Source organism: Salinispora goodfellowii (assembly GCF_059570675.1).
This window is the reverse complement of the sequence record NZ_JCANTD010000003.1, coordinates 56,513-170,321: the sequence shown is the minus strand read 5'-3', so window position 1 is coordinate 170,321 and position 113,809 is coordinate 56,513. Positions and strand designations below refer to the sequence as shown.

General features: G+C 70.6%; 104 protein-coding genes, 2 tRNA genes and 5 pseudogenes (2 of these 111 cut by a window edge). 65 read left to right on the top strand and 46 right to left on the bottom strand.

Annotated elements, in window-relative coordinates:
* From T398_RS05560 to T398_RS05545, 4 genes are all read right to left on the bottom strand, one after another.
* Positions 1-480 carry the 5' end (the start) of an ABC transporter ATP-binding protein gene (locus tag T398_RS05560; protein ID WP_496445220.1) on the bottom strand. 606 nt of this gene lie to the left of the window's left edge, so 480 of the gene's 1,086 nt are visible here — the first part of the coding sequence; the start codon lies at positions 478-480; its stop codon lies beyond the left edge, outside the window.
* A gap of 5 nt (positions 481-485) precedes the next feature.
* On the bottom strand, positions 486-1,454 hold the full coding sequence (locus tag T398_RS05555; RefSeq protein ID WP_496445218.1) for an ABC transporter permease: 969 nt from the start codon (positions 1,452-1,454) through the stop codon (positions 486-488).
* The gene (locus T398_RS05550; protein ID WP_496445216.1) at positions 1,447-2,385 is read right to left on the bottom strand and encodes an ABC transporter permease; all 939 of its coding nucleotides are present in this window, start codon (positions 2,383-2,385) and stop codon (positions 1,447-1,449) included. The genes T398_RS05555 and T398_RS05550 overlap by 8 nt, the downstream gene beginning before the upstream one ends.
* Before the next feature lie 89 nt (positions 2,386-2,474).
* The gene (locus tag T398_RS05545) at positions 2,475-4,076 is read right to left on the bottom strand and encodes a peptide ABC transporter substrate-binding protein (protein ID WP_496445214.1); all 1,602 of its coding nucleotides are present in this window, start codon (positions 4,074-4,076) and stop codon (positions 2,475-2,477) included.
* 432 nt (positions 4,077-4,508) lie between these two features.
* Between T398_RS05545 and T398_RS05540 the strand changes: the two genes are divergently transcribed.
* The 3 genes from T398_RS05540 to T398_RS05530 all read left to right on the top strand — a co-directional run bounded on the left by T398_RS05540 (position 4,509) and on the right by T398_RS05530 (position 7,814).
* Positions 4,509-5,369 carry a bifunctional methylenetetrahydrofolate dehydrogenase/methenyltetrahydrofolate cyclohydrolase gene (locus T398_RS05540; protein WP_496445212.1) on the top strand — a complete coding sequence of 287 codons (861 nt, stop codon included), beginning with the start codon at positions 4,509-4,511 and terminating at the stop codon, positions 5,367-5,369.
* 122 nt (positions 5,370-5,491) lie between these two features.
* Positions 5,492-6,442 (top strand): malate dehydrogenase, encoded by a 951-nt coding sequence (locus tag T398_RS05535; RefSeq protein WP_496445210.1) that lies wholly within the window; start codon positions 5,492-5,494, stop codon positions 6,440-6,442.
* A 157-nt stretch (positions 6,443-6,599) separates the two neighbouring features.
* The gene (locus T398_RS05530) at positions 6,600-7,814 is read left to right on the top strand and encodes an NADP-dependent isocitrate dehydrogenase (protein ID WP_496445208.1); all 1,215 of its coding nucleotides are present in this window, start codon (positions 6,600-6,602) and stop codon (positions 7,812-7,814) included.
* Between the two features lie 281 nt (positions 7,815-8,095).
* On the opposite strand, the gene cysC is transcribed toward T398_RS05530, so the two are convergent.
* Both cysC and T398_RS05520 read right to left on the bottom strand, forming a co-directional pair.
* Complete coding sequence (cysC, locus tag T398_RS05525; RefSeq protein WP_496445206.1) at positions 8,096-9,622, bottom strand: adenylyl-sulfate kinase; 1,527 nt, start codon at positions 9,620-9,622, stop codon at positions 8,096-8,098.
* Positions 9,623-9,711: 89 nt separating this feature from the next.
* Positions 9,712-10,293: a DM13 domain-containing protein gene (locus T398_RS05520; protein ID WP_496445204.1), complete on the bottom strand. Its 582-nt coding sequence runs from the start codon at positions 10,291-10,293 to the stop codon at positions 9,712-9,714.
* 126 nt (positions 10,294-10,419) lie between these two features.
* Here T398_RS05520 and T398_RS05515 point away from each other — a divergent pair, with 126 nt between their 5' ends.
* Genes T398_RS05515 through T398_RS05500 form a run of 4 tightly spaced genes read left to right on the top strand, consistent with a single transcriptional unit; the run spans position 10,420 to position 13,871 of the window.
* Positions 10,420-11,334: an ABC transporter ATP-binding protein gene (locus tag T398_RS05515; RefSeq protein WP_496445202.1), complete on the top strand. Its 915-nt coding sequence runs from the start codon at positions 10,420-10,422 to the stop codon at positions 11,332-11,334.
* The gene (locus T398_RS05510) at positions 11,327-12,205 is read left to right on the top strand and encodes an ABC transporter permease (RefSeq protein WP_496445200.1); all 879 of its coding nucleotides are present in this window, start codon (positions 11,327-11,329) and stop codon (positions 12,203-12,205) included. Before T398_RS05515 ends, T398_RS05510 begins: the two co-directional genes overlap by 8 nt.
* Positions 12,202-13,158, top strand: coding sequence for an ABC transporter ATP-binding protein (locus T398_RS05505; RefSeq protein ID WP_496445198.1), 957 nt, complete (start codon positions 12,202-12,204; stop codon positions 13,156-13,158). Before T398_RS05510 ends, T398_RS05505 begins: the two co-directional genes overlap by 4 nt.
* A gap of 2 nt (positions 13,159-13,160) precedes the next feature.
* Positions 13,161-13,871, top strand: a complete 711-nt coding sequence (locus tag T398_RS05500; RefSeq protein ID WP_496445196.1) for an ABC transporter permease — start codon at positions 13,161-13,163, stop codon at positions 13,869-13,871.
* 57 nt (positions 13,872-13,928) lie between these two features.
* On the opposite strand, the gene T398_RS05495 is transcribed toward T398_RS05500, so the two are convergent.
* Positions 13,929-14,201, bottom strand: coding sequence for a LuxR C-terminal-related transcriptional regulator (locus tag T398_RS05495; protein WP_027644402.1), 273 nt, complete (start codon positions 14,199-14,201; stop codon positions 13,929-13,931).
* A gap of 293 nt (positions 14,202-14,494) precedes the next feature.
* On the opposite strand from T398_RS05495, the gene T398_RS05490 reads away from it, so the two are divergent.
* Together T398_RS05490 and T398_RS05485 are read left to right on the top strand one after the other, a co-directional pair.
* Positions 14,495-17,188: an ABC transporter permease gene (locus T398_RS05490; RefSeq protein ID WP_496445454.1), complete on the top strand. Its 2,694-nt coding sequence runs from the start codon at positions 14,495-14,497 to the stop codon at positions 17,186-17,188.
* A 3-nt stretch (positions 17,189-17,191) separates the two neighbouring features.
* On the top strand, positions 17,192-17,932 hold the full coding sequence (locus T398_RS05485) for an ABC transporter ATP-binding protein (protein ID WP_033664555.1): 741 nt from the start codon (positions 17,192-17,194) through the stop codon (positions 17,930-17,932).
* 18 nt (positions 17,933-17,950) lie between these two features.
* Here the strand turns inward: T398_RS05485 and T398_RS05480 are convergent, their stop codons facing one another.
* Genes T398_RS05480 through T398_RS05465 form a run of 4 tightly spaced genes read right to left on the bottom strand, consistent with a single transcriptional unit; the run spans position 17,951 to position 23,657 of the window.
* Positions 17,951-19,855, bottom strand: coding sequence for an ABC transporter ATP-binding protein (locus T398_RS05480; RefSeq protein WP_496445193.1), 1,905 nt, complete (start codon positions 19,853-19,855; stop codon positions 17,951-17,953).
* The gene (locus tag T398_RS05475; protein ID WP_496445191.1) at positions 19,852-21,669 is read right to left on the bottom strand and encodes an ABC transporter ATP-binding protein; all 1,818 of its coding nucleotides are present in this window, start codon (positions 21,667-21,669) and stop codon (positions 19,852-19,854) included. Before T398_RS05475 ends, T398_RS05480 begins: the two co-directional genes overlap by 4 nt.
* A gap of 36 nt (positions 21,670-21,705) precedes the next feature.
* Positions 21,706-22,218 (bottom strand): methylated-DNA--[protein]-cysteine S-methyltransferase, encoded by a 513-nt coding sequence (locus T398_RS05470; RefSeq protein ID WP_496445189.1) that lies wholly within the window; start codon positions 22,216-22,218, stop codon positions 21,706-21,708.
* Entirely contained in the window at positions 22,215-23,657 is a 1,443-nt protein-coding gene (locus T398_RS05465) for an AlkA N-terminal domain-containing protein (RefSeq protein WP_496445187.1), read from the bottom strand. The genes T398_RS05470 and T398_RS05465 overlap by 4 nt, the downstream gene beginning before the upstream one ends.
* Positions 23,658-23,796: 139 nt before the next feature.
* Between T398_RS05465 and T398_RS05460 the strand changes: the two genes are divergently transcribed.
* The 3 genes from T398_RS05460 (at position 23,797) to ychF (ending at position 26,211) form a co-directional block, all read left to right on the top strand.
* Positions 23,797-24,276: a hypothetical protein gene (locus T398_RS05460; RefSeq protein WP_496445185.1), complete on the top strand. Its 480-nt coding sequence runs from the start codon at positions 23,797-23,799 to the stop codon at positions 24,274-24,276.
* A 52-nt stretch (positions 24,277-24,328) separates the two neighbouring features.
* Positions 24,329-25,060: a Type 1 glutamine amidotransferase-like domain-containing protein gene (locus tag T398_RS05455; RefSeq protein WP_496445183.1), complete on the top strand. Its 732-nt coding sequence runs from the start codon at positions 24,329-24,331 to the stop codon at positions 25,058-25,060.
* Between the two features lie 65 nt (positions 25,061-25,125).
* Entirely contained in the window at positions 25,126-26,211 is a 1,086-nt protein-coding gene (ychF, locus tag T398_RS05450; RefSeq protein ID WP_018216931.1) for a redox-regulated ATPase YchF, read from the top strand.
* 52 nt (positions 26,212-26,263) lie between these two features.
* Here ychF and T398_RS05445 read toward each other — a convergent pair whose 3' ends face one another.
* Positions 26,264-26,872 (bottom strand): HD domain-containing protein, encoded by a 609-nt coding sequence (locus T398_RS05445; protein WP_496445181.1) that lies wholly within the window; start codon positions 26,870-26,872, stop codon positions 26,264-26,266.
* Positions 26,869-27,996 carry a helix-turn-helix domain-containing protein gene (locus T398_RS05440; RefSeq protein WP_496445179.1) on the bottom strand — a complete coding sequence of 376 codons (1,128 nt, stop codon included), beginning with the start codon at positions 27,994-27,996 and terminating at the stop codon, positions 26,869-26,871. The genes T398_RS05445 and T398_RS05440 overlap by 4 nt, the downstream gene beginning before the upstream one ends.
* Positions 27,997-28,166: 170 nt before the next feature.
* On the opposite strand from T398_RS05440, the gene T398_RS05435 reads away from it, so the two are divergent.
* Positions 28,167-28,580: a hypothetical protein gene (locus tag T398_RS05435; protein WP_496445177.1), complete on the top strand. Its 414-nt coding sequence runs from the start codon at positions 28,167-28,169 to the stop codon at positions 28,578-28,580.
* Positions 28,577-28,873 (top strand): hypothetical protein, encoded by a 297-nt coding sequence (locus tag T398_RS05430; protein ID WP_496445175.1) that lies wholly within the window; start codon positions 28,577-28,579, stop codon positions 28,871-28,873. The genes T398_RS05435 and T398_RS05430 overlap by 4 nt, the downstream gene beginning before the upstream one ends.
* Positions 28,874-28,900: 27 nt before the next feature.
* Here T398_RS05430 and T398_RS05425 read toward each other — a convergent pair.
* Positions 28,901-28,978, bottom strand: a pseudogene (locus tag T398_RS05425) (HD domain-containing protein); the annotation flags it as partial.
* A gap of 32 nt (positions 28,979-29,010) precedes the next feature.
* On the opposite strand from T398_RS05425, the gene T398_RS05420 reads away from it, so the two are divergent.
* Positions 29,011-29,214 (top strand): hypothetical protein, encoded by a 204-nt coding sequence (locus T398_RS05420; protein WP_496445173.1) that lies wholly within the window; start codon positions 29,011-29,013, stop codon positions 29,212-29,214.
* A gap of 391 nt (positions 29,215-29,605) precedes the next feature.
* A complete protein-coding gene (locus T398_RS05415) occupies positions 29,606-30,811 on the top strand; it encodes a DUF418 domain-containing protein (protein ID WP_496445453.1) in 1,206 nt (401 codons plus the stop codon).
* A gap of 92 nt (positions 30,812-30,903) precedes the next feature.
* Here the strand turns inward: T398_RS05415 and T398_RS05410 are convergent.
* A pseudogene (locus T398_RS05410) lies at positions 30,904-31,431 on the bottom strand (GNAT family N-acetyltransferase); the annotation flags it as partial.
* Positions 31,432-31,530: 99 nt separating this feature from the next.
* Here T398_RS05410 and T398_RS05405 point away from each other — a divergent pair.
* From T398_RS05405 to T398_RS05385, 5 genes and pseudogenes are all read left to right on the top strand, one after another.
* The gene (locus tag T398_RS05405; RefSeq protein ID WP_496445171.1) at positions 31,531-33,867 is read left to right on the top strand and encodes an acylase; all 2,337 of its coding nucleotides are present in this window, start codon (positions 31,531-31,533) and stop codon (positions 33,865-33,867) included.
* 109 nt (positions 33,868-33,976) lie between these two features.
* On the top strand, positions 33,977-34,870 hold the full coding sequence (locus T398_RS05400; RefSeq protein ID WP_496445169.1) for a GNAT family N-acetyltransferase: 894 nt from the start codon (positions 33,977-33,979) through the stop codon (positions 34,868-34,870).
* 173 nt (positions 34,871-35,043) lie between these two features.
* Positions 35,044-36,240 carry a helix-turn-helix domain-containing protein gene (locus T398_RS05395; RefSeq protein ID WP_496445167.1) on the top strand — a complete coding sequence of 399 codons (1,197 nt, stop codon included), beginning with the start codon at positions 35,044-35,046 and terminating at the stop codon, positions 36,238-36,240.
* Between the two features lie 334 nt (positions 36,241-36,574).
* Positions 36,575-36,928 (top strand): annotated as a pseudogene (locus T398_RS05390) (hypothetical protein); the annotation flags it as partial.
* Positions 36,915-37,583 carry an endonuclease V gene (locus T398_RS05385; RefSeq protein ID WP_482643033.1) on the top strand — a complete coding sequence of 223 codons (669 nt, stop codon included), beginning with the start codon at positions 36,915-36,917 and terminating at the stop codon, positions 37,581-37,583. The pseudogene T398_RS05390 and the gene T398_RS05385, both read left to right, overlap by 14 nt.
* A 182-nt stretch (positions 37,584-37,765) precedes the next feature.
* Here T398_RS05385 and T398_RS05380 read toward each other — a convergent pair whose 3' ends face one another.
* Positions 37,766-39,031 (bottom strand): DUF1214 domain-containing protein, encoded by a 1,266-nt coding sequence (locus T398_RS05380; RefSeq protein WP_496445452.1) that lies wholly within the window; start codon positions 39,029-39,031, stop codon positions 37,766-37,768.
* A gap of 498 nt (positions 39,032-39,529) precedes the next feature.
* Positions 39,530-39,796, bottom strand: coding sequence for a helix-turn-helix transcriptional regulator (locus T398_RS05375; RefSeq protein WP_496445165.1), 267 nt, complete (start codon positions 39,794-39,796; stop codon positions 39,530-39,532).
* Between the two features lie 82 nt (positions 39,797-39,878).
* On the opposite strand from T398_RS05375, the gene map reads away from it, so the two are divergent.
* Positions 39,879-40,706 (top strand): type I methionyl aminopeptidase, encoded by an 828-nt coding sequence (gene map / locus T398_RS05370; RefSeq protein ID WP_496445163.1) that lies wholly within the window; start codon positions 39,879-39,881, stop codon positions 40,704-40,706.
* 277 nt (positions 40,707-40,983) lie between these two features.
* Here the strand turns inward: map and T398_RS05365 are convergent, their stop codons facing one another.
* On the bottom strand, positions 40,984-41,346 hold the full coding sequence (locus tag T398_RS05365) for a PH domain-containing protein (RefSeq protein ID WP_496445161.1): 363 nt from the start codon (positions 41,344-41,346) through the stop codon (positions 40,984-40,986).
* A gap of 92 nt (positions 41,347-41,438) precedes the next feature.
* Positions 41,439-41,735 (bottom strand): 4a-hydroxytetrahydrobiopterin dehydratase, encoded by a 297-nt coding sequence (locus tag T398_RS05360; RefSeq protein WP_496445451.1) that lies wholly within the window; start codon positions 41,733-41,735, stop codon positions 41,439-41,441.
* 188 nt (positions 41,736-41,923) lie between these two features.
* Between T398_RS05360 and T398_RS05355 the strand changes: the two genes are divergently transcribed.
* A complete protein-coding gene (locus T398_RS05355) occupies positions 41,924-42,364 on the top strand; it encodes a (deoxy)nucleoside triphosphate pyrophosphohydrolase (RefSeq protein ID WP_496445159.1) in 441 nt (146 codons plus the stop codon).
* Positions 42,365-42,448: 84 nt separating this feature from the next.
* Here T398_RS05355 and T398_RS05350 read toward each other — a convergent pair whose 3' ends face one another.
* The 6 genes from T398_RS05350 to T398_RS05325 all read right to left on the bottom strand — a co-directional run bounded on the left by T398_RS05350 (position 42,449) and on the right by T398_RS05325 (position 50,332).
* Positions 42,449-43,549 carry a succinate dehydrogenase/fumarate reductase iron-sulfur subunit gene (locus T398_RS05350; RefSeq protein WP_496445157.1) on the bottom strand — a complete coding sequence of 367 codons (1,101 nt, stop codon included), beginning with the start codon at positions 43,547-43,549 and terminating at the stop codon, positions 42,449-42,451.
* A gap of 3 nt (positions 43,550-43,552) precedes the next feature.
* On the bottom strand, positions 43,553-45,466 hold the full coding sequence (locus T398_RS05345) for a fumarate reductase/succinate dehydrogenase flavoprotein subunit (RefSeq protein WP_496445155.1): 1,914 nt from the start codon (positions 45,464-45,466) through the stop codon (positions 43,553-43,555).
* A gap of 11 nt (positions 45,467-45,477) precedes the next feature.
* Positions 45,478-46,296, bottom strand: a complete 819-nt coding sequence (sdhC, locus tag T398_RS05340; protein WP_496445154.1) for a succinate dehydrogenase subunit SdhC — start codon at positions 46,294-46,296, stop codon at positions 45,478-45,480.
* A gap of 279 nt (positions 46,297-46,575) precedes the next feature.
* Positions 46,576-47,988 carry a TldD/PmbA family protein gene (locus T398_RS05335; protein ID WP_496445152.1) on the bottom strand — a complete coding sequence of 471 codons (1,413 nt, stop codon included), beginning with the start codon at positions 47,986-47,988 and terminating at the stop codon, positions 46,576-46,578.
* Complete coding sequence (locus T398_RS05330) at positions 47,985-49,421, bottom strand: TldD/PmbA family protein (RefSeq protein WP_496445150.1); 1,437 nt, start codon at positions 49,419-49,421, stop codon at positions 47,985-47,987. Before T398_RS05330 ends, T398_RS05335 begins: the two co-directional genes overlap by 4 nt.
* Before the next feature lie 74 nt (positions 49,422-49,495).
* Positions 49,496-50,332, bottom strand: coding sequence for a helix-turn-helix domain-containing protein (locus T398_RS05325; RefSeq protein WP_496445450.1), 837 nt, complete (start codon positions 50,330-50,332; stop codon positions 49,496-49,498).
* Between the two features lie 10 nt (positions 50,333-50,342).
* Here T398_RS05325 and T398_RS05320 point away from each other — a divergent pair.
* Positions 50,343-50,543, top strand: a pseudogene (locus T398_RS05320) (VOC family protein); the annotation flags it as partial.
* A gap of 68 nt (positions 50,544-50,611) precedes the next feature.
* Here the strand turns inward: T398_RS05320 and T398_RS05315 are convergent.
* The gene (locus tag T398_RS05315) at positions 50,612-52,747 is read right to left on the bottom strand and encodes a S9 family peptidase (protein ID WP_496445148.1); all 2,136 of its coding nucleotides are present in this window, start codon (positions 52,745-52,747) and stop codon (positions 50,612-50,614) included.
* A gap of 85 nt (positions 52,748-52,832) precedes the next feature.
* On the opposite strand from T398_RS05315, the gene mshB reads away from it, so the two are divergent.
* The 3 genes from mshB to T398_RS05300 all read left to right on the top strand — a co-directional run bounded on the left by mshB (position 52,833) and on the right by T398_RS05300 (position 54,847).
* A complete protein-coding gene (gene mshB / locus T398_RS05310) occupies positions 52,833-53,843 on the top strand; it encodes an N-acetyl-1-D-myo-inositol-2-amino-2-deoxy-alpha-D-glucopyranoside deacetylase (protein WP_496445146.1) in 1,011 nt (336 codons plus the stop codon).
* Positions 53,844-53,854: 11 nt separating this feature from the next.
* Complete coding sequence (locus T398_RS05305; RefSeq protein WP_496445144.1) at positions 53,855-54,298, top strand: hypothetical protein; 444 nt, start codon at positions 53,855-53,857, stop codon at positions 54,296-54,298.
* An 81-nt stretch (positions 54,299-54,379) separates the two neighbouring features.
* Positions 54,380-54,847 (top strand): hypothetical protein, encoded by a 468-nt coding sequence (locus T398_RS05300; protein ID WP_496445142.1) that lies wholly within the window; start codon positions 54,380-54,382, stop codon positions 54,845-54,847.
* 6 nt (positions 54,848-54,853) lie between these two features.
* Here T398_RS05300 and T398_RS05295 read toward each other — a convergent pair whose 3' ends face one another.
* Positions 54,854-55,816 carry a GNAT family N-acetyltransferase gene (locus T398_RS05295; protein WP_496445140.1) on the bottom strand — a complete coding sequence of 321 codons (963 nt, stop codon included), beginning with the start codon at positions 55,814-55,816 and terminating at the stop codon, positions 54,854-54,856.
* Positions 55,817-55,895: 79 nt separating this feature from the next.
* On the opposite strand from T398_RS05295, the gene fdxA reads away from it, so the two are divergent.
* From fdxA to T398_RS05265, 6 genes are all read left to right on the top strand, one after another.
* A complete protein-coding gene (fdxA, locus tag T398_RS05290; RefSeq protein WP_018216902.1) occupies positions 55,896-56,222 on the top strand; it encodes a ferredoxin in 327 nt (108 codons plus the stop codon).
* Positions 56,219-57,325, top strand: coding sequence for a succinyldiaminopimelate transaminase (dapC, locus tag T398_RS05285; protein ID WP_496445449.1), 1,107 nt, complete (start codon positions 56,219-56,221; stop codon positions 57,323-57,325). Before fdxA ends, dapC begins: the two co-directional genes overlap by 4 nt.
* A gap of 17 nt (positions 57,326-57,342) precedes the next feature.
* Positions 57,343-58,404: a prephenate dehydrogenase gene (locus tag T398_RS05280; protein WP_496445138.1), complete on the top strand. Its 1,062-nt coding sequence runs from the start codon at positions 57,343-57,345 to the stop codon at positions 58,402-58,404.
* 9 nt (positions 58,405-58,413) lie between these two features.
* On the top strand, positions 58,414-59,052 hold the full coding sequence (locus T398_RS05275) for an SIMPL domain-containing protein (protein ID WP_496445136.1): 639 nt from the start codon (positions 58,414-58,416) through the stop codon (positions 59,050-59,052).
* Positions 59,052-59,699 (top strand): nucleoside/nucleotide kinase family protein, encoded by a 648-nt coding sequence (locus T398_RS05270; RefSeq protein WP_496445134.1) that lies wholly within the window; start codon positions 59,052-59,054, stop codon positions 59,697-59,699. The genes T398_RS05275 and T398_RS05270 overlap by 1 nt, the downstream gene beginning before the upstream one ends.
* A gap of 305 nt (positions 59,700-60,004) precedes the next feature.
* On the top strand, positions 60,005-63,379 hold the full coding sequence (locus T398_RS05265) for a S8 family serine peptidase (RefSeq protein ID WP_496445448.1): 3,375 nt from the start codon (positions 60,005-60,007) through the stop codon (positions 63,377-63,379).
* 72 nt (positions 63,380-63,451) lie between these two features.
* Here T398_RS05265 and dapD read toward each other — a convergent pair whose 3' ends face one another.
* Complete coding sequence (dapD, locus tag T398_RS05260) at positions 63,452-64,411, bottom strand: 2,3,4,5-tetrahydropyridine-2,6-dicarboxylate N-succinyltransferase (RefSeq protein WP_018810115.1); 960 nt, start codon at positions 64,409-64,411, stop codon at positions 63,452-63,454.
* A gap of 24 nt (positions 64,412-64,435) precedes the next feature.
* Here dapD and dapE point away from each other — a divergent pair, with 24 nt between their 5' ends.
* From dapE to nudC, 9 genes are all read left to right on the top strand, one after another.
* Positions 64,436-65,509 (top strand): succinyl-diaminopimelate desuccinylase, encoded by a 1,074-nt coding sequence (gene dapE, locus T398_RS05255; RefSeq protein WP_496445131.1) that lies wholly within the window; start codon positions 64,436-64,438, stop codon positions 65,507-65,509.
* 49 nt (positions 65,510-65,558) lie between these two features.
* Positions 65,559-66,410: an LOG family protein gene (locus tag T398_RS05250; RefSeq protein WP_496445129.1), complete on the top strand. Its 852-nt coding sequence runs from the start codon at positions 65,559-65,561 to the stop codon at positions 66,408-66,410.
* A gap of 2 nt (positions 66,411-66,412) precedes the next feature.
* Complete coding sequence (locus tag T398_RS05245) at positions 66,413-66,958, top strand: LOG family protein (protein WP_496445127.1); 546 nt, start codon at positions 66,413-66,415, stop codon at positions 66,956-66,958.
* A gap of 141 nt (positions 66,959-67,099) precedes the next feature.
* Positions 67,100-70,663, top strand: coding sequence for an ATP-dependent helicase (locus tag T398_RS05240; protein ID WP_496445125.1), 3,564 nt, complete (start codon positions 67,100-67,102; stop codon positions 70,661-70,663).
* A complete protein-coding gene (locus tag T398_RS05235) occupies positions 70,660-74,139 on the top strand; it encodes an ATP-dependent helicase (protein ID WP_496445123.1) in 3,480 nt (1,159 codons plus the stop codon). Before T398_RS05240 ends, T398_RS05235 begins: the two co-directional genes overlap by 4 nt.
* Positions 74,140-74,253: 114 nt before the next feature.
* Complete coding sequence (locus T398_RS05230; RefSeq protein ID WP_496445121.1) at positions 74,254-74,436, top strand: hypothetical protein; 183 nt, start codon at positions 74,254-74,256, stop codon at positions 74,434-74,436.
* Positions 74,437-74,487: 51 nt separating this feature from the next.
* Entirely contained in the window at positions 74,488-75,801 is a 1,314-nt protein-coding gene (locus tag T398_RS05225) for a M16 family metallopeptidase (RefSeq protein WP_496445119.1), read from the top strand.
* Positions 75,798-77,141, top strand: coding sequence for a M16 family metallopeptidase (locus T398_RS05220; RefSeq protein ID WP_496445117.1), 1,344 nt, complete (start codon positions 75,798-75,800; stop codon positions 77,139-77,141). Before T398_RS05225 ends, T398_RS05220 begins: the two co-directional genes overlap by 4 nt.
* Positions 77,138-78,085, top strand: coding sequence for an NAD(+) diphosphatase (nudC, locus tag T398_RS05215; RefSeq protein ID WP_496445115.1), 948 nt, complete (start codon positions 77,138-77,140; stop codon positions 78,083-78,085). Before T398_RS05220 ends, nudC begins: the two co-directional genes overlap by 4 nt.
* Before the next feature lie 184 nt (positions 78,086-78,269).
* Here the strand turns inward: nudC and T398_RS05210 are convergent, their stop codons facing one another.
* From T398_RS05210 to T398_RS05200, 3 genes are all read right to left on the bottom strand, one after another.
* Positions 78,270-78,545: a hypothetical protein gene (locus tag T398_RS05210; RefSeq protein ID WP_496445447.1), complete on the bottom strand. Its 276-nt coding sequence runs from the start codon at positions 78,543-78,545 to the stop codon at positions 78,270-78,272.
* 237 nt (positions 78,546-78,782) lie between these two features.
* Complete coding sequence (locus tag T398_RS05205; RefSeq protein WP_496445113.1) at positions 78,783-79,010, bottom strand: DUF397 domain-containing protein; 228 nt, start codon at positions 79,008-79,010, stop codon at positions 78,783-78,785.
* Between the two features lie 71 nt (positions 79,011-79,081).
* Positions 79,082-80,062 (bottom strand): helix-turn-helix domain-containing protein, encoded by a 981-nt coding sequence (locus T398_RS05200; protein WP_496445111.1) that lies wholly within the window; start codon positions 80,060-80,062, stop codon positions 79,082-79,084.
* A 158-nt stretch (positions 80,063-80,220) separates the two neighbouring features.
* On the opposite strand from T398_RS05200, the gene T398_RS05195 reads away from it, so the two are divergent.
* Positions 80,221-81,561 (top strand): MFS transporter, encoded by a 1,341-nt coding sequence (locus T398_RS05195; RefSeq protein ID WP_496445109.1) that lies wholly within the window; start codon positions 80,221-80,223, stop codon positions 81,559-81,561.
* Here the strand turns inward: T398_RS05195 and T398_RS05190 are convergent.
* Complete coding sequence (locus tag T398_RS05190) at positions 81,530-81,772, bottom strand: mycoredoxin (RefSeq protein WP_018222747.1); 243 nt, start codon at positions 81,770-81,772, stop codon at positions 81,530-81,532. The genes T398_RS05195 and T398_RS05190 overlap by 32 nt on opposite strands.
* Before the next feature lie 82 nt (positions 81,773-81,854).
* Here T398_RS05190 and T398_RS05185 point away from each other — a divergent pair, with 82 nt between their 5' ends.
* From T398_RS05185 to T398_RS05175, 3 genes are all read left to right on the top strand, one after another.
* Positions 81,855-84,014, top strand: a complete 2,160-nt coding sequence (locus T398_RS05185; protein ID WP_496445107.1) for an ATP-dependent DNA helicase UvrD2 — start codon at positions 81,855-81,857, stop codon at positions 84,012-84,014.
* Positions 84,015-84,136: 122 nt separating this feature from the next.
* A complete protein-coding gene (locus T398_RS05180; protein WP_496445105.1) occupies positions 84,137-84,391 on the top strand; it encodes a hypothetical protein in 255 nt (84 codons plus the stop codon).
* A gap of 132 nt (positions 84,392-84,523) precedes the next feature.
* Complete coding sequence (locus T398_RS05175; RefSeq protein WP_496445103.1) at positions 84,524-84,886, top strand: WhiB family transcriptional regulator; 363 nt, start codon at positions 84,524-84,526, stop codon at positions 84,884-84,886.
* Between the two features lie 339 nt (positions 84,887-85,225).
* On the opposite strand, the gene T398_RS05170 is transcribed toward T398_RS05175, so the two are convergent.
* The 3 genes from T398_RS05170 to T398_RS05160 form a co-directional block, all read right to left on the bottom strand.
* Positions 85,226-86,572, bottom strand: a complete 1,347-nt coding sequence (locus T398_RS05170; RefSeq protein ID WP_496445101.1) for an ABC1 kinase family protein — start codon at positions 86,570-86,572, stop codon at positions 85,226-85,228.
* A gap of 39 nt (positions 86,573-86,611) precedes the next feature.
* The gene (locus T398_RS05165; protein ID WP_496445099.1) at positions 86,612-87,664 is read right to left on the bottom strand and encodes a hypothetical protein; all 1,053 of its coding nucleotides are present in this window, start codon (positions 87,662-87,664) and stop codon (positions 86,612-86,614) included.
* Positions 87,665-87,843: 179 nt separating this feature from the next.
* A complete protein-coding gene (locus T398_RS05160) occupies positions 87,844-88,011 on the bottom strand; it encodes a DUF5679 domain-containing protein (protein ID WP_012014940.1) in 168 nt (55 codons plus the stop codon).
* A 479-nt stretch (positions 88,012-88,490) separates the two neighbouring features.
* Here T398_RS05160 and T398_RS05155 point away from each other — a divergent pair, with 479 nt between their 5' ends.
* Both T398_RS05155 and T398_RS05150 read left to right on the top strand, forming a co-directional pair.
* Positions 88,491-89,009, top strand: a complete 519-nt coding sequence (locus T398_RS05155; RefSeq protein ID WP_496445097.1) for a M48 metallopeptidase family protein — start codon at positions 88,491-88,493, stop codon at positions 89,007-89,009.
* A 29-nt stretch (positions 89,010-89,038) separates the two neighbouring features.
* Positions 89,039-89,701, top strand: a complete 663-nt coding sequence (locus tag T398_RS05150; RefSeq protein WP_496445095.1) for a hypothetical protein — start codon at positions 89,039-89,041, stop codon at positions 89,699-89,701.
* A 41-nt stretch (positions 89,702-89,742) separates the two neighbouring features.
* On the opposite strand, the gene T398_RS05145 is transcribed toward T398_RS05150, so the two are convergent.
* Positions 89,743-90,957 carry a zinc-dependent metalloprotease gene (locus T398_RS05145; RefSeq protein ID WP_496445446.1) on the bottom strand — a complete coding sequence of 405 codons (1,215 nt, stop codon included), beginning with the start codon at positions 90,955-90,957 and terminating at the stop codon, positions 89,743-89,745.
* 181 nt (positions 90,958-91,138) lie between these two features.
* Here T398_RS05145 and T398_RS05140 point away from each other — a divergent pair, with 181 nt between their 5' ends.
* The 3 genes from T398_RS05140 to T398_RS05130 all read left to right on the top strand — a co-directional run bounded on the left by T398_RS05140 (position 91,139) and on the right by T398_RS05130 (position 95,431).
* Complete coding sequence (locus tag T398_RS05140) at positions 91,139-92,152, top strand: YlbL family protein (protein WP_496445093.1); 1,014 nt, start codon at positions 91,139-91,141, stop codon at positions 92,150-92,152.
* Positions 92,153-92,261: 109 nt separating this feature from the next.
* Positions 92,262-95,240, top strand: coding sequence for a UPF0182 family membrane protein (locus T398_RS05135; RefSeq protein WP_496445091.1), 2,979 nt, complete (start codon positions 92,262-92,264; stop codon positions 95,238-95,240).
* A gap of 117 nt (positions 95,241-95,357) precedes the next feature.
* Positions 95,358-95,431, top strand: a tRNA-Met gene (locus tag T398_RS05130).
* A 108-nt stretch (positions 95,432-95,539) separates the two neighbouring features.
* Here the strand turns inward: T398_RS05130 and T398_RS05125 are convergent.
* A complete protein-coding gene (locus T398_RS05125) occupies positions 95,540-96,154 on the bottom strand; it encodes a dihydrofolate reductase family protein (protein ID WP_496445089.1) in 615 nt (204 codons plus the stop codon).
* A gap of 121 nt (positions 96,155-96,275) precedes the next feature.
* Here T398_RS05125 and T398_RS05120 point away from each other — a divergent pair.
* From T398_RS05120 to T398_RS05105, 4 genes and pseudogenes are all read left to right on the top strand, one after another.
* Positions 96,276-96,349, top strand: a tRNA-Met gene (locus T398_RS05120).
* A 76-nt stretch (positions 96,350-96,425) separates the two neighbouring features.
* Positions 96,426-96,668 carry a hypothetical protein gene (locus tag T398_RS05115; RefSeq protein WP_496445087.1) on the top strand — a complete coding sequence of 81 codons (243 nt, stop codon included), beginning with the start codon at positions 96,426-96,428 and terminating at the stop codon, positions 96,666-96,668.
* A gap of 102 nt (positions 96,669-96,770) precedes the next feature.
* Entirely contained in the window at positions 96,771-97,604 is an 834-nt protein-coding gene (locus T398_RS05110) for a phosphoribosylaminoimidazolesuccinocarboxamide synthase (RefSeq protein WP_496445085.1), read from the top strand.
* A gap of 22 nt (positions 97,605-97,626) precedes the next feature.
* A pseudogene (locus T398_RS05105) lies at positions 97,627-97,727 on the top strand (ribose-phosphate diphosphokinase); the annotation flags it as partial.
* Positions 97,728-97,757: 30 nt separating this feature from the next.
* On the opposite strand, the gene T398_RS05100 reads toward T398_RS05105, so the two are convergent.
* Positions 97,758-98,210, bottom strand: a complete 453-nt coding sequence (locus tag T398_RS05100) for an ATP-binding protein (protein WP_496445083.1) — start codon at positions 98,208-98,210, stop codon at positions 97,758-97,760.
* 92 nt (positions 98,211-98,302) lie between these two features.
* On the bottom strand, positions 98,303-98,875 hold the full coding sequence (locus T398_RS05095) for a DUF5709 domain-containing protein (protein WP_496445081.1): 573 nt from the start codon (positions 98,873-98,875) through the stop codon (positions 98,303-98,305).
* Positions 98,876-99,054: 179 nt separating this feature from the next.
* Between T398_RS05095 and T398_RS05090 the strand changes: the two genes are divergently transcribed.
* Positions 99,055-100,257 (top strand): glycosyltransferase, encoded by a 1,203-nt coding sequence (locus tag T398_RS05090; RefSeq protein WP_496445445.1) that lies wholly within the window; start codon positions 99,055-99,057, stop codon positions 100,255-100,257.
* Here T398_RS05090 and T398_RS05085 read toward each other — a convergent pair.
* From T398_RS05085 to aroA, 4 genes are all read right to left on the bottom strand, one after another.
* Entirely contained in the window at positions 100,212-101,135 is a 924-nt protein-coding gene (locus tag T398_RS05085) for a hypothetical protein (RefSeq protein ID WP_496445444.1), read from the bottom strand. The genes T398_RS05090 and T398_RS05085 overlap by 46 nt on opposite strands.
* A gap of 61 nt (positions 101,136-101,196) precedes the next feature.
* On the bottom strand, positions 101,197-102,015 hold the full coding sequence (gene hisN, locus T398_RS05080) for a histidinol-phosphatase (protein ID WP_496445079.1): 819 nt from the start codon (positions 102,013-102,015) through the stop codon (positions 101,197-101,199).
* Positions 102,016-102,040: 25 nt separating this feature from the next.
* The gene (rsgA, locus tag T398_RS05075) at positions 102,041-103,165 is read right to left on the bottom strand and encodes a ribosome small subunit-dependent GTPase A (RefSeq protein WP_496445077.1); all 1,125 of its coding nucleotides are present in this window, start codon (positions 103,163-103,165) and stop codon (positions 102,041-102,043) included.
* Positions 103,135-104,436, bottom strand: a complete 1,302-nt coding sequence (aroA, locus tag T398_RS05070; RefSeq protein WP_496445075.1) for a 3-phosphoshikimate 1-carboxyvinyltransferase — start codon at positions 104,434-104,436, stop codon at positions 103,135-103,137. The genes rsgA and aroA overlap by 31 nt, the downstream gene beginning before the upstream one ends.
* Positions 104,437-104,540: 104 nt before the next feature.
* On the opposite strand from aroA, the gene T398_RS05065 reads away from it, so the two are divergent.
* From T398_RS05065 to rsrA, 5 genes are all read left to right on the top strand, one after another.
* Complete coding sequence (locus T398_RS05065; RefSeq protein WP_496445073.1) at positions 104,541-105,260, top strand: SOS response-associated peptidase; 720 nt, start codon at positions 104,541-104,543, stop codon at positions 105,258-105,260.
* A gap of 189 nt (positions 105,261-105,449) precedes the next feature.
* A complete protein-coding gene (locus T398_RS05060; RefSeq protein ID WP_496445071.1) occupies positions 105,450-105,839 on the top strand; it encodes a WhiB family transcriptional regulator in 390 nt (129 codons plus the stop codon).
* A gap of 52 nt (positions 105,840-105,891) precedes the next feature.
* The gene (locus T398_RS05055) at positions 105,892-106,560 is read left to right on the top strand and encodes an alpha/beta hydrolase family protein (RefSeq protein ID WP_496445069.1); all 669 of its coding nucleotides are present in this window, start codon (positions 105,892-105,894) and stop codon (positions 106,558-106,560) included.
* A gap of 201 nt (positions 106,561-106,761) precedes the next feature.
* Positions 106,762-107,568, top strand: coding sequence for a sigma-70 family RNA polymerase sigma factor (locus T398_RS05050; protein ID WP_496445067.1), 807 nt, complete (start codon positions 106,762-106,764; stop codon positions 107,566-107,568).
* 1 nt (position 107,569) lies between these two features.
* Positions 107,570-107,857, top strand: a complete 288-nt coding sequence (rsrA, locus tag T398_RS05045; RefSeq protein ID WP_025616801.1) for a mycothiol system anti-sigma-R factor — start codon at positions 107,570-107,572, stop codon at positions 107,855-107,857.
* Positions 107,858-107,947: 90 nt separating this feature from the next.
* Here rsrA and T398_RS05040 read toward each other — a convergent pair whose 3' ends face one another.
* Positions 107,948-108,022, bottom strand: coding sequence for a 50S ribosomal protein bL37 (locus tag T398_RS05040; protein WP_372492465.1), 75 nt, complete (start codon positions 108,020-108,022; stop codon positions 107,948-107,950).
* A gap of 262 nt (positions 108,023-108,284) precedes the next feature.
* On the opposite strand from T398_RS05040, the gene T398_RS05035 reads away from it, so the two are divergent.
* Complete coding sequence (locus T398_RS05035; RefSeq protein WP_496445443.1) at positions 108,285-108,506, top strand: biotin/lipoyl-binding carrier protein; 222 nt, start codon at positions 108,285-108,287, stop codon at positions 108,504-108,506.
* Positions 108,503-109,006, top strand: coding sequence for a GNAT family N-acetyltransferase (locus T398_RS05030; RefSeq protein ID WP_496445065.1), 504 nt, complete (start codon positions 108,503-108,505; stop codon positions 109,004-109,006). Before T398_RS05035 ends, T398_RS05030 begins: the two co-directional genes overlap by 4 nt.
* 13 nt (positions 109,007-109,019) lie before the next feature.
* Here T398_RS05030 and T398_RS05025 read toward each other — a convergent pair whose 3' ends face one another.
* Positions 109,020-109,610 (bottom strand): TetR/AcrR family transcriptional regulator, encoded by a 591-nt coding sequence (locus T398_RS05025; RefSeq protein ID WP_496445063.1) that lies wholly within the window; start codon positions 109,608-109,610, stop codon positions 109,020-109,022.
* A gap of 103 nt (positions 109,611-109,713) precedes the next feature.
* Between T398_RS05025 and T398_RS05020 the strand changes: the two genes are divergently transcribed.
* Entirely contained in the window at positions 109,714-111,291 is a 1,578-nt protein-coding gene (locus T398_RS05020; RefSeq protein ID WP_496445060.1) for an MDR family MFS transporter, read from the top strand.
* Positions 111,292-111,312: 21 nt separating this feature from the next.
* Here the strand turns inward: T398_RS05020 and T398_RS05015 are convergent, their stop codons facing one another.
* Positions 111,313-113,127 (bottom strand): tetratricopeptide repeat protein, encoded by a 1,815-nt coding sequence (locus tag T398_RS05015; protein WP_496445059.1) that lies wholly within the window; start codon positions 113,125-113,127, stop codon positions 111,313-111,315.
* 184 nt (positions 113,128-113,311) lie between these two features.
* On the opposite strand from T398_RS05015, the gene T398_RS05010 reads away from it, so the two are divergent.
* Positions 113,312-113,809, top strand: partial view of an SIS domain-containing protein gene (locus T398_RS05010; RefSeq protein WP_496445442.1) — the 5' end (the start) only. The gene runs 534 nt beyond the window's last position; the window shows 498 of its 1,032 coding nt (coding positions 1-498); the start codon lies at positions 113,312-113,314; its stop codon lies beyond the right edge, outside the window.

The window sequence follows — 113,809 nt, the reverse complement described above, 5'->3', positions numbered from 1 at the left end:
GTCGCCGCGGGACATTCCGGCCCGTTGGCGCAGCGTCTCGCCGATCTGCCAGCCGACCGGGAAGGTCGGGTTCAGCGCGGAGAGGGCGTCCTGGAAGATCATGGCGATCTCGGTGCCGCGTACCTGCCGGCGTTGCTCCTCGGACTGGGTGAGCAGGTCGCGGCCCTGGTAGCGGATCTGCCCGGAGCGGATCACCGCGGGCGGGGTGTCCAGGATGCCCATGATCGCCTGGGCGGTGACCGACTTGCCGGAGCCGGACTCGCCGAGCACGGCAAGGGTCTCCCCGGCATCCAGGTGGTACGAGACACCGTTGATCACCTTCGCCACACCCTCTCCGGTGCGGAACTCGACGTGCAGGTCCCGTACCTCGAGCAGGTGGCCGCCCTCCGGAGTGGGGGAGGCAGGCGTGGGTTGGACGGCGGACTGGGACACAGTGCCTGCCTTTCGCTCGCTGCCACGGGTGGGCCGGTTCCCGCGCATGGGGCTCACCGGAGTTTCGGGTCGAAGGCGTCTCGGATCGCGTCGCCGAGCATGATGAACGCCAGCACGGTCAGCGCGAGGAAGGTCGACGGGACGATCAGCGGGGTGGCCGACTCCCGCATGTGCACCCGGCCGTTGTTGATGTCGATGCCCCAGGAGACCGTGGGTTCCTTGAGCCCGATGCCGAGGAAGGAGAGCGTCGCCTCGGCCGCGATGAACGATCCGAGCGCGATGGTCAGCACCACGATGGCGGGGGCGAGCGTGTTGGGCAGGATGTGTCGCCACATGATCCGGCTGTTGCTCGCGCCGAGCATCCGGGCGGCGGAGACGTAGTCCTGCTCCTTCGCGGTGATCACCGAAGAGCGGACCACCCGGGCCGTCGTCGTCCAGCCGAGCACCGCCAGGACGAAGATGACGGCCGCGATCCGGATCGTCGCGCTGTCGCTGGCGACTCGCTTGAGCAGCACGATCGCGGCGAGCAGCAGCGGGATACCGAGCACGATGTCGATCACCCGGGAGAGGACGGCGTCGACCCACCGGCCGAAGTATCCGGCGAGCATGCCGATGGTGAGCGCGATCAGCCCGGTGAGCAGCGCCGAGAGGGCGCCGACCAGGAGTGAGGCGCGGGCGCCGTAGACCGCCCGGGCGTAGGTGTTGCAGCCCTGGAAGTCGTACCCGAAGATCGCTCCGCCGGAGGGGCCGGCGTGCTGCCGGGAGAGGAGGCAGTCGGCCGGATCGGCGGCGGTGAACAGCGCGGGCACGGCGGCCATCGCGGTGACCACCAGGACCAGGGCGGAGCTGATCCAGAAGATCGGCTTTCGCCGTAGGTCCCGCCAGGCGTCGCCGGCGAGGCTGCGGGGTCGGCCGGGGGTGACGGAGGTGCCGCCGACCTGGTTCGGGGCGTTCGGCTCGCCGGAGGGACCGCGCCGGGCATTCGGGTCCTCCGACCCGGCCACCGTCTGGAAATCACTCATAACGGATCCTCGGGTCGAGTACGGCGTAGAGCACGTCCACCACCAGGTTGGCGACGAGGTAGACCACGACCAGCACGCTGACGATCCCCACCACCAACGGGCCGTCCTCGGTGCGGATGGCGCGGAAGAGGTTGAAACCGACCCCGGGGATGTTGAACACCCCTTCGGTGATGATCGCGCCGCCCATCAGGTTGCCCAACTCGACGCCGAGGAAGGTGACCACCGGGATGAGCGAGTTGCGCAGCACGTGGATGCCGACGATCCGGCGCTTGACCAGGCCCTTCGACCGGGCGGTGCGGACGTAGTCGGCGCGCAGGTTCTCGGCCACCGAGGTCCGGGTCAGCCGCAGCGCGGTGGCCAGGGAGAGGGAGCCGAGGACGATCCCGGGCAGCAGGAGCGCGTAGAAGTCGGGGTCGGCGCCGGCGGTGGGCGGGAAGAGCTGCCACCGCACGCCGAGGAGGTACTGCGCGATGGGTGCCAGCACGATGGTCGGCACGGCGAGTACGACCAGGGTCAGCAGCAGCGTCGAGTTGTCGAAGATGCTGGCCCGGCGAATTCCGGCGAGCACACCGGCGGTGACTCCGACGAGTACGGTGACCGTCATCGCGATCAGGGCCAGCTTGATCGTCACCGGCCAGGCGGCGGCGAGGATGTCGCTGATCTGTCGCCCGGTGAGGGATTCGCCGAGGTCGCCCTGGAGCAGGTTCCGGATGTAGTCGAAGTAGCGGTAGAAGAAGCCGTCGATACCGGTCCGGTCCAGGTGGAACTTGTCCGTCAGGTATGCGCGTTGGGCGTCGGTGACCGGGCGTTCGCCGGCGAGTGCCTGGATGGGGTCACCCTGACCGGCGAACATCAGCGCGTAGACGATCAGCGTGGTCCCGAAGAAGGCGAGGACCATCTGGAGCAGTCGTCGCAGAATAAAGCGGACCATACTAGGCAGTCTCTCTGAAAAAGGGCGAAGGGGAGGCGTGGTCGGGTCACCAGCTACCCGGTGACCCGACCACGCCGCTCGTTACGGAACTACTGGACTGCCTCGATCTTCAGCAGGTCGACCCGGTTGAAGAGGTCCAACTCCACGTTCGTGACGTTGCTCGAGTGCCCGAAGACGTTCTGGCCGTAGCGCAGCGGGATCACCGGCATCTCCTCGGCCAGCAGGTCTTCGGCCTGCTGGTACTTCGCGATCGCCTCCTCCTCGGAGGCCGCCGCCGAACCCTCTGCGACCAGCTTGTCGAACTCGGGGTTGCTGTAGCCGTAGAAGTTCGACGAGCCGTTGCTGCTGTACAGCGGGCCCAGGTAGTTCTCCATGGACGGGTAGTCCATGACCCAACCCATCCGGAACAGGCCGACCGGCTGCTCCGCCTTGACCTTCGTCAGCAGGTCGGAGAACTTCGGCTCGGCGCTGCCGACGCACTCCACACCCAGGTTCGCCCGGAGCTGGTTGCAGGTGGCGTCGACCCAGTCCTTGTGGCCACCGTCGCCGTTGTACGAGATCTCGATCTGGCTCGGGCCGCCCGCGCTCTCGTAGAGCGCCTTGGCCTTGGCCGGGTCGAAGGTGCCGGCGTCGCCGATGGTGTTGTCGCGGTAGCCCGCGACAACCGGCGAGACGAACGAGCGGGCCGGCGTCTGCGAGTCCTTGAAGACCGCCTTCGTGATCTCCTCCCGGTCGATCGCCATCGAGATGGCCTTACGCACGTCCGGGTCGCTGAACTCTTCCTGGTAGGTCGGGAAGGAGAGGAACTGGAAGGACGACCCGGGGCTGGTCTGGAACCGCTCCCCCAGGTCCGTGGGGGCGGTCGACAGGTTCTCGGTCGGGATCACCTTGATCACGTCGAGGTTGTCCGAGAGGACATCCGCGTACGCGGCGGCGGGCTGCTGGTAGATCCGGAACTCGACGCCCGCCACCTTTGGCTGCTCGCCGGGGAAGGCGTCGTAGCGCTCGACCTCGACCCGGGCGTCGTGCTGCCAGGTGCCCTTCATCTGGAACGGGCCCTGCCCGATCGGCGCCTGCTCGTAGCCTTCGTCGAGCACGCCCGGCTCCGAGAATGCGGCCTTCGGCAACGGGTAGAAAGCGTTGTACCCGAGCATGGTCCGGAAACCGGAGTACGGCGCGGACAGGGTGACGGTGAACGTCAGGTCGTCAACCTTCTCCAGGCCGGACAGCGTCTGCGCCGCCGGGTCCTCGCCCTGCAGGTCGTCGTAACCGGCGATCTTCTCGAAGAAGTAGCTCGAGCCCTGGCCGTTCGGGGCGTAGGCGCCGTAGTTCCAGGCGTCGATGTAGTTGTCGGCGGTGACCGGCTCGCCGTTGTGGAAGGTGTAGCCGTCCTTGAGTGCGATCGTCCAGGTGATGTTGTCCTCGGACGTCACCGACTCGGCTGCCACCTCGTACGCCTGGTGGGCGTCGTCGTAGTCGACCAGCGGGCTGAACAGGGCAGCGAGCACCTGCGAGCCACTGGTCTCGTTGGTGTTGGTCGGAACCAGGTGCTGCGGCTCGGCGATCTCGATCCGCACGGCCGCGTTGGGGTCGGTCCCGCCGGAACCACCGCTGCCGGAGCCGCAGGCCGTCAGGCCCAGGGTCACCGCGAGCGGGAGGGCCGTCCAGGCGGCGAGTCTACGAACGCGCATGAAGCCTCCTCATCCTCACGCTGCACAGGGCCCGACGTTGGGTAACGCTGCGCAACGACCGGCAACGGTAGGCCGCCGGTCAGCGATCGACAACGGAAGGGTTGCGAAGCCGTAACGGAGGGTGGGGTTTGGCCTTGTCTCAGGCGCCCCTCCATGCTAGGGATCCGTGGCTGAACTGCACTTTTAGCCCACCCAATCGGTGGATCGGGCGGGGGTGTCGACCCGCAACGGCGACGCCGAACCCGCCGTCGCCGACCCGTCCGGCGTGCCCCCGCCCGCAGTTGGTCGTCCGGGTTTGGGTCATTCTGGGCTACTCAGAGTGACTTATTGCACGGGACGGGCGGCCTCGGGTGTCCCCGGTCACCACAGCGCCGGCCGTCGGCTGCCCGGGTCGTCAGCTCCGCACGGTGGTCGGCGTGAGACGATCTGGAGGTGACGGCGACGCTTCTGGATGGCAAGGCGACCGCAGCCCGAATCAAGGACGAGCTGCGGGTGCGCGTGAAGGCTCTGGCGGAACGAGGTGTCACTCCCGGTCTCGGCACCGTCCTGGTCGGCGGCGATCCCGGCTCCCAGGCGTACGTCAACGGCAAGCACCGGGACTGCGCCGAGGTCGGCGTCGCCTCGCTTCGTCGGGAGCTCCCGGCCGACGCCACGCAGGAGCAGGTGGACGCCGTGCTGGCGGATCTGAACGCCGACCCGGCCTGTCACGGCTACATCGTGCAGTTGCCGCTCCCCGGCCACCTCGACACCCAGCGGGTGCTGGAGCTGATCGACCCGGACAAGGACGCCGACGGTCTGCACCCGGTCAACCTGGGCCGGCTGGTGCTCGGCTACCCGGGGCCGCTGCCCTGCACCCCACGCGGGATCGTCGAGCTGCTCCGCCGGCACGACGTGGCGCTGCGAGGTGCCCGGGTGGTCGTGGTCGGTCGGGGTAACACGGTCGGCCGCCCGCTCGGGCTGCTGCTCACCCGGCGCAGCGAGAACGCGACCGTCACCCTCTGCCACACCGGCACCCTCGACCTCACCGCGCACACCCGGGCCGCGGACATCGTGATCGTCGCGGCCGGGGTGCCGGGGCTCCTCACCGCGGACATGATCACGCCGGGTGCGGTGGTGGTGGATGTCGGGATCACCCGGGTGATCGGCCCCGACGGTAAGGGCCGCTACACCGGCGACGTGGATCCCGGCGTCACCGAGGTGGCCGGGGCCCTGGTCCCGATGCCCGGCGGAGTGGGGCCGATGACCCGCGCGATGCTGCTGACCAACGTTGTGGAGCGGGCCGAACGCGGCTGAAGCTCCGCAGCGGCACCGAAGCGCACGCATCGGGGAGGTAACCGTCCGCCCCTGACCGGATCGGTGCCAGGATGGCTGATACGGTCCGGAAAAACCGACTGGTATCAGGGAGTGGGACGTCAATGGGTAAGAAGGTCACTGTCGTCGGGGCCGGCTTCTACGGCTCCACCACCGCGCAGCGTCTGGCCGAGTACGACGTCTTCGACACCGTCGTGATCACCGACATCGTGGAGGGGAAGCCGGCGGGTCTCGCCCTGGACCTCAACCAGTCGCGGGCCGTCGAGGGCTTCGAGACCAAGCTGGTTGGCGTGACCACCGGCCCCAACGGCGAGGGCTACGAGGCCATCGAGGGCTCGGACGTGGTCGTTGTCACCGCCGGCCTGCCGCGTAAGCCGGGCATGAGCCGGATGGACCTGTTGGAGACCAACGCCAAGATCGTCCGGCAGGTCGCCGAGAACGTCGCCAAGTACGCGCCGAACGCCGTCGTGATCGTGGTCTCCAACCCGCTCGACGAGATGACCGCGCTGGCCCAGCTCGCCACCCAGTTCCCGCACAACCGGGTGCTCGGCCAGGCGGGCATGCTGGACACCGCGCGGTTCACCAACTTCGTGGCCGAGGCGCTCGGCGTACCGGTGGCGTCGGTGCGGACGCTGACGCTGGGCTCGCACGGGGACACCATGGTCCCGGTGCCGTCGAAGAGCAGCGTGGCCGGCAAGCCGCTGCGCGAGGCGATGCCCGCGGAGCAGATCGAGGAGCTGGTGGTCAAGACCCGCAACGGTGGCGCCGAGGTGGTGGCGCTGCTGAAGACCGGCTCGGCCTACTATGCCCCGTCGGCCGCCGCCGCCCGGATGGCGAAGGCCGTCGCCGAGGATTCCGGCGAGGTCATGCCGGTCTGCGCCTGGGTGGACGGGGAGTACGGCATCTCCGGCGTCTACCTCGGGGTGGAGGCGGAGCTCGGTGCGCAGGGAGTCCGGCGGGTCGTCGAGACCGACCTGGACGCCGAGGAGCTGGCCGCGCTGAAGGAGGCCGCCGAGGCGGTTCGCGCCAAGCAGGGCGACGTCGCCAGCATGTGAGCATCCCGACGGCGGTCCCGCGGCCACCCGGCCGCGGGCCTGCCGTCGCCCTCACCAGGGGTTCGGGCCCTGAAATGAGGCCGGCTGGGGAGACCGAGATTGTTTGCAGTACGCTCGTACTGCTTGAGCATGTGTCCCCCGAGAGGAGCGCCGGCCGATGGCGAAGATCAAGGTAAACAACCCGGTCGTAGAGCTCGACGGCGACGAGATGACCCGGATCATCTGGAAGCAGATCCGGGAGCAGTTGATTCTGCCCTACCTCGACGTCGACCTGCGGTACTACGACCTCTCGATCCAGCACCGGGACGAGACCGACGACCAGGCCACCGTTGACGCCGCCAACGCGATCAAGGAGTACGGCGTCGGCGTCAAGTGCGCCACGATCACTCCGGACGAGGCACGGGTCGAGGAGTTCGGCCTGAAGAAGATGTGGCGGTCGCCGAATGGCACCATCCGCAACATCCTCGGCGGCGTCGTCTTCCGCGAGCCGATCATCATGTCCAACGTGCCGCGGCTGGTGCCGGGCTGGACGAAGCCGATCATCATCGGTCGGCACGCCCACGGCGACCAGTACAAGGCCAGCGACTTCGTCGTCCCCGGGCCCGGCAAGGTCACCATCACCTACACCCCGACCGACGGCACCCAGCCGGTCGAGATGGAGATCGCCAACTTCCCCGGCGGCGGCGTCGCCATGGGCATGTACAACTTCGACGAGTCGATCCGGGACTTCGCCCGCGCCTCCATGCGGTACGGCCTCGACCGTGGCTACCCGGTCTACCTGTCGACCAAGAACACCATCCTCAAGGCGTACGACGGCCGGTTCAAGGACATCTTCGCCGAGGTCTACGAGGCCGAGTTCAAGGCCGAATTCGAGGCGGCCGGCATCAGCTACGAGCACCGGCTGATCGACGACATGGTCGCCGCGGCGCTCAAGTGGGAGGGCGGCTTCGTCTGGGCCTGCAAGAACTACGACGGTGACGTGCAGTCCGACACCGTGGCGCAGGGCTTCGGCTCGCTCGGCCTGATGACGTCCGTGCTGATGACCCCGGACGGCCGTACCGTCGAGGCCGAGGCCGCGCACGGCACCGTCACCCGGCACTACCGGCAGTACCAGAAGGGCGAGAAGACCTCGACCAACCCGATCGCCTCGATCTACGCCTGGACCCGGGGCCTGGCCCACCGGGGCAAGCTGGACGGCACCCCGGCGGTTGCCGAGTTCGCCAACACGCTGGAGAAGGTCATCATCGAGACCGTCGAGGGCGGTCAGATGACCAAGGACCTCGCGCTGCTCATCTCGCGGGACGCCCCGTGGCTGACCACCGACGAGTTCATGAACGCGTTGGACGAGAACCTGGCCCGCAAGCTCGCCTGATCAACCCCGACCGGCGGGGCCGCCGACTACCGACGGGTGGTCCGGCGGGGCGGGGCCGATCCGGCGGGTGGCGCGACTTTCTCCGGCGCGCCTCGTTGACCCAGATGGACGAGATGCAAGTCGCGTCCAGGAAAGTTGACCGTGGTCGCCGACGATGTGCGCCGCCCGTCAGCTTCCCGGCTGTCGCGCACAGCCAGCCGTCCCTTCCCAGCGGGGGGCCCTGTCCCGGGCCCCCCGCGCCCCGGTTTCTGCACCCGCTCCCGGGCCCTTTCCCGGGAAAACTATCCGCTCGGGTGGCGGGGCTCGACCCACCCCGTCTCGGCCAGCTGGTGCAGGACCGCCTGCACCGCCTCCTCCACCGACAGGTCGGTCGTGTCGAGCGTCAGGTCAGCGTCGGTCGGCTCCTCGTACGGGTCGTCCACTCCGGTCATCCCGGTCAGCAGACCGGCGCGGGCGCGCGCGTACAGGCCCTTACGGTCCCGTTGCTCGCAGACCTCCAGCGGGGTGGAGACGTGGATCAGCAGGAAGCCCGCCCCGGTGGCCAGGGTCATCCTTCGAGCGGCGGCCCGCGCCTGCTCGTAGGGGGCGATCGGGCAGCAGATCGCCACCCCCCGGTGCCGGGCGATCTCGGCAGCCACCCAGCTGATCCGGCGGATGTTCGTGTCCCGATCGGCCTTGCCGAAGCCGAGCCCCGCCGACAGCTCCCGGCGCACGATATCGCCGTCGAGCAGGGTGACCGTCCGTTCGCCCTGCTCCCGTAGGGCATCGGTGAGCCCACGGGCGATGGTGGACTTGCCGGAACCGGAGAGGCCGGTCAGGAAGATGACCAGTCCTCGGTAGCGGCGGGGTGGGCGGGCATGCACCAACTCCTTCGCCACCGCCGGGGGAGTGTGCCACTCCGGCAGCGGGAAGCCTCGGTCCAGCAGGTCGTCGATCTCGGCCTGGGTCAGCGCCTGCCGCCGGTTGCGCGGCGGGATGTCCTCCCGCCACCGCCACTGCCCGTCGCGGTTGTCGTAGGCCAACTCCCGTGGGACCAGCACCCGCAGCCCGGCCCCGGAGAGCGTCTCGCCGGTGGAGAGCAGATGGGTCACCCCGTACGCCGCCGAGACCCGCGCCCGGAGCAGCGCGTCGGCGATCTCCTCGCGGCGGCGGGGCAGCGGAACGGCGACCAGCGTCGCCGGCGGCATCCGGTCCCGGGCGGCGAAGACGCTGCGGACCAGGGCCTCCGGCGGCAGCTCGCCGCCGTCCGCACCGATCGGGATCAACACCAGCAGGTGGGCGCCGAGGGTACGGGTCGCGTGGGCGATCTGGGCGAGCTGCGGCCGGTGTAGCGGCCGGTCGGCGACCACCCCGAGCACCCGGCCGGGTGGTAGCAGTGAGCGAATCTCCTCCGGGGTGCGACGCAGCCGCTGGAACGGGCCGTGCCCGCCGTCACCAAGCCGGCGAACCGGACCGCCGACGCCCGTCACCCCGTCGCGGACCGGCCAGGTGTCGGCGACCTCCAGCGCGGCCATCGGGGCCCGCTCGCCGTCGGTCAGCACCAACGTACGGTGGGCCGGATCGCGGGCGTCGAGCCGCTCGACGAGGGCCGTGGGCACCTGGAGCGTTACCGGCACCGACCAGGGAACACCGTCGGCGAGCCGGCCCCGCCGGCTCACCGAGACCAGGTCGGCGCGGGTCATGAAGCCGGTCAGCGGGGTGTACGCCCCGGTGAGGAGTAGCTCCAGGTCGGCCAGTTCACCCGGGCGGGGCGAGTACGCGGGCGCGTCCCGCAGCACCTCGTCGGGCGGCACCCAACCGTTACTCATGAACCCCCCAAATCACTGTTCGGCACTAGTTTCTCAGCCGACCGGGGGATCGGTCGAGTGCCACTCCAGGAGACGGGGTGCGGCCGGGTTCAGGCAGTGGCCAAGGGAGCCGCGCCGAACGACACCGCGAACCGTTTGCACCAGATTGACACGCTGGTCAGCTTGTCCAGGTCCACCTCGGCCGGGATGTCGTACGCCTGGTCGCCGCGGTTGCCCTTGAGCCGGTCCAACTCGACCCAGTGGCCGTCGTCGAACACCTGCCATCCGGCCTCGCCGTTCCGGACCGGCTGGTCGGTCAACCAGACCCGCAGGTCAGGGCCGTTGGAGGTGGCCAGGCCGACCAGTTCCAGCCGCAGCTTGCCGCCGGCGGTGCGGATGATCCGGGCGGTGCCGCTGGTGTCGTGTTTGTGGGTGATGAACTCGCCGCTGCGCACGACTACCGGGCCGGCGTCCGAGACGGAGCCCCCATCCGGAGTGGGGCCTTCGCCGGGCGCGGAGTCGGCCGGAGATGATGACGGCGCATCGGTGGCCACGACCGACAGTTCCTCGTTCACCTCGGTGTCGGTGACCAGTTTCCACGGCTGGAACCAGTAGAGACCGAAGGCGGTGCCGGCGGCGAGAACGGTGACCGCGACCCAGGTGAGCGGGGCGCGCAACAGTCTTGAAGCCATCCGTCCAGTCTGCCGGCCGGGGCCGGTGGGTGAAATTACCGGAGCCTTACGACTGTCGCCCCCTACGGGAATGATCAGGGGCGCGTCGGGTGTCGGCAGCGGGCGGCACCTGCCTAGGCTGGGAGCGTGGCACTCATTGCGACCGAGTCGCTGACCAAAACCTACCGGGGTGGGGTCACCGCGCTGGCTGATCTGACCGTCGTGGTCGAGCCCGGCATCGTCGGTCTTGTCGGCGCGAACGGCGCCGGCAAGTCCACCCTGATCAAGATTCTGCTCGGCCTGCTCCCGCCGACCAACGGGCAGGTTCGGGTCCTCGGGCTGGATCCGACCACCCAGCCCGACCAGGTCCGGGCGCGGGTCGGCTACATGCCCGAGCACGAGGCCCTGCCACCCGACCTCACCGCCGCCGAGCTGGTCACCCACCTCGGCCGGGTCAGCGGCCTGCCGCGGACGGTGGCCCGGGAGCGGGCCAGCGAGGCGCTGCGACACGTCGGGCTCTACGAGGAGCGCTACCGCCCGGTCGGCGGCTACTCGACCGGCATGAAGCAGCGGGTGAAGCTCGCGCAGGCCCTGGTGCACGATCCGGACCTGCTGCTGCTCGACGAGCCCACCAACGGGCTCGATCCGGCCGGGCGGGACGCGATGCTCGCCCTGATCCACCGGATCGGCACCGAGTTCGGGATCTCGGTGCTGGTCTGCTCGCACCTGCTCGGCGAGGTCGAGCGGATCTGCGACACACTGGTCGCCATCGACGGCGGCCGGCTGCTGCGGGCCGACCGGATCGACGCCATGACCTCGGCTATCGACGTGCTCGCGGTGGAGGTCAGCGAGGGCACCGAGGAGCTGGCCGCCCGCCTGGCCGCACTGCGGCTGCCGGTCCGCCGGGACGGTCGCCTGCTCCTCGTCGAGCTGGCCGATGACGACACCTATGATCAGATCCTCGGCGCGGTCGCCGAGCTGGACCTGCCGCTGCATCGGTTGGACCAGCGTCGCCACCGGGTGGCCGAGTTGTTCGCCACGAGGGAGCCCAGCCATGTCTGAGTCGACCGGAGTCATTCACGACATCGGCTACCAGCGCTACTCGGGCCCCCGCCTCGGCCGTGGTCCGGTGTTCGCCGCGCTCTACCTGCACGGGCTGCGCACGATCTTCGGCTTCGGCCGCAGCGCCAAGGCGAAGATCTTTCCCTGGCTGGTGGTGGGCATCGTGATCGTGGTCGCCGCCGTGGTCGCCGCCGTCCGGAGCCAGATCGGTCAGGTGGTGATCACGTATGCGCAGTTCGCCGACACGATGAGCTGGCTGATCATCTTCTTCGCCGCGGTCGCCGCCCCCGAACTGGTCAGTCGCGACCTGCGCAGCGGAGTGCTGCCGCTGTACTTCTCCCGGCCGCTGGCCCGGTCGGACTATCCGTTGGCCAAGCTCCTCGCCCTGGTCACCGCGCTCTGGTTGCTGCTCGGCGGCCCGCAGCTGGTGATGTTCCTCGGCGCCGCCTTCACCCTGGGGGAGGGGCCGCGGGGGGTCTGGAACGAGCTGCTCGACCTGCTGCCGGGTCTGCTCTACGCCGGCCTCTGGGCAGCGGTCTTCGGCGCGATCGGCCTGTTGGTCGCCGCGCTCACCGGCAAGCGGGCGTTCGCCGCCGGCGGGATCGTCGCGGTCTTCCTGATGACCACACCGGTCGTCGGCATCCTCGCCATCCTGCCCGCGCAGACAGTTAACGAGCTGGCCTTCCTCGCCTCCCCCATGACCATGGTCAACGGCGTGGGCACCTGGGCGCTCGGTGACCTGCTCTTCGAGGACGGGGGTGGGCTGCCCATCGGTGGGTTCGGCCCGCTCTACGCCCTCGCGGCCGTGCTGCTCGTGGCCGGCTGTGTCGTCCTCCTGTTGGCCCGCTACCGGAAGGTGGCCACCCGATGAGCGTGACCAGTGTGGAGCCGAGGTCGACGTCGGCCGCCACGGGCAGCCGACTGGATCTGGCGGGGGTCTCCCGCTGGTACGGCAACGTGGTCGCCGTCAACGACGTCAGCATGAGCCTGGGGCCGGGGGTCACCGGCCTGCTCGGCCCCAACGGTGCCGGCAAGACGACGCTGCTGCACATGATGGCCGGCTTTCTCGCGCCGTCCCGTGGCGCGGTGACCCTGGACGGGGCGCCCACCTGGCGTAACCCCGAGGTCTACCGGCGACTGGGCCTGGTCAGCGAACGGGAGGCCGTGCACACCTTCCTCACCGCGTACGAGTTCGTGCTGGCCAGCGCACGGCTGCACCGGCTGCCGGACCCGGCGGAGGCCGCTCGCCGGGCGATCGCCCTGGTCGAGCTGGAGGGGGCGCAGTCCCGCCGGATCGGCACGTACTCCAAGGGCATGCGACAGCGGGCGCGGGTGGCGGCGGCGCTGGTCCACGACCCGCAGGTGCTGCTGCTCGACGAGCCGTTCAACGGGATGGACCCGCGACAGCGGCTGCACATGATGGACCTGCTGCACCGCCTCGGCGGCGCCGGGCGCACCATCCTGTTCAGCTCGCACATCCTGGAGGAGGTCGAGCAGCTCTCCGGCACGGTGCAGGTGATGGTCGCCGGCCGGCTCGCCGCCTCCGGCGACTTCCGGACGATCCGCCGGCTGATGACCAACCGACCCCACGTCTTCGCGGTCCGGTCCACCGACGATCGGGCGCTCGCGGTGGCGCTGATGGCGGAACCGTCGGTGACCGGCGTGGAGCTGGGCCAGGCCGGGCTGACCGTCCGGGTGAGCGACTACGGCGCGTTCACCCGGGTGCTGCCCAAGGTCGCCCCGGCCCGGGGGATCCGGGTGCGGCAGCTGGTGCCCGAGGACGAGTCCCTGGAGAGCGTGTTCTCCTACCTGGTGGAGGCCTGACCATGTCGACTGTTTCCTGGATCACCGCCCGGGGGCTCTTGGGGCGGCGTCGTTTCCTGCTGCTGTTCCCGCTACCGGTGCTGCTGGTCCTGCTCGCGGTGCTCTCCCGCTCGCTGGGGGTGGATCCCGGCGAGTGGGGGCCGCCGGTGCTGGTCGGTCTCGGGTTGGCCGTGGTGCTGCCGGTGATCGCGTTGATCGTCGGGACCGGCGTGCTCGGCGCGGAGATCGATGACGGCACCGTGGTGCACGTCCTCACCAAGCCGTTGCCGCGCTGGCAGATCGTGCTGCCGAAGCTGGCGGTGGCGGCCGGGGTCACCGCGGTCACCGTCGCCGTGCCGCTCTATGTGGCCGGTGTGCTCGCCAGCTCCGTCCGGGTCGGTCTGGCACTCGCCGCCGCCGCCTCCATCGGTGCGCTGGCCTACTGCGCGCTCTTCCTCGCGCTCAGCCTGGTCACGCGGCGCCCGGTGCTACTCGGGCTGGTTTACGTGCTGATCTGGGAGGGGCTGCTCGGCAACTTCGTCAGCGGCACGAAGGTGCTCTCCATCCAGCAGTACGTGATCGCGCTCGCCGACCGGTTCGCCCCGACCGAGCTGCTTGCCACCGATGTCTCGGTGCCGGTCGCGGCGGTGATGAGCACGCTCATCGCGGTTGGTTTCACCGCCCTGGCAGTCGATCGACTCCGGTCGTTCAGCGTGGCCGGCGAAACCAGCTGAGGCAGGTCAACGGCCTACCAGTGGATCGCCGGCGGGTTTACTCCGGACAGTGCGGGGTCAGGGTGAATCGTCCAAAGGCTGGCAGCCGCAGGCGATGTGGTGCTGCGCGCCGATTCGCTCGCCGCTGAGCCAGCCGCGTTGGCCGACCTCGATGCCGAGGGCCAGCCGCCCCGCGACTCCGAGCGTCCGGGTCAGCTGGTCGAGGTGCCGGCGTAGCGTGCGTTCGCTGATGTGGAGCTCCCGCGCGGCGGCGGCGTCATCCTTACCGGAGGCCTTAGACCTCAGGATGGCGATCTGAAGCAACGTTGGGCTGACATCTGTCTTCGACATGGTTCCGGCCCTTCCCCCGTGGCGCGGCCCTTGGTTGCCCAGAGGCAGCCCAAGGGGTCGAACCATCATCGAGGCCCTTACCCTGCCTGTCAACAGGTCTGGCCGGTGACCGGATCCGGTCAAATGGGTGGAGCAGGCCTTGATCGGTCAGCCAGCCCATAGCTAGTCTCCGATACTGCTGGCCAGCGGTTGGCGGCAAGCGCGCACCTCGGTGCGGCGGGGGCTATCGAGGCGGGGGCGCATCGGTGTGGGCTTTGATCGAGTCGCAGCTCAAGCGGCGCCCTGGCCGGGCGTTGGCCCTGTTGGCCGGAATCGCGGTGGCCGTCTCCAGCTTCACTGTCCTTACCGCGGCCTCGGAGGCATCGCGGCTGGAGGTCGTCGGTACGGTAGGGGCGAATTCTCGGTCGGCCTATGACGTCCTGGTGCGCCCTCCGCAGTCCCGCCACGAGCTGGAAGGTGCCAAGGGTCTGGTGCGGCCCAACTTCCTCTCTGATCACTTCGGCGGCATCACGCTCGACCAGGTGACGCAGATTCGGTCCGTGTCGGGAGTCGATGTCGCGGCGCCGATCGCGATGGTGGGCTTCGGCAGCCGAGGTGGTGGGGCTCCGGTGGAGCTCGGTAGCTCCGTGCCAAGTGATCGCCGGTCGTTGTTTCGCATCAGGTCGACCCGGCTTGTCGACGGCGGGCTGACCCGGATCGAGTTGCCGAATCGCTACTCCTACTTCACTCCGAACGAGATCCAGATTGACCTGGAGAAGACCCCCCACGACCCGTACCAGGAGATCGCGAACGGTCAGCAGGTGCCGGTGTGTCGCGAGGTTGCCGACGCCCCGCCTGAGCCCACCGGAGATTCGGATCCGGTCCTGGATTGCTACTCCCTGAGCCGGTCTTGGAGTGGTGCCGTCACCGACCCGGGAACGGCAACCATTCCCTGGCCCGCTCCCTACCTCATCGCGGCGGTGGACCCGGCGGCTGAGGCGGAACTGATCGGGTTGGACCGGAGCGTGGTCTCCGGGAGCTACCTTCCCCAGACCTGGGCTGAGGAGTCGGTCGACCCAACCCTTCGCGTGGTGCCGGTCCTGCACAGTGCCGAGCCGACGACCGACGCCACACTTGAGGTGGTCGTCGAGGCCCTGCCCGCCGAGGCCGCCGAGCGAAGCGTGGGAAGCGTTGGCAGCGATTTCGCCCGCTCGCTGGAGACGGTGGCCGGCGAACAGGTCTGGTCCGGCAGCGTGACGGCTGAGGACGCCTACCAGCGGGTGAGTCAACAGTTCAGCGGGGGTCAGGGGCATCGCTCACTGGACACCTACTGGCGGCCCGGCCCGGTTGACCAGGAGCCGGTTGGTGACACCCTCGTCCCGCAGCCCACCACGGTTCCACCAGCTCAGTGGGGAGAAGAACGCCCCGTCGTGCAGATTGCCCCCGAGACAGCGGACACCCCGTTCCGGGAGGTGTCGATCCACGGAAATTTGCCGGACACCCAATCGTGCCCCGATGAGCCCGACCCTGACTGCGATCCCACCTATCGGGTGCAGCTGCAGTCGGTCGGGGCCTTCGACCGGGCGGCGCTGAACGAGTTCTCCGAGCTCGCCGCCGAGTCGGTCGCCGCGTTCACCCCAGCCCGACTGAGCTGCGCCGACCAGCGCTCCTGCGACCTGCTCAACGGCGCTGACCTGCGGCCGAACGCATCACCCGTCGGCTACCTGCAACAGCCGCCGACGCTGCTCACCACGCTCGACGCGCTGCCCGCCTTCAACAACGGCTACTACCGCAAGGACGCCTCGGCCAGCGCGCCGATCTCCGCGGTGCGAGTGCGGGTCGATGGGGTGGCGGGTTTCGACGACGCGTCCCGGGAACGGGTCCGGCTGGTCGCCGAGGAGATCAACGAGCGGACCGGGCTCGAGGTGGACATCATGCTGGGGGCGTCGCGGTCACCCCAGGCCATCAGCCTGCCCGAAGGCGAGCTGGGCCGTCCGGCACTCAGCCTGACCGAACTGTGGACCAAGAAGGGCGTCGCCGCCGTCATCACCGAGGCCGTCGACCGCAAGAGTCTCCTGTTGTTCGTGCTGGTGCTGGTCGTCTGCGCCCTCTTCATCGGCAACGCCTCGGCGGCCGCGGTGCGGACCCGTCGCACCGAGCTTGGAATCCTGGCCTGTGTGGGCTGGTCTCGGCGGGCCCGGTTCGCCCTGGTGCTCGGCGAGCTGATGCTGTTGGCGGTGATCGCGGGCCTCGTCGGTGCCGGGGTCGCCTGGTCGACGGCTGGTGCCCTGGGGCTGACGTTGAGCTGGCAGCGCTGCCTGTTGGCGATCCCCGCGGCGATTGTGATCTCCGCCGGTGCGGGCCTGATCCCGGCCTGGTCCGCCTCCCGGGTGGTGCCCATGGCCGCCGTCCGGCCCGCGGTCGCGACGGGGCGCCGGGCCTCCCTCCGGTTCCGAGTCGTCGGTCTGGGGCTGGCCAACCTGTGGCGTCGCAGCTCCCGGAGTCTGCTCGGTGGGGCGGCACTGGCGCTGGGTACCAGCGCCCTGACGCTGCTCGTGGCGATCACCACCCAGTTCGAGGGGAGGCTGGTCGGCAGCCTGCTCGGAGACGTGGTCTCCGTCCAGGTGCGCGAGGCCGACTACGCGGCGGTCATCGCGATGTTGGTCCTGGCGGTGATCTGCGTGGCGGATGTGCTCTATCTCAACGTACGCGAGCGGGCGGCGGAGTTCGCGACGCTACGCGCCACCGGGTGGACCGAGGCGAGTATCGCCGCCCTCATCGTGGTGGAGGGGGTCGCCATCGGCCTGCTCGGATCTCTGGTCGGAGCCGGCGTGGGCGTGGCGGCAGCGCTGGGGCTCAGCGGGTCCGCTGACTCGCTGAACGCGCTGCTGGTCCTGGGGGGAGTGACCGCGGTGGCCGGAGCGGCGGTCGCCGCCCTCGCCCTCGTCGCGCCGATTACCGCCCAGCGCCGGCAGAACACCGTTCGCCTGCTCGCCGAGGACGATTGAGGGATGACGACAGTGTCAGCTGAAACCGAGGCCAGCCCCGGGACGTCGGACGACGACGTGATGGTGCGCGTGACCGACCTGACCAAGGTGTACGAAACCGGTGCCGCGCATCCGATCAGTGCGTGCGATCGGATCAGCCTGGCCGTTGAGCGTGGGAAGCTCGTGGCGGTGACGGGGCCGTCTGGCTCGGGCAAGTCCACCCTCCTGCATCTCATCGGGGCGCTGGACAGCGCCGACAGCGGCACGATCATGGTGGACGGTCGTGAGGTGACGTCGCTGCGGGGTCGGGAGCTGGCTGTCTACCGACGCACCATCGGTTTCGTCTTCCAACGTTTCCACCTGCTGCCGACCCTCACCGCCCTGGACAACGTCATGGCACCGGTGCTCCCGCTGAAGGTCGCCTTCGACAAGAAGGAACGTGCCCGCGAACTCCTGGCTGAGGTCGGGCTCGCCGGGCGCGAGGATGCGCTGCCGTCGAAGCTTTCCGGGGGGCAGCAGCAGCGCGTGGCGATCGCCCGTGCGCTGATTCAGCGACCGAGCCTACTGCTGGCGGACGAGCCGACCGGAAACCTCGACTCGCAGACCGGGGCCCAGATCATCGATCTGCTGTTCAACCTCCGCACCACGGCGAAGACCACAATCATGATCGCGACGCACGACGAGGGGCTGGCGGACCGCTCGGATCAGATCGTTCAAGTCCGGGACGGCAAGGTGGTCAGCGCCGTCGGGCCCGGTGTCGCCTGACTGACCTACTTCTCTCGCTCAGCTCAGGGAGTCCAGCCACTGGCGGTGCAGTGCGGCGTACCGCCCGTCGCTGTGGACCAACTGCCCCGGTGGACCGTCCTCGACGATCCGCCCCGACTCCAGCACCACCACCCGGTCGGCGATCTCGACGGTGGAGAGTCGGTGCGCGATCACCAGCGCCGTACGGTCCCGCAGAATGGTGGCCAGGGCCCGCTGGACCGCGCGTTCGGTCGGGACGTCGAGGGACGAGGTCGCCTCGTCGAGGATCAGCACCGCCGGGTCGGCCAGGAACACCCGAGCGAACGCGACGAGCTGCCGCTGACCGGCCGAGAGCCGGCTGCCGCGGCGGTGAACCTGGGTGGCGTACCCGTCGGGCAGCGCGGTGATGAACTCGTCGGCGCCGATCGCCTTCGCCGCCGCCGCCACCGCGGCGTCGTCTGCGGTCGGCCGGCCGAAGCGGATGTTCTCCGCGACCGTACCGCCGAAGAGGTGGGTTTCCTGCGTGACCAGGACGAGCGCCTGTCGTAGGTCGGCGTCGGCGAGGTCCCGCAGGTCCACGCCACCCACCGAGACGCTGCCCGTGTCCGGGTCGTGGAAACGGGCGAGCAGCTTGGCGATGGTCGACTTGCCGGCGCCGGTCGGCCCGATCAGCGCGACGGTCTGTCCGGCCGGGACGTCCAGATCCAGCCCGCGCAGGATCGGGGACTGCGGGTAGTACCCGAAGGAGACCGAGTGGAAGGTCACCGCGCCGCGCCCGGCCTCGGCGGCCGGCAGCGGCACCGGGCGGGCCGGCTCCGGCACCTCCGGCCGCTCGTCCAGCACCCCGGCGAGCTTCTCCAGCGCCGCGGTGGCCGACTGCAGCGAGTTGTAGAACTGGCTCAGCTCCTGCATCGGCTCAAAGAACCGACGCAGGTAGAGCAGGAAGGCGGCGAGCACCCCGACCTCGGCCTGACCGTTGAGGACGCGCCACCCGCCGTAGCAGAGCACCGCCGCGATGGTGACGTTGCCGATCAGCTTGACCCCGGGCGAGTAAGTCGCGATCAGCTGAAACGCGTGCAGGCTGGCCCGCCGGTAGTCGTCGTTGACCCGGGTGAAGATCCGTTGGTTGCGCGGCTCGCGGCGGAACGCCTGCACCGCCCGGATCCCCCGCAGCGACTCGACGGTGTGCACGATAAGCAGGGCAACGGTGTCCCGGGTCCACCGATACGCCACGGCCGAGGTGCGGGCGAACCAGCGGGACAGCCAGAACAGGAACGGGAACGCCAGCAGCGTCACGGCGGCCAGCGGAAGGTCCAGCCAGAGCAGGATCGCGGCCACCGACAGGATCGACAGGGCGGCGAGGACCAGGCTGTCGATGCCACCGCCGACCAACTCGCCGATGGAGTCCAGGTCGCTGGTGAGTCGAGAGACCACCCGCCCGGAGGTGTACCGCTCGTGAAAGGTCACCGACAGGCGCAGGAAGTGCCCGTACACCCGCCGTCGGAGGTCGAGGAGCACAGCCTGACCGATCTGGGCGGAGCGGACGAGGAAGCCGCGGCGGGCGGCGTACTCGGCGACCGTGGCGACGACGAACGCGGCCGCGATATACGTCAACGGCCCGGTGTCACCGGCCCGCAGCGGCGGAATGGCCCGGTCGATGCCGAGCATCACCAGATACGGTCCGGCCATGCCCGCCATGTTCTGGATGAGCAGCAGCGCGACGGCGACGGCGAGCTGACGGCGGTGCGGGTGGAGCAGGTTGCGCAGCAGAGCCCGGCTGCGGCCGCGCAGCCGGGCCACCGCCGCCGGGTCCGTGTCCTCGGCCCGGCTGCGGTCGGCGTCCGGGTCGACCGCGATGCCGCGCCAGTTCTCCTGGGCCGGACGCGCTCGCGGCCCGGGGACGGCCGACGGCGGGTCAGCGCCCGGATCGTCGCCGTCGGTCACGAGCGCACCAGACCGTTGGGGGCCGGATCGCCCGCCGGTGGCCCTGGCTCGGCCGAGAGCAGGGCACGGTACGCGGGCACGGTGGCGAGCAGGTCGGCGTGCCGGCCCAGCGCGGTGATCCGGCCGGCTTCCAGCAGGGCGACCCGGTCGGCGAGCGCGATCGTGGCCGGTCGGTGCACCACGACCAGCGTGGTCGTGTCGGGTAGGGCCCGGCGCAGCGCCGTTTCGACCAGCGCCTCGGTGTGCACGTCAAGGGCGGAGAGGGGGTCGTCGAGCAGGAGCAGGGCGGGGCGGCTGAGTACCGTCCGGGCGAGCGCGAGTCGTTGCCGCTGCCCACCGGAGAGGGACAGGCCCTGCTCGCCGACCCGGGTCGCCAACCCCCACGGCAGGTCGTAGGCGAAGGTGGCCTGCGCCAGCGCGAGCGCGGCGCGGACCTCCTCGTCACCGGCGTCGGGCCGGCCCAGGGTCACGTTCTCCCACACCGACATGGAGAAGAGCGTCGGCTCCTCAAAGGCCACCCCGACCAGCCGGCGTAGCGTCGCCAACCGCAGGTGCCGAACGTCGTACCCGTCGATGGTGATGTGGCCGCCGGTCACATCGTGCAGCCGGGGCACCAGCGACAGCAGGGTGCTCTTGCCAGAGCCGGTCGCGCCGACCAGCGCCACCGTCTCGCCCGGCTCGAGGGTGAGGTCAACGTCGCGCAGCACGGGTTCGTGGGCACCCGGGTACCGGAACGAGACACCCGAGAACCGCAACCGACCGAGGATCTGGGCGCGGGGTGGGGTGGCGGCGTCGGGAGCGTCCAGGATCGCGGGCGGGGTGTCCAACACCTCCTGGATTCGGTCGGCAGCGGTCGCGGCCTCCTGCCCGCCCGCGATGATCCACCCCAGGCCCTGTACCGGCCAGATCAGCAGGAGCTGGAGGCTGACGAAGGCCACCAGCTCGCCGATGGTGAGCGTGCCGGCCGCGGCGGCGCCCGCGCCGGCGACGAGGACGACGCCCAGGGTCAGGTTTGGTACCAGGTCAAGCCGGGCGGAGGTGTCGGCGAGCAGCCGTCCCTTGCCGACCGCGGTGTCGTGTAGCGCGCGGGAGCTGACGGCGAATCGGGCGGCCAGCTCCGGCCCGCGCCCGTACGCTTTCGCCGTGCGCAGCCCCTGCGCGGTCTCCTCGACCAACGTGGCCAGGTCGCCCTGCTGGTCCTGCATCCGCCGGGAGGCGGCGTGGTACGCCCGCGCGAACCGCCGCGCGAGGAGGAAGAGCGGGATGGCGCTGACCGCCACGGCCAGGCCCAGCACGGGGTGCAGCCGGATCAGCAGCGCCACCACCACGGTGTACGTGACCAGATTCAGGGTGAGGAAGAGCAGGCCGAAGGAGAGGAACCGACGGATCGCCGAAAGGTCGGTGGTGATCCGGGAGAGGAGCTGACCGGACTGCCACCGGTCGTGGAAGCTGGCCGGCAACCGTTGCAGGTGGGCGTAGATGTCGGCCCGGATGGCCGTCTCGATCCCCAGCGAGGATGAGGACTGCACCCAGCGGCGGATGAAGATCAGTACTGCTTCGGCGAGCCCGAAGAGCAGCGCCAGGCCGGCGAGGCGGAACAGCCCGGCCGGATCCTGCCGGGCGACCGGGCCGTCCACCACCCGCTGGGCCACCAGCGGTACGGCGATCCCCGCCGCCACGGCGGCCAGGCCGGCGAGGAAGAGCCAGGCGAACTCCGGTGCGTATGGGCGTAGGTAGTGCCGCAGCCGCCAGAGGCTGTCGAGCGGATGTCGGCCCGTGGTGGGGCCCGGATAACCGTCAACCTCCGCGGGCACTTCCTGACGTTACGTCTTTTAGGACCGTCGCCGGTGTCAGCTTGTTGTCAACTGCTGCTCATGATTCAGCAGCCACTTCTTCACATCTAGCCCCCAGCGGTAGCCACCGAGCGTTCCGTCGATGCGCAGCACCCGGTGACAGGGGACGAAGAGCGCGGCAGCGTTCCGGGCGCAGGCCGCCGCGGCGGCGCGGACCGCCGCTGGGCGACCGGCCAGCCCGGCGAGCTCCGAGTAGGTGACCGGATCGCCCGGCTTCAGGTCCCGCAGCACGTCCCAGGCGTGGGCCAGGAACGCGCCGTCGGTGTGCTGGTCGACCGGAACCCCGTCCACCGCGGTCAGCTCCCCCTCCAGGTACGCCGTGACGGCGGCGGTGACCGGGCCGAGGTCGCGTCGGTGGCGCAACGGGCCGCGCAGGCGTGGGTGGACCAGGGTGAGTAGGGCGGGCAGGTCGGTGGTGAAGCCGGCGGCTCGGACCGCCCCGTCCGGTCCGGCGAGGATGCCGAGTGGGCCGGCCGGGGTGTCGGCGACGGCGGCGTCGATCGTGTTCATGCTGCTCTCCAGAGTCGGCTCAGCGCGTACGAGCGCCAGGGGCGCCAGCGGTCGGCGTACGAGTGCAGGGTGTCCGGGCTGGTGGGGAGGCCGAGGGCGGCGGCGCCCCGGCGGACGGCCACATCGGTGGGGAGGAGGACATCCGGGTCGCCGAGCGCGCGGAGCGCCACGTAGTCCGCGGTCCACGCCCCGATCCCGGGGAGAGCCAGCAGCCGCTGCCGGGTCTCCTGCCGATCCCCACCCGGCTCCAGGTCGACCGCACCGGCGGCCACCGCCGCCGCGAGCCGACGCAGCGTCTCCCGGCGGGCGGCCGGCATCCGGAAGGCCGAATCCGGCGCGGCCAGCACCTGCGCGGCGGCGGGGAACCCGGACAGCCCGCCGCCTTCCGCCCCGGCTACCGGGGTGGGGAGCTGGCGCAGGAGCCGGGTGAGCGTGGTGCGGGCGGAGGCCACCGAGACCTGCTGGCCGACGACCGCGCGGACGGCCACCTCGAAACCGTCGACCGTGCCGGGGACCCGGACCCCGGGTTCCGCCGTGACCATCGGGGCCAGGGCGGGATCGGTGGCCAGTGCGGCGTCCACCGCGGTGGGATCGGCGTCGAGGTCGAGTAGCCGTCGGCACCGGGCCACCGCCGGCGCCAGGTCCCGCAGGTCGGTCAGGCGCAGCGTCGCCACCACGTACCGCTCCGTCGGGGTCAGCGCCGCCGTACCGGCGCCGTGGGGCAGTCGCAGGCCCCGGTGGTAGGTGCCGGCGCGCACCTCGTCCACCCCCGGCAGCGTCCGCGGGGCGAGGAAGTCCAGCAGCGCCCCGATGTGCAGTGGGGGGCGGTAGGCCAGCCGTACCGTGATGGTGCCGGGTCCCGCGGGTGCCGTTGGACCTCCCCGGGTGACCCGCAGCTCGGACGGCGGGACCGCGTACACCGCGCGGAGCGTGTCGTTGAACTGCCGTACGCTGCCGAACCCGGCGGCGAACGCGATCTCCGCCAGCCCGAGGTCCGTGGACTCGATCAGGGTCCGCGCGGTCTGGGCGCGCTGCGCGCGGGCCAGCGCGAGCGGGCCGGCGCCCAACTCGGTGCGGAGCAGCCGGTGCAGGTGCCGTTCGGTGTAGCCGAGCCGCGCCGCCAGACCGGGTACCCCGTCGCGGTCGACCACGCCGTCGGCGATCAGCCGCATGGCGCGACTCACCAGGTCAGCCCGGAGGTCCCACTGCGGTGAACCGGGGGTCGCATCCGGCCGGCAGCGGCGGCAGGCCCGCAGCCCGGCCCCCTGCGCCGCGGCAGCAGACGGGAAGAATCGTACATTCTTTCGCTTCGGGGTGATTGCCGGACAGGATGGCCGACAGTAGATGCCAGTGGAGAGCACGCCGGTGTAAAACCAGCCGTCGAACCGCTGGTCACGGCTGTCAACGGCCCGATAGCACCGCTCAAAGTCCAGGTCCACGCACCGATGATGCCTCCGTCCGGAGCCGGTCGGCTGGCGGGAAACGGACGTCGGCGTACCGCGGGGGTGCCCGGGGCAGGAACGGTCGGTCCTGGTCGGTACCGTCTCGCACACCAGATCATGGGAGAAGGGTGCGGCGATGGCGAGCGGGGCGGGCGGGCAGGCGCCGACACGGGACGGGCACCCGCCGCTGGACCCGGCGGTCACACAGGGCTTCTTCACCCGGATGCGGGCGGTCGCACCGGCGGCGGTCGGAGCGCTGGACCGGGACCGTGCCGGGAACCCGGAGCGGGCGTTCGAGGAGACCGCCAGCGGCCGCCTCGTCCGCTCACTGGACGACGACCGGCTCCGTGCCCTCGGGATGTGGGTGCACCACTGGTGCGTGCGTTTCTACGACGATGACACCCGCGCGGCGCTGCGGCTGCTCGGCGAGATCGCTGCCAGGCAGGGGCTGGGGTGGACCGCCGACGAGGTTCGCTGGATGCTCCGCGAGTCGCACGCGGTCGGGCCGGCGGCCGACGCGCGCTTCACCCTGCCGCTCGTCGCCGCCGCCGAACTGCCCCCGGAAACGCCGCGGATCGAGCCGGTCATTCCCCGCCAGGCCCGCCCCCGGGACTGACCGGGTCGCCCTCGGGGCAGGATGGGCGACACACCCGAGGGAAAGGACGACCGTGGCCGCCACCGAACCCACCATCCTCGCCACCAGCATGGGCCTCTTCGCGCCGGGACGCACCGGCCAGCCCCGGCGGATCAACCCGGTCTTCGACCTGGCCGCCGACCTGGCCCGCGCGGCGGAGCCGCGGATCTGCTTCCTCGACCAGGCCCAGGGGGACCAGCCGGCCGCGCTGACCCGGGCGTACGAGGGGTTCGCCGGAAGCCGGTTCCGGATGTCCCACCTGGCGCTGTTCCCGATGCCGAACGTCGAGGACGTGTGGGCCCACCTGCGGGCGCAGGACGTGATCTGGGTTGGCGGCGGCAGCGTGGCCAATCTGGTGGCGGTGTGGCGGGTGCACGGCCTCGGCGAGATCCTGCGGGAGTGCTGGGAGGCCGGGGTCGTGCTCGGCGGGGTGTCCGCCGGCTCGATCTGCTGGCACACCGGCGGCGCCACCGACAGCTTCGGGACCACCCTGCGGGGCTTCACCGACGGATTGGGCTGGCTGCCGTACGGCAACGGGGTGCACTACGACAGTGAAGACCAGCGGCGCCCGTTGATGCACCGGCTGGTCGGCGACGGCACCCTGCCCACCAGCCACTGCACCGACGACGGCGTCGGTCTGCTCTACCGGGGCGAGCGGCTGGTCGAGGCGGTCACGGACCGGCCGGGTGTGTCGGCGTACGAGGTCAGTCGCGGCCCCGACGGCGGCATCCGGGAGACACCCATCAGCCCACGCCTGCTGGACTGAGCCGGCGGCAGGAATCGTTGGCCAGGTGCCGATGGCCAACTGGCGGCGGCGTAAGCTGGCTCGTCGTGAGTCTCACCATCGGCATCGTCGGCCTGCCCAACGTCGGCAAGAGCACCCTCTTCAACGCGCTGACCAAGAATGACGTGCTCGCGGCGAACTACCCCTTCGCCACCATCGAGCCCAACGTCGGTGTGGTCGGCCTGCCGGACGAGCGGCTGGGCAAGCTCGCCGAGATCTTCGAGTCGCAGAAGGTGATCCCCGCGCCGGTGTCGTTCGTCGACATCGCCGGGCTGGTCCGCGGCGCCTCGAAGGGCCAGGGGCGGGGCAACGCGTTCCTCGCCAACATCCGGGACGCCGCCGCGATCTGCCAGGTCGTCCGGGCCTTCTCCGACCCGAACGTCGTGCACGTCGACGGCAAGATCGCCCCGGCGGACGACATCGAGACGATCAACACGGAGCTGATCCTCGCCGACCTGCAGACGCTGGAGCGGGCGATTCCCCGGCTGGAGAAGGAGGCCAAGCTCCGCAAGGACCGGGCCGCCGCGGTGACCGCCGCCAAGGCCGCCGTGGAGGTGCTCGACAACGGCACCACCCTGTACGCGGGCGCGGCTGCCGCCGGTGTCGCGCTGGAACACCTGCGCGAGCTGCACCTGCTGACCACCAAGCCCTTCCTGTACGTCTTCAACGTCGACGAGGCCGAGCTGGCCAACGCCGAGTTCCTCGACGAGCTGCGGGCCCTGGTCGCCCCCGCCGAGGCCGTCTTCATGGACGCGAAGATCGAATCGGAGCTGGTGGACCTGCCTGAGGAGGAGGCCCGCGAGCTACTGGAGTCGATCGGGCAGGCCGAGCCCGGGCTGGACCAGCTCGTCCGGGTCGGCTTCCGCACGCTGGGGCTCCAGACGTACCTGACCGCCGGCCCCAAGGAGGCGCGGGCCTGGACCGTGCCGGTCGGGGCGAGCGCACCGGAGGCCGCCGGGGTCATCCACACCGACTTCCAGCGCGGCTTCATCAAGGCGGAGGTCGTCTCCTATGACGACCTGCTCGAGGCCGGGTCGATGAGCGCCGCGAAGGCGGTGGGCAAGGTCCGCATCGAGGGCAAGGACTACATCATGCAGGACGGCGACGTGGTGGAGTTCCGCTTCAACGTCTGAGTTGAGCGTTGCCGTGCGAGGACGTTCACCTGGCTGAAGCCCGGCTGGTAGGTCAGGGCCTGGTGTCTGAGGGCTGCTCCGGTGGTGGGGCAGGGGTGAGCCAGGCGAGGGGTTGTCCGTTGAGGGCGGCGTCGGCGAGCCGGTGGGCACTTGTGGTCATGAGTGCTGCGCGTGAGCTGTCGATCCAGCGTTGGACGTTGTTGATGCCCTGGTGGCGGTATTCGACGGCTTGGACGAGGCATTCCAGCTTGTCGGCGTCCCGGGCGACGATGGCCTCGAGTGTCTCGCCCGCTTCGTACTCGGCGACGGCGGCGGTGATGAGGTCAGCGACGGCTGGTGGGCCGGCGGCGACCTGGTCGGCGGTGATGGTGGTGTTGGGTGCGGCGGTGAGGTAGCGCTTGGCGATGTGGGGGATGTCGGTGATCCGGGTTTCCTGGGTGTCGTGCAGGACGCACAGCATCGACACCCGGGCCGGGTCAGCGCCTTCCATGGCAGCGAGCATCAAACCGATCAGCGCGGTGCGGAACGAGTGGTCGGCGATGGACTCGGGCTGCTTGACGCCGGCGAACCACCAGCCGGTGCGGGCGGCGCGCTTGAGGACGCCGGCTTCGAAGATGAAGCTCATGGCTCCGTCGGCGTCGGCGTTGTGGTCATCGGTCATCGGTCCGTCCCTGTGCTTTTGATTCCGTCTGCGCGCAGGCTGTAGACGATAGAGGTTAGTTCCTGTCGGGACTGTGGACAGGTGCGGTCGCTGTCCAGGATGCGGGTGCCGCGCTCGAGGAGCATGCGGCCCTGATCGGGGTTGTCGAGAGTGAGGCCGCGTCGCACGGCGAGCAGCGCCCAGATGTTGTGGATGTTGAGATCGATAGAGGGATGCGTTGGGTTGAGGCGCTGGACCAGGTGCCGTAAGAGGACCGAGCCGTGCCAGTCTGCGAGCGGTGCCGGCATGAAGGAGTCGTCGCACTGGCGGTACGGGATCTCCCCGACCCAGTAGGCCGAGTAGTTGAGGGCTGCTCGCTGGCAGGCATCGTCCGGATGCGCGTGGGCGAGGAAGTCCCGCAACGGTTCCGGGTCGCCCTGGTTGGCCAGGGACGTGACCACGGAGCGGGCGTCGGGCCACAGCGGTGACCAGGTGCGGAACGTGATCGCCCGGCGGGCGCGGGTGCTGGTCTGGGCGAGCCATGCGGCCGTGGTCTTGGTGGGGTCCATGCCCGCGAGGAAGCAAGCTTGCCGGTGCAGCAGAACGTTCGGGTCGCGACCGGCGGCTGCGCGTTCAGCGAGCACGTGCAGCCGCGCGAAGAACAAGCGTTGCTCGTCGGTGGGCAGCGTTGGCCCCGATGCCACCGGACCTCGGCGGGCATGGGTGACGGTTAGTCCTCTGGCGAAGGTCGGTGTCTGCCCGAGAACAGCCCAGAGGATCAGGTCGGTCAGTCGGTGGGTGAGGACGGACCAGCCGAGCGGCTGTTCGGCGATGTCGATGCGGTCCACCTGCTCGTTGAGGACCGCAGTGAGGATGAAGTCTGCCTCGGCGGCATCGTCGAGAGCGGTGAGCAGGGTCACGTTCGCTCCGAGCCGTCCGAGTCTGCGCCGGACGGCGATTGCCTGCCCGAGCGGCACCGCCGCGAATGGCCGTCGTCCGGACTCCCAGCTCTGCACGGTCACGCGGTCCACGCCCAGGTCGGCGGCGAGTTGCTCCTGCGTCAGCGGGATGGACTCCCGGATCAGTTTGAGAAGGTAGCCGGTCACCTCGCCGCGTTGTGGTGCTGATCGTCCGCGACCTGCCATGCGTCATCCCTCCGTTGACCGGTGGTCAACGTTTCCGCCGTGAAATTAACGCTGTGGCGGACATGTGGCCTGCTCACTCGTACTTCGGGTGAGTCCCACCGCCTTCGTTGTGATCGTAGCGTCGCAGTTACCGAACGTTCCAGATCTGGTCCCGTGGCTCGGAGCCGGACATGGGGTGCTGCCCGGTGGAGGGAGCAAGTAATGCGGGACAGGACGTCACCGAGGCGACGAGTGTCCTACGACCAGTACCTGATCGCCGTCGCGATGACCCTGGTACGGCGACATCGGCCGGCGTGGTCGTGGCGCAAATGGAGGTGGCTGTGCCGTTGTGGGGCCGATCTGCCCTGTCGGAACCGCCACCGCATCCCGATCAACCGCCGGCACTGGCCGGCCAAGGAAGAGCAGTGACCAACGACGCCGAGAAGCGGATCCTGCTCGCACATCGGCCAGGGGTGGACGGCCTGTGCATCGGCTGCCGCGCGTGGTGGTCACGCCTGGTCCCGTACCCGTGTTGGCAGGTGGAATGGCTGACCAGCCGACAGGCCCGCGCGAGCGTCGCCCGGTTTCTCGGTGGTGTGCGGTGACCACCCACGGCCCGGTCATGCCCGTCTGGAGCTGCGGAGGCTGTGGCCTGCCCTGGCCCTGCACCACACGGAAGCAGGAGTTGCGGGCGCAATTTTTCGGCGCTCCGGTGTCGCTGGCGCTCTACCTTGGCTCCCACCTTGTCCAAGCCGCCGAAGACATGCCCTGGACACCGGCCGGCGCGTTGCACCACCGCTTTCTCGGCTGGACCCGACACCCGCCGGAGTTACCGCAGCGAAGGACAGCAACCATGCCAGCCGAACCGAACCGAGATGCACCCCAGTGGGCTCGCTGACCTCGGATCAGGCCGGATTCGACCGGGGCGTTGGACGTTGTTGCTGCCCTGGTGGCGGTATTCGACGGCCTGGACGAGGCATTCCAGCTTGTCGGCGTCGATTGCGGTGCCCCGGTTCGCCGCCGTACCTTGGCCGTATGTTCGAGGTTCTCTTCGTGTTGGCCGCTCTGGTAGCTACCGTGCTCGGAATAGTGGTGGTGCGCAAAGTGCGGGTCAAGCGATTGGAAGGGCTGGGGGGCAGCGCCTACTCCGACGGATGGTGGGTCGCCGGGAGCGGTCGCCGGAGTGGCGATGACAGTGCCAGCGGGGGCGGCGACAGCGGGGGCGGTGGGGGCGAGTAACGGCTCGCGGCGGCCGTTCTGGCTCTGGTGCCCGCGCAGCTCGGAGCACCCGTAGCCCTACTTCGGGGCCAGGGCCCGTTTCCCAACTCGAGAGTGGCCCGTCAGCCCTTGGGTCTCCACCAGCATCAGGCCCAAGCCGGCGAAGATCCCCTCCATGGGGCGACTGTAGGTGAACCAGCCTCGTTCTGTGAGGAGGCGTCCGGAGGGGCGGGCGCACAGGCGACAAGAACCCGCAAAACTTCGTGAACTGCGCGTTGCGTCGTCGTGACCGTGGATGGGCTATCCCTACCGGCGGTACGGTGGTTGGCCTCAGTGCCATCCGAAGTGGTGGCCGATAGCGTGACTGACATCGACATCTCCCTCGTTCGAGTAGGAACCTGAGGTGAACGGTGTGGTTGCCGTACGTCAAGATGAAACTGCCCGGGCGACCCCGGTCCGATCGCGCCTGCTGGGGCCCGACCTGGCGCGCGGGGGCATGCTGCTGTTGATCGCACTGGCCAATGTTGATGTTTTCGCCTTCGGCTTCCTGCCGGGATTCCGTGGGTACCCGGTCGAGCAATCTGTGCTCGACAGCGTTTTCACCCTGGTGCGGATGGTCTTGGTTGACGGCCGGGCCTTTCCGCTTTTCGCCGCGTTGTTCGGCTATGGTCTCACGCAGCTTCTACAGAACCGGGATTCGGTAGAAGCGGGGCGTTCCACTCGGCTGTTGCGTCGACGTGGCATCTGGCTGGTGGTCATCGGGTTCGTGCACGGCATGCTGTTGTTCACGGCGGACATTGTTGCGCTCTACGGGTTGTGTGCCCTCCTCTTCGCCGGGCTCGTGGTGCGGCTCAGTGACCGTGGTTTGCTGACCGTGGCCCTGTCGCTGACGGCGCTCGCCCTGCTGTCCGGTGCCCTCCGCGGGCTGCCCGCGGAGGCGCTTGGCCAGGCGGAGGTGGTCACGGCGACGCCGACGATATTCGGCGGTGAAGCCCTCGGGGCGTTGCAGGCGAGGTTAGGTGAGTGGGCCGTGGGGGCGATTCGCCTGTTCGGCCTGATGCCGGCGGTGCTGTTCGGTGTCTACGCGGGGCGTAGGTCAGTCTTGACCTGGGGGCCGGAGCGGAAACGGGTACTGGGCCTGGTCGCGGTTGCCGGACTGGCGGTCGGCATCCTTGCGGGGGTGCCCTCGGCGCTGATGGCGGCATCAATATGGACTGACCCGGCACTCGGTATCAGTGCGGTCGCGGGAACGCTTCACCTGGCGGGCGGGTATGCTGCCGCAGCAGGCTATCTGGCCCTTTTTGCGCTACTCGCGGCTGCCGTGCGGCAGCCTCCAGGCCCGCTGGTAAAGGCACTGTCGGTGAGCGGGCAACGCTCCTTGACTCTGTATCTGAGCCAATCCCTGCTGTTCCTCGTCCTCTTCGATCCGGACTTTCTTGGTCTGGGTGACAACTTCGGCATCGCGGTGAACTCTGCGGTGGCGGTCGGTGTCTGGGTCGTCGGCGTCCTCAGCGCGCTGTTGATGGACCGGCTCTCCGTCCGTGGCCCGGCCGAGGTGCTGTTACGCCGGCTCACCTACCGGCCGCCGGCCCGATCGGCGGGGCCGCGCCCTCGTTGAGGGCCGGATCGCCCGGGCCCGACGCCCCGGTCCGGTGTTTCGCGGAGGGTGTAGCGGCGCAGCCGTACGGGTCGGCCTGCGGGGTTGATTCAGGCGGCAGCGGTGGCGGTGTCGGTGTGCCGCCAGCCGGTGCGCTCGTACAGGGCGATGGCGGCGGCCGACCCGGGTTCGTCGACGATCTCCAGCGTGAGGTCGAGTTGGTGCCCGGTGGCCCACTGGCGGGCGTGGTGCAGGAGCTTGGTTGCGGTGTGGTGGCGGCGGGCGGCCGGCGCGACGAACAGCCGGCTGACCTCGGCCACGGTCGCGGAGCCAGGGCCGGTCGCAGAGTCGGGGTCGGTTGTGGAGGCGGGGTCGGTTGTGGCCACGGGGTGGTGAATGGCGATGTGGCCGACGATGGTGTTTCCGCGCTCGGCGACCCAGGCGTGTTGGGTGTTGGCGGGGGACAACCACCGGTATGGGTCGGTGGGCCAGTGCAGCGGGTAGCGGTCCCGCCGGTGCACGTCCGCGAGGACCGAGATGCAGCTTCGCAGGTCGGCGGGGACCCGGTCGCGGATGCTGAGGTCGTCCATCTGGTCATCATCGTCGAGCGGCCCTTCGGGGTGAACCCTGACAAAGTTCATGGTCAGCTACTGATGTCCGATGCGGGTCCCCACCGCTAGCGTCCGTCGAGCATCGACACAGCACCACGAGGGAGGACGTACCGTGAATAGAGGCCACCGATGAGCCGGCGCCGGCTCGCCGCCGCGGCCACCGTCGTCGGACTGGCCGCCGCCGGCCTCACCGTCACCGGCAGCACCGCTGTCGCGTACGGCGATGGCTACTCGGCCCTGATCCAGCGCGCGTCGTACGGCGTGCCGCACATAACCGCCCGTGATTTCGGCAGCCTCGGCTTCGGTGCCGGCTACGTGCAAGCCGAGGACAACATCTGCCTGATTGCCGAGCGGATGGTGACGGTTCGCGCCGAACGGTCCCGCTGGTTCGGCGCGGACGCCGGCAACGCCAAGAGCGACCTCTTCCACCAGAAGGCCATCGACGACCAGTCCGCCGAGAAGCTACTCGATGGTCCCCACGACGGCGTCCGGGCACCCTCCACCCAGGTGCGCGACCAGATTCGTGGCTTCGCCGCCGGCTACAACGCGTACCTCCGGGATGGGAAGGCGACCACCGACCCGGCCTGTGCCGGGAAGGAGTGGGTACGCCCGATCAGCGAACTGGACATGTGGCGGGCGCAGTGGGCCGACGTGGTCCTGGTCAGCTCTGGCCGGCTCGCCGGCGGTATCGTCGCCGCTGCGCCCCCCACCGCCAGCGGGAACAGCGTGTCGGCGAGTGCTCCGCAGACGGCAGCGGTCGCCGGCTCGGACGGTACGCCGACCGATTTGGGCAGCAACGCGTACGGCTTGGGGCGGGACGCCACCACCAGCGGCGCCGGCATGCTGCTGGCCAACCCGCACTTTCCGTGGGACGGCGCGAACCGCTTCTACCGGATGCGTCTCAAGGTGCCCGGCCGCTACGACGTTGAGGGCGCTGCCGGGGTCGGTGGCCCAATCATCCAGATCGGCCACAACGGCCAGGTCGCCTGGAGCCACACCGTCTCCACCGCGAAGAGATATGTCTGGCACCGGCTGGAACTGGTGCCCGGTGACCCGACCAGCTACCGCTACGACGGCGAGCCCCGGAAGATGACCGCCCGTACGGTCACCGTCCAGACTCCCGACGGGCCGGTCAGCCGGACCCTCTACGACACCCACTTCGGCCCGGTCGTCGTGGTGCCCGGTGCGCTCGACTGGACCACCACCACGGCGTACGCGATCACGGACGCCAACGCCACCAACAACCGCGCACTCGACGGCTGGCTGGCCATGGGGCAGGCCGGGTCGGTGGGCGAGCTGCGGACGGTGTTGGACGAGCGGCAGTTCCTGCCCTGGGTCAACGTCGTCGCCGTTGACCGTCGCGGCCAGGCCCTCTACGCCGACCACTCGGTCGTGCCCCGGGTGACCGACTCCCTGGCCGCCGCCTGCATTCCGGCCCCCTTCCAGGACTTGTACGAGAGCGAGGGCGAGGCGGTCCTCGACGGTTCCCGCTCCTCGTGCGAGTTGGGTCGGGATCCGGACGCCGCAGTACCCGGCATCCTCGGCCCGGCCAACCTGCCCACCCTGGTCCGCAGTGACTACGTGGCCAACTCCAACGACAGCTACTGGCTGGCCAATCCGGAGCATCCGCTGGAGGGCTACCCGCGCATCGTCGGCGACGAGCAGACCCAGCGCAGCCTGCGGACCCGGCTCGGCGTACATCAGGTGCAGCAGCGCCGTACCGGCACCGATGGACTTCCGGGGAGGGGCTTCACCACCAGCAACCTGTGGGACGTGACCCTCGGCAACCGGGTCTACGGCGGTGAGCTGGTCCGCGACGACCTGGTCCGGAGCTGCGAGGCGGAGCCGACGGCGACCACCTCCGACGGCACCACCGTCGACCTGACCGCGGCCTGCGCCGCCCTGCGCGGGTGGGATCTGCGGGTCGATCTGGACAGCCGGGGCGCCCACCTGTTCACTGAGTTCGCCCTGGCCAATGGCCTGCGCTTCGCCGACCCGTTCGACCCGACCGCCCCGCTGACCACGCCGAGCCGGCTCGCCGTCGACGACCCGGAGGTGCGGACCGCGCTCGCGGACGCCGTCCAGAAGCTGGAGGGCATCCCGCTCGACGCCCGGCTCGGTGACATCCAGACCGAGCCGCGTGGCGCCGAACAGATTCCGATCCACGGTGGAGAGCACGATGCCGGCGTCTTCAACTTTATCTGGAGTGGGTTTGAGCCCGGTGTCGGCTATTCCAAGATCTTCCACGGCACCTCGTTCCTGATGGCCGTCGAGCTGGGTAGGGACGGGCCGTCGGGCCGGCAGATCCTCACCTACTCGCAGTCGACCAACCCGAACTCCCCCTGGTACGCCGATCAGACCCGGCTGTACTCGGAGAAGGGTTGGGACACCATCAAATTCACGCAGCGCCAGCTCCAAGCCGACCCGAACCTGGTCACGTACCGGGTGGGGGAGCGGCGCGACTGACCGCGGTCCGGCGGCCGGTGGGGCCAGCCCCACCCGGCCGCCGGCCCCGCCGCGCGGCTACCGGCGAAATTCGCTGGTGCCAGGTCACTCCGTGGGATTCGATGCGTTGATGAGCATCATTCTGAGCACTCCGAAGGTCGACGAGCTGTCATCAGCGGCCGAGGCGCTCAAACGGTGGCAGCTCGACGAGGGAGCGCTGCAGTTGCACTCCGGCGATCTCGGCTGGCACTCGCAAAACGGTGCCGAGGCTACCGCCGCTGCGATTCGGATGTGGTCGTGCGACGGGGAGGTTCTCGCGATCGGGCTGCTGGACGGCCGGGGGCTGGTGCGCCTGGCGGTCGCTCCGCACCGGCGTGAGGATGCGGCACTGGCCCGCCGGCTCACCGCCGATCTGGACGACCCGGCAGGTGGTGTCCTGGCCGGCGACGGCGGCGGGACCGTTGAAGCCCGGGGTGCGGAGCTCCTGACCCAGCTGCTGCTGGAGCGGGGTTGGGAACGGGACGAGCCGTGGACAACGTTCCATCGAACCCTCTCGGATCCGGTGGAGGAGCGCGGTCTGCGCGTCGAGACGATCGAGCCCGATCGCGCCGAGGTGTGGGTCGCCGTCCACTGGTCCGCGTTCCGTGGCTCGGTCCGCACTGATGCCGACCGACGCCATACGGTCGGGCGTTGGCTCACGATGGCCGGTGGCCCGTTCTACGGTGACGCACGCAGCCTCGCCCTATTCGACGAGAACGACGATGCCGTGGCGGTGGCGGCCGTGTGGTCAGCCGGCCCCGGGCGGCCGGGACTGCTGGAACCGATCGGCGTCCACCATGGCTACCAAGGCCGTGGCTACGGCGCCGCGGTCACGCTCGCCGCCGCCGCGACCCTTCGCGACCTGGGTGCCTTCAGCGCGGGCGTGTGCGTGCAGAGCTCCAACGCCGGTGCTATGGCCACCTACGCCTCGGCCGGCTTCACTCCGTCCGCCGAGGTGACTGATCTGCGTCGCGGCCCTCGGTGACCTACTCGGCGTGCGGCCCGCGGGGAGCTGTAGGGCACAGCATCGGGGTGGAGGGTGGCATCGATGCGGCCGGTGACGTGTCGAGGGTACCGATTCATGACGTAGGCGGTACCGTCAATGTGATGGCCGGCTGGGTGACTTCGCGCCGGGCCTGTTGAGCTTGGAGTGGCGTTATGGCCTCGTCCGTCGATCCGCGCTTCGGGGTAGCACTGCGTGAGTTCCGGGAGCGGCGTGGGCTGTCGTTTCGATCCCTCGGGCAGCTCGCTCATCGGAGTAAGAGCCACCTGCAGGAGCTGGAGGCAGGATTCAAGGCTCCGACACTCGACACGGCGCGCCACCTGGACCGGATTCTCGGCGCGGGAGGCGTGCTGGCTCGCCTGGTTGACGCGCCGATCGACCATGCGGCGGAGGCCGGCGAACTCCGGGCGAGAGTCGCCGCCAGTGATGTGAGTGGAGAGGTGCTCGACCGGATCGAGCAGGGCGTTGACGACCTGGCCAGTTCCTATCCGACGTTGGCTCCGGTGGACCTGTTGCCGCTGGTACGGCGGCACCTCGCCGTTGTGCGGCGGCTACTGGATGGACGGGTCACGCTTGCTCAACAACGGCGGTTGTTGGTTGCTGGTGCCTGGTTGGCGGTGCTGCGGGCGACCGTTCACATTGACCTTCGGCAGCGGGTCGCTGCGGCTGCCCACCTGCGAGCTGCGCGGGACCTTGCCGAACATGCCGAGCACGGTGAGATTCAGGCATGGTGCCTGGAAACCCGGGCCTGGGACGTGCTGACTCAAGGTGACTACCGGAGGGCGCTCGATCTTTCCAATCAAGCTCAGCGGGTTGCCCCGAAGGGCAGCTCTGCTCGCATCCAGGCGACCGCTCAGGAGGCGCGCGCGTGGGCACGGATGGGCGAGGTCGGTGCGACCCGTCGAGCGTTGGACCGGGTGGAGCGGTTGACGGCGAATCTGCCCGTTCCGGAGCGGGCCGAGCACCACTATCGTTACGACCCGGCCAAGGCTGCCGCCTATACGGCCACGACGTTGGCGTGGGCGGGGGACCCCGGTGCCGAGCAGGTAGCGCGGGCGGTGCTGGCTGATTTGGACCCGCACGGAATCGGGGGAGCGCGGCCTCGCCGGTCCGCGTCAGCTCGTCTCGATCTTGGCCTTGCCCTGGTCGCCGCCGGTCAGCCCGACGAGGCGGTCGCTCTGGGGGTGCAGGCTGTGGCGTCCGGGCGGGTGGTGCCGTCGAACTGGTGGCGAGCTGCGGAACTGTTGACAAAGGTGGAACAGTCGGGGGCACCGGAGGCCGCGACCTTGCGTGACCTGTGTGTGGAGTACGCCCCGGGACGCCGACTACCAGCGGACAGCAAACCTGGTTAGCGGACACTTAGCTACTAGATCGATGACGTGCCCGGCGGGACGCTGGACCCTGACCACACCCGGCGCGGAACGAGATACATGGGCAGACGTCCCTCCGCGCTTTCAGGATTGAGGGGCGGACCTATGGCCGTGGCAACTGGCTTTCTGCGTCGAATCGTCAGTCGATACCTCGTGTCGGCACCGGCTGGCTCAGGAGTCGGCCAGCGCATCCAGGAAATGGAACAGGAAGCCGCGCGACAGCGGCTGTTGGACCAGGCGCGAGGCGCGCATCAGCAGTCGGCAACAGGCAGCAGGCAGAGGTTTTGATGTCTGTGGAGCGGCGGGTTCCTTATGACGCGTACGTCTTGGCGGTCGCGCTGACCCTGGCGCGTCGGCATCGTTCGGTCTGGTGCTGGCGACGGTGGCGGTGGATCTGCCGATGTGGCGGAGAACTACCGTGCCGTGCGCGACATCAGATTCCGATTAATCGCGGCCACTGGCCACCGGAGGGGGAGTGGTGAGCGGCGAGTTGGAGCGGACGATCCTCACGGTGCACCTTCGGGGGCACGCCGGCATGTGTGTCGGCTGTCTGGCGTGGTGGTCGCGGTTGGTGCTGTACCCGTGTTGGCAGGTGGAGTGGGCGACCCGTCGGCAGGCGCGCGCGAGCGTCGCCCGGTTCCTGGATAGCCTCAGCTGTGCCCTGGAGTGAAGAGGATGCTGAGCAAGTTCAGCGACAGCTTCGGCGTCAGGTTGACCTGTCGACCCGACTGACCTCCTTCCCGGAGTCGGTGGTGGGGCTCGATGTGTCCTACGAGAAATCCACAAACCGGGTATGTGCGGCGGCTGTGGTGATCGAGCTGGAGTCGTTGGCGGTGACAGATGTGGCGACCGTGGTCGGGGAGGTCAAGTTTCCGTACGTCCCTGGCCTGCTGGCGTTTCGGGAGGCACCGATTCTGTTGGAGGCGCTCCAGGGGCTGGCGGATGAGCCGGAGGTGTTGGTCTGTGACGGCTACGGCATCGCGCATCCGAGGCGCTTCGGCCTGGCCTGCCATCTCGGTGTGTTGACTGGGCTGCCAACGTTCGGGGTCGCCAAGACCTCCTTCACCGCCGATTTCGCGTACCCAGACCTTCGCCGTGGCGCCGGGTCGCCGCTGGAGGAGGGTGGGGAGACGCTTGGGCGTGCGCTACGTACGCGGGATGGGGTCAAGCCCGTCTTCGTTTCGGTTGGCCACCGAATTGGTCTTGATCAGGCGTGCGACATAACCCTGAGCTTGTGTCCGCGTTATCGAATTCCTGAGGCAACCCGTCAGGCGGACCTCGTGTCCCGTCGAGCGCTGCGCGGGTTGAGCCGGTCCGGAGGCTGATCGGGCGGCTGGCCTGGTCGAGGACGGAGTCTTCGTTGCCGAAATCCCAGAAACGCCCCCCGGTGGACTGCCGCGAACTCGACAGGGTCCCGTCAGTCCGGCCCGGAGGGCGCTTTCTCGGTTCCCGCCCCCAACACGGCCCTTCGTGGAGGTGAGCGGTGCGTGGCCGCTACGAGGGAGGCTCAACCCTTCCCGCGGGGACCGCCTCCGTTCCGTCCAGATTGATTGATTTCACGGACCGCCGGTGGGACGTACGTTCCCTCGGCCACGCTTCCCTCCGGGCCGTAGACGCGGAGCATCATGCTGAAGGGCCCATCGGGTACGGGTAGCCAGTTGGCGATACTCACTCCTGGTGGCGGAGTTGGTGTTGCGTAGATGCTGATCGAGCCGTCCTCGTTGGTCTCGAGCCCGGGCGTATAGCCTGCTACGACGTACTTGTCCTCCGGGTTGCGATGCAGGGTGATTGTTTCGGATATGTAGGAGGTAACGGACCAAAACTCGCGGGCCTGGGGGATCTGGTCTCTTTCGAACGTGAGGACATATCCACCGGAGGCGCCGTTCAGTTGTTGATCATTGCTGTCTTTGAAGACGTCGTAGTATGCCGAACTCTCGATGTCATTGCAGTACTGGCAGAATTGGGTAATCGAGGATCGGTCGAGGTAGTTGGTTCCCCAGAAGCCGATGTTCCGGAAGTTGATCCAGTTGTTCTGATCGGTGTTGTCAAGATAGTTCGAAATGATGTCGGCCTGCGCGTCCTGGGTCGCTCGCGCGAATTCGTCCTCGAACATCCCGGTAGCGAAAAGCCGGTCGAACTCTTCCGCTAGTGCCCTGTTGTCGCCGGTGAGAGGTGGCGTTCGGATGTCCCTGACCCCCCGCTGAAGTTCTCGCAGGAAGCGAAGCGGGTTATCTCTGATCAGCCTGTCCGCATCCCTCTTGAATGAGCGAACCCAGAAGGTTACCGGGACAATCAGGGTCTCTGCCAGTACATCTCTCTCATATGCCAGCAGAGGGCCCATGCGGAGGGACCGCCGGAACTCTTCGGCCAGGGCGACCTGGTTCTCCCCGTCGGGCGAGTATCGGTTGGTCCGGATGATCAATAGCGGGTTCGTCACCGGAAGCGGGATCTCGGTTAGTTCCGGAGGAAGGGTTCCGCTCCAGCCGGGTCCGGTAAGGGCGTAGCGCCCTCCAGAGGTTTTCGAGATATCTGTCTTGATGATGTTCCCATAGACGTCTAGGATGAGTACGCCGTAGGTCGCCATGGTGTCCGGAATTTCCAAGACTGCTGGCTCGTTCCGCACGCCGACGAGCGCAGAGGTGTAAAGCGTGTCGTCATTTGGTGCTACGACGGAGCGGAATGCTGGGGACATCCGGTCTGGTCCGAAAAGTAGGTTGGGGACCAGGATGAACTGTTGCTGGTGTGTGAACCAGCGAGGATAGAACTTCGTCACATAGCGGCGCGTCACGTCGTAAACGTCCGTTGTCTGACTATCGGCCCTCTCTCCTGACCCTCCAGAAGATGGTGATCTCGCAGTGGTGTGCGAGGGGACGGTAAGTAAGATCACCGCAGCGCAGAGGGAGGCACCGAGGGATCGGATTAAGCGGGCCATGAAGCCTCCTTCGATTGGTGCGCAGACGCGCATCACGGATTCGCAACCGAGTGGACGACTACTTCAGACCAAATCTGATGATCGTTCACAGTCTCGCAAACTCTGAGCCTTAATTCTGCGAAACAGTTCGTGTCGCCCGAAGGTGGAGTCTGTCCGGCTTTGCGCGCCGAACCCTGGTCGCTGCGCTAGCCTCGAAGGTTCGCGCGGTGGTGCGCAGGGCCCCGATCGTCGGCTCGGACTGTCGATGGAGGGGCCACTAGTTCCGGCGCGTGACCGGGAGTCTCCGGCACTTGGCGGTGGTGGCCGGGCTGGTTGCCGGGTCGGGCTCGTCGCTGTTGGTCAGGATGCCTGGCGGATGGGCGAGTTGGTGAGCCAGGCGTCTGCCAGGTCGGTGAGGGGGGTGTCGAGGGCGCGACTGAGGCGGACCACGGTGCCGAACGCCGGTGCGGGCAGGCGACCCGACTCGATTTTGCGCAGGGTTTCGGGGGAGATGCCGGCGGCCAGGGCGACCTCGATGAGATTGCGGTCGGCCCGCGCGGCCCGGAGGGCGACCCCGAGGCGCTGACCCGCGGCGATCTGTTCGGCGGTCAGGGGTTGGCGAACCATGTCGGCAGGATAGCTCCCGGTGTTCTCCCCCCGGGGGTGGTATAAAAATACGGTATTAAAATACCGCTACCCGGGAGGCGTCGTGATCGAGCTGAAGTCCGCTGCGGAGATCAGCCAGATGGCGGTCACCGGCCAGTTCGTCGGTGAGCTGCTCGCTGAACTGAGCGAGGTCGCCGCGGTCGGCGTGAATCTGATGGACCTCGAACACCATGCCCGTCGCCGGATCGCGCAACGCGGCGCCGAGTCCTGCTACTGGGATTACGCTCCATCCTTCGGCCGCGGCCCCTTCCGTAACGTCCTGTGCCTGTCGGTCAACGATGCCGTGCTGCACGGCCTGCCGCACGACTATCTCCTCCGCGACGGTGACCTGCTCAGCATCGACATGGCGGTCAGCATCGAGGGCTGGGTCGCCGACTCCGCGGTCTCCCTCATCGTCGGCGCCCCCGCCCCGGCTGACCTGAAGCTGATCGAGGCCACCGAGGTCGCCCTCGCCGCCGGCATCGCCGCCGCGCAGCCGGGGGGCCGGCTCGGCGACATCTCCGCCGCGATCGGTCAGGTCGCGCACTCCTACGGCTACCGGGTCAACGGCGAGTTCGGTGGGCATGGCGTCGGCCGCGCCATGCACGAGGCCCCGCATGTGGCCAACAACGCCCGTGCTCGTCGCGGCCTGAAGCTGCAGCCCGGCCTCACCGTCGCCATCGAGCCCTGGTTCTGCGCCTCCACCGACAAGATCAAATTTGACGAGGATGGCTGGACGATCCGCTCCGCCGACGGCTCCCGTACCGCCCACTCCGAACACACAATCGCCATTACCTCCGCGGGCCCGCAGGTCCTGACCCGCCGCCCCGGCGGCGGTGCCACCGGCGCCGACCCAGCCGGAAAGCCGTCGATCTTCCGAAAAGGAGCGTGAGAGTAGCGACTGCGGCCTGCCAACGCAATGTGCTCTAGTTCACAATACTATACGTGATGAAGGTAGCTGATGATCTGGTTTGGGTGTGCGCACGCACCAATGACGGGGCATCCTGGTTATACGGGTGATTTGGCCGATCTGAGGGTGGATTCGATCACTCGGTTGTTGAAGCTGGGATGAAAGCCATTGCAGAGAGTATTGCCCTGCTTGCTCAGGTGTTGAAGTGGATCGGGTTCGGTTGCTCGGTCGTCGGCAGCGCAACCTCAGGTGTGCGGGGTCAGCTGATGTAGTGCAGGATCACGTTGTGCACGTGGTGGCTCTTCTGGGAGCCGCGGAACTCCACCTCGTAGGTGTGCGTGCCGATGTGAATGGCGATGGCGCCGGTGGAGAAGAACGAGCCGCCCCACGACTTGTTGCTGACCACGCTCACGCTGGTGATCTTCGCGTACGGGATGCTGGTGATCGCGTAGCGTTTGCCGATGAACGAGCGGTCCTGAATGATCACGCGTCGGTCGGTCACGCCGATGAAGCCGGTACCGGTGCCGACGGCGTCGTAGACGGCGATGATCTGCTCGCCCTCGAGCAGCCCGCTCTGGATCTGCTGCAGCTGCTCCTTGCGGTCGTACGTCGCGTTCGCCATGGCTTCAGCGTAGGCGTGGAAAGCATATCGAAGCTTGACGAGATGACCTGGGGTTGCGGCTCGTCGGCTACTGGTGGCCCATCGTTGTGGCCTCAGGGCTCGGTGACGGCGCGGTACACGTCCTCGATGCGGGCGGCCAGTAGGACCTCGCCCTCGGTCAGCGGCACGGTCTCGTGGCCGACTCGGATCTCGGTCTGGTCGGCGTAGCGGCTGATGTCGGGGCGAAGGTGCAGTGCATCGGCGACCACCTGCACCCGCTCGGTGAGGGCCGCGTGCTGTGAGTCGTCGATGGGGAGCGTCCGTCGGATCCCTTCGCCCTCCCGGGTCCAACCGGGCAGCAGCGTCAGCGCATCGTTGAGATAGTTATGCTTACCCCGCCCGAACGGCATGCGTACCACCACACCTCCCGGCATCGTTGCGATCTTGTAGCCTAAACGTCGCTCTTCGGTGTCTTTTCGGTGGTCTAAGTCTGTCCCTTCGCGGGAACTGTGTCCACGGCCACACTTCCGGGTCTTCTTGGCCTGATGGGTTGGTCACGGTACCCAAACCGACGATTGATCTGGCACGCTGGACGCTCGTGCGGACCGAACAGGCAAGCGATGGCGGCCGGGTCGAGCGACCCGGGCCGAAGGTAGTCGTCGGCGCGGCGATCATCCAGAACGGTCGGGTGCTGGCCTGTGCGCGGTCTGCCCCGCCGGAGGTGGCGGGCCGGTGGGAGTTCCCCGGCGGCAAGGTGGAGCCGGGGGAGAGCGAGACCGCGGCGCTACGGCGCGAGTGCGCCGAGGAACTGGCTGTCCGGGTGGAGGTCGGCGAGCGGGTCGGCCGGAGTGTGCGGATGGCCCACGGGCGCTCGGTGCTGAAGGTGTATCTGGCCCAGCTGCTCCCCGGCGACCAGCCGCAGGCGTTGGAGCACTCGGCGCTGCGTTGGCTCTCCGCCGCCGAGTTGGACAGCGTCACCTGGCTACCCGCCGATACTCCGATTGTCGCCGTGCTCCGCCCACTGCTGGCCGCTGGTTGACCCGCCACAGAACCGGAAGGGCGACCCGAAAACGGACAGGGCCGGCGGAGTCAGCCGCCGGCCCTGCCATCGTCGCTGCCGTGTTCAGTGCTTGTCCTGCTCCGGGTGGGCGTAGTTCAGGTGCTCCGGCGGCAGCGGGAAACTCACGTCCTCGCCGAACGGCGACGGTGCCGCCGGCCGGTCGAAGGTGAGCTCGGTCAGTGGCAGCCTGCCGGACTCGTCAAGTGTCGGGGCGGTCGGCTTCGGCACCTCGCGGTGCCAGTTGACACCCGCCTGCGCCTGCGCCTCGGCCTTCGGGTCGTGTGACGCTCCCGCGTGGGAGTGGAACCCGGGCGGGCCGGCCGCGGGGGCGCGCCCGGCGCCCGGGGAGTGCTCGCTGGTCACGCTGGTCTGAGGCACCTGACCCCTCCGGAAGATCTTGTTACCGAGCCAAACAAGAGGATCATACTTCCGGTCGACTACCCGCTCCTTCATGGGGATAATCCCGTTGTCCGTGATCTTGATGTGCTCGGGGCAGACCTCGGTGCAGCACTTGGTGATGTTGCAGTAGCCCAGACCCTGTTCGGCCTGCGCGTACTCCTTGCGGTCGTCCCGGGCGTCCAGCGGGTGCATGTCCAACTCGGCTGCCCGAATGAAGTACCGCGGCCCGGCGAAGGCGGGTTTGTTCTCCTCATGGTCCCGGATCACGTGACAGACCGTCTGGCAGAGGAAGCACTCGATGCACTTGCGGAACTCCTGCGAGCGCTCGACGTCAACCTGCTGCATCCGGTAGTCGCCCGGGGTGACACCGGGGGGCGGTGCGAAGGCCGGGGTCTCCCGGGCCTTCTCGTAGTTGAACGAGACGTCGGTGACCAGGTCCCGCACGATCGGGAACGTCCGTAGCGGCGTGACCGAGATCGTCTCGTCCGCGGTGAAGGTCGACATCCGGGTCATGCAGGCCAGCTTCGGCTTGCCGTTGATCTCCACCGAGCAGGAGCCGCACTTGCCGGCCTTGCAGTTCCAGCGGCAGGCGAGGTCCGGCGCCTCGGTGCTCTGCAGCCGGTGGATGATGTCGAGGACGACCTCGCCCTCTTTCACCTCGACCAGGTATTCCTTCAGGTCGCCGCCGGTCTCGTCGCCCCGCCAGATGCGGAACTGTCGCTTCGTGGCCGGTGCGCCGGCCGCCTGGCTCTTCTCAGTTCCCATTCCTCAGCGCTCCTCCTCGGTGAGGGCGTCGAACTCCGCCAGTTCCTCGTCGGTCAGGTACTTGGCCAACTCCGCGCGGTCGAAGAGCGCGAACAGCTCCGGCCGCATCCGCGGTAGCGGCTTGCGGTCCAGGTGCACGATGTCGCCCTCCAGGGAGCAGACCTGATTGACCCGTCGCCAGGCCGGGTCCATCGTCGGATGATCCTCCCGGGTGTGGCCGCCCCGCGACTCCCGCCGCTCCAGCGCTGCCTTCGCGGTGCACTCGGAGACCACCAGCATGTTGCGGAGATCCAGGGCGAGGTGCCAGCCCGGGTTGTAGCGCCGGCCGCCCGCCGCGCTCACCTTGGCCACTCGTTCGCGAAGCTCGCCGAGTCGGGCCAGCGCGTCAACCAGCTCGCCCTCCCGGCGAATGATGCCGACCAGGTCGCCCATCACCGCCTGGAGGTCCTGCTGCAGGACGTACGGGCTCTCGCCGGTGTCCCGCTGCAGCGGGGCCAGGGCCGTCTCCACCGCAATCTCTACCGCCGGCACCGGGACCCGGGGCCGGGAGGCCAACCCGTCGGCGTACGAGGCGGCGTGTCCGCCCGCCCGCTTGCCGAAGACCAGCAGATCCGACAGGGAGTTACCGCCGAGCCGGTTGGAGCCGTGCATGCCGCCGGAGACCTCACCGGCGGCGAACAGTCCACGGACGTGGCCGAACGCGGCACCGGAGTCGGGGTCCACCTCCACCCCACCCATCACGTAGTGACAGGTCGGCCCGACCTCCATCGGCTCCCGGGTGATGTCGACGTCGGCCAGCTCCTTGAACTGGTGGTACATCGACGGGAGGCGACGGCGAATCTCCTCCGCCGGCAGTCGGGAGGCGATGTCCAGGTAGACGCCGCCAGCAGGGGTGCCCCGCCCCGCCTTGACCTCGCTGTTGATGGCCCGGGCCACCTCGTCGCGCGGCAGCAGCTCCGGTGGACGCCGGTTGTTGTCCGGGTCCTCGTACCAGCGGTCCGCCTCGGCCTCAGTGTCGGCGTACTGCTTTCGGAACACATCCGGCACGTAGTCGAACATGAACCGTTTGCCCTCGGAGTTCTTCAGGACCCCGCCGTCGCCGCGGACCGACTCGGTGACCAGGATTCCCTTCACCGAGGGCGGCCAGACCATGCCGGTCGGGTGGAACTGGAGAAACTCCATGTTGATCAGCGTCGCCCCGGCGCGCAGCGCCAGCGCGTGACCGTCCCCGGTGTACTCCCAGGAGTTCGAGGTGACCTTGTACGAGCGGCCGACCCCGCCGGTGGCCAGCACCACGGCCGGCGCCTCGAAGAGAATGAACTCGCCCGACTCCCGGTAGTAGCCGAAGGCCCCGGCGACCCGGTCGCCGTCGAGCAGCAGCTCGGTGATGGTGGTCTCGGAGAAGACCCGGATCCGGGCGTCGTAGGAGCCGTGCTCGCGCCGATCTTCCTGCTGCAGGGAGACGATCTTCTGCTGGAGGGTGCGGATCAGCTCCAGGCCGGTGCGGTCGCCCACGTGCGCGAGGCGCGGGTACTCGTGCCCGCCGAAGTTGCGCTGGGAGATCCTCCCGTCCTTCGTCCGGTCGAAGAGCGCGCCGTAGGTCTCCAGCTCCCAGATCCGCTGCGGCGACTCCTTCGCGTGTAGCTCGGCCATGCGGAAGTTGTTCAGGAACTTGCCGCCGCGCATGGTGTCGCGGAAGTGCACCTGCCAGCTGTCCCGGCTGTTCACGTTCCCCATCGCGGCGGCGGCGCCGCCCTCGGCCATCACCGTGTGCGCCTTGCCGAAGAGTGACTTCGAGATGATCGCGGTCTTCTTGCCGGCCAGCCGGGCCTCGATCGCCGCCCGCAGCCCGGCGCCGCCGGCCCCGATCACGACGACGTCGTAGTGGTGTCGTTCGATTCGCGTGGTAGTGGTCATGTCGGGGCCCTCTAGTTGATGAACCGCAGGTCGGTGAACCAGCCGGCGGATACGGCCATGATGTAGAAGTCGGTGAAGAGCACCGTGAACAGCGACACCATGGCGAACGTGCCGTGCCGGACGTTCAGCTTCGAGACCAACGTCCAGAAGCGGTACCGCACCGGGTTCCGGGAGAAGTGCTTCAGTCGTCCGCCCATCACGTGCCGGCAGGCGTGGCAGGAGAGCGTGTAGCCGGCGAGCGCGACGATGTTGACCAGGATGATCAGCGAGCCCAGGCCGACCCCGAAAGCCCCGTCCGGCCCGCGGAACGCGAGGAACGCGTCGTAGATGTTGATCAGCAGGACCACGAAGGCCAGGTAGAAGAAGTACCGGTGCCAGTTCATGACGAACAGCGGGAACCGGGTCTCCCCGGTGTACTTCTGGTGCGGCTCGGTCACCGCGCAGGCCGGCGGGGACGCCCACAACGAACGGTAGCCCGCCTTGCGGTAGTAGTAGCAGGTCACCCGGAACCCGGCGACGATCGGGAAGGCGACGATGCCGAGTGGGAGGAAGAAGGGGAACTCCCCGAACGGGGTGCCGAAGTGCGATGAGCCGGGTACGCACGAGTCGGTCAGGCACGGCGAGTACAGCGGCGTGAGGTAGTGGTAGTCCTCCACGTAGTACCACTTCGCCATGAAGACGCGGATCGTCGAGTAGACGATGAAGAAGAGCAGGATTGCGGCGATGCCGACGGGCTGCACCCACCAGCGGTCGGTACGCAACGTTCTCGCCGCGATGGCGGCACGCGGACGCGCGCCCGGCCCTCCCGGCCTCGTTGCCGTTGATGTCATTCGAGTCGTCTCCCTGACGGGGCCCGGATGGGCGGCGGATCAAGTTCGGTAGGCAACCAGGCCGCACCCGCTTGCCAACGTCATGCGCACACCAACGACCGCGCCGGAGAAACGGCGCAGCTAAGTGACACACGTTACGCCGATCTTCGCGAGCCGTCCGCGCAAGGCAGTGTCCCGTGTGTCCCCGTTCTTGAAAAGGCCTGCCGGTGTATCGATGCCCACCCGTTCGTTCGACGGCGCTGATCAGCCGCGTTGACCGCGGCCACCGGTGGTCGCCGATTAGCCGGCGGCCCCGCCGGTGAAGTTCCAGGCGGCGAGGCGCAGCGCCGGCGCCTCCCACCACACCCCGTCCACCCGGTCTGGCTGGCGGGCCAGGGTGTGCCCGACATCGAGTACCGCCCCGGGACCGAGCGCGCGCGGGTAGGACTCGGTGAACCGGAGGTCGCGTACCGCCCGAGTCACCACGCCCTCCTCCACCAGCCACACCCCGTTGCGGGTGAGGCCCGTGATGACCAGGCTCTTTGGGTCGAGTACCCGGGTGTACCAGAAGTCGCTGACCAGCAGGCCACGGCGGACACCGGCGAGCAGCGCGGCGGTGTCCGGGGCAACGACCGCTGCGGTGCGGGCGTCGCCGGACCCGGGTTGCCGCACCGCCTCGGTCGAGGTGGCGGTGAGGCGCAGGTTGCGGGGGACCGGGCCCCAGGCGGCGCCGCCGGGGACGGCGTGCCCGGTGGAGGTGGCACCGGCCAGGGCCGCGGTGCGTCGATCGTGCGCGACGGCAGCGGTGACGCCCGCGTCTACCAGGGTCAACGCCGCCCGCCGAGTGCCCTCCACGTCGAACGGCGGACCGGACCGGTCGAGTGGGTCGTCCACCAGGGTCACCATCGAGTCGAACTGGGCCGTGCCCGGCTCGGCGAAGGCTTGACCCTCGTGGTGCCGCTTGCCGTTGAAGCCGTAGGAGGAGAGGTTCTGGAGCAGGTCGGCGACGGCGGCCGGCTCCAGCAGCACCTCGTACCGGCCGGGCGGCAGCTCGACGGGGTCGGTCGCCGCCCGCGCCTTGCCGGCGGCACGGGCGCCGAGGACGGAGCCGTCCAGGTCGGCCAGGCGGTCGGCGGCCAGCCGGGCCACCCCGTCCGCGCCACCGGTGCGGGCGATGCCGTCCATCGCCGCCTCGGCGGTCTGGCCCCGGACCGAGTGACCGGCCGAGTTGGCGAACGCCGACGAGCGGTGCGCCGTGCGGCAGTAGCCGGCCGTCTCCAGCCCGTCGGCCGCCGCCACGAAGGCGCGGACCCGATCGGCCCGCTCACCCGGCTCCGCGTAGGCGGTCGCCTCGTCCACCGGGGGGCCGGGCGGAATCGGGGTAGGTGGGGCGAGCCCCGGCCAGGCCGGGTCGAGTGGGCCGAGTCGTACCGCCGCCAGGGTGCGCTCGACGAGTTCCCGCAGCCCATCCGGGGTGCCGACGCTGCCACTGCTGGCGACGGTCCGCCCGGCGAGGTGCAGCCGCAGCCGTACGGTGTGGTGGGTTTCGCCGACGTTCTGGTGGATGAACGAGTTGGCGAACCGGGTCAGCGCCAGCTCGGCCCGGGTCACCGTGGCCTCGGCCGACGCGGTCGGTCCGGCCAGCCGGTGGACCAGCTCGATCACCTGGCCCGCCAGGTCCAGCTCGGACCCCGGCCGGATCGTCGCCCTCACGCGCGAACCCCCACCCGGGTGCCACGGAAGCGGGCGGGTGCGGCCGGATGGCCGGTGTGCCCCACCTGCCCTGGTTGGCCCTTGCCGCAGTTGGGCGTGCCCCAGGCGACCGTCTCGCCGGAGAGCATGTCCATCGAGCGCCAGAAGAGCGGGCTGATTCCGGTGTACGTGGGATTGCGCAGCATCCGTCCCCGCTTTCCCTTCCTGATCTCCCAGCCGACCTCGCAGCCAAACTGGAAGTTGAGCCGTTTGTCGTCGATGGACCAGGACCGGTTGATGTCCATCAACACCCCCTCGTCGGTGGCGGCGATGATCTCGTCCAGGCTGTGTGGACCGGGCTCCAGCCCGACATTGGTCATCCGCACCATCGGCAGCCGGGCCCAGCCGTCCGCCCGGACGCTGCCGCCGTGGTCCAGGCCCGCGACGGCGGCCGAGTCACGGCCCGCGAGCACGCCCACCCAGCGCCCCTCCCGGACGGCGTCCCGGCGGACCGCCGGGGAACCCTCGTCGTCGTAGCCGAAGCTGCCCAGCGCCCCGGGGAGCGTCGGGTCGACAGTGATGGTCATCAGCTCCGAGCCGTACCGCAGCGAGCCGAGCCGGGCCAGGTCCAGCCAGGAGGTACCGGCGAAGGCCGCCTCCCAGCCGAGGATCCGGTCCAGTTCGATGGCGTGCCCGACCGACTCGTGGATCTGGAGGGCGAGCTGCTCGCCACCGAGGATCAGGTCGGTCTCGCCGGCGGGGCAGGGCGGTGCGGTGAGCAGCGCCCGGGACTCCTCGGCCATTCGTGCCGCGTGCGCGGTCAGGTCGAGCGAGTCGACCAGTTCCCACCCGCTGGTGCCGTACTGGCCCCGGTAGCTCGGGTACGACCGGCGCTGGGTCTCGCCGACGCCGATCGAGGTGGCCGAGATGCCCCCGCCGCACTCGCGGATGCGCTGGTCGATCCGGTGGCCCTCACTGGAGACGAACCACTTCGCCGTGTCCCAGATCTGGTAGAGGCCCTCGGCGAGGTCGGCGCCGTGCTCGGCCATCAGCCGGGTCGCCTCGACCAGCAGGTCACCCTTGGTCGACAGCGGCACGCCGAGCGGATCCACCACGCAGGTCGAGGCCCAGCTCGCGGTGACCGGCTCGGCCGGGATCGGATCGATCGGTGGGCCCGGAACGCGGGCACTGGCCGCGGCGGTCCGCGCTGCCCGCCGGCCGGCGTCGCGGGCGGCGCGGGCGGACAGGTCGGGGACGGCGTGGAAGCCCCAGCTCGACCCGACCAGCGCCCGGACCCCCAGCCCGACGCTCTCGTCCTGGGTCAGCTCCTCGATGTCGCCGTTGCGGGCCGTCATGGACTCGTAGCGCCGATGCATCACCCGGGCATCCGCGTACCGGGCACCCGCGTCGAGGGCGGCTTGGACAGCGGCGGAGGCCGCATCGAACTCGGTCATAGCTCGACCCTAGGGCAGCAGGCCGTACTCGTCCGGTTGCGTGGTGCCGTCCCCGTCGCGTTCCGGCAGCCGGATCAGCTGACCGCTGGACCGACCCGCCGTCGGTACGCGCCCGGCGTGAGACCGAGGACCGACCGGAATTCGTTGGCGAGGTGGGCGTGGTCGCTGTAGCCGAGGTCAACGGCGACATCGGCCATGGTTGTCTCCGGATCATCCCGCAGGCGTTGGGCGGCTTCCTGTAGCCGGCGGCGGCGGATCATCGCTGCCGGTGGCAACCCGACGAACCGGGCCGCGAGCCGCTGCACCGATCGGGCGGACAGACGTAGGTGGCGGGCGACATCCTCGACTGTGCGCACCGCCGGTTCGGTGTCGATGACATCCGCCATCTTGTTCGCCAACAGCGCCTCGTGCTGCGGAGGGGGCACCGTACCGGAAAGCCATTCCGTGAACGCGTCCACGGCCTGCCGGTGCCGGGTGGGTGGATCGTCCGGCCCGAGCATCGCTCGCCCCACCCGCTCCCGCAGGACCGGTAGGTCCAGGAGTTGGTACCGATCCCGTAGCACCGCCGGTGCGGTGGCGAAGTGGGGCACCGCCGCTGGCCGGAGGAGGGCTCCGACCGCCCAGCCGGTGCCGGTGAGTTCGCGGTACGAGCTGCCGGTCGTTGGTCCGGCGAGGCCGACCGTGGCTGGTTCGACCACGAGATTGCAGGCGGGAAAGGCGATCAGTTGCTGTCGGGAGGTCTGCCCGGCCGGGAGACGCCACTCCGGAATCCAGAACCAGCGCACCAGCTGGGCTACCGAATCTGGTGCCGGAAGCCGGGCGAACGTGGGAAGCCGCGCCGGATAGAGGACACCCCGCTGGTTCGCCGTACCCGGCTCGGATTTCTGTCGCGAATCTTCAAGCCGGTGCACGCTGCGCCACGTTGACACCGTCGTCGAACGGGCCCAGGCGGCCGGCGCGGTCATCCGGGAAGCTCCGTCCACCTTCGTCTCGGGTGACCGCTACGCCAGCATCCGGGACCCGTTCGGCGTACGGTGGTCGGTCCTGACCCGGGTGGAGGATCTCTCCGAGGAGGAGAGCGCGCGCCGCGTCGCCGACTGGGCCCGGCAACAGGCCGGGTGACCGGAGCGGGCAACGGGTCTCGCAGTGCGGGGTTGACCCGGGTTCCCCGGGCCCGGCGGGGACGACCCTCACTCCAGGTGGGTCCGGAGGAAGTCCAGTTCAAGCCGCAACAGATGTTCTGCGACGCCGCCGGCGGCCATGTGGGTCGCGCCGGTGAGCGGCAGCACCGAATGCGGGTGCCCGTTGGCCACCAGGGCGGCCGACAGCCGCAGGGTGTGCGCCGCCACCACGTTGTCGTCGGCCAGCCCGTGCACCAGCAGCAGCGGCCGGGCCTGCTCCGTGGCGGCGGCCAGCTCCACCAGGGAATGGTGGGCGTACACGTCCGTCCCGTCCTCGGGCAGGCCCAGGTAGCGTTCGGTGTAGGCGGTGTCGTACAGACTCCAGTCGGTCACCGGCGCCCCGGCGATCCCGCACCGGAACAGCTCCGGGCGGCGCAGCACCGCCAGCGCCGCCAGCCAGCCGCCGAACGACCAGCCCCGCACCGCCACCCGGCCGAGGTCCAGGTCCGGATGTTTGTCGGCGAGCGCGGTGAGCCCGTCCACCTGATCGGTGAGGACCATGTCCGCCAACCGCCGGTGGATCGCCTTCTCGAACGACGGCGCGACGCCCGGCGTACCCCGGTTGTCGATCACGACCACCGCGAACCCGGCGTCGGCCCACCACTGCCGCTCCAACCACGCCGACCGCGCCGCCAGCACTTCCTGGTGACCGGGGCCGCCGTACACGTCCAGCAGCACCGGCAGCCGGCGGCCGGAGACGTGGTTCTCCGGGTAGAGCACCGCGGCCGGCAGCCGCCGGTCGGTCACCCGTTCCAACAACGGCAGCGGAGCGTACGGCGGGGCCGCTGCGAACGACCGTAGCGTCGCCACCTCCCGGTCGCCGCGCCAAACCGTCCAGCGTAGACCCGGGTGGTCCAGGGAGGCGCTGCCCACCACCAACACGTCCCCGCCGACGACACCGACGTGCCAGCCGGAGTCCGGGGTGATCCGGCGGACGTCCATACCGCCGCCGACCGTGGTGCGGACCCGGAACAGGTGCTGCTCGCTCGGCTCGCCCTCGGCCGCCTCCACCAGCAGGTCGGCCGCTCCGGTGCCGGAGCGGGCCGGGAGCCGACCCACCACCCGGCGCACGTAGAGCGACGGCGGCGTGAGTAGCGTCCCGTCGGCGAAGAGGCAACGTGCGTCGTAGCCGTCGTGGGCCAGTTCCCCGCCGACCAGCACCCGGCCGTCCGGCAGGTGGGCGGGAGTGCCGGGGACCGGCTCCACCCAGCGCGGGTCGGCCAGCTCGGCGTGTACCTGGGTCTCCCCGGTGCGTGGGTCCACCGCGAGCACCAGTCCGTGCTGTTGGGAGCGGCGCAGCACGGTGATCAGCGGCCCGCCGTCGGCCCAGTGCACGGCGGTCAGGTACGGGTAGGTCTCCCGGTCCCAGTGCACGTCGACCCAGCCGTCGTCGAGATCTAGCAGGTGCAGGCTGACCTCGGCGTTGGGTCCGCCCGCCCGGGGGTAGGCGACGGTGGTCGGTGCGGTCGCCGGCTCGGCCGGATCATGCAGGTGCCATCGGCCCAGTCGGGACTCGTCTACCCGGGCGGCGAGCACCGAGCGGCCGTCCGGCGCCCACCAGTAGCCCCGGAACCGGTTGAACTCCTCCGCCGCGACGTGCTCGGCCAGCCCCCAGCTGACCCCCGAGTCCTCGCCGGCGAGCATGGTGTCGGTGCCGTCGTGCTCGACCACCCGAAGCTCCCCCCGGCGGACCCCGGCCGCGGCGTCGGTCACGTACGCCAGCCGCTGCCCGGTCGGGTCGGGGCGGGGATCGAGCACCGGGCCGGCGGCGGCCACCTCGACCACGTCCCCGTGGATCAGGTCGGCCCGGAAGAGTCGGCCACCGAGAGCGAAGATCGCCACCCGGCCGGCCGCGTCGAGGGCGTATGAGCCGATGCCGGCGGCGCTCAGCCGCTGCCGCTCCCGCAGCGTGCGCTCTCCCGGGCTGAGCTGGTCGTCGGCATCCTCCGACCGGAGCGCCGCCGGATCGGCGACGAGCCGCTCCTGCCCGGTGTCGACGTCGAGGAGCCAGAGCGCCTCGGTGGGATCCGTCGGCCCGCCGGAACGAAGGAAGAGCACCCGGGAGCCGTCGTCGGCCACCGAGATCGCCCGCGGCGCTCCGTGGCGGAACCGACGGGTCCGTGCGGCCAGCTCCGGAAAGTCCACACGTCGGATCGTAGGGCGGTGCTGTGGGCGATGTGGCGGACCTGCCCGGACGCATCCGGGTCGGCTGCGAGAACCGCCGGATAGAGTGACGGATGTGACGACACTGCCCGATCGCCGGCTCCTGCTGGTCCATGCGCATCCCGACGACGAAGCCATCGGCACTGGCGCGACGATGGCCCACTACGCGGCCACCGGCGCCCACGTCACGCTGGTCACCTGCACCCTGGGTGAGGAGGGTGAGGTGCACGTGCCGGAGCTGGCGCAGCTCGCCGCGGCCGAAGCTGACCAGCTCGGCGGCTATCGGATCGGGGAGCTGGCGGCGGCCTGCCGCGCGCTCGGGGTCACCGACCACCGGTTCCTCGGCGGCGCCGGCCGCTATCGCGACTCCGGGATGATGGGCCTGGCCACCAACGAGGACCCGCGCGCCTTCTGGCAGGCCGATCTCGAGGTGGCCGCCGGGCAGCTGGTAGAGCTCATGCGGGAGCTTCGGCCCCAGGTCATGGTCACCTATGACGACAACGGGTTCTACGGCCATCCGGATCACATCCAGGCCCACCGGGTGGCGATGCGGGCACACGAGTTGGCCGCCGCCGAAGGGTTCGCTCCGGCGAAGGTCTACTGGACGGCGATGCCGCGCAGCGTGCTGGAGGCCGGAATGACCCACTTCGCCGGCTCGTCGGACAACCCGTTCGCGGGTATCCAGGAGGCCGTGGAGTTGCCGTTCTGCACGCCGGACGAGCGCATCGCCGCCCGGATCGACGCGAGCGGGCAGCACGCCGCGAAGGAGGCGGCGATGCGCGCGCACGCCACCCAGATTCCGGACAACTCCTGGCTGTACTCGATCGCCGGCAATTTCGGCAGCGAGTTCATGGGGATGGAGTACTACACCCTCGCCAGCGGTGACAAGGGCCCCGGCTTCGGCCCGTACGGGTGGGAGGACGACCTCTTCGCCGGGCTGCCGGTCGGGGCGGGCTCGGACGACCGGGCTTCGGTCGGGGAGGGCTCGGACGACCGGGCTTCGGTCGGGGAGGGCTCGGCCCGGGCGCTCGCCGACGGCGTCAACCGGGCCCCGGTCGGCGCGACCGGTCAGTGGTGAGTCTTCCCGCCATGCCGGTGTCGGTGCTGCCCGACGAGAGCGCTCCGCCGCCGGCCCGGGGCAACGCCCGGCTGGCCAGCCGGGCGTTGCGGTTCACCGGTGGCGTGGTGGCCGTCGCCGGCGGGGCCCTCAGCGCGGTGCTGGAGCTCCTGCTCGCCCCGCTGCGGGTCGGCGACCATCTGATCGGTGTGACCGTGCTAGTCGCGGTCGGGTTGAACGTGGCCCTGAGCTGGTTCGCCCTGGCTACTGTCGGACGCCGGTGGGCGGTGGCGCTGCCCGCCGTGCCGTGGTTCTTCCTGGTCGCAGTCGCCGGAATCCGGACCTCGGAGGGGGACGTGCTGCTGGCCGGCACCTGGGTGGACCTGCTGCTCGTCGTGGCCGGCGCAATGACCTTCGCGGTGCTGGGGTTCCGGCAGATCCTGGCTGCCCCGCCGACTGGCCGGCCCGGGGCCTGACGGCACCCGTCCTCCGGTGGTAGACATTCCTGCCAGGACGACCCGTACGAGTGGTGGCGGGCGGTGTGGCGGGAGGGTGCGATGAGGCAGCGGTGGCGGATGGCCGGAGGGCTGGCGGGCGCGCTGTTCGTAGTGAACATGGTCGCTCGGTTGATTATTTGGTTGGGTTTCGACGATACGGACCCGACCGCGGCTGATCGGGTGTCCCTCGGGATGTTCGTGGTGATCGGGGTGGGTCTGGCCGCGGTCACTTTCGTCTGGAGCCGACGCCGGCCCGCCGCCGAGTGGGGGGCGGACACCGCCGCCGCGGTCGGCGTCGCGCTGGCGCTGACCATACTGGTCGGGCCGCTGCTGGTGGGGAAGAACCCGTTTGGTGACGGTGCGGGGACCTTCTTCGCGCAGATCTGGCTCTATGCCGCGGTCGCCGGGGTCGGGGTAGTGCTGGGCTATCTGCTGGCCGTCGCGCTCGGCCTGGACCACCGTTCCCAGGCATTGAAGCGGTACGCCGAGTCGAAGGCGGCGAAGCCGCAGAAGCCGGTCCGCCGCTGACCCGGGTCAGTCGGCTGGTGCGGTTCGGGTCCGGTAGGTGTGATGGGTGCTGAAGCCGAGCGCTCGATAGAGCGGCACCGCTTCGGCATTGCCCGATTCGACCTGGAGGAAGGCGTTCGTCGCGCCGACCGCCGTACCCCACTCGGCCAAGGCGCGGACCACCTGCCGGGCCAGCCCTTGCCGGCGTGCCTCGGGTGCCACCTCGATCAGGCTGAGGCCCAGCCAGCGGCCCGCCCCGGTGACAGTTCCCCGGCCGGTGGCGACCAGCCGGCCGGCAACGCGTACCTGGGCGAAGCGGATCTGGGGCACGGCGGTGAGCACGTGCCGGGCAGCGGCCGACAGGTCGCCCTTGCGGTTGGCGGCGACCGCCAGCCAGTCCGTCGACGGCGCGGCGGTCAGCTCGACCGGCGGTGCGTCGGCGATGTCGGGTCGGGTGGCCGGCAGTGCGGCCAGCGGTGCCGTCTGGACGAGCACCGGCGAGCCGCCGCGCCAACCCCGGGCGTCGAGCTCCGCGCTGACCGGCGCGGCGAGCGGAAGCGGCGTGTTGATCAGGGCGGGTCGACCGACGTCGGCGTACCAGCGTTGCACCGCGTCGATCGCGGCGGGCAGCGACCGGTCCGGGTCGCCGACGGGCAACGCCGAATTGGCGCGGCCGGTCCAGCCGCCGGCGCTGCGCAGCAGCCAGCCGCCCAGCTGGGCCCGGGTCGGTGCGGGCCAGGCCGCGTCGGCCGCGTGCTCCAGCGCCGCCACCGCGGCAGCTGCCGGCCGGCGGGAGGGGGGTACTCGTCGCGCTCGGTGGACCTCGGCCCTCGGCACCTCGAGCCGACCCTGCGCGGTGACGAGGGTGAGATGGCTCTCGCTCAGCTCGGTCAACTCGCCGAGGGCATCGGAGAAGCGGGGCCGGCCTGCGCGAATCCCCACAATTCGGCGGACCACCACCCGCTGTCCCACATCCTCTGGTTGGAGCACGATCGACCTCCTCCCCGACGAGATACTAGGCTCATACCCGTCGCGGATGATCGCGACGTGTCTGCGGAGGAGAAGATCGGTGACCTACATCATCGCCGAGCCGTGCGTGGATGTGCTCGACAAGGCATGTATCGAGGAGTGCCCGGTCGACTGCATCTACGAGGGCAACCGGATGCTCTACATCCACCCCGATGAGTGCGTCGACTGTGGTGCCTGTGAGCCGGTGTGCCCGGTCGAGGCGATCTTCTACGAGGACGACGTGCCGGAGCAGTGGAAGGACTACACCGCGGCCAACTACGAGTTCTTCGAGGATCTGGGTTCGCCCGGCGGGGCCTCGAAGATCGGCAAGGTGGAGAAGGATGCCACCTTCGTCGCGGCGCAGGCGCCGCGTGGAGAGGCGAACTGAACCGGCCCACGCCGGTCTCGGCTCGGCTGCCGGAGTTCACCTGGGACGCCCTGGAGGCCGCGGCCGCTCTGGCCGCGGCGCACCCGGGGGGCCTGATCAACCTCTCCATCGGTACGCCGGTTGACCCGGTGCCGCCGTCGATCCGGCAGGCGCTGGCCGACGCCTCGGACGCCCCCGGGTATCCGCTGACCGCCGGCTCGCCGGCGCTGCGGGCCGCGATGGCGGCCTGGGCGGCGCGGGCCTGCGGTGCCGACCCGGAAGGGCTCGGCGTGCTTCCGGTGGTCGGGTCGAAGGAACTGGTCGCCTGGTTGCCCACGCTGCTCGGGATCGGATCGCAGGACGTGGTCGTGGTGCCGTCGGTGGCGTACCCGACCTACGAGGACGGGGCTCGGCTCGCCGGGGCGACCGTCGTGCGGGCTGATTCGTTGACCGCCCTCGGTCCGACCCCCCGGGTCCGCCTCGTCTGGGTGAACTCGCCGGGGAACCCGACGGGGCGGGTACTGCCCGCACCCCACCTGCGCAAGGTGGTCGACTGGGCCCGGGAGCGCGGTGCGGTCGTCGCCAGTGACGAGTGTTACCTGCCGCTGGGCTGGGAGGCCGAGCCGGTCTCGGTGCTGTCGCCGCAGGTCTGCGGCGATTCGTACGACAGCGTCCTGGCGGTGCACTCGCTCTCCAAGCGGTCCAACCTCGCCGGCTACCGGGCTGGCTTCGTCGCCGGTGACCCGGCGCTCGTCGCCGAGCTGCTCAAGGTACGCAAGCACGCCGGGATGATCATGCCAGCGCCGGTGCAGGCCGCGATGGTGACCGCCCTTGCGGACGAGCGGGACGCCACCGAGCAGCGGGAGCGCTACCGGGCTCGGCGGGCCGTGCTGCGCGCCGCGTTCACCGCCGCCGGGTTCACCGTCGAGCACTCGGAAGCCGGCCTCTATCTCTGGCTGACCCGGGACGAGGACTGCTGGGCCACGGTCGACTGGCTGGCCCGACGGGGCATCCTGGTGGCGGCGGGCGCCCTCTACGGGCCCACCGGCGCTCGACATGTCCGCGTGGCGCTGACCGCGTCCGACCTGCACGTGGCGGCGGTCGCCGACCGGTTGGCCGGCTGAGAGCGGCGGGTGCGACCGTGACCGATGCTGGGAGCACGGCGGCCGGCGCGGCGTACCGCGGGGTCCGGGCAGCGGTCGTGGGGACCGGTCTGATCGGGGGGTCCATTCTGCTTCGGCTCCGCGACGCGGGGCTGGACGTCACCGGCTGGGACCCGGACCCAACGACCCGGGGCCAGGCGCGTGAGCGGGGAGTGCCGGTCCCGGAGACCATCGAGGCGGCGGTCGCCGGACGGGAGCTGGTATTCCTGTGTGGGCCGCTACCGACCCTGCCGGCCACCCTGTCGACTGTCGCCACGGCCAGCGGGCCCGACTGCGTCCTCACCGACGTGGGTAGTACCAAGGCCGAGGTGGCCGCGGCAGCGGCCCGGCTCGGTCTGCGGCACCGGTTCGTGCCGGGGCACCCGATGGCGGGCGCCGAGTTCGCCGGGCTCGCGGCGGCCGGGCCGACGCTCCTCGACGGCGCCGCGTGGGTGCTCTGTCCGGGGCCGGCGACGGCCCCGTTCCGCTGGCTCACCGGGCTACTCCTGGCGGTGTTCGGGGCTCGGGTGGTGCCGCTGGCCGCGGCCGAGCACGACCGGGCCGCCGCCCTCGCGTCGCACGTGCCGCACCTGCTCGCCGGGGCGCTGGCCGGGGCGAGCGGTCGGGCAGCCGCACCGGATGCCGTTCTCGCCCTCGCCGCCGGCAGCTTCCGCGACGGCACCCGGGTCGCGGCCACCCCGGCGGTACGGACGGCCAGCCTGCTGCTCGGCAACCGGGACGAGGTGCTGCGGGAGCTGACCGGGGTGCGGGCCTACCTGGATGAGCTGGCCGAGGCCCTGCGCTCCGGAGACCGGGAGCGGCTCACCGCGCGCTACGACGAGGCGGGGGCGACCCGACGACTGCTGTCCGACCGGGCGTACACCACCCAGGTCCGGGAATTCCCGGTCGGCGGGGACCACACCGCGGAGGTCGGCTGGCTTCGGAAGGTCGGCGCGGCCGGTGGCTATCTGGGTGGCTGCCAGGTGCGCGCCGGCCAGGTCCGCTACACCGCGGGACTGCCGCGGCCCGACGGGCCTGCCGGCGCGGTTGACCGCCGCTAGGGTGTGTACATGGTGGCTGGACCGGTGGTGGCGGTTCGCGGGGAGTCCTTTCGGGAGGTCGCGCCGGAGCGGGCCCGGTTCGCCGTGGCGGTGATGGCCCGGGACCGGGACCGGGAGACCACGCTGAGCCGGCTGGCCGAGCGGGCCGCCGCTGTCCGGGTGCTCCTCGACGGGTGCGGCCCGATGATTGAGCGGCGGGAGACCGGCGAGCTGCGCGTCGCCCCGGAGCTGCGCCGCTCCGGGGAGCGGGTGCGCGCCTATCACGGCCGCGTGCGCACCACCGTCACGGTTACCGACTTCACCACCCTGGGCGAGTTGCTGCTGCGCCTCGCGGACCAGGATCAGGTCGAGGTGTCGGGGCCGTGGTGGTCGCTGCGTCCGGACAGCCCGGTCTACCGTGAGGCCCGACAGGCCGCCATCGCCGACGCGTTGCGGCGGGCCCACGAGTACGCGGAGGCCCTCGGCGCCCGGGTGACCGCGCTGGTCGAGCTCGCCGACGCTGGCGTCGATCGACCATCAGCGTTGGCCGCCATGTCCTACTCGGCTACTGCCGAGCGGGCGCCCGAGCTCGATCTGGACCCGCGACCCCAGTCGGTGCAGGCGGCGGTGCAGGCACGGTTCACGATCAGCGAACCGGTCCTGCGCTGATGGGGCCGGCCCGAGTGGTACCTGTTGCCGAGCTGGTGGCGCGGGCCCGCGCGCTCGCCGATGCCGGCTCCCGCCAGTTGCTGGGCATCGCCGGTGCTCCTGGCGCAGGCAAGTCCACCCTGGCCGCGCAGATCGTCGCCGCCGTCGGGCCGGCGGCCCGGCTGGTGTCGATGGACGGGTTCCACCTTGCGCAGGCCGAGCTAGTCCGGTTGGGCCGGGCGGAGCGGAAGGGCGCCGCGAACACGTTCGACGCCAACGGCTACGTCTCGCTGCTGCGCCGGCTGCGGCGTCCGGAGCCCACCTCGGTCTACGCGCCGGAGTTCCGGCGGGAGCTGGAAGAGCCGGTGGCCGGGGCGGTCGAGGTGCCGCCGGAGGTCCGGCTGGTGGTCACCGAGGGCAACTACCTGCTGCTGCCGGACTGGCCGTGGGAGGAGGTCCGGTCGCTGCTGCACGAGGCGTGGTTTCTGGATCTCGATGCGGAGCAGCGGCTGCGTCGGCTGACGGCGCGGCACGAGGCGTACGGGCGCTCGCCCGCCCAGGCCCGGGCCTGGGCGCACGGCACCGATGAGGTCAACGCTGCGCTGGTGGCGAGCACGGCGCACCGGGCGGATCTGGTGCTGTGCCTCGCCGAGCCACCGCCTGACTGAGTCGCCGTACGGCTGTACCTGCGACTGCGGGACCTGCTGCGCCAAGCCCTCGACCTGGCGTGGCGGGCCGGCCGCTCGCCGCTGTCCCGTAGCTGAGCTGCGAGTCACCGTAGAAGCGGGCCTGTCCGGCGATGGCATCAGCGCTTGTGCCGATTTCCAAGTGTGGATAGAACGTTATCTGCCGGATGCCGGGCCGTGCGCTTGGGAATGCAATTCTGCGCCTTGTCAATGCGACTCCCGTAGATGTAGCGCTCGACGAGGAGGCCCCGTTGTACCGGAGAAGAATTACGGCCGTCATCGGCCTCGTGCTCACGCTGGCGTTGACCGCGCCGACCGCAGCTCCTGCCGCGCCGACCGCAGCTCCCCCAGCTTCCGCCGTGCCGACTGTCGCTTCCGCCGTGCCGACTGTCGCTTCCGCCGCCATGGCGGAAGCCCTGAAGGCCGAGTCCAACCGGTTACCCACCGTTACCTTGATCACCGGGGATCGAGTCACGGTGACCGCCACCGGCAACACCGAGGTACGTCCCGGCCCGGGCCGGAAGGATATGCGCTTCCTGATCGGCCACGGGCGCCGCGGCCAGCTCTCCGTGGTGCCACAGGACGCGGTTGGGCTGATCCAGGCAGATCGGGTTGACCGTCGGCTCTTCGACGTCACCGGGCTGATCGCCGCCGGCTACGACGATGCCCGTCGGGACACGCTGCCGTTGCTCGTGTCGTACCCGGAGGCCCCGGGCAGTCGCAGTGCGGTCGTGCCGGCCGGCGTGCGGGTGACCCGCGACCTGCCGGCGATCAACGGCGCCGCGGTGACCGTCGGCAAGTCCGAAGCCGCCGAGGTCTGGTCCGCTCTCAACGCGGATGCAGCCGAGGTCCGGTTCGGCGCAGAAGAGGGCGTCGAACAGCTCTGGCTCGACGGTCGTCGCACGATCAATCTCGACCACAGCGTCGGCCAGATCGGGGCCCCCGCCGCCTGGTCGGCGGGCCTCACCGGGACGGGGGTGACCGTGGCCGTGCTGGACACCGGCATCGATGCCACCCATCCGGACGTGATCGGCAAGATCGCTGCGGCGCGCAACTTCACCGGGACGCCCGATGCCCGCGACACGGTGGGGCACGGTACCCACGTCGCCTCGACCATCGCCGGCAGCGGTGTCGCGTCCGACGGTCGGTTCAAGGGCGTGGCACCCGACGCGACGCTGCTCGACGCCAAGGTCTGCCAGGACGTCGGCTGCCCCGAGTCGGCCATCCTGGCTGGCATGCAGTGGGCCGCGGTCGACCACCGAGCTGACGTGGTCAACATGAGTCTGGGCGGGCCGGACGGCCCAGAGATCGACCCGCTGGAGGAAGCGGTCGGAGCTCTGACGGCGCAGACCGGCGCGCTCTTCGTGATCTCGGCCGGCAACGCCGGCCGGGACGGCACGGTGGGCTCTCCGGCCAGTACGGACGTCGCCCTGGCTGTCGGCGCGGTCGACCGGGAGGACGAACTCGCCGACTTCAGCAGCCGGGGGCCGCGAGCAGGTGACGACGCGCTGAAGCCCGACATCACCGCCCCCGGGGTCGACATCGTCGCCGCTCGTTCGGCCGAGGGTTTCATCGGTGAACCGGTAGGGGAGCACTACACCCGGCTCTCCGGTACCTCAATGGCCGCCCCGCACGTGGCCGGTGCGGCGGCACTGCTCGCCCAACAGCATCCGGACTGGACGGCGGAGCAGCTCAAGTCGACCCTGATGGCGGCCGCCCGGCCGCATCCGGCGCAGACCGCGTACCAGCAGGGGGCGGGGCGGGTCGACCTGACCCGGGCGATCGAGCAGACGGTGACCAGCGACCCGGTCAGCATCTCCTTCGGCCGGGTCCGCTGGCCACACGACGACGACCAGCCGGTCACCCGTGCCGTCTCCTGGCGCAACTCGGGATCCAGCCCGGTCGCGCTCGATCTCACGGTCGAGGCGGCCGGCCCCGGCGGCCAACCGGCACCCACCGGCATGTTCACGCTCGGTACGGATCAGGTCACCATCCCGGCCGGCGGTCGGGCCGAGACCACCGTCACCGTGGACACCCGGCTGGGCGACGTCGACGGCTACTGGACCGGTCGGGTGGTGGCTCGCGCCGGCGACACCGTGGCGGTCACCCCGTTGGCGGTGAACCGTGAGGTGGAGAGCTACGACCTCACCCTGACCCACCGGGATCGGGCCGGAGCGGCGGCGGAGTACTGGACCAGCCTGGTCGGGCTGGATTCGCTCGGCTTTTGGCCTGCCTACGACGCCGACGGGGCGGTCGAGGTGCGGCTTCCGAAGGGCCGGTACGGGCTGAAGTCGACGATCTTTGAGCCGGCCGGGGAGGGGCCTGTCGGCGTTACCGATCTGGTCGCGCCGGAGTTGGTGATCGACCGTGAACGAGATATCACCGTGGACGCGCGGACCGCGAAGCCGATCCGGGTAACCGTCCCCCGGCGGGACGCGACGCCGGCGGTGGTCGGCATCGGCTCGTCCTTCTACAACACCGACGGCGACTCCGTCAACCTCTCCCTACGGGCGGCCGACTTCGACGACATCACCATCGGTCAGATCGGGAACGGCAGCGTCTCCGACGAGATATTCGTGGCCACCATCAGTAGTCAGTGGGCCGATCTGGAGGCGGCACACAGCCCTTACCTGTACGCGCTCAGTGAGACGATCCCGGGGCGGGTGCCCACCGGCTTCGTCCGGGACTACCGCAAGGGCGACCTCGCCACCGTGCGGCACCGGTTCCACGGTGGCTACGAGGGGATGGCGGCGGAGCGGTACGTCTTGGCCACGCTGGAGCACCCTTTCTTCGGAGCATTCGTCAGGCTGCCCACCACGGTGCCCGGCCAACGGGTCGAGTACTACAACACCAGGGGGGTCCGCTGGAGCGGCGTGATCAATTTTGACGCACCGGACCCGAAGGCGGCGTGGCAGGAGCCGACGGCCTGGCTGACGTCCGAGCCGACAACGTACCGGGCCGGCCAGGTCACCCGGGAAACCTGGAACCAGGCGCCGCACGGGCCGTCCTTCCCCGTGCTGACCGTGGACGACCCGGCGGACGTCGTTCACGTGAGCCGGTTGGGCGACACCATTCACGCCGGTGTCCCGCTCTTCAGCGACGCCGCCGGCCACCGTGGCAACGCTCTGGAAGAGAGCGAGCGGATGCGGTTGTGGCGCGACGGGGAGTTGGTCGGCGAGTCGGAGGTAGCCCGTTTGGGTGAGTTCCCGGTGCCGCCGGCCGAGGCGGACTACCGGCTTACCGTCGAGGCGACTCGCGGCTTCACCGACCTCAGCACCGAGGTGAAGTCCACCTGGACCTTCCGTTCGGAACACGAGGCCGGTCCGGAACCGGTCCGGCTACCGCTGTCGTCGATCCGGTTCAACCCGCCGCTGGCCGCCGACAACAGTGCCCGCGCCGGTCGGCTGCTGCCGATCCCGGTCGAGGTGCGGCGCCAAACCGGTGCGGGCACCGCGACCGTCGCGAAGCTGACCGTTGACGCCTCGTACGACGGCGGGAAGACGTGGCGCAGGGCACCCGTATGGCGTACGGGTGCCGGCTGGACCGCCCTGGTCCGGCACCCCGACGAGGCACCGGGACACGTGTCGCTGCGGGCCAGTGCCCGGGACACCGAGGGGAACACGGTGAGTACGCGAATCCTGCAGGCGTACCGCCTGAGGTGAGCCGTTGGGCGGGTCCGCGGATCTCCCGCGGGTCCGCCCCACGCCGTGCGGGTCAGGCTGCTCGCCGGGTGGTCAGTCGTTGGCGTGCAGCGCGGCGTTCAGTGCGATGCCCTGCCCGGTCCGCGGCTTCGCCTCGAGCCCGCCGGTGACCGAGTTGCGCCAGAAGAGCAGACCGTCGACGCCGGACAGCTCGCGAGCCTTCACCACCCGACCGTCCGGCAGCGTGAGCTTGGAACTGGCCGTGATGTAACAGCCCGCCTCGACGACGCAGTCATCGCCGAGCGAGATGCCCACGCCCGCGTTCGCGCCGATCAGGCTCCGCTCGCCGATGCGGACCTTGTCGGTGCCGCCCCCGGAGAGCGTGCCCATGATCGAGGCGCCGCCACCGATGTCGGAGCCGTCCCCGATCACCACGCCCTGCACGATGCGCCCCTCGACCATGGAGGCGCCGAGCGTGCCGGCGTTGAAGTTCACGAATCCCTCGTGCATCACCGTCGTACCGGAGGCGAGGTGGGCGCCGATCCGGACCCGGTCCGCGTCGGCGATCCGGACTCCGGAGGGCACCACGTAGTCGGTCATCCGCGGGAACTTGTCCACCCCGTAGACGCTCAGGTGGCGGCCGGCGGACCGCTCGATGACCCGCAGCTCGTCCACCCGCTCCGGCGGGCAGGGCCCGGCCGAGGTCCAGGCGACGTTGGCCAGCTTGCCGAAGATGCCGTCGAGGTTGAGCTCGTTGGGCCGCACCAGCCGATGCGAGAGGAGGTGCAGCCGGAGGTACGCGTCCGCGGCGTCCTTGATCGGGTCGGCCAGCGAGCCGAGTACGGTCACCAGCTGGACGGTCCGCAGACCCGGCAGCGCCCGGTCGCCGACCGCTCCCGGCGGCAGGTCGAGGACATCCGCCTCATCCTCGCCCGGGACCAGCGGCAACTCGCCGAGGCCCAGCTTGCCGGTCGGGTACCAGGTATCGAGCACCTGGTCGTCAGCGGTAACGGTGGCCAGGCCGATGCCCCAGGCAGACTGCGTAGTGGTCACCTCTGTGACGGTACCGTGCGGATTATGAAGAACCCGTTGACCCCCGAGGTCCTTGCTGATCCGGTGGCCCTGACCCGCGCCCTGGTCGACATCGAGTCCGTCTCCCGGAACGAGAAGGCGATCGCGGACTGTGTCGAGGATGTGCTGCGCGGTGTGCCGCACCTGACCACCTATCGGTACGGCAACACCGTGATGGCCCGCACCAGCCTCGGCCGGGACCAGCGGGTGGTGCTCGCCGGCCATCTCGACACGGTCCCGATCAACAACAACTTTCCCGCCACCGTGCGCGGCGACCTGATGTACGGCTGCGGCACCTCGGACATGAAGAGCGGAGTCGCGTACGCGTTGCACCTCGCGGTGACCCTGACCGAGCCGCGGTACGACGTGACGTACTTCTTCTACGAGGCGGAGGAGATCGAGTCGACGTACAACGGTCTCTTCCTCGTCTCCGAGGCGCACCCGGAGTGGCTCACGGCCGACTTCGCGCTGCTGCTGGAGCCGACGCACGGGATCGTCGAGGCGGGCTGCCAGGGCACCCTGCGGGCAACCGTCGGCACCAGCGGCGTCCGGGCGCACTCGGCGCGCTCCTGGCACGGCGTGAACGCGATCCACGCCGCCGGGGAGGTGCTGCGCCGGCTCGAGGCGTACGAGGCCCGCCGGGTGACGGTCGATGGTTGCGAGTACCGCGAGGGATTGAACGCGGTGCGCATCAACGGCGGGGTGGCCGGCAACGTGGTGCCGGACCGCTGCACGGTCGAGGTCAACTATCGGTTCGCGCCGGACCGCAGCCCGGAGCAGGCCGAGGCGCATGTGCGGGAGGTGTTCGCCGACTTCGAGGTGGCGATCACCGACCTGGCGGCCGGCGCGCTGCCGGGGCTGGAGGCCGCGCCGGCGCAGGAGTTCCTGGCCGCCGTCGGTACCGCACCGATCGGCAAGCTGGGCTGGACGGATGTCGCCCGCTTCGCGGCGCTGGGCACCCCGGCGCTGAATTTCGGCCCCGGGGATCCCAACCTCGCCCACCACCCGGACGAACACGTCGAGATCGGGAAGATCCGCGACGGTGCGGCGGTGCTGCGCCGCTGGCTCTCGGTCACTTGAACGGCCCTGTCACCCCGCCGGTCGGCGTATCTCCACTACGGTTGCCTGCATGAGCGAGAGCAACGGGCGGGCGGCGGCCGGTGCGGCCCCGCGGGACCAACACCGGGGCGCCGGGGCGCCACGTCGGTCAGTGATCGGTGGCAGTACCGCCGATCAGCGGCTGCTCGACTCCCGCCAGCGCAGTGACTGGAAGACCCGGGACGCGTGGCGGGCGCTGCGGATCCTCTCCGAGTTCGTCGAGGGCTTCGACACCCTCTCCGACCTGCAGCCGGCGGTGAGCGTCTTCGGTTCGGCGCGGAGCCGGCCGGACAGTCCGGAGTGCCGGCTGGCCGAGGAGCTGGGTGGGGCGTTGGCCCGGGCCGGCTATGCGGTCATCACCGGTGGGGGGCCGGGGGTGATGCAGGCGGCGAACCGGGGGGCCAGCGAGGCCGGCGGGCTCTCCGTCGGCCTGGGCATCGAGCTCCCCTTCGAGCAGGGCCTCAACGACTGGGTCGACGTCGCGATCGAGTTTCGGTACTTCTTTGCGCGGAAGACCATGTTCGTCAAGTACGCCCAGGCGTTCGTCGTGCTTCCTGGTGGCTTCGGGACGATGGACGAGCTGTTCGAGGCCCTCACCCTGGTGCAGACCGGCAAGGTGACCCGGTTCCCGGTGGTGCTGATGGGCGTTGACTACTGGCGCGGGTTGCTCGACTGGCTGCGGGACACGATGGCGACCGAGGGCAAGATCGGCGCGGTTGATCTTGACCTGATCTGCCTCACCGACGACGTGAACGCGGCCGTGCGGCACATCGTCGAGGCGGAGGCGGTGCTCTCCGCCGAGCAGGAGGCGATCCGCGAGGAGTCCGTCGCCGTCACCGCGGCCGAGCAGCGGGCCGCGGCGGAAGAGGGGGGCCGGGGCTGACCATGGCCGCGATCTGTGTCTTCTGCGCTTCTTCCCGCACGCTTGACCAACGCTTTCTGGACCTGGCGACCGAGACCGGCGCGGAGCTGGCCCGCCGTGGTCACACGCTCGTCAGCGGTGGTGGCCGGGTCGGGATGATGGGGGCGGTGGCGGCCGGCGCGCGGGCCGCCGGCGGGCGGACGCTGGGCGTTATCCCGCAGGCCCTGGTCGATCTGGAGGTCGCCGACCTCGCCTCCGACGAGCTGTTGGTCACCGAGTCGATGGCCGACCGTAAGACGATAATGATCGACAAGTCGGATGCCTTCCTCACGCTCCCCGGCGGCCTCGGCACGTTGGACGAGCTCTTCGAGGTCTGGACGACCGCCACCCTCACGCTGCACCGCAAGCCGATGGCGCTGGTGGACGCCGACGGCTTCTACCGCCCGCTCTTCGACTGGCTGGGTGATCTGGCCAAGCAGACCTTCCTGAAGCCGGCGGGCCTGGAGCTGCTCCCCGTCGTGGCGGCCGTCCCCGCGGCCCTCGATCTCCTGGAGTCCCGGCTGAGCTGAGCGCCACCGCACGGTCCTGCGCTGCGGCCAGGTCGGCGGCAGCCCGACCTGGCCGCCCCGCTGGCGTGGCACGGCAGGTCAGGGCGCCCGGTGGGCGTGGGCGGATGTGGATCTGTCGGCCGGATCTGGTGGGATGAGGGGATGCAGGCATACCGGCTGGTACGCCGGTCCGGCGGGCCGGCGGGGGCGTTCACTCCGGCGAGTGACCGTGCGCTGCTGGCCGAGCCCGGTCGGTTGGGTGAGCCCGGTCGGTTGGCCGAGCCCGGTCGGTTGGCCGAGCCCGGTCGGTCGGGCGAGCGGCTCGACGACCCCCGGCAGGCGGAGGTGATCGGCCACGCCGTCGGGCCGATGCTGGTGCTCGGCGGGCCGGGCACCGGCAAGACCGCCACCCTGGTCGAGGCGGTTGCCGCGCGGGTAGCCGAGGGGGTGGATCCCGAGCACATCCTGGTGCTCACCTTCAGTCGTCGACAAGCAACCGGCCTGCGCCAGCGCATCGAGTCCCGGATCGCCGGAGCTGGCCACCGGGTGCTGCGGGAACCATTGGTACGCACCTTCCCGGCGTACGCGTTCGGGCTGCTGCGCCGGGCCGCCGCGGAGCGCGGCGAACCCTCGCCCCGGCTGCTCACCGGCCCCGAGCAGGATCTGATCATTCGGGAGTTGTTGGACCTGGTGGGCGAGGAGCCGGACGCCGATCCGGTGGGCTGGCCGGCGGACCTGCGCCCGGCCCTGCGTACCCGTGCCTTCGCCAGCCAGCTGCGGGACCTGCTGATGCGGGCCGCCGAGCGGGGCGTCGGTCCGGTGGAGCTGGCTCGGCTGGGTGAGCAGCTCGGCCGGGCCGACTGGCCGGCCGCCGCCCGGTTCCTCCGGGAGTACGTCGCCGTGCTGGCGCTGCGCGATGTCGGCAACCGCGGTTCGATCGCCTACGACCCGGCCGAGCTGGTCCGCGCCGCCACCGGAATGCTGCTCGACGATCCGGCGCTGCTGGCCGCGGAGCGGCGCCGGCTGGCGCACGTCTACGTGGACGAGTACGCCGACACCGACCCTGCCCAGCAGGAGCTGCTGGCGACCGTGGCGGGGGGCGGCAAGGCGCTGGTCGTCCTCGCCGATCCAGACTCCTCCACGTACGCCTTCCGGGGGGCCGACCCGGGCGGTGTGGTGACCTTCCCGCACCGATTCCGGACCGTCTCCGGTGCGCCGGCGGCGCGGGTCGTCCTCAGCACGTCGTACCGGGCCGGTCCCCGACTGCTGGCGGCGCACGCGCGGCTGGCCCGCCGGCTGCGTGGCCCGGCCACGCACCGGCGGACCCGGGCGTTACCGGCAGCAGCGGCGGCGGGCACGGCGGAGGTCCGTACGTTCCGCTCGGCCGCCAGTGAGGCGGCCTGGCTGGCGCATGCGCTGCGGTCGGCGCACCTGCTCGACGGGGTGCCCTGGTCGGAGATGGCCGTGTTGGTGCGCTCCCCCGGGCGAGCGTTGCCCTCGCTGCGGCGTGCCCTGCACGCGGCCGGGGTGCCCACCGTCGTGCACGGCGAGGACCTGCCGCTGCACCTGCAACCGGCGGTTGCCCCGCTGCTACTGCTGTTGCGCTGTGCGCTCGCCCCGGACCGGCTCGATGAGGAGGCGGCCGTCGCCCTGCTGCACTCCCCGTTGGGCGGGGCGGATCCGCTGGCGGAACGGCGGCTGCGGCAGGGGCTGCGGGTTATGGCTTTGGCCGCCGGCGACCGCCGACCCTCCGGCGAGCTGATCACCGAGGCGCTGCGGGACCCGGCCGAGCTGGCCGGCATCGACCGCCGGTGGGCGGAGCCGGCGCAGACGGTGGCCGGTCTGTTGGCGGTTGCCCGGGAGGCGGCCGCCCGGCCGGGTGCCACCGCCGAGGAGGTGCTCTGGGCGGTGTGGCGGGCCAGTGGCCTCGCCGACCTCTGGTCCGCGGCGCTGGCCCGCACCCCGGCGGCGGACGGGGAGGGGGAGGTCGCCCGGCGTCGTCGCGCCGAGGCCGCCGACCGGGACCTGGACGCGGTGCTGGTGCTCTTCGACGCCGCCGCCCGGTTCACCGACCGGCTGCCCGGGGCGCGGGTCGAGGTCTTCCTCGACCACGTGCTCGGGCAGGATCTGCCCGCCGACACTCTCGCCCCGACCGCTGACCGGGGCGACGCGGTCCGGCTGCTCACCGCGCACGCCGCGAAGGGGCTGGAGTGGGATCTGGTCGCCATCGCCGGAGTGCAGGAGGGGGTCTGGCCCGACCTGCGGTTGCGGGGCAGTCTGCTGGGGTCGGAGCGCCTCGTGGACGTGCTTGCCGGCCGTTCGGCCGGCGCGGGGCGGCGGGTCTCCGTCGTTGGCCAGACCTCGGCCCTGCTGGACGAGGAGCGGCGGCTCTTCCACGTCGCGGTGACCCGGGCCCGACGCCGGCTGCTGGTCAGCGCCGTGGCCAGCGCCGCCGTCGGTGGCGATGACCACGACGAGCAGCCGAGCCGGTTCCTGCACGAACTCGGCGTGGCCGACCCGCCACCGGCCGAGGGCGCGGGCGTGGACGGAGCCGCGCCACCGGCCGAGGGCGCGGGCGTGGACGGAGCCGCGCCACCGGCCGAGGGCGCGGGCGTGGACGGAGCCGCGCCACCCGCCGAGGGCGCGGGCGTGGACGGAGCCGCGCCACCCGCCGAGGGCGCCGGACCGGACGACCCCCGGACGGCCACGTTGCCGCTCAGCCGGCCGCCCCGGGCGCTCACGCTGGGGTCGCTGGTGGCCGAGCTGCGTACCGCGGTGACCGACCCGAGCGCGCCGGTGCCCCGGCGGCGGGCGGCCGCGGCTGAGCTGGCTCGGCTCGCCGCCGAGGGGGTCGCCGGGGCGCACCCGGATGACTGGTGGGGGCTGCGTCCGCTCTCCGACGAACGGCCGCTGGCCGCCGACGGTGAGCCGGTGCGGGTCACCCCGTCCGGGATGGAGAACGCCCTGCGGTGCAGCCTGCGCTGGCTGCTCGAACGCCATGGTGGTGGCGCGCCGGCCAGCGCGGCGCAGGGGGTGGGGAACCTGGTGCACGCCGCCGCGATGCTGGCCGAGAACGCCAGCTCGGACCGGCGGGCGCTGCTCGACTACGTGGCGGCCCGGTTCGACGCGATCGAGCTGGCGGCCCGTTGGCTGGTCGGCCCGGAGCAGGCCCGCGCCGAGGCGATGGTGGACAAGCTGCTGCGCTGGCTGGCCACCAACCCGCGTCGGCTGCTCGCCATCGAGCACGAGTTCGCCGTCCGACTGGACGATCCACGCCACCCCGTCGACCTGGTCGGCCGGGTGGACCGGCTGGAGGTTGACCCGGAGGGCCGGCTCGTGGTGGTTGACCTCAAGACCGGTAAGTCGACCGCGGTGACCGGAGCGGACCTCGCCGAGCATCCGCAGCTGGGCGCGTACCAGGCGGCGGTCGAGGCGGGCGCGTTCGCCGAGTTTGGGACCGAGTCCGGGGGCGCATCCCTGGTGCAGCTCGGCACCGGCACCAAGGAAGCCCGGGAACAGGCCCAACCGCCGGCCGGCGAGGGGCCGGCGGCCGGCTGGGCGACCGCCCTGGTCCGGCGGACCGCCGAGACGATGGCCGCCGCCACCTTCGCCGCGGTCGCCAACTCGAAGTGTCGAGTCTGCCCGGTGCGTACCAGCTGCCCGGTGTCTGGGCAGGGGCGCCAGGTCGTCGAACCGCCGAGCACTCGCCCACTGGAGGGCCCGTGACCCAGCCGACCCTGTTCAGCGCGGCGACCCCGACTCCCCGTCGAGCCGATGCCGGGCCCCGGTACACCCCGGTCGAGTTGGCGAAGCTGCTGCGACTCCCGGCGCCCACCCGGGAACAGGCGGCGATCATCGCCGCCCCGGTGGAGCCGTTGCTCGTCGTCGCGGGCGCCGGCTCCGGCAAGACCGAGACGATGGCCGCCCGGGTGGTCTGGCTGGTGGCCAACTCGTACGTCCAACCGGAGCAGGTGCTCGGTCTGACGTTCACCCGAAAGGCCGCCGGGGAGCTGGCGCACCGCGTCCGGACCCGGCTCGGTCAGCTCGTTCGCCGGCTCGGGCGCAACGGGCGACACCCGCACGACGATCCGTTGTCCGGCGAGCCGACGGTCGCCACCTACCACTCGTACGCCGGGCGGGTGGTGACCGAACACGGGCTGCGCGCCGGGTACGAGCCCGCCACCCGGCTGCTCACCGAGGCGTCCCGCTGGCAACTCGTTGACCTGATCGTGCGTACCTACGACGGTGACATGTCCGAGGTGGACCGGATGCCGAGCACGATCACCGACGCGGTGCTGGCCTTGGCCGGCGAGTTGGACGAGCACCTGGTCGAGCCGGACCACCTGGCGGCCTGGACCGGACGGTTCTTCGCCGACGTGCAGTCCCGCCCCGGCCGGGTCTACGCCGACGTGCGCCGGGCGCTCACCCTCGCGCAGGTCCGGTTGAAGCTGCTGCCGCTGGTCCGGGCGTACGCCCGGCGCAAGGAGGATTTCGAGGCGATGGACTTCGCCGACCAGCTGGCTCGGGCGGCCCGGGTTGCCCGGGACCACCCGGTGGTCGGTGAGCTCGAGCGGGACCGCTACCGGGTGGTGCTGCTCGATGAGTATCAGGACACCAGCCATGCCCAGGTGGTGCTGCTGAACGCGCTCTTCGGTGGCGGGCACCCGGTGACCGCGGTCGGTGACCCCTGCCAGTCGATCTACGGCTGGCGTGGGGCGAGTGCCGGCACCCTCGACCGGTTCCGTACCGAGTTCGCCCAGGCCGACGGCGCTCCGGCCGAGGTACGTACCCTGACCACCAGTTGGCGCAACCGACCGGAGATTCTGGCGGTGGCGAACGCCCTCGCCACCCCGCTCCGCGCCGCCGGCGCCCGGGTGCCGGAGCTGCGTGCCGCGCTGAGCGTCAAGGACCCGATCCCGCACCGCACCCCCCGCGGGGCGGCTGCCGGCACCGTCCACTGCGCGTTGTTGGACACCTACGCGGACGAGGCGAACTGGATCGCCGACAGTCTGCTGCGCGCCTGGCAGGGAGCGGCGGGGATGCCCGGTGCGTTGCCCGAGCACCTTCCGGTCGTGGCGCGTCCCACCACCGCGGTGCTGGTCCGGCTGCGCAGCCAGATTCCGGCGATCGAGTCGGCGCTGCGGGCCCGGGGTCTGCCGGTCGAGGTGGTGGGGCTGGGCGGCCTGCTGGACACCCCGGAGGTGCGGGACGTGGTCTGCACCCTGCGGGTGCTGGCCGACCCGACCGACGGGGCGGCGCTGCTTCGGTTGCTGACCGGTGCCCGGTGGCGGATCGGGCCGCGGGACCTGGTGGCCCTGCACCGTCGGGCTCGGGCCATCGCCGCCGCGCGCCGGCAGCTCGCGGCGGAGGACGAGCCGGAGATCGTCCCGGATGTGCTGGACGAGGCGACTCTGGTGGAGGCCCTGGCCGATCTGGGGCCGGCGCCGGCGTACTCGGCGGAGGGCTACGCCCGGCTCCGCGCCGCCGCCCAGGAGTTGGGCCTGCTGCGTTATCGGCTGGACCAGTCGCTGCCAGACCTGATCGCGGACATCGAGCGGACGATCGGCCTGGACGTGGAGGTGGCGGTGCGGGCCGGCCGGGACGAGGCCGGCGACGCTGGGCTGGCCCGGGGGCACCTGGATGCGCTCGGTGACGTCGCGGCCCGGTTCAGCGGGGAGACGCCGGGGGCCACGCTCTCGGCCTTCCTGGCCTACCTGGCGGCGGCGGAGGACGAGGAGCGTGGGCTCGCCCCCGGCGAGGTGGAGGTGGTCGAGGGGGCGGTGCAGGTTCTCACCGCGCACGCGGCCAAGGGCCTGGAGTGGGACATCGTGGCGGTGGCGGGGCTGAGCCGCGGGGTGTGGCCGGGTCCGGTGCGCAACTCCGATCACTGGCTGGGCGGGCTGGGGGTGCTGCCGTTCCCGCTGCGCGGCGACGCTGCCGGGTTGCCGGTGTTGGCGCTGGCGGCGGCGGAGGAGCAGCGCGGGGTGGCGCAGGCTCTGGCGGACTTCACCGCAGCGTGGCGGGCGCACGACGAGCGGGAGGAGCGGCGGTTGGCGTACGTCGCGGTGACCCGTCCCCGCCGGCTGCTGCTCTGCTCCGGACATTGGTGGGGGGAGGGCACCAAACGCCCGCGTGGCCCCTCCGCGCTCCTGCGGGACCTGCATCAGGCATGCCGGGACGGGGGCGCTGGGCAGGTGGTGGACGAGTGGGCGGCGGAGCCCGCCCCGGACGCGGTGAATCCCACGACCGAGGTGGTGCTTCGGGCGGAGTGGCCCGCTGACCCGTTGGGTGCCCGTCGACCGGCGCTCACCGAGGCGGCAACCATGGTGCGGCGCTACTTGACAGCTGGGGTGCCGTCCCGTCCGGCAGCCGGCGGCCTGGCGGTGGCCGGCCCTCCGGTGTCGAGCGTGGGCGACCCGGGTGGCGACGATCGGGGTGGCGACGACCCGGGTGGCGACGATCGGGGTGGCGATGTTTTGGGTGGCGACGACCCGGAGGTGGCGCGTTGGCGCCGGGAGGCCGATCTGCTGCTCGCCGAGCGGGCCGAGCTGACCCGACCGGCTGGCCCGATTGAGGTCGTGCTGCCCGCCGCGCTCTCGGTCACCCAACTGGTGGCGCTGCGACGGGACCCGGCGGCCCTGGCCCGGTCACTGCGCCGGCCCCTGCCCACCGAGCCAAATCCGTACGCCCGTCGGGGTACCGCCTTCCATACCTGGCTGGAGCAGCGGTTCGGGGCTGGCCGGCTGCTCGACGTGGACGAGTTGCCCGGCGCGGCGGATGCGGACGCCGCACCGGACGAGGCACTTACCGAACTCCAGGAGCGTTTCCTGGCCAGTGAGTGGGCGGATCGGACGCCGGTCGAGGCCGAGGTGCCGTTCGCGACGGTGATCGCCGGGGTGGTCGTCCGGGGCCGGATGGACGCGGTTTTCGGTCGGCCCGGCGGCCGGTTCGATGTGGTGGACTGGAAGACCGGCCGGCAGCCCACCGGAGCGGCCGCCGCCGCGGCAGCGGTGCAGCTCGCGGTGTATCGACTGGCCTGGGCGGAGCTGGCGGGGGTTCCGGTTGCGCAGGTGGGTGCGGCGTTCCACTACGTCCGGGACGGGGTGACGGTGCGGCCGGTGGACCTGCGTGACGCGGCGGGTCTCGCCGCGCTGATCGCCTCGGTCCCGGAACGTGGGGCGGAGGGAACCATCGCTGGCTGAGTCAGCAATTGGCGGTGGATGGGTCCGAATGGTGATTGCGTTCCGGCGACAGGGCCCGCGAGGCTGGTCCGAGGGGGATGACACCGCAGTCCGTTCAGGGTGGAAGGGGTATGCATGACGGGGCAAAGCGGCCTGGACGCGGTACGGGAACTGCTGTTGGTGGCGGCGGTCGCCGGGGTCGGGGTACTGCTCGCACTGATCGTCGTCTTCAGCCCGTGGCACGCCGTGCCGGACAAGGCCGCGCCCGCGGCCCCGGTTGAGCTGCGCAGCCCGGAATCGACAGCGACCGTGGGCTGAGTCCGGCGGGAGGCTGTCGGTGCGTCCGCGCGGACGGGTTAGGGTCGACGCGTGTCGACCACCCGCAGAGCGACGATTCCAGCAACGAGGTACCCCGTCGAGCGATTCACGCTCGACAATGGTCTGCGGGTGGTGCTCACCCCGGACCGCAGCGCCCCGGTGATCGGGGTGGCAGTCGTCTACGACGTCGGTATTCGCTCCGAGCCGGAGGGGCGCACCGGCTTCGCGCACCTCTTCGAACACCTGATGTTCCAGGGTTCGGAGAATCTGGAGAAGCTGGCCCACTTCCGGCACATACAGGGGGCGGGCGGCACCTTCAACGGCTCCACCCACCTGGACTACACCGACTACTACGAGACGTTGCCCGGCAACGCCCTCGAACGGGCTCTCTTCCTTGAGGCGGACCGGATGCGCGGCCCCCGGTTGACCGAGGAGAATCTGCGCAACCAGGTCGACGTGGTCAAGGAGGAGATTCGGGTCAACGTGCTCAACCGGCCGTACGGCGGGTTTCCCTGGCTCACCCTGCCACCGGTGCTCTTCGACACCTTCCCCAACGCGCACGATGGCTACGGGTCCTTCACCGACCTTGAGTCGGCCACCGTGGCCGACGCCGCCGACTTCTTCCAGCACTACTACGCCAGCGGCAACGCGGTACTGGCGGTCAGCGGCGACATCGACGTAGCCGAGGCGGTCGAGCTGGTCGAGCGGCACTTCGGCGATGTGCCGGCCCGTCCGGCCCCGGTCCGGCCAAGCTTCGCCGAGCCGGACCTGACCGCCGAGCGGCGGGTGTCGTACACCGATCGACTGGCCCCACTGCCGGCGGTCGCCTCGGCCTGGCGGGTGCCGGACCCGATCGGCGACTTCGCCGGCTACCTCCCGTACGCGGTGCTCGCCGAGGTGCTCACCGACGGGGACGCCGCCCGGTTGGTCGAACGGCTGGTCCAGCGGGACCGGTCGGTCACCAGTGTCGGCGGCTACCTGGGCTTCATGGGGGACCCGTTCGACGTCCGCGACCCGACGGCCCTCCTGCTCCAGGCGCACCTGCCACCCGACGGTGACGTGGACAAGGTGCTGCAGACGGTGGATGAGGAGCTGGACCGGCTGGCCACCGACGGGCTGGCCGACGGTGAGCTGGCCCGTACCCAGGCGCGGATGGCCACGCACCTGTTGCGCGACACGGACGCGGTGCTGGGGCGGGCCCTACGGATGGCCGTTCTGGAGCAGCAACGCGGTGAGCCCGGTCTGCTCAACGAGTTGCCCCGCCTGGTCGGCGAGGTCACCGAGGAGTCGGTCCGTACCGCCGCCGCCACCCTGCGCCCCCAGCGTCGGGCCACCGTCGAGGTGCTCGCGGGGGCGGAGCAGTGAGCGCCGCGATGACGACCGCGTCGCGCGTCCTGCCGCCGCTCGGGCCGACCCGGAAACTGAAGCTGCCGAAGCAGGCCGAGCGTAGGCTCGGCAACGGCCTCACCGTGATCGCGGTCCGCCGGCCGGCGGTGCCCCTGGTCGAGGTGCGGCTCGGGATCCCGTTCGGGCAGGTGCATCCAGCCCGGGCCGCGATGCTCGCAGAGACCCTGCTCTCCGGTACGACGACGCTGACCGGGGTGCAGATCGCCGCGGAGTTACAGAAGGTCGGTGGCGGGCTCTCCGCCGGGGTTGACCCAGACCGGTTGATGCTCTCCGGCGCGGGCTTGGCGACTGGCCTGGACCGGATGTTGGAGCTGCTGGCCGGGGTGCTGACCGCGGCGGCCTACCCGGCCGACGAGGTCGCCACCGAACGGGACCGGCTGGTCGACCGGATCCAGCTGGCCCAGTGCCAGCCGGGGCACCTGGCCCGTACCGCCCTGCTCAGGCGGATCTACGGCCGGCACCCGTACGCGGTGCAGACACCGACCCCGGATCAGGTCCGCGCGGTGCGTCCGAGCGTGCTGCGGAAGTTGCATGACCAGCGGGTGCATCCGACCGGTGCGGTCCTGGTGCTGGTCGGGGATGTCCAGCCGGAACGGGCGTTGGACGCGGCCGAGCAGGCGCTCGGCGGGTGGAATGGCGCCGGTCAGGTTGTCGGGCTACCGGCCACGCCGCCGTTGGAACCGGGGCCGCTGCTCCTCGTTGACCGCCCCGAATCGGTCCAGTCGTCGCTGCGGATCGCGCTGCCGGCGGTGCCGCGCACCGACCCCGACCACGCCGCCCTACAGCTCGCGAACCTGATCTTCGGAGGTTACTTCTCGTCCCGATGGGTGGAGAACATTCGCGAGGAGAAGGGCTACACGTACGGACCGTACTCGTTGGTCGAGCACTCGGTCGCCGGGTCGGTCCTGCTCGCCGCCGCCGAGGTGGCCACCGACGTGACCGGGGCGGCGTTGCTGGAGACCCAGTACGAGTTGGGTCGGCTGGCCTGCGTCGCACCGGGCGCGGAGGAGCTGGAGCAGGCCCGTCAGTACGCTCTCGGCACGCTCCAGCTCGGCATCTCCACCCAGGCTGGGCTGGCGGCGCTGACCAGCGCGTACGCCAGTAGTGGCCTGCGTCTGGACTTCTTGGCCGAACACGCGGCTCGGCTGGCGAAGGCGACGGTGGCTGAGGTCGCCGACGCGGCGGCCCGATACCTCGCCCCGGCCCGGGCGGTCACCGTCGTGCTGGGGGATGCGCAGCGGGTCGCCGGGCAGTTGGGGACGCTCGCCGAGGTTGTGACCGAACCGGCGGTTCCGTGACAGATGATGGCCCGGCCCCGGCGCTGGCCCGCTCCACCCTGGACCGGGCCGCGCACCGGCGTACCGATCCCGACTGGTTGGGTCAGGCCTGGGGGCGGTGCCGGGTGCTCGTGTTGGACAGCGGCCACGGGGGGCGGGCGTTGGTGTCCGTCGGTCCGGAGCCGCCGGTGTTGGTGCTGGTTGACCCGGAGGAGGTGCCGGCGGAGGCGGCTGTCCGGGCGATCTTCCTCGGCGTTGAGCCTGATGGCGTACCGGTGTTTACGGTGGACGCGCCCCTGCCGGCGCTCCCCGGCTCCCGCGCGGCACACCTGTTGGAGGTCGGCCACCTGCTCACCGAGCGGGACGCGGGCCTGCTCACCACCGGTCTGGCCCTGCTCAACTGGCACCGTGGGCACCGGTACTCCCCGCGGACCGGGCAGGCCACCACGATGGATGAGGCCGGTTGGTCCCGGGTTGCCCCGGCGGGGGAGCGGATGTGGCCGCGGACCGATCCGGCGATGATCGTCCTGGTGCACGACGGGCGGTCCGGTCGGGGTGGGCGCTGCCTGTTGGGTAACAATGCCGGCTGGCCGCGGGTGCCGGGTGAGCTGCGTTTCTCCTGCCTCGCGGGCTACGTGGAACCCGGGGAGTCGGCCGAGGCGGCGGTGCTGCGTGAGGTACGCGAGGAGGTGGACCTCCCGGTCACGGACATCACGTACGTGGGTAGCCAGGCCTGGCCGTTCCCCGGTTCGTTGATGCTGGGTTTTCAGGCGGTGGCCGACCCGCGGCATCCGGTGCGGGTCGACCCGGCGGAGATCACGGCGGCCCGCTGGTTCACCCGGTCCGAGGTCAGCGCGGCGCTGGGCGGGCAGAGCGTTGCCGTCCAGGAGGCTCGGCTGGTCCTGCCGCCGTCGTCTTCGATCGCGTCCTTCCTGCTGCGCTACTGGCTCGACGGCCACTGTTGACGGTGGGCGTCGCTGGCGGTTGCGGGTGGGCGTCGCCGGGCGGTGGTGGTTGGTTCCGAACGTGGTCCCGGCCCGTGACCGCCGTTGCCGCGACGGTCACGGGCCGGGGACCGTGCCGTCGAGACCGGCTGGGGTGAGGAGCAGGGCGGGGGAGCCGGGCCGGTTCCGACGGACGGGTAACCGCTCAGCCGCCGCGGTCGTCCGGCCAGCTCGGCCAGGCGGACGGGGGTTCGTCGAGCGGGAGTACCTTGACCCGTTGCCGGCCGGCACGGACCGCGCCGACCGCGGCGAGGGCCCGGGCGAGCAGGAGTGCGGCTTCGCGGTCGTCGGCGTGGACGACCTGCCGGCGTGGCTCGGGCGCGACGGTCTCGTCGCGCAGCCGGCCGCCGTCGGCCCAGACGGTGGTGAGGTCCACGTCAGCCGCCGCGCGGACGTCGGTGCGAACGATCAGGAACCGCATGTCGGTCTCCGGATGGGTGCCGCGACGATCGGGAACGGAGTGGAAGTTCCACGTCACTGCGGGTCATGCTACGCCGCGTAGCGGTCCTGGCAACCGAAATGCCGCGATGGGCCGGCAGACTGGCCGATCGGGTGAGGGCTCCGGGGCCGGGTTGCCGGAGCTGACCGTCGCCCGGCGTCCGAAGACGGCGCGGGGCCGCCGGTGTACCTGCGCACCGGCGGCCCCGACGGAGGCGGGTCAGATCCGGTCGAGCTGGCCTTCCTTGGCCGCGGACAGGAAGCTCTGCCACTCGCCTCGGTCGAACAGCAGCACCGGACCGCCCCGATCCTTGCTGTCCCGCAGCGCCACCGTGGCTGGCATCGGCGCTACCTCGACGCAGTTTGAGGTCTGGCTGCGGGTGCTCTTTCGCCACGCTGCCCGCGTCAGGTCGGAGCAGGCAGTCGGCGTGTCGTGGATTTCGTTCATGGTTGCACTCCTGTGTGAACCGGCCGATGGACGAGTAGTGCCCGCACGGACCGACGCTGGGTGCCGGTGGGTCAGCGTTCCGTCAATCGCCCGGGGCGCCGGCGACGCTGGGCCGGCGGTGTTGCCGCCCCGAACGCCGATGCCGACGAGGGTGCTGCCTCGAATGGCTGTCTCCTGGCCTGATTCAGCCAGGAGAGAGTCTCCGATGCGGGGAGTGCTGCCGTGCATAACCACTCAAAGACCACTTTATAGCGATTTAGGATTTTTGCCTCGGTTGACATGGTGTTCAAGAACCCGCTTTCGATCGCCAGGGTCTCGGGATCCTGCGGGTCGGTGAACCGGTAGAGGGAGAACGCGGTCGGCGGCAGGTACCAACCGCTCGCCTGGGTGTCCCGAGGCAGCACATGCAGCGTGACGTTGGGCAGCTTGGCCAACTCGTAGAGCTGCCCGAGCTGCTCCCGGAGCACGTCGGCCGGCCCGGCGCGACCCCCGAGTGCCGTCTCCTCGAGTACGGCCGTGTAGCGGGGTGCGTCCGGTCCCCGGGTAAGCAGCGACTGACGGGCCAGCCGGGCGCCCACCTCGGTCTCGATGTCCTCGGTGCCATCCGGCTCGCCAGCCGCTTCGTCGACATCTCGGGCGGAGGCGATTCGAATGCGGGCGTAACCGGGCGTCTGGAGTAGCCCCGGTATGAGCAGCGGGTGATACTCCGAGATCTCCACACAGCCCGCCTCCAACTCGGCGAAGCCGCGCTGCTGTGGGGTCATGACCGGGTAGTTCCGAAGCCAGCCACGGATGTCGCCGGCCTCACCGGTGATGGTCAGCAGCTCGTCCCGCAGTGTTACGTCCACCCGATAGAGATCGAGCAGTGCGCGGACATCCTGCGGGTCTGGCCGGCTACGGCCATTCTCCAGGCGAGACAGTTTGGAAGCGGAGGCCCAACCGACCCGCTCGACCACCTGGTCCCCGGTGAGACCGGTGGTCTCGCGCAGCCGACGCAGTTCGGAGCCCAACCTGCGGCGCCGCAGGATAGGGCTGGGTGCGACTGGAGGCACGTGTCCTCTTTTCCGTAGACCGTCGTAGATGCGACGGTAACCCTCTGAATTCGCCCCTAACCCTCAGTATGAAACGACGCGGCCGGCGCCGGAGGTTCTGGCGGGGGCGTGTCTCGACCAAAGGCGGCACACCGTGTACCACTTCCGACGGAGGGCAGATGCGTACCGTCCTGCGCCGCCCCGACTTCCGGCTGCTCTTCGGTGGCCTGGTGGCCAGCATGACCGCCGAGTCGATCTTGTTGCTCGCGCTCGCCATCTGGGTCAAGGAACTGACCGGGTCGAGTGGACTGGCCGGGGCCACCATCTTCGCGATCATCGCCCCGATGACGCTGGCACCCCTGGTCGGCTGGGTCGTCGACCGGTATCCGCGCAAGTCCCTGTTCGTGGCCGCCAACCTGGTCACGGCCGCCCTACTCACCCCGTTGTTCGCCGTCGGAGACCGTACCGACCTCTGGCTCATCTACCTGGTCGCCATCCTCTACGGCCTGTCGTACATCACCCTCAGCGCGGCGCTCAGCGGCCTCCTGCGGCACCTGGTGCCGGCAGAGTTGCTGGCCGACGCGAACGGCGTGCTCCAGACGGTGCGGCAGGGACTGCGGTTGCTCGGCCCGCTGGCGGGGGCCGCCCTCTACACCGCCGTCGGCGGCGGACTGCTGGCCGGCGTGGCGATAGCCGGCTTCGTGGCCGCGGCGGTGCTGGTGGGCCTGCTCCGAGTCACCGAGTCGCCCCGGTCGCGACCGGGGCGTAGCCGTCCCGACCGACCGGCCGGAGCGGCTCGATGCGGCTGCCGCCCCCGGGACTGCACCCAGCCGTCCAGCCCGGCCCGGCGACCGCGCCGCCCGTCCCGCTGGTCGGCCGAGCTCGGCGCGGGCCTGCGGTACCTGGCCGACGAGCCGGCGCTGCGCCGGGCACTGCTCGGCTACGGTCTCGGTTCGCTGGTGATGGGCTTCAGCGAGTCGCTGATCTTTGCCTACGTTGACCACGGCCTTCGCCGCGACGCGGCGTTCGTGGGAGTGCTCGTGACCGTGCAGGGAGTCGGTGGCCTCGCTGGTGGGCTGGTCTCCTCCGGCGTGATCCGGCGGGTGGGCGAGGTCGGCGCGCTCGCCGTGGGGGTCGCGCTGTTCGGGTCGGCCGCGCTGACGCTCGCCCACCCCAACCTCTGGCTGGGCTGCGCCGCCCTCCTGCTGGCCGGGGTGTCGCTGCCGCTCACCATGGTCGGCCTGCACACGCTGATCCAGCGGCGTACGCCGGCACCGCTGATCGGTCGGGTCGCCGCCGGCGCCGACGCGGTGATCAGCGGCCCGCGGGCCATCTCAATCGGGGGTGGCGCGCTGCTCGTCGGCGTTGTCGACTACCGGCTGCTCTTCGTGGCGGTGGGCCTGGTCACCCTACTGGCCAGCAGCTACCTCTGGGGCGGGCGCCGGTTGAGCCCGTCGGCCCAGCCGGCGCCCGAAGGGCCCGCATCGGTCAGGCGGAGATCTCCGACAGGTGCTCCTTGACCTGACGAATAGTGGGGTTGGTCAGCGCGCTGCCGTCCGCGAAGCGCAGCGTCGGCACGGTCTGGTTGCCGCCGTTGACGCTCATCACGAACTCGGCGGCCGCCGGCTCCTGCTCGATGTCGACCACCTCGTACCCGATGCCCTCCCGGTCCAGCTGTGACTTCAGTCGGTGGCAGTAGCCGCACCAAGGCGTGGAGTACATCGTCAACATCGGCAGACCTCCAAGGGGTTGGTCGTGATTCAAGCCAGGCTAACCGCACCAACGTTGGCAGCGGCTGGAACAATTCCTCGCTGTGGTGTCCCACTCAGCGTCCGACCGGGTGCTCGCCGGCCTCGACCCGGAGCAGCAGGCGGCGGTGACCGCCCCGGCCGGCCCGGTCTGCGTCCTAGCCGGCGCCGGCACCGGGAAGACCCGGGCGGTCACCTCCCGGATCGCCCACCGGACGTTGACCGGGGAGATCCTGCCCCGGCACCTGCTTGCGGTCACCTTCACCGCGCGGGCCGCCGCCGAGCTGCGCAGCCGACTCACCACGCTCGGGGTACCGGGGGTGCAGGCGCGCACCTTCCACGCCGCGGCGCTGCGTCAGGTGCGCTACTTTGCGCCCCGGCTGCTCGCCGGTCGGGCGATGCCCGAGTTGCTGGACAGTAAGGTCCGGCTGGTCACCCTCGCTGCGGCGAAGGTGGGGATCCGCTCCGACCGGACCGGGGTGCGGGACCTCGCGGGCGAGATCGAGTGGGCGAAGTCGTCCCTGGTCGAGCCCGGGGAGTACGTGGTCGCGGCCGCCCGGGCGGTGCGGGACACCCCGTACGAGCCGGCGAAGGTGGCCGATGCCTTCGCCGCGTACGAGAAGGTCAAACGCGCCGGCGGAATGATCGATTTCGAGGACATGCTGCGCGCCGCGATCTGGGGAATCGAAGAGCACCCGGACGTGGCCGACCAGGTACGCGCCCAGTACCGGCACTTCGTCGTCGACGAGTACCAGGACGTCAACCCGCTGCAACAGCGGCTGCTGGAGGCGTGGCTCGGCGGTGGAGACGACCTGACGGTGGTGGGTGACGCGAGCCAGACGATCTACTCGTTCACCGGTGCGACCTCGTCCTACCTGGTCGACTTCCCCCGTCGGCACCGGGGGGCGACGGTGGTCCGCCTGGTGCGCGACTACCGCTCCACCCCCCAGGTGGTCGGGCTGGCCAATTCGGTCATCGCGCCGGCTCGGGGCGCGGAGGCGCGACTCCGGCTGGAGTTGGTCGGCCAGCGCCCGCCGGGCCCCGAGCCCGAGTTGAGGATCTTTACCGACGAGCCGGCCGAGGCCGCCGCCGTCGCCGCCCGCTGCCGTGCCCTGGTGGACGCCGGTACTCCGGCCCGGGAGATCGCCGTGCTGTTCCGGACCAACGCGCAGTCCGAGGCGTACGAGGAGGCGCTGACCGAGGCCGAGGTGCCGTACCAGGTGCAGGGCGCGGAGCGGTTCTTCGAGCGCGTCGAGGTGCGGCAGGCGATGGTCGCGCTGCGCGCCGCCACCCGTTCCCTGCCCGGTGCCACCCCGTTGCCGGCGGCCGTGGTCGAGGCCCTGGCCGCGGTCGGGTGGGCACCGGATGCGCCGCCGGCTGGTGGCGCCGCCCGGGAACGGTGGGCGGCCCTCGCCGCCCTGGTCCAACTCGCCGAGGAGTACGCGGCCAGCGCCCCGGTGCTGCCGATCGGGCCGGCTGCCGCGGTCGAGCGGCCGGCCACGTTGGCCGACTTCACCGACGAGCTGGCCCGGCGGGCCGCCGTTCAGCACGTGCCGACGGTCGAGGGCGTCACCCTCGCCTCCCTGCACTCGGCGAAGGGTCTGGAGTGGGACGCCGTCTTCCTGGTCGGCCTCGCCGAGGGCACCCTGCCCACCACCTACGCGAAGACACCGGAGCAGGTGGAGGAGGAGCGCCGGCTGCTCTACGTGGGCATCACCCGGGCTCGGGAGTGGCTCTGGCTGTCGTACGCCTCAGCCCGCTCACCGGGTGGGCGCCCCCGGCGGCCCTGCCGCTTCCTGCCCCGGCTGGACTCCTCCGGCACCAGTGGGCGGGCCGGTGCGAGCGGGGTACGGCGAACCGAACGTCGGCGTACCCAGATCGTCTCCTGTCGGGTCTGCGGTACGACGCTGCTTGCTGGCGCGGAGCGCAAGCTGGGCCGGTGCACCGCCTGTCCGTCTGACCTGGACAAGGAGCTGCACGGGCGGCTGGGTGAGTGGCGGCGTCGGGTGGCCGGCGGCCAGCGGGTACCGGACTATGTGGTGTTCACCGACGCGACCTTGGTGGCGTTGGCGGAGCGGCGCCCGCAGCAGCCCCGTGACCTCACCGCGATCGCGGGGATCGGGGCCCGCAAGCTGGGGCTCTACGGGGAGGCGGTGCTGGCCTTGGTAGCCGGCGCGACGGTGGACGAGGTCTGCCCGGAGAAAACTTCAGAAATCTTGCCGTAAATTCGTTTGCCCTCGCCCCCGGGCGCGGCATAGCCTCGGGGCATACCTCGCGAGCGGCGGCATTCGGGCTGCTCACGGGCGTGATTCGGTCGGCACGAGAGAAAGTCAGGGAGGTGGCCCCAATGGAGATCTACAGCAACGCGCGTCCGTTGGTGTCCCCCGCTGCCGTCGCTCCGCTGTCGGCCGTCCAAGTGGCCCGCACCGCTGCGCGACCGTTGGTTCCGCAGACGCACCAGGTCGAGACCCAGGCCGAGCTGATTCTCGCGCTGGCGCCATGCGGCATCCAGGGGACCAGTGGTTTCACGGGCAAGGGCGTTGATAGCGCCAAGCGGCGCGTGGACGTCCGCGGTGTTCCACCTCGAGGTAGACCGGTCTGATTACCGACCACCGGCTCACCTTGAGGCCGCGGAACCCGCATACCGGGATCCGCGGCCTTAGTTTTTGTCCCGTCGAAGTATGTCGGAAATGCGATCCAAGAGATCGAAAAGTGAGAGAGAGGTGACCGGGCGATGAGTCTGGCGTTGGCCCCACTCGACCTGAGCGTCGAGTTGGAGGCGAACCTGCCCTGCCGGAAGTTCGACCCCGACCTGTGGTTCTCTGACTCGCCCTCCGAGCTTGAGGTGGCCAAGTCGCTCTGCGGGGACTGCCCGCTGCGCGTCGAGTGCCTTGCTGGCGCGGTGGAGCGAGCTGAGCCCTGGGGCGTCTGGGGTGGCGAGATCTTCGAGCGTGGCGCGGTGGTCCCGCGTAAGCGGCCCCGAGGCCGTCCTCGTAAGAAAGATGTTGCCCGAGACGCCATGCTCCGGGTCGAGGCCGAGGCGCGACTGGAGGCCAGTGGGTTGGCCCGGCGCGACGCGGTCCGGCTGGCGGCCTGACAACCACCCGATCGTTCCACCCTTCGCCGGTGTTCGCACTGGCCACGAGAAAGTTGACGAGGATGCTCAAGCAATCGAACAAGTTCGAACTGCAATTACTGAACGAAGTGTTGGCGAGGGCTCGAATGCGCCGGCCTCAGGCCGGTCGCACCACCACGAGCACTGAGGCTTATCGCTCCGCCCGTACCGTCGCCATGACCGCTCACCAGCGGTCGGCGCGCGAGTTGGGCATCGGTTAGTCAGCTGGGCCCGCTTCCCCTTTCGGTGGGGAGCGGGCCCGTTGGCTAACACCGCTGGGACGGGCGCGTCCGGCTACCGCCGGATGCGCCCGTCACCGCATCACGCTATTGGGGCGAAGCCGGGTAGCCAGCGCTCCAGGATTCCCCGGTACGGCGCCTTCGCCTCCAGCTGGCAGAGCACCCCGATCGAGCCGAGCGTGACCCGGTGGATCAGTAGGTACGACGGGGGCAGGTTGAGGTGTCGGCTGAGTTGGTAGGCGGGCGAGCGAGGGTTGGCCAGCCGGGCCGCCTCAGCCCGTAGCCAGGCGCGGGTGAACCGGAACTCCTCGGCGGCGACCGGCGCCAGCATCGGTTGGAGGAAGTCCAACAGTGCCGGCCCGTCGATCGCCGCGCTGTTGCTGACGAAGCCCTCGTCACGCAAGCCGGCCATCACCTCTTCGGCATCTCCCCGCAAGGCCAGTCCGGCGATGCGGCCGATCGGCTCGGGGGTCCCCTCGGGTAGCCGGGCCACCGCGCCGAAGTCCACCACCCCGAGCCGGCCGTCGGCCAGCAACCGGAAGTTGCCCGGATGCGGGTCGGCGTGGAGCAGTCCGGCCCGCATCGGCGCGGAGAGGTGCAGGGTGGCCATCAACCGGCCGGCCTCGTCCCGCTCTTGTTCGGAGCCCTCCCGGATGATCTGCGACAGCGGAGTTCCCTCGACCCACCCGGTCACGAGGACCCGAGGCGACGCGGCGACCACGGCCGGGATGTGGATCTCCGGGTCGTCCGCGTACGCCGTGGCGAAGGCGCGCTGCGACTCGGCCTCCAGTTCGTAGTCGAGCTCCTCGGTGATGCGTTCCCGGAGTTCGGCGAGGAGTGGTTTGATGTCCAGCCCCGGCTGGATCGCCCGGAACATTCCACCGAGCCGGGAGAGCTGCTTGAGGTCGGTGAGCAGGGCCTCCCCCGCACCGGGGTATTGGATCTTGATCGCCACGTCGCGGGTGTTCGGCGCGCCGGTCGCGTCGTAGCCCGGCTCCCGCCACTGCGCGCGGTGTACCTGCCCGATGCTGGCGGCGGCGACCGGTGTGTCGTCGAACTCCACGAACCGGTCCCGCCAGTCCGGGCCGAGTTGCTCGGCGAGTACCCGGTGTACGGAGGCGGCGGGCAGCGGCGGTGCGGCCTCCTGGAGTTTGGTCAGCGCCTGTCGGTAGGGGGCGGCCATCTCCTCGGGCAGCGCCGCCTCGAAGACCGACAGCGCTTGGCCGAACTTCATCGCGCCGCCTTTGAGCTGCCCGAGGACGCTGAAGAGCTGTTCGGCGGTACGTTGCTGGATCTCCGCGGAGATGACGTCAGAGGCGAGCCCGGTGACGCGTTTGCCCACACCGAGGACGGTCCGGCCGGCGAAGCCGAGCGGCAGGGTGGCGAGCTTGGCGGTCCGGGAGACGGCCCGGCGCGGGATTTCGGTCACCTGGCTATTGTGACCGACCGCGGCGACGAGCGCGGCGCCTCACGTTCCGCGACCGGAGCAGGTGCAGGAGGGGTGGGGTGCCCAATGCCGGCGACGTAGCCGGCCGTCGGCGGTGACCTCGACGGAACCGCTGACGGTGGCCGGGACTCCGCCGTCGAGGTGGCCCAGGGCTTCGCTGGTGGCGTACGCCACGGCGGCGAGCAGCGTTGTCGTCGCGCAGGCCAACTCCGGCGTGCCGCTGGCGAGCTGGGCGGCGAGCGTCGGCCAGCCCGGGTCGCGGTCCCTTCGATGCAGGTCGAGGCAGTTCAGGCAGGGACCGGTCGGTGGTCGGACCAGCGGGCCGACGACCGGCACGCCCTCCCGGAGGTCGACCAGCAGGTGTACCTGTCGGCGTTGGTGGTGGGCGGCGGCGAGCAGGGGAGCCGGGCGGTCCGTACCGCACTGCAGCACGAGGTCGATCCGGCCGGGTCGGAGCGGGCTGGTGGCGGTGCCGGGGGCGGTGCGGCCGAGGGTGTCCCGGACTGCGTTGGTGAGTGGCTGGCCGAGGTCGGCGGCGGGTATTCCGGTGCCGACGAGGTCCGCCGGTGCCACCGGGCCGGCCAGGTGTGGCTGCACGTGGCCGACCCCGGCCTGGGCCAGGGCGACGGCGACGGGAGCGCCGAGGCGACCGGCGCCGGTTACCAGCACCCGTGCCGTGCGACGGCGGCGCAGTACCTGTGCGGGCGTGCCGGCTCCTCGCTGGTTGGCCAGGGCGAGGGCGCCGGCCTCGGCGGCGAGCCGGGTTCGTGGCGGACCGGTCAGGTCGCGGGGTAGGAGGGTGTGCGCGGGTACGACCAGGCCGGCGGTGCGGAGCGCCTCGAGCAGGGTGCGGGCCTCGTCCCGTCCCACCTCGATTCGGTTGGCCTGGTCCAGGACGTGCCGCTCGCTGTGCGCGCCGTCGAGCAGGTCGAGGAGGCGGGCGGTGCGGGGGTTGGCCAGCTCCAGCAGGACGGCCCGGCTCGGATCGACACCCAGTTGCAACGTGTGTCGGTCCCGCCAGAGGCGGGTGAGGCCGGGCAGCAGGGTTGGCCGGGGCAGGGCGGTAAGGCTCATGAGTACGAACAGTGGTCGTGTCTGAGCTTTCCGTCGAACGTTGTCCACAGGTACGCGGAGTCCGGCCCGGGGTTTTCCACAGGAAGTGGCGAGTTCTCCACAGGCCGCGGGCCCGCCTGTCCGGCAACCGACATTGGCTGGGTGGTGGAAGGGGCGCCCTTCCACCACCCAGAAAGGCGTTAGACCTTTGCTTTACCCAGAATGCGGTTCACTGTTGTGCCGCACACCGGGCACTTGCCCTTGGCCATGTTCATCCCGGTCTTGGAAACCTCGACGCGCCCCTCGAAGTCTCGCTTCTCCTTGCACTTGACGCAGTAGCCGTTGTAAGTCTGGGCCTGGTCGGCCACGGGTGCCTCCTCGTCTCGTCCACCGGCGAACGCTCATCCGGCGGGGTTCCAGCGGCGGGGCCGTGCGGGCGCCGGCGCTGGGCCTTCCGTCGTGGTCACAGGCGTGACCACTGGTCCGCGGACCCTACCCAGGACTGGGGGGTTCCATGTCAACTCCTCATCGACACTGTGAGCAAGTTGACGACGAGAGTGTGCACGGCGAATAAGCTCGGATAAGTGAGTTTGGTGGGGACACGCCGGACGGATGCCCTGAAAAACGGCGCAGGGTGCCCACAGGTGACGGGAGCCAACCGGATCATCCTGGAGTGGGGCTTGCCTTCGCGCTATTTCCCGAGCACCCTATCGCGGAAAATTTTCGGGACTCCTGGCGACCAACGCTTATTTTTCGGGCGCGTGTCGCGGGTTGACCCTTGCGGACCCCGGGCCACCACGAAGTAACTTTTCCTCGTGGCAGGAATCCGAGGCGGCGCGGCTCGCTGATGGCAGCACCGCGGAAGCCGGTGGTCGAGGTGCGGCGCAGCCAGCGCCGCCGGCGCACGGTGTCCGCGTACCGCGACGGCGAGCGGGTTGTCGTCCTGATCCCGGACCAGTTCTCCCGAGCTGAGGAGAGCGAGTGGGTGGACCGAATGCTTGCTCGGCTCGCCGCCCGGGAGGGCCGGGTGGTCCGATCCGACGACGAACTGCTCGCCCGCGCCACTCGACTGATCGCCCTCTACCTGGCCGACCATGGGCGTGACGCGATCCCGGCCAGCGTTCGCTGGGTGACCAATCAGACCGGCCGTTGGGGTTCATGCACCCCAGCCGATCGGACGATTCGCATCTCCCACCGGCTGCAGGATATGCCGGACTGGGTGATCGACTATGTCCTGTTGCATGAGCTGGCCCACCTGATCGTCCCGAGTCACAACGCCCGGTTCTGGCAGCTCGTCGGTCGGTACCCGAAGACCGAGCGGGCCCGCGGCTACCTGGAGGGCGTCGCGGCCGTCTCCTCCTCCTGACACCTCCCGGCGGGGCGTAGGGTCGGTGCGTGGTACGACGGTTGGTGGTTGCCCTACTCGCGCCGGTTTCCTGGACGCCGCCGGAGATCGACCCGACTGACTGGCGGACGGCGCTCGCCGAGGACGTGGTTGACCTACTCGCCACCCTGACCGAGGTGGAGACCGCCGTTGCCGTGGCCGAGGCCGACCGGTGGCTGGCCGACGCCGTGGTCTGGCCCGGCACCACCGTCTACCAGCTTCCGCGTCCCACCGTTGCGGCCGTCCTCGCCAGCTGCGGGCGGACCGCCCGGCCGAGCCGGCCGGCCAGCGTCAACCGCGCCGGGGCCGGGCACGGATACGACCAGGTGGCCGTGGTCGCCGGGGACGCCCCGGACCTGCCGGGGTTGACCATCGGCAAGCTGCTTCGGCCGCTCACCACCCGGCCGATGGCCGTGGCCCCGGTGGTGGGTGCCGACACCGGCCTGCTCGGCGCGGCGGCCCGACTGCCCCTACCGGAGTGGCTACCGGCGTTGGACCTGGATCGGGCGGTGCCCGCCGCGGTGCGCGCGGCGGCGCCGCACCCCGGCGAACTCGCCGTCACCGCGGGGTGGCATCGGCTGCGTAGCCCGGCCGACCTGGCCCGACTGGACCCCGCCCTGGCTGGCTGGGACGCCACCCGCACCCTGCTCGCCGGCGCCGGCATGCTGCGCTGACCACGCCGGCATGCTGCGCTGGTCCCGGCGGGTCCGGAGCGTCAGCTGGCGGTGGGTGGGTCCTCTCCGTCGGGCTCGCCAAGGGCCTTCTCCGGCGGGCCACCCGGCGCGCTGAAGTCGAAGCTCTCCAGCTCGTCCGCATCGATCCGGGTCTGGGCGAAGGCCACCGGGTCGGCGAAGTCGTCGTCGGAGGGCAGCAGGTCGGGGTGACCCCAGAGCGCATCCCGCCCGGCGATCCCCCGGTGCTCGGTGAGGGCCGCCCAGAGCGCTGCCGCCTCGCGCAGCCGCCGCGGCCGAAGCTCCAGGCCGACCAGGGCAGCGAAGGTCTGCTCGGCCGGACCTCCGGCGGCCCGCCGCCGCCGGAACGCCTCCCCGAGCCGGACGACGTTGGGCAACCGCTCCCCGGCCGCGCTGTCAACCACGTGGCAGACCCAGCCCTCGACGAGCGCGAGGGCCGTCTCCAGCCGGGCCAGCGACGCCTTCTGGGCCGGGTTGTCCTCCGGGGTGAAGATCCCCTCCAGCGCGATCGCCTGCATCGACTCCGGGTCGGTCGGGTCGACCCGACCCATCGCCTCCTCGATCGCCTCGCGGTTGACCCGGATGCCCGAGGCGTACATCTCCACCGCGGTGAGCACGTGCCCGCGCAGCCACGGCACGTGCTCGAAGAGGCGCTGATGGGCGGCCTCGCGCAGGGCCACGTAGAGGCGTACCTCGTCCTCCGGCAGTTCCAGCCCGGCGCCGTAGTCCCGGATGTTGGCCGGGACGAGTGCCGCCGTGCCGGCCGGGCCGAGCGGCAGTCCGATGTCACCGGCGGAGAGCACCTCGGCGGCGAGCGAGCCGAGGGCCTGGCCCAACTGGCCCCCGAAGAGGGCCCCGCCGAGGGTGGCCACCATCGACTGCATCGGGCCGAGTTGGGCCCGCGCCTCCGGCGGCACCAGGTCACCCATGGCACCGACCATCCGGCTGGCCACCGGGTCACACAACTTGCGCCAGACGTCGAGGGTTTTGTAGATCCACTCATTCCGGTTCCACGCCACCGAGGCGCGGATGCCCGACGGGAGCGCCGAGCCCGACTCCAACCAGAGGTCGGCCAGCCGCAGCGCCTCCTCCACCGCGTTGCGCTCGTACGGCGAGACAGCCGGATCACCACCGGCGCTGAGCTGGCTCGCCGCCACCTGGCGGGCCAGGTCCCAGTTCACCGGACCACTGCCGGGCGCGGCGAGCAGGTGCTGCAGCTGGGACATGAACTGCTGCATCTGCGCGGGGTCGTTGGGGTCTGGTGGCTGGCCACCGGGGAGCGCGAAACCGAACGGAATATCAGGCACGGGGTCTACGGTACGCGCGCCGCGCCCCAGGTCGCGTCGGCTGGCGTCGCGTCAACGGTGAAGTCCTGGCAGGTCCGCCGGGCCAGCGCACTCGGTCGGTACGCTCTGCCGCATGAGACGTCGCGGCATGACCGTCCTGCTCGGTGCCATTTTTGTTGCCCTGCTCGGCATCGGTGTGCTCGCGGCGCCCATCCCGTACGTGGTGCTGGGTCCCGGCCCCACCGTCAACACGCTGGGCACCGAGGACGGCACGGAGGTCATCCAGGTCGAGGATCAAGAGACCTTCACCTCGGCGGGGGAGTTGCGGTTGACCACGGTGGGGGTGCAGCCCTCGGTCAAGTTGCGCGGTGCCATCCAGGGCTGGTTCTCCGACGACGAGGCGGTGGTGCCGCGGGAACTGGTGTACCCGCCGGGGGAGAGCCGCGAGGAGGTCGAGGAACGCAACGCGGAGGACTTCGAGGCATCCCAGTCCAGCGCGGAGACGGTCGCGCTGCGCGAGCTCGGATTCCCGGTGACGGTCCAGGTCAAGACGGTAACCGCGGACGGACCCTCGGCCGGTCTGCTCCGTCCGGGCGACGTGGTGACCTCCGTTGACGGTCAGCCGGTCCCGGTGGCCGTCCGGCTGACCGAGTTGATCCAGGCCGAGCCGGCCGGCACCGTCCTGGAGATCGGCTACACCCGCGACGGGACCCCCGGGACGGCGCGGATCACGACCCAGGAGCGGGACGGCAAGCCCCGGATCGGGATCGGGATCGAGCAGCAGCAACCGCATCCGTTCACGCTGACGATCGACCTGACGGACATCGGTGGCCCGAGCGCCGGGCTCATGTTCGCCCTCGGCATCATCGACAAGCTGACCCCGGAGGATCTGACCGGTGGGCAGATCATCGCGGGCACCGGCACGATCGATGACCTGGGCCGGGTCGGCCCGATTGGCGGCATCCCCCAGAAACTGGTCGGCGCCAAGGAGGCCGGCGCCACCGCCTTCCTGGTCCCGGCCGAGAACTGCGCCGAGGCGGTCCGCAACCGCCAGCCGGACCTGCCGCTGCTCAGGGTGGCGACGCTGGACGATGCGTTGACCGCGCTCGAGGAGCTGCGAGCAGCGGGCGAACCGACCCGCTGCTGACCCAACCGCCGGCACTCGGCGTGACCGCGGACGACAGGTTTGGGAAGACCCCGTACTCTGGTGGCCTGGTCGGAGCCGATCAATCGAACGTGCGGAGCCAACAGTGGTTATGCGTAGCAGCGCCCCCATGCCGAGGATGAGCCGACGCGGACGCGTCACGATTGGTGTCCTGGTCGGGGTGTTCGTGCTTTTCACCCTGCTCGGCTGGGGGGTGCAGGCCTGGACCGACTGGCTCTGGTTCGGCGAGGTCGACTACACCGCGGTCTTCAGCGGGGTGCTCGTCACCCGGCTGCTGCTCTTCCTCGTGGTCGGCCTGGCCATGGCGGCGATCGTCGGTGGCAACCTCTGGCTGGCGCATCGACTGCGGCCCCGGCTGCGACCGCAGTCGCCGGAGCAGGCCACCTTGGAGCGGTACCGGATGCTGCTCAGCCCTCGGCTCGGCATCTGGTTCACGGTGGTCGCCGTCGTGGTCGGCCTCTTCGCGGGGCTGTCCGCGCAGGGCAGGTGGAGCGAGTGGCTGCTGTTCCGCAACGGTGGGGACTTCGGAGTCAAGGACCCGGAGTTCGGGGTGGACATCGGCTTCTACGTCTTCGACCTGCCGTTCTGGCGCTATCTGCTCGGGGCCGCCTTCACCGCCGTGGTGTTGGCCCTGCTCGGGGCGCTCGCGGTGCACTATGTCTTCGGCGCGATCCGGCTCCAGGGCGTGGGGGACCGGATGAGCACCGCGGCGCGGGCGCACCTGAGCACGTTGATCGCGCTCTTCGTGTTACTCAAGGCCGTCGCGTACGTGCTCGACCGGCGGACGATGCTGCTGGAGTACAACGACGGCGCCAACGTCTACGGTGCCGGTTACGCCGACGTCAACGCGTTGCTTCCGGCGAAGGAGATCCTCGCCTACATCTCGGTCGTCGTGGCGATCGCGGTCCTCGTCTTCTCCAACGCCTGGATGCGGAACCTGGTCTGGCCGGGCATCTCGCTGGCCCTGCTCGGGGTCTCCGCGGTCGCCATCGGCGGCATCTATCCGTGGGCGGTGCAGACCTTCGAGGTCAAGCCGAGCGCCCGGGACAAGGAGGCGCGGTACATCGAGCGCAGCATCGAGGCGACTCGGGCGGCCTTCAGTCTGGGCGATGCCGATAGCACGCGATACGCGGCGAGTAACCTGCAACCACCGGGGAGTCTCGCCACCGACACCGCGGTGGTGCCGAACGCCCGACTGCTGGATCCACAGCTGGTCAGCGAGACGTACACGCAGCTTCAACAGGTCCGTGGCTTCTACGATTTCGGCCCCAAGCTCGACATCGACCGCTACACCGTCGACGGGGAGACCCAGGACTACGTGGTCGGGGTCCGTGAGATCAACTATGGCGAGCTGACCACGCAGCAGAGCAACTGGATCAACCGGCACACCGTCTACACCCATGGTTACGGTTTGGTCGCTGCCCCGGCGAACCGGGTGGTCTGCGGTGGCCAGCCGTACTTCGTCTCCGGCTTCCTCGGGGAGCGGTCACAGGAGGGGTGCGCGGCGCAGGTTGACCAGATCCCGGCCAGCCAGCCGCGGATCTACTACGGCGAGCGGATGGAGGCCGGCGACTACGCCATCGTCGGTAAGACGAACCCGGAGGCCAGCCCCGCCGAGTTCGACCGGCCGGTCGGCGAGGACGGATCCGAGTCCTACTACACCTACACCGGCTCGGGCGGCGTTGACGTCGGCTCGTTCGGTCGCCGGCTGCTCTACGCGATCAAGGAGCAGGAGTCGAACTTCCTGCTCTCCGAGGCGGTCAACGAGAACTCGAAGCTGCTCTACGTCCGTAACCCCCGGGAGCGGGTGGAGAAGGTCGCCCCGTTCCTCACCGTGGACGGCGATCCGTATCCGGCGGTGATCGATGGCCGGGTGACCTGGATCATCGACGGCTACACCACCGCCGCGACCTACCCCTACGCGGAGCGGATCAACCTCCAGACCGAGACCACCGACGAGCTCACCAACCGGGGCACCTTCCAGCAGGCCCGGGAAAACATCAACTACATCCGGAACTCGGTCAAGGCAACGGTCGACGCGTACGACGGCACGGTCACCCTCTACGAGTTCGACGACGGTGACCCGGTACTCCGGGCGTGGAACAAGGCCTTCGGCGGCGACCTGATCAAGCCAAAGACGGAGATTCCGACCGAGCTGAGCGCCCACTTCCGCTACCCGGCTGACCTGTTCAAGGTGCAGCGGAACGTGTACACCCGGTTCCACGTGACCAACCCCGGTGACTTCTACTCCGGGCAGGACTTCTGGCAGGTGCCGAACGTGCCGGACGCACCGGACAGCGGTCAGAAGCAGCCCCCGTACTATCTCTTCACCCAGATGCCGGGGCAGGAGGAGCCGCGGTTCCAGCTCACCTCGGCGGTGACGCCGAACCGACGGCAGAACCTCGCGGCGCTGATGTCTGGCTCGTACGTGGACGGCAAGCCGCGGCTTGAGGTGTACGAGCTGCCGGAAGACACGCGGATCTCCGGCCCGGTGCAGGTGCACCAGCAGATGACCAACAACGCCCAGATTCGGCAGCAGCTGAACCTGCTCTCGTCGAACCAGGCGCAGGTCCAGTACGGCAACCTGCTCTCCCTGCCGTTCGGTAACGGCATGCTCTACGTCGAGCCGGTTTATGTGAAGAGCAACCAACAGCAGGCCTATCCCCTGTTGCAGAAGGTGCTCCTCTCCTACGGCGACGGTGGGTCGTTCGTCGTCCTGGCCGACAACCTCACCGACGGCATCAAACAGCTCGTCGAGCAGGGTGAAGAGGCCGGCGCGCCGTCGCCGCCGCCCTCCGACGACGAGACGCCCCCAAGCCCGGATCCGACCCCGACGACTCCGAGCGCCACCCCACCCCCGCTCACGGGCGACGTGGCGGCGGCGGCCCAGCGGGTTCAGGAGGCGATTGTGGAGCTCCGGGCCGCGCAGGAATCCGGCGACTTCGAGCGCTATGGCCGGGCGCTGCAGGCGTTGGATGAGGCGGCCGCGGCCTTCGAGCAGGCAGCGGGGTCGCCGCCCGCTGCCACGCCGACCACGGCACCGTCTGGCTCACCGTCGCCGGGCGGCTGACCCCAGCACGTACGATCAACAACGCCCTCCGGGATTCCCCGGGGGGCGTTGTCGTGGGGGCTCGGTGGAGGACGTTTTGCGTTGGCCCGGGGTAGTGCGCTAACGTTTACAAGCCGACGCGGGGTGGAGCAGCTCGGTAGCTCGCTGGGCTCATAACCCAGAGGTCGCAGGTTCAAATCCTGTCCCCGCTACTTGTTCGAAAGCCCCGGAGGATTCTCCGGGGCTTTCGCGCATTGGTGGACCGGTCCGGCGGGACGTCCTGAGCCGACCACCATCACCCGCATCCCCGCTGGAGGGGGTCAGGCGGGGCCGCCGGTTTGGCGGGTGTAGCGCGCAACGATCACACCACTGGCCAAGGGCTGCGTCGAGGTGAGCGTGAAGCGGTGCGGGTCGAAGTCCCGGTCAACCAGCGGGATACCGCTGCCGGCGATGACCGGGTTGAGTTTGAGTACCAGTTCGTCGAGTTCGTCGAGGAGCTGACCGGCGAGCTGTCCGCCACCGCAGAGCCAGATGTCCCGGCCGGGCCGTGCCTTGAGCTGGCGGACGAAGGAACTCGGGTCGCCGGAGACGATCTCTACGTCCGGGTAGCTGGCCGGGGCCAGCGAACGGCTGAAGACGTACTGCGTCAGGTGGTCGTAGGGGCTGGTGTGTCCGAGCTTGAGGCCCGGCTCGTAGGTGACGCGGCCCATCAGCACGGTGTCGAAACGACCGGTGGCCGGGGCTGTGACACCGAGTTGGGCGTGGGCGAAGGTGGGCAGCGTCTGGGGCCATTCGGCCACCAGGTAGGACGCCAGATCGGGCCCTAGGGGGAAGAAGTCGAACGATCCGTCGGGTGCGGCGATGAAGCCGTCGAGCGTGGCGGCGACGAAGTAGACGAGCTTACGCAAAGCGACTCCGATGTTCGGGCGGTCCACAGAGGTGGTCGTGGATCGGCGCGAATCTACAACATCGCTCGTGGATGTCCTGGGTAAATACCGGGCGGGGGGGGGGGTACAGATCATGGTCGGATCTGATGGGGTACAGTAGTGAAGCCGACGCGGGGTGGAGCAGCTCGGTAGCTCGCTGGGCTCATAACCCAGAGGTCGCAGGTTCAAATCCTGTCCCCGCTACTTGTTCGAAGGCCCTGGATGTTTCCTCCAGGGCCTTCGTCGTACCCGGCTTGCGCGGTTCGGCCAGGATGGGGTCATGTCTGTATTCGCGAAGTGGTGGAGCCGGCTCAGCACGGTCTTCGGTGCGGTGGTACTGGCGGTTTTTGTCCCGGTGGCGGCCTGGGCGGCCAGTGGCCCGGGTGAGTTGGTGGTCGAGGCCGCCCGGCGCCGCCGCGGGGGCTTCGGCTTCCTCGGGTTCTTTTGTTGCCTGGTCGTGGTCGTCGTGATCGTGTTGCTCGCCCTGCGGGTCCTCCGTGGTCGGCGCGGCCCCCGGCGCTGAGTCGACCGGCGGCTGCGGGCTCCCGGCGCGCGTTTCGGTCAGTCATCCGGACCGTGCTCTGCCGGCGTGGGCCGATCTGGGCCGCGTGATGTACTTGCTCGCGTGGAACTTCTGCACTCGGGCAAGGTCCGGGATGTCTACGCTGACGGCGACGACCTGATCCTGGTCGCCTCGGACCGCGTCTCTGTCTACGACGTCGTGCTGCCGACGCCGATCCCGGAGAAGGGCAAACTGCTCACGGCACTCTCGCTGTGGTGGTTCGACCAGCTCGCCGAGCTGGTGCCGAACCACGTGCTCTCGGCGACCGACGTGCCGCCGGAGTTCGCCGGCCGGGCGATTCGGTGCCGGCGACTGGAGATGGTTCCGGTGGAGTGCGTCGCCCGGGGCTATCTGGTCGGCGGCGGCTTCGCCGAGTACCAGCGCACCGGAGCGGTCTCCGGGATCGAACTGCCACGCGGGATGGTTGAGGCGGCCGCCCTGCCGGAGCCGATCTTCACCCCCTCCACCAAGGCGCCGGTAGGAGAGCACGACCAGCCGATGACCTTCGGTGCGGTGGTGGACAAGGTTGGCGCGGAGACCGCCGAGCGGCTGCGCCAGCTCACCCTCGACGTGTACCGACGGGGAGCCGAACTCGCCGCCGACCGGGGAATTCTGATCGCCGACACCAAGATCGAGTTGGGTTGGGCCGCCGATGGCACGCTGACGATCGGCGACGAGCTGCTGACCTCGGACTCGTCTCGGTTCTGGCCGGCCGAGTCGTACCAGCCGGGGCGCGCCCAGTTCTCGTACGACAAGCAGTATGTGCGGGATTGGGCCACCAGGAGCGGGTGGGACAAGCAGAGCCCGGCGCCGGAGGTGCCGGGTGAGGTCGTTGCCGCCACCCGGGCCCGCTACGTGGATGTCTACGAGAAACTCACCGGCGAGCGCTGGAGCTGATCGGGTCGTGGTGTCGGTAGCTGTGCGCCAGCTCGCCGTTTCAGTGGAAGCGCCCATCCTGAGCTCGGTGCCCAGATCTGCACCCACCTGGGGGTGCCCCTCTACCCAGCTCGGGTGTCCCGGCGCCGTTCGGCTGAACCACCCTGCCCCCGGCTAGTCGGGAGCGGCGTGTGGGGCCGGCAGGAGGGTGGTGATGCGGACCACCGTGCCGGCCCGGCCGGATGCCACAGCCATGGTGTCGCTCAGCTCGCGGGCGAGCCAGAGCCCCCAGCCGCCGACCGATTCAGGGGCCGGGCGGCGGTGGTCTCCGAGTAGCCGGCTGCTGACTCCATCCCCATGATCGGAGACCTCGCAGACCAGGCTCCCGGCCTGCCGCCACATCCGTAGCGACCCGCGGCCGCCGCCGTGGCGAACCGCGTTGGTGGTCAGCTCGTTGACTGCCAACACGAAATCGTTGAGCCGCTGGCCGCGTAGACCCGCCGCGTGCGAGCGGGCGGCGGCCGCGTGGCGGAGCTGGGTCACCTCTCCCCGGTCGAAGGTGGCGATCAACAGGCAGGGTTCCGGAGGCGCAGCCGTGCGCGGTAGGTCCGGGTCTGCGTTCGTCATGGCCCTTCCCGGCAGGGGGTCACGGTGCGGAATAGTGGCAATTCTCACCGTACGCCAGGGTCGCTACCCGGATCGTGGCCGGCTGCCGAGGGCTAGACCGCCGGCGGCGGGCGGGTCTCGTGGACCGCCAGTTCCTCCGCACTCGCACCGCCTCCCGCCGAACCCGCGTCGTACGCGACCGAGTCGGTCTCCTGGTCGGGATGGACGCCCTCGTCCGGCTCGACCAGCCGACCCACCTGGGCGTCGGCCCCGCTACCGAGCAGGCCGTGGTCGTAGAGGGAGACCGGGGAGTTCGGATCGGAGGAGGGCCCCGGTTCGAACACGTCCGCGTCGAGCTGGGCTTGGGCGGCCTGCTCTGGGCTGTTCGCCTCGGCGGCGATGTCCGGGTCCACCGGGCCGGCCAACGGATCATCCGCCGGCCGCTCATACCGCTCCCGGCCGAGTTTGGCATCCAACGACTCGCCGTCGAGTTGTTCGTCGGCGGTGGTCCCGAACCGGTCGACCGCAACCGGCATCCGGTCTCCGGGCAGCTGAGCCGGGTCCGGGCCGTCTGCCTCCCGCCCAGTCCGGACATTGTCCTTCGCCGTCGAGTCGTCGTCGGCGGTGTCGGGCAGGCCCATCGCCTCCGGGTCGGACACCGGAGTCGGGTACTCGTCGTCGCGCATGCCGGTGCTCTACCCGCTGCCCCACGTCTCATAACCGTCGCTCCGGCCGCTGTTGCCAGTCTGCTGGTGCCGGTGGCGCTCCACCGCCGATCTACCAGGTTTCGGCTCCCCAGCCCCCGGGGTAATGGGACCCTCTGACCGGGAGGACCCCGCCACTGTGACGATGCCTGGAGGTGACCATGCGCGTCGGTCTCGTCTCCGCGCACGCGGACCCGTTCCGGCCTGCCGGTGGCCGGTCTGTCGGGACCCATCAGCACATCGCCCGGGTTGCCGCTGAACTCGCCGGGCGGGGGCACGACGTCCGGCTCTACGAGCGCCACGACGGCCCGGACCAGGCGGCGACGGTGACGGCGGACGGCTACCTGGTCGAGCGGGTCCCGGTCGGTCCCGCCGCGGCGGTGCCCACCGGCGAGTTGGTTGGCTACGTCGCCGAGTACGGCCGTTGGCTGACCGGTCGGTGGGCGGACGACTGGGTGCCGGAGCTGGTGCACGGGCACTACTGGCTCGGTGGGCTCGCCGCCGCGAACGCCGTTCGCGAGACCGAGATCCCGATCGTGCAGACGTTCCACTCGCTCGGATTCGAACAGCTGCGCCGCCTCGGTACGCGCTACGGTGCGCCACCGGAGCGAATTCCGTTGGAGCGGGCCCTCGTTCGCGTGGTGGACATCGCGGTGGCTCAGTCCAACGACGAGGTGGACGAGTTGGCCCGGATGGGTCTGCAACGTGCCTCCGTGGCGCTGGTCCCACCGGGGGTGGACGCGGAGCTGTTCCACCCGGACGGGGAGGCGGCGCCGCGCGAGGCGCGACCGCGGATCCTCTCCGTGACGACCCTCGACCCCGGCCATGGCCAGGAGGATCTGATCCGGGTGATCCGGATGATTGGCGACGCGGAACTGGTGATCGTCGGCGGCCCGTCGGGCGAGCGGCTCGCTGGGCACACCGAGGCACGCCAGCTCCTGGAGCTGGCCGAACGCAACGGGGTGGCCGACCAGGTGACTCTGGTGGGGGCGGTGCCGCACGAGCAGCTGGCCACCTGGTACCGCTCGGCGGACGTGGTGGCCTGTACGTCGGGCTACCTGTCGGCCGGTCGGGTGTCCTTGGAGGCGATGGCCTGCGGCGTGCCGGTCGTCGGGTACGCGACGGGTGGGATCGCCGACGCCGTCGTGGACGAGGTCACCGGACGGCTGGTCCCGCCGGGCGATGTACGTGCCCTGGGGGTGACGCTGCGTCAGCTGATGGCCGACAGCGCCGGGCGGTTCGCGTACGGGCACGCCGCCGTGGACCGGGTGCGGTGTAGCTACACGTGGGAGCGGACCGGCGCTGCCCTGGAGCGGCTCTACGAGCGGGTGGTCCGTTCTCGCGCCCCGGTTGAGGCCGCCTGAGCGCTCAGCCGCCCCGCCGGCGCCGAGCTGGCCGGGCCAACGCTGACCACGACCCGTTCCCGCCTACCGGTCGCGGGGTGCTGGTGCTGCGGCTCCGCGTACCGGGTCAGCCCCAGCACGGCGGCGAGGGTGACCAGGAAGCCGGCCGCGGCCAGCCACTCCCGTCCCGGCCAGATCTGGTCGCCGAGCAGCAGCAGCCCGATGACGGCTGCCGGCACCGCCCCGGCCGCGTCCATCGCGGCCACGGCTGCCGTGGTTGACCCGCGTTGCATCGCCAGGCCGAGTAGCAGCTGGCCGATGACCGAGTGGGCCACCAGCAGGTAGAACAGCGGATTGCCGAGGAACTGCTCCGCCGAGTGGGTTGAGGCGAGTGGTCGGGCTGCCACCGCCGCGGCGGAGAAGGCCAGGCCGGCGAGGGAGCCGAGCGCGACCGATCCGGGCGCGCCGTGCAGCCGTACCGCGAAGAAGCCCAGGAGGGCGATCACGCCCAGGGTTGCGGCCAGGGCTACCAGGCCGGCGGTGCCGAGCGGCCGCGAGGGTGCCGGCCGGGCCGAGAGCACCAGCCCGGCGATCCCGGCGACGAGCAGTACCAGCAGAACGACCTCCGCCCGGGGGAGTCGCCACCTCAGCAGGAGTACCCCGAGCAGGGCGGTCACGCCGAGCCCCGCCGCCATGCTGGCCTGCACCAGGAAGAGCGGCAGGTCCCCTCGGGCCAGGAAGGCCAGCACGAAACCGCCGACCTGGCAGCCCAGACCGAGCAGGTAGGTGCGGTGTCCGGCCAGTCGCAGCAGCAACCCCGGGTCGAACGAGTGGTGCACGGTGGTACGGGCCGCCGCGACTGACTGGAGGAGGTTGGCGATCCCGTACGCGATGATCATTGCCGCAAGGAAGCACCAACCGGAGGAAACCACAGCAGAGAGGATAGAGGGCTGACTGAGATCAGCGCGCAGGTGCTAGCCCCAGGCGGGCGAGGACGCCGGTGTGCAGCGGACCGTTCGTGGCGACCGCGCTGATCCCGCCGGGGCCGGCGGCCCCCGGGGCGGGCTGGCCGGCCAGGTCGGTGATGGTGCCGCCCGCCTCGGTCACGATCGGTACCAGCGCGGCGATGTCCCACAGCGACAGCTCCGGCTCCACCATGATGTCCAGCGCGCCCTCGGCCAGCAGCATGTAACCGTAGAAGTCGCCGTACGCCCGGCTGCGCCACGCGTCCCGCATGATCTGGAGGACCGCCGGCAGCCGTCCGCGATCCTCCCAGCCGTCGAGTGAGGAGTAGCAGAAACTGGCATCGGTCAGCTCGGCCACCGCCGATACCTGGACCGGCGCGCCGGACGCCTGGTCCGGCCCCGCGTACGCCCCCTCGCCGAGCGCCCCCCACCAGCGCCGCCCCAGGGCCGGCGCGGAGACCAGGCCGGCGACCGGTTGGTCCCCCTCGAGTAGGGCGATGAGCGTGGCCCACACCGGTACGCCGCGAACGAAGTTCTTCGTTCCGTCGATCGGGTCGATCACCCACTGCCGCCCGCCTGGGCGGGCGGCGGACTGCTCGCCGTACTCCTCACCGAGGAGGCCGTCGTCGGGGCGCTCGGCGCCGAGCAGAGCCCGGATCTCCCGCTCGACCGCGGTGTCGGCGTCGGAGACCGGGGTGAGATCTGGCTTCGTGTCCACCCGCAGGTCCACGGCGCGAAACCGGGCGGTGGAGACCGCGTCGGCGGCGTCTGCGAGGCGATGGGCGAGGGTGATGTCGGCGGCGTAACCCTTCATCCAGGGAACAGTAGTGCCGGTCTGGTCAACTCTCCGCCGACGGGCTTCTCGGGTCTCGGGAACTGGGCTTGGTGCGTGGTTCGCTCTCGCCCGTGCGCGAGGCGAGGAGCCGCCGGTACGAGGCCAGCCGGCGCGGGTCGGCCTCGCCGGCCCCGACCCGGGCGCCCAGCCCGCAGAGCGGCGTACCGGCGGTGTGTGGGCAGTTCGCCGGGCAGTCGGCTGCCCCCTCGGCGAGGTCGGGGAAGCCGTGCAGGAGGCTCTCGGCGGAGACGTGGGCCAACCCGAAGCTGCGGATTCCCGGCGTGTCGATGATCCAGCCCTCGGCGGCGTCGGCGACCGGTGGCAGCCGGAGCGCCACCACACTGGTTGACGTGTGCCGGCCCCGACCGATCGCGCTGACCTGGCCGACTGCCCGGGTGGCCGCGGGGACCAGGCGGTTGACCAATGTCGACTTGCCGACGCCGGAGTGCCCCACCAGCACCGAGATCCGTCCGGCCAGGAGGCCGCGTAGCGCGTCCAGGTTCGCCTCGGGGCAGATCAGGACGGAGGGCAGCGCCAACTCGGTGTAGTACCCGAGCACCTCCTCCGGTCCGGCGAGGTCGGCCTTGGTGAGGCAGAGCAGCGGTTCGATGTCGGCGTCGTACGCGGCCACCAGGCAGCGGTCGATGAAGCCGGTCCGGGGCGGCGGATCGGCCAGTGCGCTGACGATCACGAGCTGGTCGGCGTTGGCGACGACGACCCGTTCCAGTCGTCCTTCGGCGGTGGTCGCGTCATCCTCGGCGGTACGTCGCAGCACCGAACTGCGGCCGGCTATGCGTACGATCCGGGCCAGCGCCCCGGGCGTTCCGGACGTGTCGCCGACCAGCCCGACCCGGTCGCCCACCACGACGGACTTGCGACCCAGCTCCCGGGCCCGCATCGCGGTCACCGGTGTCTGCTTCGGGTCGGCGTTCGCCAGCACGCAGGTGTAGCGGCCGCGGTCCACGGCGATGACGAACCCCTCGACCGCGTCCGCGTGGTGCGGACGCTTTCGGGTACGCGGGCGTGAGGATCTGCCGGGCCGAATCCGGACGTCGTCCTCGTCGTACTCCCGCCGCCTCGTCGCCAGGACAGCTCCCCTCAGCTCTTGCCGGCTACCATCGCCGACCATAGCGTCGGGAATTCCGGCATCGTCTTCGAGGTGCAGGCGATGTCGCTCAGCTCGATGCCGGGCACCGCCAGCCCGGCGATCGCGGCGGCGTGCGCCATTCGATGGTCGTGGTAGGTCTCGAACACTCCGCCGCGTAGCGGTCGGGGTCGGATTTCCAGCCCGTCCTGAGATTCGGTGAGGTCGGCGCCGAGCGCGGTGAACTCGCGGGCGAGTGCCGAGATTCGATCGGTCTCGTGCCCCCGGATGTGGGCGATCCCGGTGAACCGGGAGGGGGAGTCGGCGAGCATCGCCAGCGCGGTCAACGCCGGGGTCAGTTCACTCACGTCGGAGAGGTCGGCAGTCAGGCCGTGCACGCTGCCGGTGCCCCGCACGGTCAGCCCGGCGGTGGAGAGGGACACTTCGCCCCCCATCCCCTGTAACAGCCCGCGGAGCCGCTCGACTGGTTGGACGCTGCCGCCCGGCCAGCCGGTCACGGTGACCTCTCCCCCGGTGACCAGCGCGGCGGCGAAGAAGGGGACCGCGCCGGAGAGGTCCGGTTCGATCTCCCAGCCCCGCCCGGTCAGTGGGCCCGGTTCGACCGTCCAGACGTCGGGGGTGGTGTCGTCGATGGCGGCACCGGCGGCTCGCAGCATCTGCACCGTCATTCGCAGGTGGGGCGCGGAGGGCACCGGTGGGCCGACGTGTCGGACGACCACCCCTCGGTCGAAGCGGGGCGCCGCCAGTAGCAGCCCGGAGACGAGCTGACTGGAGGCGCTGGCGTCGATCACGACCTCACCGCCGCGAATGCTTCCGGCGCCGAGCACAGTCAGCGGCAGACTTCCGGAGGCCGGCGAGGTGATCCGGACGCCGAGGTGGCGCAGCGCGTCCAGGAGTGGTCCGAGCGGACGTTGGCGGGCCTGCGGGTCGCCGTCGAAGGTGATTCGACCGTCGGCGAGGCCGCCCACCGGGGGCAGGAAGCGCATCACCGTGCCGGCGAGGCCGACATCGATGTGTGCCGGTCCGGCCAGCGGGTGCGGCCGGATCAGCCAGCGTTCGTCGTCGCTGATCGAGACGTGCGCACCCATCGCCCGTAACCCGTTGGCCATCAACTCGGTGTCCCGGGCCCGTAGGGGCCGGGCGAGCGTCGATGGGCCGGTAGCCAGGCCGCTGAGCACCAGGGCGCGCGCGGTCAGTGACTTGGAGCCGGGTAGGCGCAGCGCCGTCGTGACCGGATCCGAGGCGGTCGGTGCGGTCCACGGCCGCAGCGGCCGGGTAGCGGTCAGATGTCCCACGGTTACATTCTGCGCCTTCGCGAACCGTTACTGACGGCTACCCCCGGTTGTTGGCTCGGTTCGCGGGACGGCGGGCGACCAGTTGGGGCGCTAGCGTGTCCGGTGTGTGCGGGAGATACGCGACGACCCGGTCCGCGGGGGACCTGAGCGCGATGTTCGAGTCGTACGACGAAACGGACGGTCGGCTCAGCGCAGCCTACAACGTCGCCCCCACCGATCCGGCGCCGTTGGTTCGGGCCACTGCGGCCGGCCAGCGGTCACTCGCCCTGGGGCGCTGGGGCTTCGTCCCAGCCTGGTCGCGCTCCCTGGCCGGCGCTGCCCGCATGATCAATGCTCGGGCTGAGACGGTGGCCACCAGTCGGGCGTACGCCGGTGCCTTCGCCCGCCACCGTTGTCTGCTGCCGGCGGACGGTTGGTACGAGTGGGTCCGTCACCCGGGTGGCAGGCAGGCGTACTACCTGACTCCCCGGGATGGCTCGGTGGTTGTCTTTGCCGGCATCTGGTCGGTGTGGAGGGGACCCGACGGTCCGTTGCTCACCTGCGGCATCGTGACCACCCCCGCCCGTGGTGACCTGGTCGACGTGCATGACCGGATGCCGCTGTTGTTGCCCACCGAGCGGTGGAGCGCCTGGCTGGGGCCCACGGACCGGCCGGTGGACCTGCTCGCCCCGCCGTCGCTGGCGTGGCTGGCCGGGCTGGAGATTCGTCCGGTTGGGCCGGCGGTCGGCAATGTCCGTAATGATGGCCCGGGCCTCGTCGAACGGGTCACCGCGTCGGTGCCGCACCGGCGTGGCAGCGGGCTCGGAGGGGAGACACTTTTTTGATGTCTCCGCCTTTGGTCTAGGCGATTTGCCGGTTTTAAGAGCAAAACTCTCTTGGTAAATTTAACTTTTTCCCGCTACCCCTTGTATCGACTTCAAAAAGTGCGATACACCAGATCGCCGGTGGTGGGCATCGATTCGCCTGCGGCGAAGCGCGCCCTAGATTTCCGGTCCCACGGGGGAGGTGGGTGGATGACCAGGGCACGACTGCCCCGTCCACACGAGGTTGCTGCGGCACGACGTGACACGCGCCTGTTGCGGGCGCTGCACGAGCGTCAGCGAGACGAAGCATGGCGCACCAGAGGTCTGTGCCAGAGCGTTGACCCGGAAACTTTCTTTCCGGCGCCCAACGAGCCGGCGGACGCCGCTATCGCGCTCTGTCACACCTGCGATGTCCAGGGGGCTTGTCTCGCCTGGGCGCTGGAGGTCGGCGACTGCTACGGCGTGTGGGGTGGCACCACCCCGCGCGAACGCCGGGCCATGCTCGTCGCCTGGCGCGGCGACGGCCAGCCCGCGGTCACGGACGCTGCCCGGCCGCTGGTCCGGGGCCGGCGGCTGACCCCGGTGCCGCTCGGCAGTTGAGGGTCGGTGTGCCGCGTGTCCGGAGCAGGGTCGCGACGGTCAGAATGGTGGTGTGTCGCCGACCGAGGAGATCAACACCCCGCACGGGCCGGCCGGGATGGACCTCGACCGGCCAGCCGGTTCGCCGTCCGCCCTGCTGGTGCTCGGTCATGGGGCGGGCGGCGGGGTGGATGCGCCGGACCTACTCGCGCTGCGCGACGCCGCGCTGGCCGCCGGTCTGGTCGTTGCCCGGGTGACTCAGCCCTACCGGCTCGCGGGCCGGCGCGCGCCCGCGCCCGCGCGGCAGCTCGACGCGGCCTGGACGGCGGTGTTGTCCGTGCTTCGGGCGCGGTGTCCCAAAGTTCCGCTGGTGGTGGGCGGCCGCTCCAGTGGCGCCCGGGTGGCCTGCCGTACCGCCGACGCGGTGGGGGCAGCCGGCGTGGTGGCCCTGGCGTTTCCGTTGCACCCACCGGGCCGACCGGAGCGGTCGCGCGCCGCCGAACTGCCGGCCAGCGTGCCAACGGTGGTGGTGAACGGCGACCGGGATCCGTTCGGAATACCGGTCGCCGCGGTGTCGACGGTGCGCGTCATCACCCGGCCGGGGGAGCGGCATGAGCTGCGCAGGGATCCGCTGGGCACGGCGGCGGTGGTCCTCGACTGGCTGCGAGCCGGTGGCTGGACCCGCCCTCCGGGTCGGTCGTCGCGTGGGGCCGCACCGCCTGACTGCACCGATGAGGCGTGACCGCGGTGGGAGACTCTCGTTGCTCTGGATGGCGCCGCCCGCCCAACCCGGCGGCGCCGGTCCTCCCGGGCCCTTCCTGGTCCCAGTTCCGGTCCCCGCCGAGGTCGGGCCGGGGCCAGGAAAGGGGGTCGATGGCTGGAATCCCGCCCCGCCGACTTGCGTTACACCCCGCGGACGACTTTTCCGACGAGGGGGTGGCCGATGCCGGTCGAGACGCAGGCCCGGGAGCTGGACGATCGGAACACGCGGCGGCTACACCGGGTGCTGGAGGGGTCGAGCTGGCCCGCGGTGGCGTCGGTGGCCCAGGTCTCGGTCGGGCACCTGGGCGGAAGTGAATCTGTCGGCGAGCGGGTACACGTATCCTCGGCGGGGAAACAGCCGACGCGAGGGGATGTGCGGTTGACCACCGAGAAGACGGACGAGCGCAGGGCCCGCTTCGAGCGGGATGCGATGCCCTTCGTTGACCAGCTCTACGCAGCCGGCCTACGGATGACCCGCAACCCGGCAGACGCCGAGGACCTGGTCCAGGAGACGTATCTGAAGGCGTACGCGGCCTTTCACCAGTTCGAGCAGGGCACCAACCTGAAGGCCTGGCTGTATCGGATCCTGACCAATACCTACATCAACTCCTACCGGCGGCGGCAGCGGCAGCCGATTCAGGCGCCGACCGAGGAGATCACCGACTGGCAGCTTGCCGAGGCCGAGTCGCACACCTCCAGCGGGCTGCGCTCCGCGGAGACGGAGGCGCTGGATCGGTTGCCGGACAGCGACATCAAGCAGGCCCTCCAGCAACTGCCCGAGGAGTTCCGGCTGGCGGTCTACCTCACCGACGTCGAGGGCTTCTCCTACAAGGAGGTTGCCGAGATTATGGGTACGCCGATCGGCACGGTGATGTCCCGCCTGCACCGCGGTCGTCGTAATCTGCGCAAGCTGCTGGAGCAGTACGCGGCCGAGCGGGGCTTCAGCTCTGCGTCGTCGGCCAAGGGCTCGACCGGCCGGGGGGTGTGACGTGAGCTGTGGAGAGCCGCACGAGACGGACTGCCGTGAGGTGTTGGCGGAGGTCTATCTCTACCTGGACCTGGAGTGCGCCGAGGAGCGGCGGAAGCTGATCCGACACCACCTCGACGAGTGCGGGCCGTGCCTGCGCGAATACGGTATCGAGCAGGAGGTTCAGGCGCTCGTGGCCCGGTGCTGCGGTAACGAGACCGCTCCGGACCAGCTTCGCGAGCGGCTCCGCAGCAAGCTCGCCGAACTCGTGGTCTTCGGCAGTAGCGAGTCGCGCGAGTTGGCTGACTGACCGTGACACCGCGGTGGCCCGGACCGACCTCGGTCCGGGCCACCGTTGTCCCCGCTGGCCGAGCCGGCTGGGCCTGGTCGTGGCGGCAGTTCAGGAGTTGGGGCGCTTGCCGTGGTTGGCCGCGCCCTTCTTACGGGCTTTCTTCTTTCGGGCCCTCTTGGCCATGGTGACCTCCTCGTGGTTCGTGGGCGCCGCGGCAGCACGACCGCCGCGACGGGAAACCGGACGCGTCCGACCCTAGTGCTGCTGCCGTCGGCCGGTGGGCCTGCCCCGCGGCGCCGCCGTGGCGAGGCAGTACGCGCTGCTTCTCGGGGTGCTCGGGCGTCCTGGCGCGAAACTGGCTGTGGATCGGGTCTTGGCGTGGCCACCCGCCCCGGCCCGGCTCATGATTGGATACGTCGGCAGGACAGTCGCGAGAGAAAGGGCTGTGGAGATGGCCGAGGAGATCCGCGCCGAGATGGTGGCGAACGTCTGGAAGGTCGTCGCGTCGGCCGGGGACACCGTGTCCGAGGGGGACACGCTGGTGATCCTGGAGTCGATGAAGATGGAGATCCCGGTCGTCAGCGAGTCCGACGGCGTCGTGCGGGAGCTGGCGGTCAACGAGGGGGACGTGGTGCAGGACGGCGACCTGATCGCGGTGATCGGTTGAGTGTCCTGGTCCGTCCCGTCGAGCCGGCCGACCATGCCGCGGTCGCCCGGCTGACAGTCGCCGCCTACGAGGCGGACGGACAGCTCAAGGGGGAGCACGGGTACGCGGCTGTGCTCGCCGATGTCCCGGCTCGGGTGGAGCACGGTGAGGTGCTGGTTGCCGTGGACGCCGGCACCGACGCCGTGCTCGGCTCGGTCCTCTTCGCGCTGCCCGGCACTCGGTTCGCCGAGCTCTCCGGAGCCGGTGAGGCGGAGTTCCGGATGCTCGCCGTGGACCCGGCAGCGCAGGGGCGGGGGGTTGGCGCGGCTCTGGTGGAGGCGTGCGTGGCGCGGGCGACCGAGTTGGGCTGTTCCGCGCTGGTGATCTGCATCCGGGATGGCCTCGCCGCCTCGGCGCAGCGGCTCTATCTGCGGCGGGGGTTCATTCGGGCACCGGAGCTGGACTGGTCGCCGGTGGCCGGTGTGCTCCTGCGCGGAATGCGGCTCTCGCTTCCCGCCTGAGCTGGCGGTTGGGTTAGCGGGGGTCGCCGGTCGTGGGTGGGCCGATGGCGGTGATGAGTTCGTCGGCCACCCTCAGGGCGACCCCCCTTCGTTCCTGGTCGGTCAGGCCGGGGGCCCGTACCCCGAACCAACTGCTGTGTACGGAGAAGAGCGCGAGGGTGGCCCGGAGTTGGGCCTCGGGGGAGGAGTCGTCGCCGCAGAGCAGGTTGGCCAGCTGGAGCATCCGCTCCCGGATCCGCTGGCCGGCGGCGAGACTCCGGAGCGCGGTCTGGTTCTGCTCGAAGAAGCGCATCACCGACGAGTGTTGCCCGGCGCACATGGTGTCCGCGTACCGACCGATGATGTTCCGTCGGGTGGTCAGCGTGGGGGGTTGCGCCTTGGCCCAGGCGACGAGGTCATCCAGCTGATCGAGGCGGTCCTCGACGAAGCTGTTGACGATCTCGTCTTTGCTCTTGAAATGGTAGTAGAGCGCTGCCTTCGTCACGTCGAGCCGTTCGGCGATCTCGCGGAGCGAGGTCTTCTCGTAGCCCTGCTCGGTGAAGAGCTCCAGGGCGACGGTCTTGATTCGTTCCCGCGTGCTGCCGGTGCTCTCCCGCACTGTCATCACCTGATCCGCTTGACTGTCGTCGGCACCCCAACTTACCGTACGGCTAGTAAGCTGGCTAGCCGGTCGGCAAGTAAGCTCACCACCCCGAGGGGAACGACGTATGACCCAGGCAACCCAGGCGGCCCCGGCACTGAGGCGGCCGAATATTCGGATCGTGCTCTTTAGCCTGATGATCGCCATGATGCTGGCGATGTTGGACAACATGATCGTCAGCACCGCCCTGCCGAGGATCGTGGGTGAGTTCGGCGGGCTCGACCACTTCACCTGGGTCGTTACCGCCTATGTCCTCGGGACCACCGTCTCCACGCCGATCTGGGGCAAGCTCGGTGACCTCTTCGGCCGGAAGCCGATCTTCCTCACCGCGGTGGTGATCTTCCTGGTCGGGTCCGCGCTCTGCGGAATGGCGGGCTCCGACCTGCTCGGCGGGCCGGATGACGGGATGATGGAGCTGATCGTCTTCCGCGCGGTGCAGGGCCTCGGTGCGGGTGGCCTGATGGTCGGTGTGTTGGCGATCATCGGCGATCTGGTGCCGCCCCGCGAGCGGGGCCGCTACCAAGGGATGATCGCCGGAATCATGGCGATCGCCCTGGTTGCTGGCCCGCTGGTCGGCGGCTTCATCACCGACCATCTCTCCTGGCGCTGGGCCTTCTACGTCAACCTGCCCCTCGGCGGGGCTGCGTTGGTACTGCTCGTCGCCACCCTGCGTCTGCCCCGGCACCGCACCGAGCACCGAATCGACTGGCTCGGTGCCGCACTGCTCGCGGTCGGGATCACCGCGATCGTGCTCCTCACCACCTGGGGCGGCAACGAGTACGCCTGGCGTTCGCCACAGATCGTTGGCCTGGTGGTTCTCGCGGTGGCTTCGCTCGCCATCTTCGCGGTCGTCGAGCGGCGGGCCGTTGAGCCGGTCCTGCCGCTGTCGCTCTTCGCGAACCGCAACTTCGCGCTGATCTCGGTGATCGGCTTCCTGCTCGGCTTCGCGATGTACGGGGCGATGAGCTTTCTGCCGCTTTACCAGCAGACCGTGCAGGGCGCCTCAGCCACCGAATCCGGGCTGCTTCTGCTGCCGCTGATGTTCGGCATGCTGGTGGTTTCGTTGGTGGTGGGGCGGACGATCACCAGGACCGGTCGGTACCGGGCCTTCCCGATCATCGGCGGTGTGGTGATGAGTGTTGGCATGGTCCTGCTGACGCGGCTCGACGCGCAGACCGAGGTGGCGGAGTCCTCGCTCTACCTACTCGTGCTCGGCGCCGGCATGGGCTTTCTCATGCAGACGACGATGCTGATCGCGCAGAACAGCGTTGAACAGCGGGATCTGGGCGCGGCCAGTGGCGCGGCGACCTTCTTCCGGTCGATCGGCGGCTCGTTCGGCATCTCGCTCTTCGGGGCCGTCTTCGCCAGCCGGTTGGCCAACTCCTCCGCCGGCGGGATGTTCGGTGGCGGTGAGGCCGGGGCGGCGATGGACCTCGCGAAGCTTCGGGAGCTACCGGAGGCGGTCCGGGAACTGGTCCTCGGCGGCCTCGCCGACGCGATCTCGCACGTGTTCCTGTGGGCTCTGCTGTTCACCGTCGTCGTACCGATGCTCGCCTGGCTCATCAAGGAGATTCCGCTGCGTACCGAGAACATCCCGGTGTCGGCCGGCGAGGCGGAGCGCCAGCGCCCGGACACCCACGGCTAGCCCGGTCTCGGCCCGGCGAGGTCAGCGGCGGCGGAAGATCGTCGTAAGGCCTCGCCAGAGGCGGCGAAGCCGTCCGGTCGCTGCTGGAGGTGGTGGCCGGCCACCGGCCAAGGCCTGGGCCAGCGCTCGGGACGCCGGGGCCAGGTCCGGGGTGGCCAGGGCCAGGTGCGCCAGGGACCGGGCGATCGGGACCGGGCGGGTTCGTGTCACCTCAACCGCATCGGTGAGTCGTTCGGCGACCACCGTGGCGACCTCGGGGCGGACCGTCGGGTCGACCCAGGCGACGGTGACCAGGGCGAAGAGTGCGGCTTCGGTGGCCCAGTCCTCGACGCCCCAGGCCAGGTCCAGCAGGACCGACCGGCGGGTGGAGGTCGGCCACGGCTCGTCGGTGCGGTGGTGCAGCAGCCCGAGGCAGGCCCATACCTGAACGCTGCGGACCCAGAGGGAGGGGTCCTGCTCGTCGAGGACCCGACCCAGCGTGGTCGGTGGGGTGGCCGGCGGATGGGCCAGCAGACCGAGCAGGTCGGTCAGGTCCAGGGTGGCCAGGGCCACGCCGGCGTCGTACGCCGCCGGTGGGTGGGGCCACGCCGGATGCACGAACTGCCGGAGGTGGTCCGCGGCCAGCGGCGAGGGGGCGGCGATGGCGGGTGTGCCGTCGTGCCCCCACAGGCGCCAGTCCACCGCTCGTCGGGGCTCGCGCGGGTCCGGTCCCGGACCCTGCGTCAGCTGGACGCGCAGGCCGGGCGCGGCCCGGGTGAGGGTCTGTAGGGCGCTCGGCGGCACCGGCGACCCGAGCCGGATGGTGGCTCCCCGCTGACCGCCGGCATGGTTGGCCCGGAGCGCGTCAACAGCGGGGCCGGTCGCCGGCGTGATCTGCCCGAGCCAGGGCTGGCCGGCGCAGGATTCGGCGAGGTCGGTGTGCTCGTGGGAATCCTCGGGGTGCTCCCGGATGAAATCCGCCAGGGCGACCAGGTGGGCGACATCGCCGTCGCGCCGGAAGCGCAGCCGCTGGGCGGTGTGCACCGCACAGTCAAACGTCGGGTCCCGGGCGAGTGCCCGGTTGATCCAGTCGAGGGCTTCGTCCAGCCGTCCGTGGTCGCCGAGGGTGCCGGCGATGTCGGCATAGACGGCGAGGTCGTCCGGGTCGTGCGCAACGGCACGTTCCAACGCCGCGAGGGCGTCTGGGATCCGCCCCGCGCTTCGCAGGGCGTACCCGAGCCACACCTCGCCGATCTTCGACGGCGTGGTGCGTAACCCCTGGGACGCCCACTGGACGGCGAGCGCTACCTCGCCGAGCCGGCGGGCCAGTGCGGAGGCGGCCCCGAACAGCAGCGCGTGTCCGTGGTGGGCGGTCACCGCGTTGTGGGCCAGGGTGAGGTATGGAGCGAGGGCGGCTCGGCCGGCTCGGGGAACCGGGTCGGCGGTCGCGGCGCAGATCTGCATGAGAATCTGGGTGGTGCGCTCGGGCCCGAGGCGTTCGGCCAGGTCGGGCGCGGTCACCCAGGGCACCTCCGCCCACCGCTCGGCCGGCGCGTGGCCAGTGGCCGCAATGAGCAGGTCCAGCCCCTCGGCGGGCCGGCCGGCGGCGGCGAGTAGGTGGGCCCGGGCGACGACGGTCCCGACGAAGACGTTCTGGTGCAGGGGAAAGAGGTCGAGTCCGTCGCCGGAAACGGCAGCGAGCCGGGCGAGCAACTCGTGGGCTTCGGGGAGGGTCGGCGCCTGCGCCAGCGCCCCCGCGATGTGGGCGGCGGCGTGCGCCAGATCGCCCTCGGTAAGGGCTAGTCGGGCCAGGGTCAGTTCCTCCGTCGCCGGCAGGTCTCGCTTGTCCGGGGACACCTTTTCTCCCGCCGTGGTGGTATGCGCTCCGGTCGGCCAGCGTAGGTGATAGTGAGGATTTTTGGGATGGTCGCGAGTGGTTGTTCATTGTGTTGCGCTTCGGCGCCGAAAAGTGCAAGAATGAACACCAGCGCGCGGGAATCGCGCACCAGGAGGAGTTTCTGTGACGCGTCCAGGGGCCGGCATGGCCGCCGACATTGACGAGCAGCCGGCGACGTACGCCCGCCTGCTCTCCGCCGAGCACGCCGGGCCGATCGCCCGGGTCGCCGCCGCCATCGCCGCGCACCGACCGCGGCACGTGGTGTTCACCGCCCGCGGCACCTCGGACCACGCCGCGCTTTACGGCACCTACCTGACCGAGATCCGGTTGGGTCTGCCCGCCGGGCTCGCCTCGCCCAGCTCCGTCACCGCGTACGGCGCCCGGCCGGACCTCTCCGCCGCGCTCGTGGTCGGGGTGAGCCAGAGCGGCGGCTCGCCGGACCTCACCGCGGTGCTGCAGGCCGCCCGGAACTCCGGCGCGCTCACCCTCGCGGTCACCAATGCGCCCGACTCGCCGCTCGCCCAGGCGGCGGAGCTGAGCGTGGACATCGCCGCCGGGCATGAACGGGCCGTGGCCGCCACCAAGACGTACACGGCTGAGCTGCTCGCCCTGCTCATGCTGGTGGAGGGCATCCGGGCCGGT

What these genes read in the sequence shown, in the direction of transcription:
- T398_RS05140 (WP_496445093.1), top strand. Translation starts at nt 91,139, where the DNA reads ATGAGACGTCGCGGCATGACCGTCCTGCTCGGTGCCATTTTTGTTGCC.
- T398_RS05135 (WP_496445091.1), top strand. Translation starts at nt 92,262, where the DNA reads ATGCGTAGCAGCGCCCCCATGCCGAGGATGAGCCGACGCGGACGCGTC.
- T398_RS05205 (WP_496445113.1), bottom strand. Translation starts at nt 79,010, where the DNA reads ATGAACGAAATCCACGACACGCCGACTGCCTGCTCCGACCTGACGCGG.
- T398_RS05395 (WP_496445167.1), top strand. Translation starts at nt 35,044, where the DNA reads ATGGCCTCGTCCGTCGATCCGCGCTTCGGGGTAGCACTGCGTGAGTTC.
- T398_RS05495 (WP_027644402.1), bottom strand. Translation starts at nt 14,201, where the DNA reads ATGTCGAAGACAGATGTCAGCCCAACGTTGCTTCAGATCGCCATCCTG.
- T398_RS05230 (WP_496445121.1), top strand. Translation starts at nt 74,254, where the DNA reads ATGACGGGGCAAAGCGGCCTGGACGCGGTACGGGAACTGCTGTTGGTG.
- T398_RS05365 (WP_496445161.1), bottom strand. Translation starts at nt 41,346, where the DNA reads ATGGCGAACGCGACGTACGACCGCAAGGAGCAGCTGCAGCAGATCCAG.
- T398_RS05520 (WP_496445204.1), bottom strand. Translation starts at nt 10,293, where the DNA reads ATGGCTTCAAGACTGTTGCGCGCCCCGCTCACCTGGGTCGCGGTCACC.
- T398_RS05485 (WP_033664555.1), top strand. Translation starts at nt 17,192, where the DNA reads ATGACGACAGTGTCAGCTGAAACCGAGGCCAGCCCCGGGACGTCGGAC.
- T398_RS05420 (WP_496445173.1), top strand. Translation starts at nt 29,011, where the DNA reads ATGTTCGAGGTTCTCTTCGTGTTGGCCGCTCTGGTAGCTACCGTGCTC.
- T398_RS05210 (WP_496445447.1), bottom strand. Translation starts at nt 78,545, where the DNA reads ATGCGGTTCCTGATCGTTCGCACCGACGTCCGCGCGGCGGCTGACGTG.
- T398_RS05460 (WP_496445185.1), top strand. Translation starts at nt 23,797, where the DNA reads ATGGCGAGCGGGGCGGGCGGGCAGGCGCCGACACGGGACGGGCACCCG.
- T398_RS05175 (WP_496445103.1), top strand. Translation starts at nt 84,524, where the DNA reads ATGAGTCTGGCGTTGGCCCCACTCGACCTGAGCGTCGAGTTGGAGGCG.
- T398_RS05435 (WP_496445177.1), top strand. Translation starts at nt 28,167, where the DNA reads ATGGGGTGCTGCCCGGTGGAGGGAGCAAGTAATGCGGGACAGGACGTC.
- T398_RS05275 (WP_496445136.1), top strand. Translation starts at nt 58,414, where the DNA reads ATGGTGGCTGGACCGGTGGTGGCGGTTCGCGGGGAGTCCTTTCGGGAG.
- T398_RS05245 (WP_496445127.1), top strand. Translation starts at nt 66,413, where the DNA reads ATGGCCGCGATCTGTGTCTTCTGCGCTTCTTCCCGCACGCTTGACCAA.
- T398_RS05195 (WP_496445109.1), top strand. Translation starts at nt 80,221, where the DNA reads ATGCGTACCGTCCTGCGCCGCCCCGACTTCCGGCTGCTCTTCGGTGGC.
- T398_RS05500 (WP_496445196.1), top strand. Translation starts at nt 13,161, where the DNA reads ATGTCGACTGTTTCCTGGATCACCGCCCGGGGGCTCTTGGGGCGGCGT.
- T398_RS05345 (WP_496445155.1), bottom strand. Translation starts at nt 45,466, where the DNA reads ATGACCACTACCACGCGAATCGAACGACACCACTACGACGTCGTCGTG.
- T398_RS05020 (WP_496445060.1), top strand. Translation starts at nt 109,714, where the DNA reads ATGACCCAGGCAACCCAGGCGGCCCCGGCACTGAGGCGGCCGAATATT.
- T398_RS05530 (WP_496445208.1), top strand. Translation starts at nt 6,600, where the DNA reads ATGGCGAAGATCAAGGTAAACAACCCGGTCGTAGAGCTCGACGGCGAC.
- T398_RS05470 (WP_496445189.1), bottom strand. Translation starts at nt 22,218, where the DNA reads ATGAACACGATCGACGCCGCCGTCGCCGACACCCCGGCCGGCCCACTC.
- T398_RS05445 (WP_496445181.1), bottom strand. Translation starts at nt 26,872, where the DNA reads ATGACCGATGACCACAACGCCGACGCCGACGGAGCCATGAGCTTCATC.
- T398_RS05545 (WP_496445214.1), bottom strand. Translation starts at nt 4,076, where the DNA reads ATGCGCGTTCGTAGACTCGCCGCCTGGACGGCCCTCCCGCTCGCGGTG.
- T398_RS05440 (WP_496445179.1), bottom strand. Translation starts at nt 27,996, where the DNA reads ATGGCAGGTCGCGGACGATCAGCACCACAACGCGGCGAGGTGACCGGC.
- T398_RS05405 (WP_496445171.1), top strand. Translation starts at nt 31,531, where the DNA reads ATGAGCCGGCGCCGGCTCGCCGCCGCGGCCACCGTCGTCGGACTGGCC.
- T398_RS05095 (WP_496445081.1), bottom strand. Translation starts at nt 98,875, where the DNA reads ATGCGCGACGACGAGTACCCGACTCCGGTGTCCGACCCGGAGGCGATG.
- T398_RS05090 (WP_496445445.1), top strand. Translation starts at nt 99,055, where the DNA reads ATGCGCGTCGGTCTCGTCTCCGCGCACGCGGACCCGTTCCGGCCTGCC.
- T398_RS05115 (WP_496445087.1), top strand. Translation starts at nt 96,426, where the DNA reads ATGTCTGTATTCGCGAAGTGGTGGAGCCGGCTCAGCACGGTCTTCGGT.
- T398_RS05550 (WP_496445216.1), bottom strand. Translation starts at nt 2,385, where the DNA reads ATGGTCCGCTTTATTCTGCGACGACTGCTCCAGATGGTCCTCGCCTTC.
- hisN (WP_496445079.1), bottom strand. Translation starts at nt 102,015, where the DNA reads ATGAAGGGTTACGCCGCCGACATCACCCTCGCCCATCGCCTCGCAGAC.
- T398_RS05180 (WP_496445105.1), top strand. Translation starts at nt 84,137, where the DNA reads ATGGAGATCTACAGCAACGCGCGTCCGTTGGTGTCCCCCGCTGCCGTC.
- T398_RS05165 (WP_496445099.1), bottom strand. Translation starts at nt 87,664, where the DNA reads ATGAGCCTTACCGCCCTGCCCCGGCCAACCCTGCTGCCCGGCCTCACC.
- T398_RS05555 (WP_496445218.1), bottom strand. Translation starts at nt 1,454, where the DNA reads ATGAGTGATTTCCAGACGGTGGCCGGGTCGGAGGACCCGAATGCCCGG.
- T398_RS05060 (WP_496445071.1), top strand. Translation starts at nt 105,450, where the DNA reads ATGACCAGGGCACGACTGCCCCGTCCACACGAGGTTGCTGCGGCACGA.
- T398_RS05305 (WP_496445144.1), top strand. Translation starts at nt 53,855, where the DNA reads ATGCCGGTGTCGGTGCTGCCCGACGAGAGCGCTCCGCCGCCGGCCCGG.
- T398_RS05050 (WP_496445067.1), top strand. Translation starts at nt 106,762, where the DNA reads ATGCCGGTCGAGACGCAGGCCCGGGAGCTGGACGATCGGAACACGCGG.
- T398_RS05250 (WP_496445129.1), top strand. Translation starts at nt 65,559, where the DNA reads ATGAGCGAGAGCAACGGGCGGGCGGCGGCCGGTGCGGCCCCGCGGGAC.
- T398_RS05190 (WP_018222747.1), bottom strand. Translation starts at nt 81,772, where the DNA reads ATGTTGACGATGTACTCCACGCCTTGGTGCGGCTACTGCCACCGACTG.
- T398_RS05300 (WP_496445142.1), top strand. Translation starts at nt 54,380, where the DNA reads ATGAGGCAGCGGTGGCGGATGGCCGGAGGGCTGGCGGGCGCGCTGTTC.
- T398_RS05505 (WP_496445198.1), top strand. Translation starts at nt 12,202, where the DNA reads ATGAGCGTGACCAGTGTGGAGCCGAGGTCGACGTCGGCCGCCACGGGC.
- T398_RS05535 (WP_496445210.1), top strand. Translation starts at nt 5,492, where the DNA reads ATGGGTAAGAAGGTCACTGTCGTCGGGGCCGGCTTCTACGGCTCCACC.
- T398_RS05155 (WP_496445097.1), top strand. Translation starts at nt 88,491, where the DNA reads ATGGCAGCACCGCGGAAGCCGGTGGTCGAGGTGCGGCGCAGCCAGCGC.
- sdhC (WP_496445154.1), bottom strand. Translation starts at nt 46,296, where the DNA reads ATGACATCAACGGCAACGAGGCCGGGAGGGCCGGGCGCGCGTCCGCGT.
- T398_RS05360 (WP_496445451.1), bottom strand. Translation starts at nt 41,735, where the DNA reads ATGCCGTTCGGGCGGGGTAAGCATAACTATCTCAACGATGCGCTGACG.
- dapE (WP_496445131.1), top strand. Translation starts at nt 64,436, where the DNA reads ATGAAGAACCCGTTGACCCCCGAGGTCCTTGCTGATCCGGTGGCCCTG.
- T398_RS05330 (WP_496445150.1), bottom strand. Translation starts at nt 49,421, where the DNA reads ATGACCGAGTTCGATGCGGCCTCCGCCGCTGTCCAAGCCGCCCTCGAC.
- T398_RS05240 (WP_496445125.1), top strand. Translation starts at nt 67,100, where the DNA reads ATGCAGGCATACCGGCTGGTACGCCGGTCCGGCGGGCCGGCGGGGGCG.
- T398_RS05025 (WP_496445063.1), bottom strand. Translation starts at nt 109,610, where the DNA reads ATGACAGTGCGGGAGAGCACCGGCAGCACGCGGGAACGAATCAAGACC.
- cysC (WP_496445206.1), bottom strand. Translation starts at nt 9,622, where the DNA reads ATGAGTAACGGTTGGGTGCCGCCCGACGAGGTGCTGCGGGACGCGCCC.
- T398_RS05400 (WP_496445169.1), top strand. Translation starts at nt 33,977, where the DNA reads ATGAGCATCATTCTGAGCACTCCGAAGGTCGACGAGCTGTCATCAGCG.
- T398_RS05085 (WP_496445444.1), bottom strand. Translation starts at nt 101,135, where the DNA reads ATGATCATCGCGTACGGGATCGCCAACCTCCTCCAGTCAGTCGCGGCG.
- T398_RS05145 (WP_496445446.1), bottom strand. Translation starts at nt 90,957, where the DNA reads ATGCAGCAGTTCATGTCCCAGCTGCAGCACCTGCTCGCCGCGCCCGGC.
- T398_RS05350 (WP_496445157.1), bottom strand. Translation starts at nt 43,549, where the DNA reads ATGGGAACTGAGAAGAGCCAGGCGGCCGGCGCACCGGCCACGAAGCGA.
- T398_RS05270 (WP_496445134.1), top strand. Translation starts at nt 59,052, where the DNA reads ATGGGGCCGGCCCGAGTGGTACCTGTTGCCGAGCTGGTGGCGCGGGCC.
- T398_RS05375 (WP_496445165.1), bottom strand. Translation starts at nt 39,796, where the DNA reads ATGGTTCGCCAACCCCTGACCGCCGAACAGATCGCCGCGGGTCAGCGC.
- T398_RS05510 (WP_496445200.1), top strand. Translation starts at nt 11,327, where the DNA reads ATGTCTGAGTCGACCGGAGTCATTCACGACATCGGCTACCAGCGCTAC.
- T398_RS05100 (WP_496445083.1), bottom strand. Translation starts at nt 98,210, where the DNA reads ATGACGAACGCAGACCCGGACCTACCGCGCACGGCTGCGCCTCCGGAA.
- rsgA (WP_496445077.1), bottom strand. Translation starts at nt 103,165, where the DNA reads ATGGTCGGCGATGGTAGCCGGCAAGAGCTGAGGGGAGCTGTCCTGGCG.